This window comes from Aeromonas bestiarum, from assembly GCF_000819745.1.
GTDB classification, from domain to species: domain Bacteria; phylum Pseudomonadota; class Gammaproteobacteria; order Enterobacterales; family Aeromonadaceae; genus Aeromonas; species Aeromonas bestiarum.
The window spans coordinates 1-115,343 of the sequence record NZ_CDDA01000023.1 but is presented as its reverse complement, the minus strand read 5'-3'; the positions used below and the strand labels follow the sequence as shown (position 1 = coordinate 115,343).

The window sequence follows — 115,343 nt, the reverse complement described above, 5'->3', positions numbered from 1 at the left end:
TATCTTGTCGGCCAGCAGTTGCTGCTCGCGCAGCGCGGCCTGTTGCTGTGCCAGTTCAACCTGTGACAATTCGGGCCCCAACTGGCCGATAAGCTGCTCCTGCTGTTGCACCTCCAGGGTGAGGCGCGCCAGCTCGTCGTGATCGGCGCGGGCCACCTGGGCCTGCTCGGCGCGGGCAAACTCCTCCCGCTCGGGCGCTGCCTGGGCGTGAGCCGCTTCGGCAGCGGCCAGTGCCGCCTGCCCCTCCTGACAGGCCAGCAACTGGGCGGCGATGCGATCGTTGAGATCGCGCAAGTCCTGCAACAACTGGCGCTGCTGCTGCTCGTGCTTGAGGCCGGTAGAGAGGCTCAACTGTTGGGTGACCCACTGCTCGCGGGTCGCCTCGTCCATCAGCGCCACGTCGCCGAGCCGTTGCCCTATGGCGGCCAATTTTTGCTGCTCCTCCCGCGCCCGCTCATGGGTCTGGATGGAGATGGCGGAATAGAGCTCTGTGCCCGTCATGCGCTCGAGCAGGGCGGATCGCTCGTCGGCACTCGATTTCAGGAAGGCGGCAAACTCCCCCTGGGGCAGGATCACGGCGCGGCGGAACTGCTCCCAGGAGAGCCCCACCAGCTCGTCGATGCGATCCTGCAGCTCCCGCTTGCTGCCGGAGAAGACCTGGCCGCTCGCCACGTCGGTCAGGCTGCGCTCCTGAGTCTGAAAGCGCCCCTCGGAGCGGTTGCGGGCCCGGCGCACCGCCCAGCGCGCCAGCCAGATGCGACCGTCACAGCCGCGAAACTGCACCTCGGCACAGCCGCTGGCGTGGCCGCGGCTGAGGATGTTTCTCACATCATTGGCGGTTAACTTTTCTTTTTCGTCTTCATCCGCTCGACCAATTTTCTCAACATTCTTGCGGTTGGCGATAAAGCGTGGCATCTCGTCGTACAGCGCCAGACAGATGGCATCGAGCAAGGTGCTCTTGCCCGCGCCCGTGTTGCCCGTGATGGCAAACAGACCGGCGGCGCCGAGCGCCCCCCTGGTAAAGTCGATGGTGAAGGCCCCGGTCAGACTGGCCAGGTTCTCACCGCTGAGGGACAGGATCTTCATGCGCCGGACTCCTTCACCTGTTGCAATATCTCTTCAAACGAGGCCACCAGTTCGGCCCCGGGTTCACCGTCAAACTGGCGCTGATAGCAGAGCCGAAACACCTCCGTGGGGGAGAGCTCATCCAGCCTGCGCTGGTTCTGGCCATCGGCCAGCCCCTGCCCGGATCCCAGATAACGGGTGCTGATGCGGGCCAGGCGCACCGGCTTGCCGGCCATGGCCGCCAGAATGCGCTCGCGGATGCGGGCCTCAGGTCTGGGCAACAATAGTCGCACTTCGAGGAAGGGCTGTGCTTCTTGTTGGCAAGCGGGTAGCGCCAGCGCCTCGATGGCCTTGAGCGCCCCTTCCAGTTCGCTCTCTGGCAGCCGGATCATCTCCACCGCGCGGGGCACAGGGAGCCGCTCCAGCCCCACCAATTGGCCCCCCTCAAACGTCACTTCCAGCACCTGATGGTTGTAGTTGGCCTCGGCGAGCGAGAGCGGCAACGGCGAGCCGCTGTAGTGCACGCCGGGGGCCGGGCTCTGGGCCAGATGCAGGTGCCCGAGCGCCGTGTAGTCGGCGGCGACGAAGATGTCGGCGGGCAGGGCGTGCTGGTTGCCACCCAGCACCCGCCGCTCGGAGAGTTCGGAGAGCTGGCCCGCCGCCAGATAGGCGTGGCCCATGGCGATCAGCGCCTGATCGGGTTCACAGCGTGCACGACCGGCACTCAGCACCTCTTCATAGACCTGACGAACCCCCTCGATCAGCCGATCCTGCCCCTCTTCAAGCTGCTCGACCCTCAGGTCGCTGCTGCGCAGGAAGGGGACGGCGGCGCACCAGGCGGCTATCTTGCCCTCCCTGTCTTGCAGCGGCACCAGCAGGCGATCTGTCTCAAGCCTGCCATCACAGTCCCGGCTGATGCTGCCCACCAGATGCAGGTCGAAGGCCCGCAGCAGCTCGTGGGGCGCATCCAGCTTGGAGGGAGAGTCGTGATTGCCGCCGATCAGCACCATGTTGAGGCGGGGCATCTCGGCCCGCAGCCTCGCCAGGAAGCGATAGAGCTGCTGCCAGGCGCTGGCGGGAGGGTTGGCGGTGTCGAACAGATCGCCCGCCACCAGCAGGGCGTCGATCTGCCGCTGCTTGATGGTGTCGGTCAACCAGTCGAGAAAGGCGTCGTGTTCGAAACGGCGTTCATGGCCATGGAGTTGGTGGCCAAGGTGCCAGTCGGCTGTGTGCAGGATCTTCATGAGAAAACGGCTCGAAATGGAGGAGCGGTGCCCACGGCACCCAATGCAGACAAGATGAGGATACGCCACCCTTTTTTCAAGCAAAACAGGCCGGTGGCGTCAGATTCAGGCGGGCTCGCAACACATCTTGTACTGGGGATGGCCGGTGAGGGGATCGAACTCCTCCCCCTCGATCACGAAGCCGTGGCGGCGGTAGAAGCGCACCGCCTGATCGTTTTCCACGAACACCCGCGCATGCAGCCTGGCCCCCTGCGACTTGGCCTCCTGCAGCAGGGCATGGCCCACGCCGCGTCCCTGCCGGTCGGGGCGCACGAACAGGGCGGCGAGGTAGTCATCCACCAGCGCCATGAAGCCGAGCAGCTCGCCGCGCTCCTCGAATACCCAGATGCGGGCGTGGTCGAGATAGCGGGTGCGCAGATCTTCCTGGGCCTGCCACCAGCAGGAGGCATCGACGAAATCGTGGGCCTGCAGGGAGGCCAGCAACCAGATTTCGACGATCTCTTCCATGTCCTCTGACCGACTCGGCCTCAACATATCTGCATCCTTGTTAACAACTTGAACACCCGCAGTCTAGGGGAGTTTGATGACAGGGTTGGGGGCGAACATGGCTCCCTGTGAACTCGATCGCCCTTTATTTAGCGAGAATGATTGGCTGATCACAAAGCGCCTCTCTAGTACAATGCCCGCCGGACAATCTATGAGACCGAGGACGCCATGTGGTTTAAAAACCTGCAGATTTATCGCTTTACCCGCCCCTTTGACCTGACAGTGGATCAGCTGGAAACCCAGCTCGAGGCCTGCGCCTTCACCCCTTGTGGCAGTCAGGACATCTCCCGGTTCGGTTGGGTCAAGCCCCTTGGCAAATTCGGCTCGACCCTGACCCACTCGGCCGCTGGCCACATCCTGCTCTGTGCCCGCAAGGAAGAGAAGATGCTGCCGGGCTCCGTCGTCAAGGAGATGCTGGCGGAGAAGGTAGAAGCGATCGAATTCGAGCAGGGCCGCGCCCTCAAGAAGAAAGAGAAGGAAGCGCTGAAGGAGGAGATACTCCACACCCTGCTGCCCCGTGCCTTCAGTCGTACCAGCCAGACCTTCGCCTGGATCAATCCGGCCGACAATCTGATGGTGGTGGACGCGGGCTCCGCCAAGAAGGCGGACGATCTGCTGGCCCTGCTGCGCAAGAGCATAGGCACCCTGCCCGTGGTACCCGTGGCCCTCAAGAACCCGCCCGAGATCACCATGACCGAGTGGCTGAGCGAGGGCAATCTGCCCGCCTCCTTCGCGCTGGAAGACGAAGCCGAGCTGCGCAGTGCCATGGAGCACGGCGGCATCATCCGCTGCAAGCAGCAGGATCTGATGACCGACGAGATCAAGAACCACCTGGCCAACGACAAGCTGGTGACCAAGCTGGCCCTAAACTGGGGCGAGACCCTGAGCTTCGTGCTGGGAGACGACATCTCCATCAAGCGCCTCAAGTTCAGCGAAGAGCTGCGCGAGCAGAACGACGACGTGACCAGCGAAGATCCCGCCGCCCGTCTGGACGCCGACTTCGCCCTGGTGACCGCCGAGCTGGCCCAGTTCATCCCGGCGCTGTTTGCCGCCCTGGGTGGCGAAGAGCAGTCCATCTAGCCCGGCCTGCCTCACCAAATTGCAAAAACCGCCCCAGGGCGGTTTTTTTATGGCCGGCGCTGACGGATGGGGCCTATTGATAAATGAGTAAGGCATTGATCCTGTTCAACAACTTGAGTAACTAGTGCCAATCGTGACATAGTCGCCCCTCATGGTCATAAAACAGACAAGGAGAGTGTCATGTTGCTCAAACCCCTGGGGCTGACCCTTGCCCTCGCCCTGCTGGCCGGTTGCGCCAGTGACAAGGGCTTTCACTATGCCCCGCCGCCCCAGACCCTGCTCGCCCCCGAGGCGGCCAGCGGCTGGACCGACAAACAGGGCTGGCAGGGCCATGACTTCATGGTGGCGGCCGCCAACCCGCTGGCGGTGGATGCGGGCTACCAGATCATCCGGGCGGGTGGCAGCGCCGTGGATGCCGCCATCGCTGTGCAACTGGTGCTGACCCTGGTGGAGCCGCAATCCTCCGGCATCGGCGGTGGCTCCCTGCTGCTGGTGTGGGATGGAAGCAAGGTTGCGGCTGTGGATGGTCGCGAGACGGCCCCTGCCGCCGCCACGGATCAGCTGTTCATGAAGGATGGCAAGCCCATGGCCTTCTATGACGGCGTGGTGGGTGGCCGCTCGGTGGGCGCGCCGGGCACGGTACGGGCACTGGCGCTGGCCCATCAGCGCTATGGCAAGCTGCCCTGGGCCACGCTGTTCGAGCCCGCCATCACGCTCGCGGAGCAGGGTTTTGTGATAAGCCCGCGGCTGGCCACCCTGCTGGCAAAAGATCCCTACCTCGCCAGGGACCCGGATGCCCGCGCCTACTTCTATCTGCCGGATGGCACACCCAGGCCCGCCGGCAGCACGCTCACCAACCCGGCGCTGGCCAAGGTGCTGCGCACCCTGGCCACACAGGGGGCGGATGCCTTCTATCAGGGACCGCTGGCCCAGGCCATGGTGGCCAAGGTGCGCCAGCATCCCACCAATCCCGGCGTGCTGGCGGCGGTGGATCTGGCCAGCTACCAGACCAAGCTGCGGGACGGTCTCTGCTTTGACTATCGCCAGAGCCAGATCTGCGGCTTTCCCACCCCCTCCTCCGGCACCATAGCCCTGGGCCAGATCTTCGGCATGCTGGAGAGCCGCAACATGGCGGCCCTCAAGCCGATCGCCACGACGGAAGGGGGACTGGCCGCATCAAGCGAGGCCATCCATCTCTACAGCGAGGCGGCGCGGCTCGCCTTCGCCGATCGCAACCAGTATGTGGCGGATGGCGATCTTGTCAGCGTGCCGGTGAAGGGTCTGCTGGACAAGGGCTATCTGGCCGAGCGGGGCAAGCTTATCGGCAAGCGTTCCATGGGCCTGGCCCAACCGGGCACGCCGCCGCTGGCACTGGCTCGCGGCAAGGATGCTACCCCCGAGCTGCCCTCCACCAGCCACGTCTCCATCGTCGACAAGGCGGGCATGGCGGTCTCCATGACCAGTTCCATCGAGGATGGCTTCGGTTCACGGCTGATGGTCAACGGCTACCTGCTCAACAACCAGCTCACCGATTTTTCCTTCACCTCGCTGGATGCCGCCGGTCTGCCGGTGGCGAACCGGGTAGCGCCCGGCAAACGGCCGCGATCCTCCATGTCCCCCCTGCTGGTGTTTGACAAGCACAGTGGCGAGCTCGAAATGAGCCTGGGCTCTCCGGGGGGCTCCGCCATCATCAACTACGTGGGCAAGACGCTGCTCGGCACCCAGGATTGGGGGCTGAACCTGCAGCAGGCCATCAACCTGCCCAACTTCGGCAGCCGCAACGGCCCCACCGAGCTGGAGGCGGGACGCACCCCCGAGGCAGTGGTCGAGGGGCTCAAGGCGAGGGGACACGAGGTGGTGCTGAGCGAGCAGACCTCGGGCCTGCAGGGGGTCGAGCGCAATGCCGGCGGCTGGTTCGGCGCCGCCGATCCGAGACGCGAGGGGATTGCCAAGGGCGAATAAGTGCCCGCGTCTCTGCAACAAGGCGACCTCAGGGTCGCCTTGTTGCTTGTTGCGCCCTGGCGCCGCCCCGGGGCGCACACTTGCAGACCAAAATCATCGCAGATTAATTACTCCTGCCAACAAAATGGAGAAAGGCGCCCCTTCCCCCCCTGCATTTCGATACTTATGCACTTTTAATCGCAAATAAGCGTTAAAATGTGGATAAATATTGCCTTTAGGCAAAGAATGTATTATTTTTCAACAGAAACGACAACTGTTGTCCCCAATATCCAGTGTTTGTCGCGGCCAACATCTGTCTCTTTCGCCCCCTGCTCATTGACAGCTGCCCTCTTCATCCCGCGCGGTGATCTGGTAGCCCCCTGACTGCCATTAGCGAGGTGACGACATGGACCACTCCCTTCCCCTGATTACCACCCTGGTTGGCGGCTTCGTGCTCGCCTACGTGCTCGGCATGCTTGCCCATCGCCTCAAGATCTCGCCCATGGTGGGTTATCTGGCGGCCGGGGTCATCTCGGGCCCCTTCACGCCTGGCTATGTGGCCGACATGGCGCTGGTGCCCGAGCTGGCGGAGCTGGGCGTTATCCTGTTGATGTTCGGGGTGGGCCTGCACTTCTCCTTCAGCGACCTGATGTCGGTGAAGAAGATCGCCATTCCGGGCGCCATCGTCCAGATAGCGGTCGCCACCTTGCTCGGCATGGGGCTCTCCTCCCTTATGGGGTGGGATCTCACCGCCGGCCTGATGTTCGGCCTCGCCCTCTCCACCGCCAGTACAGTGGTGCTGCTGCGGGCGCTGGAGAGCCGCCAGAATCTGGAGACCCTGCAGGGGCGCATCGCCATCGGCTGGCTCATCGTCGAGGATCTGGTGATGGTGCTGGCGCTGGTGATGCTGCCCATACTCGCCAATATCCAGCACGGCGATCAGAGCATGAGCTGGCAGAGCATAACGCTGGATCTGGGCTGGACCCTCGGCAAGGTCGCCCTGTTCGTGGCGCTGATGATGGTGGTGGGCAGCCGCTTCATCCCCTGGTTGCTGGCTCACACCGCCAGCACGGGCTCCCGCGAGCTGTTCACCCTGGCGGTATTGACCGGCTCCCTCGGCATCGCCTTCGGCGCGGTCAAGCTGTTCGGCGTCTCCTTCGCCCTCGGCGCCTTCTTCGCCGGCATCGTCATGAACAGCTCCGAGCTGAGCCATCGCGCCGCCAACAACACCTTGCCGCTGCAGGATGCCTTCGCCGTGCTCTTCTTCGTCTCTGTGGGCATGCTGTTCAACCCCGCTGTGCTGCTGACGGATCCGCTGGCGGTGCTGGCTACCCTGTTCATCATCATGTTCGGCAAGTCGGTGGCGGCCTACGCCATAGTGCGGCTGTTTCGCTACAGCCAGCGCACCGCGCTCACCATCTCCGCCAGCCTGGCCCAGATTGGCGAGTTCTCCTTCATCCTGATAGGTCTCGCCATCGTGCTCAAGCTGGTGCCGGAAGCGGCCCGGGATCTGATCCTGGTGGGTGCCAGCCTCTCCATCATGCTCAATCCACTGGTGTTCAACGCCGTCGAGCGCTACCTGGAGAAGCACCCGGATGCCGACAACACCCAGGCGCTGGCCGAGTGCAAGTGCCCGGCCGTCGAGATGAAGGAGCACACTGTGCTGGTGGGCTTTGGCCGGGTCGGCCGCCTGCTGGTGGAAGGGCTGCAAGCCGCCGAGCGGCCGCTGGTGGTGATAGAGCAGGATCCGCACCGGCTGGAGAGCCTGCACCAGGCCGGGATCCCTCATATCAATGGCAACGTGGCGAACGATGAGGTGCTGTGTCGCGCCGCCATCGCCGATGCCAGCTGGCTGCTGGTGGCCATCCCCAACAGCTTCGAGGCCGGCGAGGCCATCGCCCAGGCCAGGCTGATCAATCCGGCCATCCGGGTCATAGCCCGCGCCCACAGCGATGACGAGGTCAACTTCCTCACCCGGCAGGGGGCAGACAAGGTGATCATGGGGGAGCGGGAAATAGCGCTCGGCATGCTGGCCGAAACCACGGGCTGACCGCCATTGGCACGGAGCAAACCGACAGAGAGGGGCCCCAGGCCCCTTTCGTTTGGGCCGCGCGCAGCGGCCAGCCCCAGCCCCCAGCCCCCAGCCCCCAGCGATAGTGGCGCAATATCGCCGACATGGCACACTTTGGGTCCCTGCGTCAGCCCCCCAGCCGGGGCACAATGGCCAGGGCACGGCAACCAGACTGCCACTCCCCTTCTCATCAGCACAAAGCGCTGACCAGCCCGGCCCAACCCCCCGGGTAAACAGCAGATCCTGCAGTGACCCCCACCGGATGGGGCAGCCAGCCCGCCAGATGGGCAGATCCGGCGTGCACTCCCCTGACTAGACTGGGCAGGTCGTCTTATGACACCCACTTATGTCATTCATCTGTCACGCTACCCGGAAGGATCCGATATGAAACCCTTGCTGACCGCCCTCTTGCTGCCCCTGCTGCCCCTCGCCGTGCAGGCCGCCGACCCCGTCTGGATCACGGTCGGAGCCGACAGCGGCGTCGAACTCAAGCAGGTCAAGGCCAAGCTGGCCCCCCTGTTCAGTGCCAGCGGCGCCCCCGTCCAGCTGGCTCAGGTCGAGGCGAGCGAGCTCGGCACCCTCTCCCACCTGATGCACGAAGGCCATCAGCGCTGCGGCGGCTATGTGGTGCACAGCACCCTGGCCGACGCCCTGCAGAGCATGGCCCAGCCCCTTAGCCAGAACCTGTTCAGCGCACCGCCGCTGACCCAGGGCGGCAGCGTCAACCGACTGCTGCCCTATCTGGATCAGGGCAACATAGTCGGCACCATCAGCAAGCTCGCCAGCTGGCGCAACCGCTACTACACCACCACCACAGGGGTGCAATCCGCCGACTGGGTGGCCAGCCAGTGGCAGGGCCTGAGTGCAACCCTGCCCTGGGCCAGCGTCAGTCGGGTCAAGCACAGTGGCTACCCGCAGCAATCCGTGGTGCTGACCCTCAAGGGCAGCCGCTATCCGGATGAGGTGGTGGTGATCGGCGGTCATCTCGACTCCACCGCAGGCTCGGCCCCCAACAGCCGCACCCTGGCCCCCGGCGCCGACGATGACGCCTCCGGCATCGCCACCCTGACCGAGGTGCTGAGGGTCATCGCCGAGCAGGGTCGCCAACCGGAGCGCACCCTGCAATTTATCGGCTATGCGGCGGAAGAGGTGGGCCTGCGCGGCTCCAAGGACATCGCCAGTCGCTACAAGGCGGCCAACACCAAGGTACTGGCGGCGTTGCAGCTGGACATGACCAACTACCAGGGCTCTGCCGAGGACATCGTCTTCATGACCGACTACACGGACCAGGGACTGACCGGCTATCTCGCCCAGTTGATCGATGCCTACCTGCCGCAGATAAGCTATGGCTATGACAGCTGCGGCTACGGCTGCTCGGATCACGCCTCCTGGCACAATCAGGGCTATCCCGCCGCCATGCCGTTCGAGTCGCGCTTCAACGACTACAACCCCAACATCCACACGGCGCAGGATACCCTGTCAAATTCGGACGCCTCCGCCGGTCACGCCCTCAAGTTTGCCCAGCTGGCCACCAGCTTCGCCATCGAGATGGGCAAGATCAACTGAGCCAGACACCGTTGAAAACAGGATAAAAAGAGAGGGAGGCTTGGCCTCCCTCTCTTTTAACGTCTCCCGTTCAGTGCGGCCCGTGTTGCCAGCCGTGCAGGCTGTCCTGGCGCAGCTGCCGCCAGGCATCACGGGAGAGGCCGGGTTCGCTGGCCGCCAGCATCTGCTGCAATTCGACAAGCTCAAGGGCGCTGGCAGCCCGCGGGGCAGGATCGTCTGGCCAGCAGGCGGCAGGCAGTGCCTGTATAACCAGCAGGGCGAGGGAGAGTATCAACAGATAGGGCGTCATCATGGGGCTCTCATGTTCCGTCACCGGGTCTATTCTTGTCGGGACTGATGACGGCTTGATGACAGGGTGGGATCGTCATTTTACAACATCTGACGAGGCAGACCGGCGCTTGGATGCATATGGCAACATTTGTGCCAAATCTGCGCGGACCAGTTAATTTATGCCCTAAAAAGTAGCCGGGAGGAAAACGTTATCCCTGAAAAGAAAACGTTATCTGGTCAAAACGTTGTTTCTGGATCATAAAAAGTATCCAAAAACTGGTGTATATTGCACGGCGGAAACTCCTTAACCATGAAGACTGACATGAAAAAGACCAAAATCGTCTGCACCATCGGTCCCAAGACCGAATCCAAAGAAATGCTGGCTAAAATGCTGGATGCCGGCATGAACGTCATGCGCCTGAACTTCTCCCACGGCGACTACGCCGAGCACGGCGGTCGTATCAACAACCTGCGCGCTGTCATGGCCGAAACCGGCAAGCACGCAGCTATCCTGCTTGACACCAAGGGTCCGGAAATCCGTACCATCAAGCTGGAAGGCGGCAACGACGTTGCTCTGGTCGCTGGCCAGACCTTCACCTTCACCACAGACCAGACTGTGGTTGGCAATAAAGACAAAGTGGCCGTGACCTATGCTGGTTTCGCCAACGACCTGCGTGTCGGCAACCGCATCCTGGTGGATGACGGCCTGATCGGTCTGGACGTGATCGAAATCACCGAGCGTGAAGTTGTCTGTAAAGTGCTGAACAACGGTGATCTGGGCGAGAACAAGGGCATCAACCTGCCGGGCGTCTCCATCAAGCTGCCGGCCCTGGCCGAGAAAGACAAGCGCGACCTCATCTTCGGTTGCGAGCAAGGCGTTGATTTCGTTGCTGCTTCCTTCATTCGCAAGAAAGAAGACGTGCTGGAAATCCGTGAGCACCTGAAGGCCCACGGTGGCGAGAACATCCAGATCATCTCCAAGATCGAAAACCAGGAAGGCCTGGACAACTTCGACGAGATCCTGGCTGTCTCCGACGGCATCATGGTTGCACGTGGCGACATGGGCGTGGAAATTCCGGTTGAAGAAGTGATCTTCGCCCAGAAGATGATCATCACCAAGTGCAACAAGGCACGTAAAGTGGTTATCACCGCCACCCAGATGCTGGATTCCATGATCAAGAACCCGCGTCCGACCCGCGCCGAAGCTGGCGACGTGGCCAACGCCATCCTGGACGGTACCGACGCAGTCATGCTGTCCGGTGAATCCGCCAAGGGCAAGTACCCGCTGGAAGCCGTGACCATCATGGCCACCATCTGCGAGCGTACCGATGCCGTGATGCCGTCCAACCTGTCTGCTGCCAACGACAGCAACAAGCTGCGCATCACCGAAGCCGTATGTAAAGGCGCGGTCGAGACCTCCGAGAAGCTGGATGCCCCGCTGATCGTGGTTGCCACCGAAGGCGGCAAGTCTGCCAAGGCCATTCGCAAGTACTTCCCGCAAGCCTGGATCCTGGCCATCACCACCAACAAGAAGACAGCTGCCCAGCTGGTTCTGACCAAGGGTGTGATTGCTCACGTGGTTGACAGCATCGCCTCCACCGACGATTTCTATCGCATCGGCAAAGAAGCGGCGCTGGCCAGCGGCATGGGTCTGAAGGGTGACGTGGTCGTCATGGTTTCCGGTGCCCTGGTACCGAGCGGTACCACCAACACCGCCTCCGTTCACGTACTCTAATCCGTACCGAACCGATGAAACGGCGCCTGAAGGCGCCGTTTTTTTTATCTGCCCCCCTGCTTCCCGTTCAAGCCCGGTGTTAGAATCCACGCGGATTCAATCCAAGTGGGAAATTTCCCAACTATCGCGTAATAACCCGGAAGTTTTATGCTCTCAACACGCTTCAAAAGAGCCTCGGCCACCCTGTTGCCGCTGCTCTGCTTATTCATCAGCCTCTGCGTACCGCAAGCCATGGCGCAGGACGTGCCCCAAAGAGCCAGCGTACAGCGCGCGCTCGATGCCCTCGGCAAGTCAGACACCCTCACCGTCAGCCAGCAGGCCGACCAGAAGCTCCTGACCGAGACCCTCAGCCTGCTCGACAGCATCGAGAAGGAGCACGCCAAGGCCAAGAGCCAAACCCAACGCCTTCGCTCCCTGCCGGGTGAGCTCAGGGACATCAGCGCCAAACTCGATGCCCTGACCCAGAACAAGAGCGCCGAGCAGATCAAGAGCGAGTACGCCAGCATGAGCCTGGCGGAACTGGACAGCCGTCAACCGGAAGTGCTGGCCAACATGCAGGATGCCCAGGAAACCCTCGGCACCATAGGCAGCCAGCTCACCAGTCTGCAAACCCTGCCGGAGCGAGCCCAGACCAACATGAGCCGCGCCTATCAGCGCAGCCAGGAGATCCGCACCCGCCTCAACGTCGGTGACAGCGTCAGCAGTGCCGAGAAGATGAAGCTGGGCGCAGAACTGGCCTTGCTGGAGCTGCAACTGGCCAACCTGCAACAACAGCTGGATAACCGCACCAGCATGCAGGATCTGGCGGTCAAGCAACGGGACTACCAGAATGCCCGCCTCGCCAACGAGGAGCAGAAGCTGCAACTGCTGCAGGAGCAGAGCAGTGCCAAACGTCTGGGCGATACCGAAAAAACTGCCGAGCAGACAGGTGAACTGGTCGCCATCGACGATAACCCGCTGGTACAAAAAGAGCAGGAACTCAACCATCAGCTCAGCCAGCAACTGGTCAGCGCCACCACCAATCTCAACAATCTGGTGCAGAAGAACCTGCAAGCCAAGAGCTGGCTGGAACGCGGCACCCAGACAGAGCGCAACCTGAACGAACAGGTACAGATGCTCAAGGGCAACCTGCTGCTGTCGCGCATCCTCTATCAGCTCTACCAGCAGCTGGAGTCTTCCCCTTCCACTCTGGTCAAGAACCTGGAAGAGCAGATCGCCGACCTGCATCTGGCCCAGTTCGAACTGAGCCAGCAACGTGATCAACTGTTCCAGAAAACCCAGTATCTGGACAACCTGATCGCCAACAGCAGCGAGCAGGTCAGTGCAGAGGACAGAGCCAACCTCGCCACCCTGCTCGACACCCGCATCAGCCTGCTCGACCAGCTCAATCGTCAGCTCGACAGCCAGCTGACCAACGCCATCAGCCTGCAGCTGACCCAGCAGCAGCTGGCGCGGATCTACGCGTCCATCGAATTTACCCTGCAGCAACACATCTTCTGGGTCAGCAGCAACAAACCCATCGATATGAAGTGGTTCATCAACTGGCCAGCCCAGGCCTACAAGCAAGCCTCGGACTGGGTACTGAAGCCGGACTGGGACGGCTGGGGCGAGATGCTGCTGCCGGTGTCCCTGCTCGCCTTCCCGCTGCTGCTGGTGGGTGGCCTGCTGATCTGGAAGCGACCCTCCCTGCTCAATCGGCAGAAACGGATCAACAAGGATCTGGGACGTTTTCGCCAGGACAGCCAGTGGCACACACCACGTGCCCTGCTCTATACAGTGCTGCAACGCCTGCCGGGCAGCCTGTTCATACTGGCGGCCGGTCTTTGGCTCACTTACTGCGGCCTGCTCAGTCCCAAACTGATTTTCCAGATAACCCTCAACCTCGCCCTCGGTTATCTGGTGTTCAGCGTCTATCTGGCTGTGATGCGCCCGGGCGGCATTGCTGAATCGCACTTCCGCATGCCGAAGGCCGAGTTGCAGGCCAAGCGCACCAGCATGCGCTATCTGTGGCTGCCGCTGCTGCCGCTCATCATGCTCTCGACCAAGGCGGTGGTAGAGCCCTCGTCACTGGGCAACGATGTGGTCGGTCAGGCGCTGACCCTGCTGCTGCTGGGCCTCACCACCTATCTGGTGTTCCCCATCTCTCGCGCCATCATCAAGGGCGAGGGCAGCATGCAGCAGTCGATCACCGCGGGCGCCCTGGCGCTGGCGCCGGTGGCACTGATGGTGCTGGTCGGCCTGGGCTACTACTACACGGCGCTGAAACTGACCGGCCGTCTGGTGGAGTCCTTCTACCTGCTGATCATCTGGAGTCTGGTCTACCGCACCTCACTGCGTGGTCTGGAGCTGGCGGCTCGTCGCCTGGCCTACCGCCGCGCCGTCGCCAAACGTGAACACAGATCGGTGGAAGACGCGGAAGGTGGCGAGTCCATCGAAGAGCAGCCCATGGATCTGGAGGATGTCAGCCAGCAATCCCTGCGCTTGACCCGTACCGTGCTGCTGCTGGTATTCGGCGTCGCCTTCTACTGGCTCTGGTCTGATCTGGTGGCGGTCTTCTCCTACCTCGACAGCATGGTGCTGTGGCACCGCAGCGAAGGAACCGGCGCCAACGCCGTGCTCTTCCCAATCAGCCTGAGCGACGTGCTGATCGGCTTCCTCCTGCTCGGGGGCGCCTGGTCACTGGCCCGCAACCTGCCCGGTCTGCTGGAAGTGCTGGTGCTCTCCAAGTTGAACCTGGCCCAGGGTACCGCCTACGCCATCACCACCATGCTCAACTATGTACTGATCGGCTTTGGCTCCCTGACCGCCCTCTCCATGATGGGTGTACAGTGGGACAAGCTGCAGTGGGTAGCGGGTGGTCTGTCGGTCGGTATCGGTTTTGGCATGAAGGAGATCCTCTCCAACTTCGTCTCGGGCATCATCATACTGTTCGAGCGTCCGGTGCGGATCGGCGACACCGTCACCATTGGTCCCTTCTCCGGTACCGTCTCCAGGATCCGCATTCGCGCCACCACCCTGACCGACTTCGACCGCAAAGAGGTGATCATTCCCAACCAGCAGCTGATGACGGAGCGGCTGATCAACTGGTCCCTGAGCGATACCGTCACCCGGGTGATCGTGCGTGTGGGCGTGGCTTATGGCTCGGATCTGGAGCTGACTCGCACCCTGCTCAAACAGGCGGCGGACGAGAACAGCCGCGTGTTGAAAGACCCGGCCCCCATCGTCTATTTCCTCACCTTCGGCCCCAGCACCCTGGATCATGAGCTGCGCTTCTTCGTGAGCGAGCTCGGCGATCGCAACCCGGCCGTGGACGAGCTGAACCGCAAGATCGACGCCCTGTTCAAGGCGAACGGCATCGAGATCGCCTTCAACCAGATGGATGTCTACATCAAGAACATGAAGGGCGAAGAGCAGAAGGTGGAGCCCAGCTCCGCCGCTCTGCCGCCGCCGGGCCAGCAGCCCGCCTGATGCAGGACGACAACCAGTACCCAAGGCCCCGTGACGGGGCCTTTTTTATGGTCCCGGGCCCGACCGGCGGAACCGGGTTGGCGGTTTTGTGATGGCGAGGCGAGAACAAGCCGTCACTTATCAGTAACTTGGATAGCGGGTAAAGGGCGACGGCACGACCGCCAGCTCGGCCAAGCCGGGATACACTCAGGTGCCACATCCCCATATTTGCAATCGAGGTGCGCCATGAATTCTCCATCCAGTCTGCTCGCTTTTCTCGGCTCCCCCCTGCTCGGGGTCGCCGCCACCTATGCCGATCCTGCCAGCAAGGAGACCGGCGTCTATATCTGCGGGGTCGAGATCCATGACGACGACGAGCTGCTGCTCAGCTTTCCCAAGGGACACCAGCTGACGGCGGGCGACAAGATCACCCTGCACCTGGACAACCGCACCGGGGTCGATGAGTACGATGCCTCCCTGAGTGTCTATCGCGCCTCCTACAAGGGGCGGGTCGAGCGGGTGGCGCCCGGCAGGATCCATGTCACGCCGCTGCAGTTCGAGCTCTGGTATGGCAATCGGGTGGTCCATGCCTTTGCCCAGCCGGACTACCAGCATCCGGCCGATGAGCGCCCCGCCCGCGAGCTGCCCGTCACCCCACTCACCGGCTTGCCCGTGCCGGACCTGCGCGAAGTGGAGAACAAGATAGGGGTACTGGTCACCCGGGCCCAGTCACAGCCGCACACCACAGTGCTGGCATTTCTCTCCTCGGATGAGGACGACATCTTCTTCATCACCTTCCCCGAGACCTTCAAATCCCGGCTGCTCAAGCGCGACGGCCGCTGCCATTTCGCCATCGACTCGCGGGCTGTGTTTACCTACACCCGGGCCATCGAGTGGAATTACACCATCATCGCCGCTGATGCCTACCAGATCCCGCAAGATCATCCACTGTTCGAGCCCATTCGCGCCGCGTTCGTGCAGAAAAATCCGTGGGAAGTGGGCTTCTTCGGCCACCCGCAGGTGGAGCTCTATCACCTGAAGGCCCATCAGGTGGTGTGCCCGGGCCGGGCAAAAGAGTAAGCAAAACCCCGGAGGATGGAGATAAGATTGGCCTGCCGTTACCCATGACAAGGAGTAGAGATCAGATGCAGCAGGTTGTTTATGTGGCGAGCCCCGCCAGCCAGCAGATCCATGTGTTTGCCCTGGCCGAGAGCGGGGAGCTCGCGCTATTGCAGGTGGTCGATACCCCGGGCCAGGTCCAGCCGCTGGTGACAAGCCCGGATGGGCGCTGGCTTCATGCCGCCGTGCGGCCCGATTTTGCGGTCATCAGCTACCGGATTGGCACGGATGGCCGGCTCAGCGAACAGGGCTTGGCGCCGCTGGCGGGCAGTGCCTCCCACACCGCCATCACGGCCGACGGCCGCTTTCTGCTGGCGGCTTCCTACGCCTTCAACCATGTCACCGTCTCCCCCATCGATGCCGCTGGCCTGGTGCAGGCCCCGCACCAGCACATGGATCCGCTGATGACGGCTCACTCGGTCACCCTGCTGGCGGACGAACAGGGCAGGCAGGAGGCGCTGGTCGCCTGTCTCACGGAAGATGCCATCCGCCGCTTCACCCTGAACGACGAGGGACGGCTGGCGCCCCATCCGCTAGGGGATCTGCAGACCGCCAACGGCGCCGGGCCAAGGCACCTGGCGCTGCACCCCGTCAATGGCGATATCTACTGCCTGAACGAGCTCGATTGCACCATCAACCGCTACCACAGGCAGGCCGATGGCCATATCCATCTGCAACAGAGCCTGGACATGCTGCCCGCGGGGTATCAGGGAGAGCGCTGGGGGGCGGATCTGCATGTCACGCCGGATGGCCGGTTTCTCTACAGCTGCGAGCGGGCCAGCAGCCTGCTGACCCTGTTTGGCATAGCGGCGCGGGATGGCAGCCTGACCCCGCTGGCCCACTTCCCGACCGAGACCATGCCTCGCGGCTTTGCCATCGATCACAGCGGTCGCTATCTGCTGGCAGCCGGGCAAGCCTCCCACCAGCTCGCCGTGCACCGCATAGACCCGGGCAGCGGCGAGCTGACGCTGCTCGCGCGCCATCCGGTGGGCGACGGGGCCATGTGGGTGCGAGTGCTGGCCTTGCCCGAGTGACGCCGGGAAACCGGTCGAAATGAGTGAGGCCACCCTGGGGTGGCCTCACTACGTGACTGACAGCAACCTTTTGCTTAGTCCTTGGCGCTCTCCATGGCCCCCTCTTCGGAGCTGGCAGGCAGGATCAGGTTGAGCAGTATGGCGGCAACCGATGCCAGGCCGACACCGGCCAGGGCGAAGTCACCTATCTTCATCTCCAGCGCGCCGACACCGACCGTCAGGGTCACGGCCACGATGGCGATGTTGCGGGCCAGCCCCAGATCCACCTTGGACTCCACCAGCGTCTTGAGACCGATGGCGGCGATGGACCCAAACAGCAGCAGCATGATGCCGCCCATCACCGGCATGGGGATGGAGGTGAGCAGGGCGTTGAACTTGCCGAAGAAGGCCAGAATGATGGCGAACACGGCGGCCCAGGTCATGGTGACAGGGTTGAAGTTGCGGGTGATCATCACGGCGCCGGTCACTTCGGCGTAGGTGGTCACGGGTGGGCCACCGATGAAACCGGCGAAGCAGACGCCGATACCGTCACCGGCCAGGGTACGGTGCAGGCCCGGGTTCTTGGTGTAATCCTGCCCGGTCACGCCACCGATGGCGAGCACGCCGCCAATGTGTTCGATACAGGGGGCTATGGCCACCGGCAGCATGAACAGGGCGGCAGCCCAGTTGATCTCCGGCGTTTCGAAGTGAGGCAGCGCCAGCCAGGGGGTGTTGATCAGGCCGTCGAAGTTCACCTGACCCATCAGCACGGCAGAGACATAACCGGCGATGACACCGCACAGTATGGGGATCAACTTGATCCACCCCTTGCAGAACACGGCCGCAATCAGAGTCACCGCCAGCGAGATACCCGCCAGCGTCAGCGCAGTCCCCGCGGGCACCACCTGCTCACCACCGGCACGACCCATCGCCATGTTGCAGGCAACCTGAGCGACCGACAGGCCGATCACCATGATCACGGGGCCAATCACCACGGGCGGCAGCAACTTGTGCACAAAGCCCATGCCCCGCACGCGAATGAGTGCGGCCAGGATGAAGTACATGAAACCGGCGGCAAACAGGCCAAACATGGTGGACGGCAGTCCCCATGTCTGGGTGGCGTAGATGATGGGGGCGATGAAGGCAAAGCTGGAACCGAGGAAAATCGGGACCTGGCGGCGAGTGCAGAGCTGGAACAACAGTGTGCCCACACCGGCGCCAAGCAGGGCCATGGAGGGGTTCAGTCCGGTGAGCAGGGGCACCAGAACCATGGCACCGAAGGCGACAAACAGGATTTGCAGCCCGGCGACACTTTGCTTGACTAAGGAAAACATGGATGTCCTTAATTTTTTGATAACTGACAGGGATATTTGACACTTTTCAGTTATCACAAGACGCTTTCAAGGCGTGAAATGGGCCAATTGGCGTCATTCGTTACCTTTTACTGCTTGGGGAGGGCATGAAACTGGCTTTTTAGGCGGGATTCGTTGCTACAAGCATCGAGTATGCGATTTTACGCACTTTTATGGCGGACGCCAATCGTTTTTCCACGCGACTTTGTTTGTCAAAAGCTCACCCCTGCTCCGCCATAGGGTCACTCTATACTTGATTGCGTGAATCCCTGCCGGACAAGGAGTCCCCCATGCCACTGCCCTCTTTCAAGCCCAGCCAGCGCAGATTGCTGGTGGGATCGGCCATCGCATTGGCCCTGTTTGCTACCCCATTCAGTTATGATTTCACCCACAACGCGTGGCAAATGAATCAGGCCCATGCCAAGTCCTGCTTCATTGCCGGTACCCGGATCGTCATGGCCGACGGCAGCGAGCGCCCCATAGAGACGCTGCAAACCGGTGAACGAGTGCTGGATCAACATGGTCATGTCAACCGGATCCGGGCTATCGAGCGGGTGCTGCTGGGGGAGCGCAGGCTCTACGGGATCAACCAGCTGGCGCCCTTCTTCACGGCGGAGCACCCCTTCCTGACCTCTCGCGGCTGGGCGGCCATCTCGCCGGCCATGACCCGTACCGAAAATCCGGCCCTGGCCGTGTTGCCGCTGTTTACCGGCATGCGCCTGCTGGGCTGGCTGGCAACCGCAGCCAGCGCGGGCAATCTGGCGCTGGCCCCGCAACCGAGCGAGCTGCTGGTGGAGTCGCTCTGCTGGATTGACGCCCCGCCCACCACGGCACTGTTCAACCTGATCCTCGATGGCAGCCACAGCTATATCGCCAACTCGCTGATCGTTCACAACAAGGATGGCGACAGCGGTGGTGGCAGCGACAGCGGTGGTGGCAGCGACAGCGGTGGTGGCAGCGACAGCGGTGGTGGTAGCGACAGCGGCGGTGGCAGCGACAGCGGTGGCGGTAGCGACAGCGGCGGTGGTAGCGACAGTGGTGGCGGCAGCGGCAGCGACAGCAGCGGTGGTAGCGACAGCGGCGGCGGCAGCGACAGCAGCGGTGGCAGCGACAGCAGCGGTGGTAGCGACAGCAGTGGCGGCAGCGACAGCGGCGGTGGTAGCGACAACGGCAGCGACAGCAGTGGCGGCAGTGACAGCGATGGGGGTGGCCAGGGTAGTGATGACAATGGCGGTGGTGAACACGCCGGTGGTGAGCAACATGCAGGGGGCGAGCAGCATGGCGGAGGAGACCGCCACGCCGGAGGGGACCGCCATGCCGGAGGGGATCGTCATGCCGGCGGACGCGGCCTCGGTAACGGCCTGGATGACAATGGCGTGGACGCCATTGATGCCAACGGCAACGAAATCCGGGGCGACGGCACTGTCGACGACAATGGCGTGGATGCCGTCGATGCCAACGGCAACGAAATCCGGGGCGATGGCACTGTCGACGACAATGGCGTGGATGCCGTCGATGCCAACGGCAACGAGATCCGGGGCGATGGCACTGTCGACGACAAGGGGGTGGACACCGTCGATGCCAACGGCAACGAGATCCGGGGCGATGGCACTGTCGACGACAAGGGCGTGGACGCCGTCGATGCCAATGGCAACGAAATCCGGGGCGACGGCACTGTCGACGACAAGGGCGTGGACGCCGTCGATGCCAACGGCAACGAGATCCGGGGCGATGGCACTGTCGATGATCGCGGCCAGACGCTGACCGATGCACAGGAACAAGCCCTGATACAGCAGGGTTTTCGCACAAAGGAACAACCATGAGCCGTTATCTGCTGATCTGCTTCTCTCTGTGGCTGCTCGGCTGCGCCACCCTTGAGCCCGCCCCTCTCTACCACCAGATGGACAAGGCCGATGTGGCACTGGCCAACCAGGCGCTGGCCGATGCACTGCAAACCCGCCCCAAAGGCCAGAGCCTCACCTAGTTCAATGCCGCCAACCGTCACAGTGGCAGCGTCACGCCGCTGCGCACTTTTCGCCACGCCAACGGCCATTGGTGCCGCGACTATCGCGAGCAGCTCTACATAGGCCAGGCAAGCCAGCAGTGGCAGGATACCGCCTGCCGCAGCAAGGAGGGCCGCTGGCTGCCGCTGCGCAGCTGACGAAAAAGGGGGTGGCCGACGGCCACCCCCTTTTCATCTCACGCTTTCGGCCGTCATACCCGGCGATAAGGCAGGTAGAGCGGCTCCCACATGTGGCTCAGGATATGCTGCTGCAGATCCTGCCCGATCAGCGGATGGGAGGGATCCTTGCGCACTATGTCTTTGAGCACGGCAGTCGCCACGTGCACCGAGATGTTGCGCAGCTCGCGAATGCGCGGATAAACGGAGCCTTGTGCCAAATCCACCTCGTTCACGCACTCGGCCAGTGCAAAGGCGGCCGTGGTGAAGATATCCGGGCTGATCTCGCTCAGCTGGCTGACGATGGCCGCCAGCCCCACCCCTGGGAAGATGAAGACGTTGTTGCCCTGGCCTATGCGGTAATCCTTGCCCTCATAGTGCACGTCCTTGAACGGGCTGCCGGTGGCAACTATGGCCTTGCCCTGACTCCAGCGGTAGATGTCTTCCGGCAGCGCTTCGCAGTTGGCAGTCGGGTTGGAGAGCGGGAACACCATGGGACGGGCACAGTGCTTTTGCATCAGCTGCACGTGCTCCTCCTTGAAGGCGCCGCCGGAGCCGCTGGTGCCGAGCAGCACAGTGATGGGCACATGCCGCAGCACGTCGGTCAGGTTGGCCCTGCCGGGCACCTCGGTATCCCAGCCCGCCAGCAGCAGACCCGGTTTGGCGTAACGGCGCTTGTACTCGTCGAGCCCCTCGCGGTTGTCACACACCAGCCCCTGGGTATCCAGGATATAGATGCGATCCCGGGCCGCCTGCGGATCCAGTCCCTCGCGGATCATGCCGGCACAGATCTGATCCGCAACCCCTACCCCGCCGGCGCCGGCGCCATAGACCAGATAGTTCTGCTGACCCAGGGTCTCCCCCTTGACCTTGACCGCCCCTATGATGCCGGCCAGTACCACGGCCCCCGTGCCCTGAATGTCATCGTTGAACGACGGCAGTGACTGCTGGTAGCGGGAGAGATTGTTGAAGGCGTTGGACTTGCTGAAGTCTTCCCACTGCAGCACGGCGTTCGGGAAGTGGCGCTTGACCCCGGCCACGAACTTGTCGATGAAGTCGTCATACTCCTTGCCACGGATGCGCTTGTGAGGCTGACCCAGATACATGGGGTCGTCCAGCAGGGTCTGATTGTCGGTGCCCACATCCAGCGCTATGGGCAGGCAGCAGGCAGGGTGGATACCGGCCGCCAGAGTATAGAGGGAGAGCTTGCCGATGGGGATCCCCATGCCGCCCACCCCCTGATCACCTATCCCCAGGATGCCCTGGCTGTCGGTCACCACGATAATGCGCACCGATTTTGCGTCCAGCTGACGGGCCAGGGAGCCCATGTCGTCGACGTTTTTCGGGGTGATGTAGAGGCCGCGCGCCTTCTGGTAGCGGTGGCTGAACTCCTGACACGCCTTGCCGACGGTCGGGGTATAGATGATGGGGGTCATCTCCTCCACGTGGCGTGACAGCAGGGCATAAAACAGGGTCTCGTTGCGATCCTGCAAGGCGCGCAGGTTCTGGTACTTTTCGATGTCGCTGCAGGCGCTCAAAAAGCCCTGATAGACCCGCTCCAGCTGGGCCTCAAAAGTCTGAACCCGTGGAGGCAACAGGCCGTCGAGCTCGAAGTCGGTGCGCTCCTGTTCGGTGAAGGCGGTGCCCTTGTTGAGATTGCGATCGTTGAGCAGATCGGTGCCAGTCAGTGCAACGGGGCGAAAATCCTGTCCCTGTGCATCTTTCCACAGCAGATATTGTCCGGTAGCCATAGTCGTTCTCTTTGATTTACGTGAAATTGCCGTTCGGCAGGAGAGCAAGACTCATAATGAAATCAATCATATGACGTTTGGTTGTTTAGTTTTGTGAGCTTGGGCATACCCTGCGGCCAAAAACGTGATCAGACCGAGGCCGAGCCGGCGGGCAGCCTGAAACAAACACGGCAGCCGCAGCCACCGTGGGTTCACTCTCCTGCCTGCATCAGACTCAGCCGCTGATGCCCACCTCCAGCTTGAAGGCATTCTTGGCCTTGCTGGTTTCAGCTGCGCCCATTTGATAGACCCGAATGGTGTAGGTCCCCTTGGCTGGCAGGCTTGCCTGGAAACTGTTGCCCTCGTTGGAACCGATAAATATCGCCTCTCCCGTGCTGCCCGGTGGCAGGATATTGAAATAGGTGCTCGATTTGCCCGTCAGGATCACCGCCATGATCTGGCCCTTGTTGGCGGTCAGTTTGTAGTCCAGCGTCTCACGCCCCTGAATCGCACTCTTGATGGTGGCACCGGACTCCCCTTTCTTGAACTGCACCTGCTGGGTCTTGATGCCATCGGCCGCCTGCACGACCCCGGCTGTCATCGCCCCCAGCAGGCCGAATGCACAGACGGCTGCCAGCAATGCTCTCTTCATCTCGGCTCTCCTTCTCAGTCAATGAAGCCGCCCTTACTGTTGCTCACCCCAGGGTAAAAATCCATCCGATTTGACGATAGCAAGGGGTTGTTAACGCAATGAATATGGCGGGCAACTATGCTTTACAGCAAGCCCACTGCAGGGAGTCTCTCCCCCCTATTCCGGGAAGCCGTACTATGAGTGATATCCTGATCGTCGATGACATGGCGTCCAACCGCTACATATTGCGCTGCCTGCTGGAAGAGGCGGGTTATCAGGTGCGCGAGGCGACCGACGGCCAGCAGGCGCTGGATGCCGCCACCCGGTTTCCTCCCGCACTGGTGTTGATGGACATCAACATGCCGGTGATGAATGGTTATGAAGCGTGCCGCCGCATCAAGCAGTTACCGGGCCAGTGGTGCCTGCCCGTCCTCTTCATCAGTGCCAACAACGAGATCAGTGCCCTCGAGCAGGCCTTTCAGGCCGGCGGCTGCGACTATGTCTCCAAGCCGTTTCACCAGCTAGAGGTGCTGGCCCGGGTGCAAAACCAGCTGCGCCTCAAGGATCTGAGCCGTCAGCAAGCCAAGGTGCAGCTCTACCAGAGCCTGTTCCAGCTCACGGCAGGGATTGCCCACGAGATCAACACCCCGGTCGGCATCGGCATCACGGCCTCCAGCCTGATCCACGGCGCGGGCGATCTGCTGGCGAACGCGGTGCAAAACGGCATGCTGGGCCAGCGCCTGCTCCACCAGCAGCTCACCGACATCAAGGAGGGCACAGAACTGGTGGAATCCAGTCTGCGCCGGGTCGCCCTGCTGGTCACCCGTTTCAAGGAGCTGACCCGGGATCAACACGAGCTGCCGGCCCTCCCCTTCCCGGTGCAAAAAAGCCTGCACAAGCTGCTGCAGGCCTTCTCGCCCGAGTTTCTCATCGCCAGGGTCAACCCGGATGTCGGGGGCGAGGAGGTGACTCTGACCGCCCCCGAGTCGCTGTTTCTCGATCTGGTGCAGGAGCTCATCAAGAACAGCATGGAGCACGCCTTCAAGGGGCCGGGGCAGCACAGCTTCGGCCTGAACATAGCGCAAAGCGGCAACGAGCTGCTGCTGACCTACAGAGACTCGGGCCCCGGCATGACGGCCGAGCAGCTGCCCCGTCTGTTCGAGCCCTTCTTCACCACCCAGCGCGGCAACACCAACCACTGCGGCCTGAGCGCCTGCCGCATCCACAACCTGGTGGAGAACAACCTGCACGGCCAGCTGACCGTCACCAGCCCGCCCGGCCAGGGGCTGACATACCAGATCCGGCTCCCCCTGCAGCCGCCCCTGTAAAGAGGCGAGCGCTGACGAATGCTATGACAAGCAGACAATAAAAAGGGGCGCCTCAGCGCCCCTTCTCATTACGTTACTCTGTTGGCTATCAGCCGGATTTGCCCGTCTTGGGGTCATCGAGCTGGTGCTTCACCTCTTCATACCAGAGGTCATGGTGCTCCTTGGCCCAGGTCTCATCCACCTCGCCGTTGATCATCCCCTCCAGCGCCCCTTCCAGCTGGAACAGGCCCATGTAGATATGGAAGATAAAGCCGCAAATGAGGATGAGCGCCCCGACGATATGGATGAAGCTGGCCCACTCCATCTGGCGGCGCAGCTGGCCGAAGATGGGGAAGTCCAGAAACAGCCCGGTCGCCACCACTATGCCTCCAAACCAGATCAGCAGCCAGAAAATGGCCTTCTCGCCGCCGTTGGAAAAGCCCGCCGAGGGGTGGCTGCCCTTGTGGGGGCCCAGCATGCCGCCCGCCTTCATGAACCAGCGCACATCCACCATGTTGACTATGTTGTGGCGAAACCACTTGATGAGCACGCCGAGCAGACAGAGGAAGAAGAGCGGCCCCACGTAGTTGTGGAACTCCTTGGCGAACCAGATCCAGTTCTCCCACACCCCCATGCTCACCACCGGCTTGATGAAGTGCTTGCCGTAGATGATGGCCAGCCCTGAACCAGAGAGGGTCAGGAACATGCCCGCCGTGGTCCAGTGCAGCGCCCGATCCAGCCGGCTCCAGCGCTTGAGCTTGCGCCCGGTGCGTGGCTTGGAGAGCCGGGTCGGCCCCACAGCCCAGTACATCAGACCGCACATGGCCAGGGAGCCGAAGATGGCGATGGCACCGAGCGGCGACACCCACTTGGTCTTCACCTCGAACCAGAGCTGGCCCGGCACCGAGATGAGCACCCCGTGCTCCGGCGAGCGGGAGGTGGTGTAACCCTCCTGCCCGTCCTTCACCGCCCGCCAGTAGTCGGCGCCGGCAAAGCCGACCGCCTCCTTCTCGGCATCGGCGAAGCTGGCGGTGCTCACCAGCAGCAGGGCGGCAAACAGGGCCATTAGCCAGGTTTTCATGCCGCCCCTCCCTTGCCCGCCTTGCTGGCGTCATGGAACAGCTCTTCACCGCTGCCCCAGCCCGCGTCCTTGGCGCCGCGATAGGCGACCCGCTCGCGGAAGATGTCGGAGATGACCTGCGCATCCCCCGCCAGCAGCGCCTTGGTGGAGCAGAGCTCGGCACACATGGGCAGCTTGCCCTCGGCGATGCGGTTGGCACCGTACTTCTGGCGCTCCGCCTCGCTGTGATCCTCCTCCGGGCCGCCGGCGCAGAAGGTGCACTTGTCCATCTTGCCCCGATCGCCGAAGGCGGCGGTCTTCGGGAACTGGGGCGCCCCGAACGGGCAGGCAAACAGGCAGTAGCCGCAACCGATGCAGAGATCCTTGTTGTGCAGCACTATGCCGTCGTCCGTGTGATAGAAACAGTCGGCCGGGCAGACCGCCATGCAGGGAGCGTCGGTGCAGTGCATGCAGGCGACCGAGATGGAGGTCTCCCCCGGCAGGCCGTCGTTGAGGGTCACCACCCGGCGCCGCTGTATGCCCCACTCCAGGGCGTCGTCGTTCTCGTTCTTGCACGCCGTCACGCAGCCGTTGCACTCGATGCAGCGCTTGGTGTCACACATGAATTTCATTCTGGCCATGAGATCAGGCTCCTACTTTGCGAAAGCGGCACAGGGTGACCTTGGTCTCCTGCATCTGGGTGACAGGGTCATAACCATAGGTGGTGACTATGTTGACCGACTCCCCCAGCACATAAGGGTCAGACCCTTCCGGGTATTTGGATCGCAGATCCTGGCCCTCGAAGTGGCCGCCGAAGTGGAACGGCATAAAGGCCAGCCCCGCCTTGACCCTTGGGGTCACCAGCGCCTTGACCAGCACCCGGCCCCCTTCCGGCCCCTCGACCCACACATCCTGACCGTCGCGCACGCCGACGTCGTTGGCATCCGCCGGATTCATCTCGACGAACATCTCCTGCTGCAACTCGGCCAGCCAGGGGTTGGAGCGGGTCTCATCACCGCCCCCCTCGTACTCCACCAGACGGCCGGAGGTGAGGATGATCGGGAACTCCTTGCTGACGTCCTTCTCCTGCACCGAGGCGTACTGGGTCGGCAGGCGCCACAGGCTCTTCGAATCAGGCCAGGTGGCGTAGTCGGCCAGCAAGTCGCGGCGCGGGGTGTAGAGCGGTTCACGGTGCTTGGGCACCTGATCCGGGAAGGTCCACACCACGCAGCGCGCCTTGGCGTTGCCATAGGGCACGAAGCCGTGCTTGATGGCGACCCGCTGGATGCCGCCAGAAAGGTCGGTCTTCCAGTTCTTGCCCTCGGCCTCCTTCTTCTCGGCCTCGGTCAGCTCATCCCACCAGCCAAGCTGCTTCATCAGATCGGCGGTGATCTCGGGATAGCCGTCTTCCACCTCGCTCCCCTTCGGCCAGGAGTCTTCGGCAAGCAGCGATACGCCCTGATACTCGATGCCGAAACGGGCGCGGAACCCGCCGCCCCCTTCCGAGACCGGAATGCTGGTGTCGTAGAGGATGTGGCTGCCGGGGTGCTTCATCTCCGGGGTGCCCCAGCAGGGCCAGGGCAGACCATACACTTCGCCACTGACCGGGCCCCCTTCGGCCTTGAGGTTGGTCTTGTGGAAGGTGTGCCAGTTCTGCTGGTGCGCCTTGAGCCGCTCCGGGCTCTGGCCTGTGTAGCCCACGCTCCACATGCCGCGGTTGTACTCGCGGGTGATGTCTTCCAGCAGTGGCTGGTTGTTCTCCACCTTGATGTGCTTGAACAGCTGGTCGGCAAAGCCGAGCTTCTTGCTCAGCAGATACATGATCTCGTGATCGACCTTGGATTCGAACAGCGGCTCGATCACCTTGTCGCGCCACTGCATGGAGCGGTTGGTGGCGGTGACGGAACCATAGGTCTCGAACTGGGTAGTGGCCGGCAGCAGGTAGACGCCATCGGTGCGATCGTTCATGACGGCGGCGACTGTGGGGTACGGGTCGACAATCACCATGATGTCGAGCTTTTGCATCGCCTTCTTCATCTCCGGGCCGCGGGTCTGGGAGTTGACCGCATGGCCCCAGTAGAACATGGCGCGGATATTGGAGCCCTGCTCGATAAGGTCGGCGTTCTCCAGCACCCCGTCCACCCAGCGGGAGACCGGAATGCCGTTGTTGTTCATCGGCAGCTTGCCGTTGTAGGCCTTGTTGTCAAAGCGCGCCTTGATCCATTCGTAATCGACATCCCACACCCGGGCCCAGTGCTTCCAGGAGCCCTCTTCCAGCCCGTAGTAACCGGGTAGGGAGTCGGAGGTAACGCCAAAATCGGTGGCTCCCTGCACGTTGTCGTGACCGCGGAAGATGTTGGTGCCCGCCCCGCTCTTGCCCACATTGCCGAGGGCCAGTTCGAGGATGCAGTAGGCGCGGGTGTTGTTGTTGCCCGTGGTGTGCTGGGTGCCACCCATGCACCAGACCACGCAGCCGGGGCGGTTGTCGGCCAGCAGCTTGGCGGCGCCATGGACCTGCTGTTCGTTGAGGCCGGTCACCCGCTCCACTTCGGCCGGGGTCCAGCGCGCCACCTCTTTTTGCACCTCGTCCATGCCGTAGACCCGGGTGCGGATGAACTCCTTGTCTTCCCAGCCGTTTTTGAAGATGTGCCAGAGCATGCCCCAGATAAAGGCGACGTCTGTGCCAGGGCGCAGGGAGAGGTACATGTCCGCCTTGGCGGCAGTGCGGGTGCGGCGCGGGTCGACCACCAGGATCTTGCAGCCGTTGCGCTCTTTCGCCAGCAGTATGTGCTGCATGGCGACCGGGTGGGCCTCCGCCGGGTTGGAGCCGATAAACATGATCGACTTGCTGTTGTGCATGTCGTTCAGGCTGTTGGTCATGGCGCCATAGCCCCAGGTGTTGGCTACCCCGGCGACCGTGGTGGAGTGGCAGATCCGCGCCTGGTGATCCACGTTGTTGGTGCCCCACAGGGACGCCATCTTGCGAAACAGGTAGGCCTGCTCGTTGGAGTGCTTGGCAGAGCCGAGCCAGTAGACGCTGTCGGGGCCGGACTCCTTGCGAAGGCGCAGCACCTCGTTGCCCACCTCTTCGATGGCCTGCTCCCAGCTCAGACGCTGCCACTTGCCGCCCACCAGTTTCATCGGGTACTTGAGGCGACGCTCACCGTGGCCGTGCTCACGCAGGGCCGCCCCCTTGGCGCAGTGACCGCCGAGGTTGAAGGGGTGATCAAACGCCGGCTCCTGACCGGTCCAGACGCCGTTTTGCACCTCGGCATAGACACCGCAGCCCACAGAGCAGTGGGAGCAGATGGTGCGCTTCACCTCGACCGGCACCTCGGCCGCCACGGTTTTGGCCTCGGCCCGTTGCATCATGGCGGGGGCCAGCCAACCGGCGGCCACGGCGCCGCCGGCCACCAGACCTGAGTTGACCATAAAGGCGCGGCGGGTCAGCCCCTGGCCGCGAGCGGCCGCATTACTTTGCAAGCAGCCTTGCTCGCTCGCATTGACCGGCTCGGCTCGTTTTGTCAGTTTCATAAGGTCTCCTTCACTGAGCCGGCTCAGTCGGTGCCGCGCAGGGTGCGATAAAAGTCGTGAACATGGGGGGTCTCCCGATAGCCCTTGTCGGGCTGGGTATCGTGGGTCAGCGCCTCCTTGCTCACCACCCGACCGGTGGCACCGGCCAGCACGCCTATGGTGGCGACCACGCCCACCCCCTTGATCAGATTGCGTCGGGACGGGTCTTTCAGCTTTTCATCGCTCATCTTTCTGTGACCTCTGTTTTTGTTATGGCCAGCCGCACTGTGCCGGCTTCGCTATGAGTGAGTGGGTGCCGCGTCATGGCAGCGTCACCACAGGGGTACCAAAGGGCAGGCGCAGATCCTGCTCCAGTTTGAAAAAGTCTTCGGCAAGCGCCCCGACCGCCCGGTAGAAGCTGCCCCCCTTCGCCTGTTGCTGATCGCGGCAGCAGGCGAGCACCCAGGGGGCCAGATGGCGTTCATAGAAGCGGTTGCGCTCGGGGTGCTGCTCGGCAATCAATACCGCCATCACCTCGCACAGGGCGGCCAGGTGGTCCTCGGGTTCGCACACCCCGCTCTGGCGCTCGAAACCCAGGGATTGCAGGTCGGCGCGCAGCACCGCCAGCGGCAGCTCCATCAGAGAGCCGGTGAGATACCAGGAGGCAAACGGCACTACCTCGCAGCGCCCCAGGCCGATAAAGAGATCCTGATACTCCTCGGCGAGTTCGTTTTCGCGGTGGCTGCTGGCGGCCAGTTGCACCAGCCCCAGCCCTCTGGCAAAGGGGCCCGGCATGGCCTGCAAGCCTTGCAGCCAGGCGAGCTGCTCGCCACCAGGGGCGGCGCGCCACAGGCTCGCCAGCAGGGCATACATGTCGGCACTGCTCTGTTCCAGATCTGTCATGGTCAGTTCGCCTGCATTCAGTGCGGTATGGCTATTCGGTTGTTCACTCATCACAGGCCCCTCATATCTTGAGCTGGGCGGCAGGATCCGCCGCCAGCGCCGTAAACACATCCTTGACCCGGCAATCCTCACACATCAGCAACCGCGCGGCGGCCTCGTTCTGGAAGTGGGAGTGACCGGCCAGCTTTTGCTGGATGCGACGAATGAGGGAAGCCGGCGCAAACGGCTTGGAGCAGCGAATGCAGCAGGCGGCCTCCTCGGCTTTGAGGCTCTGCACGGCGCGGCGCGCCTCGGGCACAGGCTGCAGGCGGGGTGCAAGGACGATGGCCTGCTCGGGGCAGGCTTTTTCGCACATGCCGCACTGGATGCAGTCCTGCTCGATAAAGTTGAGGCCGGGCGTGTGGCCCACCGCATGCAGGGCGCGGGTCGGGCAGACCGCCACGCAGCCCATGCAGAGGGTGCAATCCGATTCCTTGAGCCCCACTGCGCCAAAGGGGGCGCCATGGGGCACTGCCAGCGGCTCGTGGCTGCCCCCGTTGGCCTGCCAGAGGGCATCGAAGGCGGCAAACAGGGTCTCCCGCTTGTCCCCTTTGAGCGGTTTGTCGAACAACGCAGTGCCAGGGTGTTCACTGGCACGCTCCATGGCGCTCAGGGAGTGGATCGCCACCCGGTCCGCCGGTAAACCGGCCCCCGCCAGCAGTACGGCGGCATTGGCCAGCTCCCGCTCCAGCAGGGCCCGCACGCTGGCGGGGGCGTCCTCGCCAAGCACTATGCGCACCGCGCTGGCACCATAGGCGAGCGCCGCCAGCCAGCTCTCAACCCCCAGGCTGGCGCTCTCTTCCACCCAGACCGGCAACCAGTGGGTTGGCAGGGCGGGCAGGCTGGCCTCAAGTCGTGCCCGCTCGCCCTCCCCGGCGATCAGCAGCACAGGGTGGGCGCCGCCCGCCTCCCGATAGCGTTTGAGCAGGCGCAGCAGGTAGTCGCCGCTGGTGCTGGCATCGGGCTGGTGATAGGCAATCGCCCCGGTCGGACAGGCGGAGGCGCAGCTGCCAAAGCCCTGGCAGAGGTGCGGATCTATCTGGATGCGACCGTTGACGGGCTTGAGCGCATCGGTCGGGCAGACATCGAGGCAGCGGCTGCAACCGGGCACGCCACGGGCGGTGAAGGCACAGGCCTCGGGGTCGAGGCGAAAATAGCGCGGCTTGTCGAAGATGCCGGTCAGGGCGCACAGCTCGGCGAGCTGTTCGGCCAGCCCCTGGTCATCAACCAGATGCAGATAGCCGATCGGTGGGCGCTCCAGCGCAAACAGCGGCGTGCGGCCCAGATCGGCCACCAGATCGAAACGCGGCTCCCCAGGCAGTTCACTGACAGCTGCCGCAGCCTGCTGCGGGAAACCCTGTTGTGGAAAACAAAGCCCCGCCAGATCAACCCGCTCCCCCTGCCCGCTCAGGCCGGTTAGCTGGTACTGACCCAGATAGCCCTTGAGGCTCGGCTCGCGCAGGGTCAGGGCATTGAGGGATGCGGTGGCGTCGAAGATGGCTTCGAGATCTGCCGCCTCGGCATTGTGAACGGATTCTGTGACCAGCAGGGTCGGCATCACGCCTTGTGGCAGCAGGCTGGCGGCGCGGCGAATGCGATCTTCCGGGCCGACCAGCAACAAGCGGCCCTGGCTCTGGTAGGAGACGGTAGCCGGGATCAGGTTGTCGGTCTTGACCGTGTGGCGCAAGGCGTCGGCGCGGGCTCGCTCATTGCGCCCCGCCACTCCCCCATCGGGGGTCAGGTTTGAGTAATGTTGTTCGATGCTCACATGCACTCCTGTGCGGTCCACCTCATGGGATGGATCGCTTGTTGGTCTTGTGGAGGAGCAAGAGCCGAGCCAACTCCCCCGGAAAAATAGTGACTGGCAGGGAGTCAGGATCCCAGACGCTCCATTCCCCCATCCTTGGCTGGGACATTTTGTCCACCCTCATCAACCAAAATGTCCCGATCCTTGGTGTGGGCTTGTGGATCCGGGGCCAGCAAGATGGCGGGCGGTTCACTCCGCTGGGAGGCGGGAGAAGAAAAAGAGGGGGCAGCGGCTGGCTGGTCGGCAAGGGCCTGCTCGGGTGATGCCTGATCTGATGGCGACAGTGCGCTGCCGGACTCGGCCTCGGGCGCCGTCACCGCCTCCACCAGCCAGTTGCGCAGCCCCGCCGTCAGGGCTGCCGGCAGCAGCTCGGGCTGGCTGAAATCCTGGGTGTAGTCATCCAGCCCGTCCGGCTTGTGAGTGCGAAACATGGCTCTCAGTGTCTCTTTGTCAGGCAACGCAGATTTGGCCGGCTGCGAAGCGGCGTCACCGATAGCCGGTTTTCCCTCCGACACCTCATACAGGAGACCCTCGGCAGCCTCGGGTTCACCACTCCCCTTGTCAGTGCTGACTACGCGGCTATCCAGCTCTGTATCTGGCATTTCATCTTTGCCATTGCCTTCGGTGGGGATAGCAACAACCTCGGGGTCGGCCTGCTCCCGTGGCTGCAATGCCTGATGCTTTCGAGCCGACCAGCGCTTGAGGAACTCACTCATGGGAGCCTGCTCCCGAACGCTCGCGGCCATCGGGGCCAGTGGCTTTGACGGCGCCGCAATTGGCTTGATCACTGGCGTCTCTTGATGTCTCAACTCTCGTATCGACCCCCAGCTGATCCTGCGCCCGCCCCTTGCCCTTCTTGCCCTTGCGGCGGGCCTCCAGCAGCTCGCCGTGGCGACCGATAAAGGCCTCCACCCAGGCTTGCAGCGCCTCGGGCAGCGGGCAGGAGAGCACCTGCCGCTCGCCATCCATATAGGCGGCCGCCACTGTCTGGCTCAGGGTCAGGCCATCGGCCACAAAGCTATTGTCCACGCGGCTTCCGGTGACAGTTCCGGTAACAAAGAGGCGGGGCGAGCCGGAGCTCAAATTGAAGCGATAATCCCCCCGCTCATCGCGAAACAGGGTAAGGGGCAAGGCACCTACAGCCTCCGGTTCGGCGGGGTGGAGCGCCGCTATCTCGAAACGGCGGCTCTGCCAGCGGCCAACCTGGCTGTCGATGGCCTTTAACTCCAGCTGCAGCCAGCGCTGCGGGGGCAAGGTATTGGTTGTGTCTTGCACTGTCACGGCTCCCATCAGAAGGTCTCTGCCGGGCCGCCCTCCCCCGTGATCCACCCCGTTCGGGGCGGATCACAGCAGGACATTCACGGCGGCCACAGCCATCAATGGGATAAGACATAGCAAGAGTGGGGCCAAGGCCGGTTTGGTGGCCGCTTGGGGACGTTTCGATATACAGGTTGAGGCGTTGTACGGGATGTAGGTTGGCGCTGAGCGCAGCGAAGCCCAACATGCGGCGTAACATCAATCCGCCAGAGACTGATAGAGGGAATGGCAATAATCGAATAACACCGGATTATCCGATTATTGCTTTTGAAATATCCTACGGTAAACGTTGGGCTTCACTTCGTTCAGCACCAACCTACAAATTATCCCAACATACGATATTCAAAATTCGAACATACAGACCGACAAAGTTTATAACTTCAACTCAAAAATATCGTTTAAACATTATTTATAGTAGATAATGTCAAAATACTTTCTATTTTCTTTTCTGCTCTATAAAAACTGGTACTTTTATAGTTTTCTAGTAGCATTTGCTCAATATCATCACCATAACCGAAATCAGATATTCCCTCGGTCACTTTACAAGATATTGTTTCTAAAACCTGCCATGAAATAGGATTTGTTAGTTCAAAACATTTAGCCATATCAATACAATATTCATTTCCATCCGTCTTTTCTGCTGACGACTTAGGTGGAATTACAACGTTCATTCCAATTTTAGACTGACGAAGTTGCTTTGTTTTTGTCGACAAATAAATTATTCCATCAACACTAGGCGCATCTGTAATGATCCATTGCAATAGCATATTTGGAATTACATATTCTATATTAAATTTAGCTTTTTCATTAGCTTTAACATAGCTACATGCCATTAGTAATGGCCATAATGTCAAATGTGCAATCTGCTTGTCTAAAGACAAATCATTGTCATCACTGCCGAAAAACAACAGTTCAATATCATTTTTCTTCATTATCTCTAAAGAAAAAGCAAAATTGAGAACATACTTAGGAAATTCATAGTTTTTTGCATTCAATTGATAACTTGATATATATAATGAATCTAGATTTGGTTTTCCCATTTCTTGCCAGCAAACATAAATCGAAGAACCTAAATATAAACAAGGTAAACCTGCAATTGAATATCTTTGCGATCCGACCAAATGCCTCATATTAAAAGGTATATGAAACATTTCTTTTCGAGATGTCAACTGTGAGTCACTGACCCTCACTCGATATAGATAGTTAGGCTTAACACATATGTCTTTCAACTCCACACGTAAATTAACAATAGCATTGCTAATTATTTTATAACTCATCATCTTTTCAAAGATATCATACGCCTTACCAGAATTACCATTAAGATACTCATCAATGGAACTAATTATTAATTTATTGTTTTTACTATAGAAGGCAATATCCGCCTGAGAGACTTTGTTAGTTTGTTGTTTTTATCTATGTAATCACTAATTCGCCTTTCAAAATCGAATATCCTTTCCTGTAAATCATTTTTATATGAAGATACCGTTGATTCATAACTGAATGGATGCTTCTGCTTTTTACCCCTCAACAAAGAGGATAATAAATTCTGGAAATCTGACATCTATCCCTCATACTAAAACTAGTGTTAAAAATAAGCACATACTCATTTATTTCATGTCGTTTGTCCAGACAACACCCCTAACTTATAGGGATTAAAACCTCATAAAAACCAATTCATAATACCTACCTTTATCACATAAAAATAATACTTAGGCTTTAACAATTTGGAACAAAACTTGCTGTATCCCTCCCCTTAGATCCCGGCAACCGGTCGCGAGGGGCCCATGACACCGACCTTTATCAAAAGCAATGCTGCCGCCCAGCTCACCATGGCCGTCGAGGTGATGGATGAACAGGGCACGATGAACACCCGCCAAATCGCCTGTGAGCGGCCACTGACGGTCTACCTCAACTGGAAGGAGATAGTAACCCTGATGACGCTGGGGGCCCGCCCCGAGGCGCTGGTGCTGGGTTATCTGAAAAATCAGGGCTTTATCGAGGACATTGCAGCCATCGAGTCGGTGATCGTCGACTGGGAGAGCGAGGCCGCCGCCGTGGTGAGCAGCCAGCAGGCCGCCGATCTCGACAAGTCCTTGGAGAAGAAGACGGTCACCTCCGGCTGCGGTCAGGGCACCATGTATGGCAGCGTGATGAAGAAGCTCGAAGGGGTGATGCTGACGGCACCCACGCTGAAACAGAGCACCCTCTATGCCCTGCTCAAAGCCCTGTCGGCCCATAACGAGACCTACAAGATGGCCGGCGCCGTGCACGGCTGCGCCATCTGTCGCGGCAGCGAGATCCTCTCCTTTGTCGAGGATGTGGGGCGCCACAATGCGGTGGATACCCTGGCGGGCGAGCTCTGGATGCGCGGCGAGGGTGGCAACGACAAGATCTTCTACACCACGGGCCGGCTCACCTCGGAGATGGTGATCAAGGTGGCGCAGATGGGCATTCCCGTGCTGCTGTCGCGCTCCGGCGTCACCCAGATGGGGCTGGATCTCGCCCGCCAGCTCGGCATCACCATGATTGCCCGCGCCAAGGGCCGCCACTTCGAGGTATTCAGCGGCCACGACCATCTCGTGCTGGACGAGAAGCCGCCGGTGCTGGCGCCCGGTTCGGCCGGTCGCGGGATGCGAGATTAAGCCATGAACGAATTTATGAACGTGAAGCAGGTGGCCGAATACCTCGATCTCAACGAGAAAAAGGTCTACCAGCTCGCCAACGAGGCGCGCATCCCCGCCACCAAGGCGACCGGCAAGTGGCTGTTTCCGCGCTCCCTGCTCGATCGCTGGCTGCTCGGCAGCTGCCACGAGGGGGTGATGAACGACCGGCTGCTGCTGGCGGGCTCAGACGACGTGCTGCTGCACTATGGTTGCAGCACGCTTGCGCGGCAGCTCGGCACCCAGGCGCTGGTGGGCTACACCCCCTGCGGCACTCGCCAGGGGCTGGCGATGCTGGCACGCGGCCATGTGGATCTCTGCGCCATTCACTGGGGTCAGGCCGAAGAGGCCCACCTGCGCCACCCGGCGCTGGTGCAGCAGTATCAGGGCCACCGCCAATGGGTGATAGTGCATGGCTTTCGGCGGGTACAGGGGCTGGTGCTGCGCCAGGGCTTGCAGCCGCAGGAGGCAAAACAGGCGCTCGACTGGCGCTGGGCCATGCGCCAGGAGGGGGCCGGCAGCCAGCGCGCCCTGCAGGAGTGGCTGCAAACCCAGGGGGAGTCGCTGACCCGGCTGGAGAGCACTGTACAGGTCAACAGCGAGCGGGAGCTGGCTGCCGCCATCAGCCGGGGCGATGCCGACGTGGGGCCCGGCGCCCAGAGCACGGCCACCGAGTTTGGCCTCGGCTTTATGCCTCTGTCGCAGGAGTGCTTCGATCTGGTGATGCCGCAGGGGGTCTTCTTTCGCACCCTGTTGCAGCAGCTGATCGGCTGGCTGCAATCCCCCGAGGGGCGCGAGCTGGCAGCCCGCCTCGGCGGCTATGACCTGACCCAGAGCGGCAAGCTGGTGTGGAGCCCGCAGTAGCGAAAGCGGCCAGCCCCTCTCTTTGTGCCGACAGCCCTGACCAGCACGGGCCTGCCACCCAGGCAGGCCCGTTTGTTTTATTGCCATCCGCTCTGATAAATGGGCAGGCGCTTACCCTTTCCGTGACTCACCCACTGCCGAATCAGGCTCATGCCCCGCCGAGCCAGAGCCGCGCCCCTCGGCCCCGAGCGCAATGCGCCACCCCTCCAGCTGGGCTGGCTCGCCACCGCTGGGCAGCAGGGCATGGCTGCGCAGCCTGATGGTAAAGCAGCTCCCCTGTCCGGGAGTGGAGTCCACCACCAGCTCCCCGCCCCAGCGGCTGATGATGCGATGGCTCAGGGCCAGCCCCAGACCTGTGCCTGTGGCACGGGTGGTGAAGAAGGGGTCGAAGATCTTGTCCATGATGGCGGCATCTATGCCGCTGCCGTTGTCGATGACCCGCACCTCGGCCCCCTGCAGCCCTCCCGCCTCGTCGAACCAGTCGCGGCTCTCGACCCGGATCTCCCCCTGCTCACCCAGCGCGTGGCTGGCGTTGACCAAGAGGTTTATCAGCACCTGCAACAGCTGCTGGCGATCCGCCTCTATGGGCTGCTGGGCCTGCAAGTCGGCCACCAGGTTCACCTGCTGCTGGCGCAGGGCAGAGCGCACCAGAGTCAGGCTCTCTTCGATGATGGGGGTGAGGTGCTGCCACACCGGCGCCGTCTCGTAATCGCCGGGGCGGGAGTATTGCAACAGGCTGCGGGTGATGGCGCGAATGCGTTCTATCTGGGCCAGCACCAGCGCCAGCTCCTCGCTGACCGGGGCGGCGGCCTCTCCCAACTCCAGCTTCATCAGCTCCACATTGCCGAGGATCACCGCCAGCGGGTTGTTGATCTCGTGGGCCACCCCGGCGCACAGCTCGCCGAGGGCCGCCAGCTTCTCGCTGATGAGCAACTGCTGGCGCGCCTGGGTCAGCATATGGATGTGGTGCTCCAGCTCGGCAGTCTTCTGCTCCAGACTGCCCGTGCGCTCGGCCACCTTCTGCTCCAGCTCGTCGGCACTGCGGGCCAGCTGCTGCTGGTGCGCGGCCTGACGGTCCAGCATGGCGTCAAACTGGCGCCCCAGCTGGGCCAGCTCGTGGTCGGGGTCGAGCGGCAGCGCCCCCACCCTGGCCGACTGGTCATGCTGCACCTGACGCACCACGCCGTGCATCCGCTCTATGGGGGTGAAGAGATCCCGGGCGCCGCGATAGACCAGCAGGCCAGAGAGCAGCAGGAGCAGCACCACGCCAGAGCCCAGCTCCAGCAGGTTGGTGAGGTAGGTGCGAATGAAGGGCCACTCCAGAAAGCCGACGTAGAGCATGCCGATGCGCTCGCCGTGCGCCCCGAGCAGGGGCTCGTAGCCGGAGACATACCAGGCGTCGTGCACGAAGGCGCGGTCGACCCACAGCTCCCCCCGGCCCAGCACCTGCTCGCGCACCGGCGCCGAGACCCGGGTGCCCACCGCCCGCCCCAGCTGGCGACTGCTGCTGGCGGGCACATTGGTGCTCACCCTCAGATCGCCGAGAAACAGGGTGACAGTGCCTATGCTTCCATCCGGCAGGGTATTTTTGGCAAACACCTGTCCCTTGAGCTCGTCCACCAGCCGGGTGCTGCCGTTGATGAGCTCGCCCCCCTCCAGCACGGCCCAGAGCGAGCCGTCTCTGGCCATGACGGGCGTCAGGGATAGGCTGACGAGCCCCCGGGTCTCCTGGCCAGGGGCGGCTGTGTGCTCCCTGTCCAGCACGGCGCGGCTGGCAAGGGTGGGCGAGAGGGCCAGCAACTGCTCCCGCGACCAGACCACGAAGTGGCTGACGCTGCGCCCGGCGGCGAGGGCCGTGCGCTCCCTGGCCGTCAGCAGATCCAGTTCGGCGCCACTGCGCAGGCGCAGAAAGTCGAGATCGTAGTTGGCCGCCAGCGGCATCACCCAGGCTGGCAGCACTTCGGGCGTCTGGCGCAGCCGCAGCTGGAAGGCCCAGGCATCGCGCAGGTGCTCCAGATGTTCGGCCTGACGTTGCTGCTGCACATTGACCGCATGGTGGGCCACCCCCAGGTCGCCGCGCACATTGGTGAGCAGGTTCTGCCAGCTGTAGGTGAGAGTCCAGTAAAGCGTCAGCCCTATCATGCCCACCAGGGTCAGCATGATGGGCACCGAGGTGAGCAGCAGCAGGCGCCAGCGTACCTTGGTCTTGAGCCAGCGCGGCAGCAGGGTCATAGCGGCGCCGTCCGGTTGCGGGTTGTCATTCGATGGCCCACTCCTTGAACTTGCGCTCCAGGGTCTTGCGCGCCACCCCCAGCACCCGGGAAGCGGCGGATTTGTTGCCATCATGGCTCGCCACCACCTGCAGGATATGGGCCTTCTCCACCTCGGCCAGCGGCCACGCCAGCGGATAGCCCTCCTCGCTCGCCCCCTGTTCTGCCGCCTTGCTGCTCTGCCAGTAGTCGGCGGGGGGCTTGCCCAGCAGCAGGCAGCGCTCGATCAGGTTGCGCAGCTCGCGCACGTTGCCGGGCCAGGGATAGGCCTGCATGGCCACCACGTCCTCGTGGGTCCAGCTTAACGAGCCCATCCCCATCTCGGCGGTGAGCTGGCGGGTGAAGTGATGCACCAGGGCCGGGATGTCGTCGACGCGATCGCGCAGGGGCGCCACCGGCAGCGCTACCACGTTGAGCCGGTAAAAGAGATCTTCCCGAAAGCGGCCCGCCTCCACCTCGGCTTTGAGGTTGCGGTTGGTGGCGGCGACGATGCGCACATCCACCGACAATTCACGTTCAGCGCCGACCGGCCGAATGGCTTTTTGCTCCAGCACCCGCAGCAGGGACGATTGCATGGCGAGCGGCATCTCGCCTATCTCGTCCAGAAAGAGGGTGCCCTGGTGGGCGACCCGGAACAGGCCGTCGCGCCCCTTGCGGGCACCGGTGAAGGCCCCCTGCACGTGGCCGAACAGTTCGCTTTCCAGCAGTTCGGGGGCGATGGAGGCGCAGTTGAGCGGCACAAAGGCCCCCATCCGGCCGGAAAGCTGGTGCAGGGCGCGGGCCACCAGCTCCTTGCCGGTACCGGACTCCCCCTCCACCAGCACGGCGGCGTTGGAGGGGGCCACTCTGGCGATGAGCGTCTTGAGCTCGCGGGTCTTGGCGCTGTCACCTATCAGGGTGGGCGGGAACAGCTTGCTCACCTCCCGGCGCAGCAGCAGGTTCTCCCGCTCCATCTGGCGGCGCTCTATCACCCTGTCCACCGCCTGCACCATCTGATCCAGGTTGAAAGGTTTGAGGATGAAGTCGCTGGCGCCGAGCCGCAACGCCTTGAGGGCTGTCTCCATGTCGCCGAAGCCGGTCATGAAGATGATGTCGCTGCGCCGGGTGGCGGGGTCTATGGCCTCGTGCCACTCGATGCCTGAGCGCCCCGGTAGCCGGATGTCGGCGATGATGAGATCGAAATGCAGGCGGCAGCGCAGGGCCTCCGCCTCCTCCACGCTGGCGGCCGTCTCTATCTGGGCGAAGCGCCTGGCCAGCGCCTTGGCCAGAAAGCTGCGCATGCCGGGCTCGTCATCGACGATGAGCAGAGAGAGGGCGGACCAACGGCTGGCGGGTGCAGTCATGAAAAAAGTACCTCAGATTCGACAAGGTTCCGGGATTGTCCCACCGACCTTATAAACTGTGGGACATTTTGTCGCTAACCGGCCCCGAGTGCCAACCCCCTTTATTAAAAGCGACGGGGCCATCACGCAATTAACGCCGTTAACCGACTGTTTTAGCATTGAAAACCGTGCTGCTGGCAGCATGCGGCCAGCTTGGCACCCTGCTTGCTTGGTCCTGCCCTCTCCCCATCACCCGGATACGATGAACATCATGATCACAGGAACCGTGCGCAAACGTCTCGCCCTTGCCCTCTCCACCGCCCTGCTGCTGAGCCTGCCCTTGCTGAGCACAGCCAGCCACGCCGAGAGCGCCAAGGCGCCCATTCGCCTCGCCACCACCACCAGCACGGAGCAGTCCGGTCTGCTGGGCTGGCTGCTGCCCCAGTTCACCAAGGAGACGGGTTATCCGGTGCAGGTGATGGCGGCCGGTACAGGCCAGAGCCTGAAGATGGGTGAGAACGGCGACGCGGATCTGGTGATGACCCACGCCCCTTCTGCCGAGAAGGCCTTCGTCGACGCGGGCTTTGGCATAGAGCCGGTACACCTGATGTACAACGACTTCGTCATCGTAGGCCCGGCGAAAGACCCTGCGGGTCTGGGCAAGCTGCACGACGCCGCCAAAGGGCTGCAAGCCATCAAGGATAAGAAGCAGACCTTCATCTCCCGCGGGGACGAGTCCGGCACCCACATCAAGGAGAAGACCCTGTGGCAGGCGGCCGACGTCAAACCCGAGTTTGCCGGCTACAAGTCCATCGGCCAGGGCATGGGCCCGACCCTGACCATGGCTTCCGAGCTTGGCGCCTATACCCTGACCGACCGCGGCACCTGGCTCGCCTATCAGAGCAAGCTGGATCTCGCCGTGCTGCTGGAGGGCGACAAGCGCTTGTTCAACCCCTATCAGGTGATCCTGGTCAACCCCAAGCGCTACCCGGATCTCAATACCGAAGGGGCCCGCACCCTGAAGAACTGGCTGGTCTCCGAGCACGGCCAGACGCTTATCGGTGACTTCAAGGTGGCAGGCCAGGCGCTGTTTGTGGCCGATGCCAACGGGAAATAATGCAGCCCTTGTTCCATACGATCACATGGATGGCTCTCGCCCCGCACGATAGGGGAAGCGTCTGATGCCGACTCTGCTGGATACAACGCTGGCCGCCCTCGCCCTACCCCATGAGGAGAGACGCCTGATGCCGGCCCTGCTGGATATGACCACATTGACGGCCCTCGCCCTGCCCCATGAGGCAAGCGTCTGATGCCGACTCTGCTGGATACAACGCTGGCGGCGCTTGCCTTGCTGTTCGGGGGCGACACAGATCTGTGGCAGGTGGTGGGGGTCTCCTTCTCCGTCTCCTGCCTGGCACTGGCGCTGGTGCTGGTGCCGGCGCTGCTGCTCGGCTTTGCGCTCGCCTATCTGCCGATCCCGGCGCGCTGGCTCTGGCTCTCCTGCATCAATACCCTGCAGTCGGTGCCGACCGTGGTAATCGGCCTCTTGCTCTACATGTTGTTGTCGCGGGCCGGCCCCTTCGGCGACTGGAAGATGCTGTTCACCCAGCAGGCCATGGTGGTGGGGCAGATGCTGATCGCCTTCCCCGTCATCGCCACCATGGCCCACGCCGCCTTTATCCAGAGCGACAGGCGCGCCTGGGAGACGGCGCTCACCCTGGGGCTCTCCTGGCCGAGGGCGCTGCTCGGACTGATGCGCGAATGCCGCTTCGGCCTGTTGGCGGCCGTGATCGGCGCCTTCAGCCGCATCGTCACCGAAGTGGGCTGCTCCATGATGGTGGGGGGGAATATCCTGCACTTCACCCGCAACATCCCCACCGCCATCGCGCTGGAAACCCAGAAGGGCGCCTTTGCCCAGGGGGTGGCGCTCGGCATAGTGCTGCTGAGCCTGGCGCTGTTGCTCAACCTGCTGCTGACCGCGTGTCGCGGCCACAGTTATTTGAAAAACTGACCATGGCGCCGCGCACTGTTATCCCTGACCGAATGCTGCTGACCCCATCTCTGTCGCGGCCACAGCTATCTGAAGAACTGACCATGCCCCCACTGTTTATCAACTGGAGTACCCCATGGCCCTGACCGCCCACCAGCTGATGATGCGCTTTGGCGAGCGCAACCTGTTCCAGATAGAGCGGCTCTCCATCGCGGCGGGCGACGCCATCTGGCTGCGCGGGGCGAACGGGGTGGGCAAGACGACCCTGCTCAAGATACTGGCCGGGCTACTGACGCCGACCCAGGGCCATACCAATCTCGCCTGCGGCTGGCGCGCCAGACTCGAGCAGTGGATCAAACGGGATCCCGGCCCGGGCCGGGTCACCTATCTGCACCAGACCCCCTATCTGTTCGATCGCAGCGTGCACGACAACGTGGCCTGGGCCCTCGGCCATCAGGCCGCCGACGAGGTGCGGGTGTTCGAGGCGCTGCGCCGGGTCGAGCTGGAGGGGCTGGCGCGGGAACACATCAGCATTTTGTCCGGTGGCGAGCGCCAGCGTCTGGCCATGGCCCGCGCCTGGGCGCTGCAACCCGCCTTTCTGCTGATGGATGAACCCACCGCCAATCTGGATGCACATTCGGTTGCCCTGATGGCCGCCTTGGCGCAAGATCTGCGGGAACAGGGCAGCGGCCTGGTCATCATCAGCCACCAGAGCAACGATCTGACCGACCTGTGCGAGCGGCAATGGACCCTAGCCCGGGGCCGGCTGCACGAACCCACCCCTTTGAAAATCATCGAGCGACATGACCTCAAACAGCGAACCCAGAACTGATGCCTTCCCCGTCTCTGCCGTGATCCTGGCCGGTGGCCGCGCCACCCGCATGGGGGGCGAAGACAAGGGCTGGGTCCAGCTTGCGGGCCGCCCGCTCATCGACCACGTGCTTGACCGGCTAAGGCCCCAGGTAGACGAAATCCTGATCAACGCCAACCGCAGTCAGGCCCGCTATCAGGCGCTGGCTCCTGTCATCAGCGACGACAACCCGGACTATCTGGGCCCGCTGGCGGGCATGCAGGCCGGACTTGCCGCCGCCCGTCACGACTGGGTGCTGTTCGTCCCCTGTGACGGCCCCGCCCTGCCCCGCGATCTGATGAGCCGCTTTCGCGCCGCCCTCACCCCGGATACCGAGCTGGTGGTGGCCCACGACGGCGACTGGCTGCAACCCGTGGTCGCCCTGCTGCACAAGTCCCTGCTGCCGTCGCTCACCCGAGCCCTGGCCGAAGGGGAGCGCAAGATAGATATCTGGTTTGCCCGCCACCGGATGGCGGTGGTGAGCTTTGCCGACCAGCCGGATGCCTTCATCAATCTCAACAGTCCGGCCGAGCTGGCCGCCTACGAGGCGCGCCTGCTGAACTCGTCTACCGACCCCCAACAAGGAGCCACCCCATGACCCCGGCCCCCACCCTTCCCCTGCTCGGCTTTGCTGCCTGGAGCGGTACCGGCAAGACCACGCTGCTGGAGCAGCTCATCCCCATACTGGTGAGTCGTGGCCTGCGCCTTGGGGTGCTCAAGCACGCCCACCACGACTTCGACATCGACCAGCCGGGCAAGGACAGCCATCGCCTGCGCAAGGCCGGCGCCAGCCAGATGATGGTCGCCTCGCGCCGCCGCCATGCACGAATGATTGAAACCGAGCTGGCCGAGGCCGATTTTCGCGAGCTGCTGGCCAGCTTCGATCAAACCAGCCTCGACCTGCTGCTGGTGGAGGGGTTCAAGCACGAACACTTCCCGAAAATCGAGCTGCACCGCGCCGCCATCGGCAAGCCGCTGCTGTTCCCGATTGATCGCGACATCATAGCCCTGGCAAGCGATCAGCCGCAGGAAACCGCCCTGCCCCGGCTCGATATCAATGATCTGGACGCCATCGCCGACTTCGTCTGCGCCTACCTGGCGCAGAGCCGGCAACAGGAGCAGACGCCGGGGGCCGGTTTTCTATCGGTGGAAGGGGCCCGCAGCGCCATTCTGGACGCCCTCACACCCACCACCCGCAGCACGGACACGCCGCTGGCCCGCTGCCACGGCGCCGTGCTGGCAAGCGATCTGGTGAGCCCCATCAATGTGCCCCCCCACGCCAACTCGGCGATGGACGGAATTGGCCTGCGCGGCGACGACCTCGCCGCCGGCCGCTGGCAACTGGTGGGTCAGGTGTTGGCGGGCCAGCAGCGCCACGAGCCGGTACTGGCGGGTCAGGCGGTGCAGATCATGACGGGGGCGCCGCTGCCCCCCGGCGTCGATACCGTGGTGATGCGCGAAGAGACTCAAGTTGACGGCGACTGGGTCACCCTCAGCGCCCCCATCAAGGCGGGGCAGAACGTGCGGCTGGCCGGGGAAGATCTCGCCAAGGGCGCGGTCGCCATCCCGGCCGGGACTCGCCTCGGCGCCCCCCAGCTGGGACTGGCGGCATCGCTCGGTCAAGCCACTCTCAGCGTGCGTACCCCGCTCAAGGTGGCGCTGTTCAGCACGGGTGACGAGGTGCAGGCGCCGGGCGAGACGCTGGCTCCGGGCCATATCTTCGACAGCAACCGCTTCACCCTGATGGCGCTCATCGCCGCCGCCGGCTGCGAGGTGATGGACTTGGGCATCATCCCGGATGATCCCGCCATACTGCGCCGGCAGCTGGCACAGGCCGCGGCCGACGCCGATCTGGTGCTGAGCTCGGGCGGCGTCTCGGTGGGCAATGCCGACTTCATCAAGCAGGTGCTGGCCGAGCTTGGCCAGATAGCCTTCTGGCGCATCCAGATGCGGCCGGGCCGCCCGCTGGCGTTTGGCAAGCTGGGGCAGACCCCCTTCTTCGGCCTGCCGGGCAATCCGGTGGCGGCCATGGTCTGCTTCCTGCAATTTGTCGAGCCCGCCATCGCCCGCCTGCAGGGCCGGGTCTGGCAGCCGCTGCGCCTGTCGGCACAGGCCGAACAGAAGATGCAGAGCCGCCCTGGCCGCACCGAGTTTCTGCGCGGCGTCTTCCATCAGGATGCCAGCGGCGTGCTGCGGGTGCGCACCACAGGGCCGCAGGGCTCCGGCATTCTCAGCTCCATGGCCGATGCCAACTGCCTGATTGAAATTGTCCCCGCCCAGCCGGCCATCGCGGTCGGCGAGCGGGTCTGGATCCACCCACTCCAGGGACGAGTGGCCTGATACATAGCGATCACCCCGCCGGGCGTGGCGGGGTGTTTGCGCCCATGACCCGAGGCTTGTCCCTTGCGCCTGAATACCCCGCTCTCCCGGCTCGATCTGCTGATCTATGGCCGCTATCGCATCGTCCACGGCCTGCGCATCGCGCTCGCCTTCATGCTCACCTTTCTGCTGACCCGGGAACTCAAGCTGCCGGAAAGCACCTGGCCGCTGATCACGCTGGTGGTGGTGATGGGGCCCATCTCGTTCTGGGGCAATGTGCTGTCACGGGCCCTGCAACGGGTGGTCGGCACCATCTTCGGCGCCGGTTGCGGTGTGGTGGCCCTCTATCTGGAGCTCTACTCCCTGCCGCTGACCCTGGTGTGGTGCGGCTGCATCATGTTCCTGTGCGGTTATCTGGCGCTCGGCAAGCGCCCCTACGTGGGGCTGCTCATCGGCATCACCCTGGGCGTCACCATGGGGGCCATGCCGGGGGACATAGAGACGGCGCTGTGGCGCAGTGCCGACGTGATCCTGGGCTCCCTGCTGGCGCTGCTGTTTTGCAGCATCTACCCCCAGCGCGCCTACAGCCACTGGCGGTTGCAGATGCACGACACCCTGCTGCAGGCGCACCGGCTCTACCATACCCACCTCTCCCCCAATATTCTGGAGCGACCCAGGCTGGCCCAGAGCCACTCTCGTCTGCTCTCCAAGATGGTGAGCCTGCGCCCCCTGCTGGCCCCGGCGGTCAAGGAGACCCGCCTTGGCAGCGCCCTGTTCGAGGCCATCCAGACCACGATGCGCAACACCCTCTGCACCCTGGAGATGCTGGCCAACACCTACTGGAGCGATCGCCAGAGCCACTTTCTGATGCAGAGCACCCCCGAGCTGCGCGCCTGCCAGCAGGCGACCGAAGCCGTGATGATCCAGCTGGCGCTCATGCTCAAGAGCGGCGAGTTGAAAGGGGCTGAGCAGGCCATCAGCGAGTTGCAGGAGGCCGCGACCCGGGTGCGGCTCGATGCAGGGGGCGAGGCCGCCATCAGCGGCTATCTCTGGCTGAGCCTGCAGCTCACCGAGCAGCTCACCCACTTGCGCCGCCTGCTGGGGCTGGTGATGTACCCGCCCCGCAGCCAGAGCCACCCATAGCAAAATGCCCCGCAATGCGGGGCGTTCTTGTATCCTGGGCTGGCCACTCAGGCCATGTACGCAACCAGCGTTAACTGGCATCCGCCAGCGGCTGCTCGGCCATGAGATAGATGGAGAAATCCTTGATCCCCGCCTCCAGCGCGGCAAAACAGTCGGGGTCTATGGCAGATCCCAGTTGCTCGGCCATCATCTCCAGCGCCTGGGGCACGGGAATGGCACCACGATAGGGACGCTTGGCGGTAATGGCATCAAAGATGTCGGCCGTGGTGATGATGCGGGTCTCAAGGGCAATCTCCTCTGCCTTGAGTCCCTTGGGATAGCCTTTGCCGTCGAGCCGCTCATGATGGGCCCCCGCTACCTGGGCCAGCTCCTTGAACGCCCCAATGCGACTCAGGATCTCCTCTGTGTAGGCGGCATGCATCTGCACCGCCACCCACTCATCGGCATTCAGCTTGTCCGGTTTGTCGAGGATGGCGTTGCTCACCCCAAGCTTGCCCACGTCGTGCAGCAGAGCGCCGCGTTTGAGCCAGCGCCGCCGTGGCTCCGGGATCCCCATCTGGGTGGCGAGGATGTCGGTATAGAGCGCCACCCGGCCGCTGTGACCGGCAGTGTAGGGGCTCTTGGAGTCCACCACCTGACCGAAGGCGGCGGCAATCTCGTCCAGATAGTCCTCGTCGAGCGCCACCTCCCCCTGTCCGGAGGCATGGCTAAACACCCACTCCGCCAGCTGGGGATCCGCCAGCCCTCGCCAGAAATGCTCATCGGCCATGGCTTCGAACTGCCTGACCAGATCGGGGTCAAACCAGCTGCCGCTGCGCCCGCGCAACTCCTTCATCACGGCCTGCGGGCCTGCGGCGGCATGAAACACATCCACCACCTGACAGAGCAGGGCAATACGGGAGAAGAGCGGGATCGCCTCACCAGCCAGCTGCAACGGCCGCCCCTTGCCATTCCAGTGCTCGTCGAGAGAGAGGATGCCGCCGGCGACCTCATCGCTGAAGCGCAGCTGGCGAGCGATATCGGCGCCGCGATGGCAGCGGGTCTGGATCAGCTCGTTGGCAATCTGATCGCCGTTGCGAAAGATGTGAAACAGGCTGCGAAAGCGCCCCAGCAGATCGGCCTGCAGGCCGGTGTGGCCCAGCACGAAATTGACCACCTCGGAGAGGGAGCCATCCACCAGCTTGAAATCGCGTTTGAAGTGCAGATCGTCGGTGAGATAGAGCTCGCAGATGCGGGCCGCATTGCTGCTGCAACCGAGATCTTTGAGCAGCAGGGTGTAATAGAGGTCGTGGCGCTGCCCGGCATCCAGGCCAAGCCGCTCCCCCAGCCGGGAACCAATCCAGCAACAACGGATGCAGTGCCCTCTGGGTTGCCCCTCAGTCATGTCGAGGGCATGACTGAGGGAACCGATCAGTTCCGATAATCGCAGACCGCTGAAGGTCATGAGCTACTCCCTGGCCACAATGGCAATGTTGCATGCAGGGAATACTATACCCAATTCAGGCCAGAACGGATCTCGGGCCTGCGAGATCAGGCCTGCACACGGCCAGCGACCGCAGCATAATCCAGCTGGGCCTGAGTCAGGGTCGAGACCAGCCGGCCATCGAAGTAGATATCCAGCAGCTCGCCGCGCTTTTCACCGCGCATCAGGCTGCTGCGACCATCCAGGTAGTGCACCTCCATCTGGGCGGTACGCTCGTCCGGATAGCTCATCTCGACCTCGCGCACCCCTTGCGGCAACATGGCCAAGGGCACCTTGTTGAGAGCTGGGTCCAGATGCTGGTTGACCTTGATCAGGGCATCCAGCTTCTGATCCACCAGCGCAGGTGACTTGCCGGTGATGGGGTTCTTGCCCGACCAGAATTCGATGCTATTGAACACGAACAAGTCCGCCGTCGCCGCCAGACCATAGACGGGGGAGAGCAGCAGGAAGACCCCGGCCCGACCGTAACGGTTGTCCACCACGCTGAGATTGCCCTTGGTCACCATGGAGGAGAGCCCCATCTGCCCCATGCAACCACTCAACCCCATGCTCGCAAGCATGCCCGCCAACAGGGCCAAGGCCCTGCTTTTTGCTCTTGTTGCCATTACGTTTTCTTGCTCCAGAATCGTGAGGCGGCAAGCCTAAACAGGCCGCCCCCGGCGGGCAATTGACAAGCAGGGGGTGATACAGCAGGGGTTCAGATTGGTGAGCTGACCGCTCGGATTGTGCACAGCCGCCAGGACGGCAGCCGTGCTCGGGGAGGAAAAATGACTCAGGCGCCGATGGCCAGACCCGAAACAGTCTGGGTTACGTTGGTCGCCCCCTGCTCTATCTGTACCATCACGCTGCTCACCTCGACGATCTGCTCCTTGCCACGCAGGGCACTCAAGGCAACTTCGTTGATGTTGTTGGTGATCTGCGCCGTCAGTTCACGGTTTTTCTGTACTACGCTGTCAATCTCGCTGGTAGAGAGGGAGGTTCGGGCGGCCAGTTGCCGCACCTCATCCGCCACCACGGCAAAGCCACGGCCCTGATCCCCGGCCCGCGCCGCCTCTATGGCCGCATTGAGCGCCAACAGGTTGGTCTGCTCGGCGATGCTGCTGATGGTGGAGACGATGGCCTCGATACTCTTGGATTGCTCGTTGAGCAGCCCGATCAGATCGGACATCCTGCCCACCTGCTCCGAGATGGCCGTGGAGATGCTGACCGAGGAGTTGAGCAGGGTCGCCCCGGTTGCCGCCGCCCTGGTCGTCTCCTGCGATATGCTGTGGGCGATGCGGGCCGCCTCGCTCACCGCCTGCGCGCGCTGGATCCGCTCGGTCACATCGCTGGCAAACTTGATCACCTTGATCACCTTGCCGGCCTCGTTCTTGATGGGGTTGTAGCTCGCCTCCAGCCAGATCTCGTTGCCATGGCTGGTGCGACGCAGGAACAACCCGGACTTGACCTGCCCCTTGGCCAGATCCTCCCAGAAGTGCGGCTGCTCCCGATAGAAGCTCTCATCGCAGAAGATCCTGTGATGCTGGCCCTTGAGCTGCGACAAGGAGTAACCCATGCAGGAGAGAAAATTCTGGTTGGCGCTGACAATCTCCCCCTTGGGGGTGAACTCTATGATGGCCTGGGAACGATCGAGGGCGGTCGAGGTGGCCTCCTGGCTCAGCAACTGCTCATGGCTGTGGGTGATGTCGGAGGCAATCTTGATCACCCGCACCACACGCCCCCCCTGCTTGACCGGGAAGTAGGTGGCATCCAGCCACAGGGTGTGGCCCTGCTTGTTCAGCCGCCGGAACACGCCACTGTGACTGCGCCCCTGACGCAGCTGCTCCCAGAACTGCTGGTAAGCGCTCGACTGGGCATACAGGCCGTCACAAAATATCCGGTGCGGCTGGCCCACGACCTCCTGTTCGCTGTAGCCAACCACTCCCAGAAACAGCGGATTGGCATCCAGGATCTGCCCTTCCGGGCTGAAGGTGATCACCGCCACCCCGCCCTTGACCGCATCGATAAAGGTCTGTGCCTGCGTCAATTGCTCCTGACAAGCCAGCAGTTCGGCTTTGAGTTTAAAATTGAACATCTTGTCTATACCTCGTCATCAGGGAAAGCTCCCCCGCCTGAATTGATCTTAGTCAAGGTTTCTAGCTTCTCGGCGCTCAGATAGCAACGGGGAAGGGGTGGCCGACCACTCCAAATAGGCCGGATTGGCCACAAAACCGACCCGTTCATACAGGGGACGTCCCTCATCGCTGGCATGCAGCCACACCTTGCCCAGTCGTTCGGCGCTGGCATGGGCCACCATGGCATCGAGCAGGGCGCTGGCCATGCCCTGCTTGCGGTAGGCCGGCAGCGTATACATGTTGAGCAGATAGGCCTCCCGCCCCGACAGGTTGCCGGGATAGGGCGGCCGCACAAACAGGGCCAGCGTGCCGCTCGCCACCACCTCACCCCCGACCTCGGCCACCCAGGAGCGCGCGCTGCCATCGGCCTGCGCCAGGCTGAAATAGGCGCGAGTCGCCTGCCAGAGATCCAGATCGGCCAGCGGATCGCTCAGCTCGCCCACCTCGCAAAACAGCCCCATGCGCAAACTCACCAATGCGGGAATATCAGCCTGCGTTGCCTGACGAATGATCATCTGCACCTCCTGGTGTCATCACGGCTCCAAACATGACAAGGCGCCCCCGAAGGCGCGCCTTGTGGAGGGAGCAGTGTGTGCAGATATGTCCCCCTTGGCAAGGCAACCGGGCTCCCGGACCCGGGTATGCCAGCTCCCACGTGCCAGCCACATCCAGCCCGCGGCGGGCGATCAAAAAAGCCCCGCCAGAGGACGGGACCAAGCAGCCTGGCAACCAGGCAGGGCAAACCGGGCGAGACATGACCTGGTCACCCACCAGGCCTGTTGCTGCAATCTCTTGATAACAATAAAAAAGACAGCCGAAGCTGTCTTTTTTGTCTGAAGCCGAACTTAGTAGAAGATCCGCTCGCCACGCTCGCTCATCTTGAGCCACACCGGCTTGGTGCTGGTCTTGCTCCAGATGCGGTGCAGATAGCTGTAGAAACGGGCGCGATCACTGCGAAACAGCATTACGGGGAAGGCCAGAATACCCACCAGCAGCACATAGATGCGACGAAGAATTATCTGAGTCAGGGAATAGGGATGAAACATGATAGCACTCCTTACTGGTAAGACCACTGAGCAAAGATTACTCCACAATTTGTAGGATTACTACACCAACAACCTCGTTTTTTCGCAAAAAAGTTCGTCAAAAGCCATAAAATGAAATTAGGTTACATTCATTAACTTACAAACAACAAAATCTGGCAAAGCGGCGCCGTTTGACCAGATTTAATGAGTTGGCAGTCAACATGGAGTCTGTGCGATGAAACCCGCAGAAGTGGCGATCATAGGAGTGCTGGGTCTGTTGCTCTGGTCGGAGTGGCAGGATTGGCGGCTCAATCAAAACGACAGCATAGAACTGGCCTACAAGGGGGCTCCGACCATCAGCCTGTGGCAATGCGGCCAGTTGAAACAGAAGATGATGGATCTGACCGAGCATTCGGCCGAGGTGCAGTTTCAATTCCGGGGACAGGATCTGGTGGAGGTCAATCGCTATCTGGAACGGGAGTGGCAACAACAGGGCTGCGAACCCTTGCTGACGCAGCAGGGATATTGAGAAAACCGGAATAGCGGGAAACAAAAACACACACATGAATGTGTGGGAGCTTGGTGCAAGTACGAGGCTGAACAGAAAGATGATGGAGGCACGTTCCGGAGTCGAACCGGACTAAACGGATTTGCAATCCGCTGCATAACCGCTTTGCTAACGCGCCATGCTGACAAGGCTGATTGCCTTGAAAGTGATACCCATAGTTGGTGCTATGAGAAATTGGAGCGGGAAACGAGACTCGAACTCGCGACCCCGACCTTGGCAAGGTCGTGCTCTACCAACTGAGCTATTCCCGCCTGACTGCCGTGTGCCAGTTACCTGACAACGAGGCGCATTATACGTACCCCAAGCGCGGGCACAACCCTTTTTTCGCACTTTTAGCCCTTGCCCGTGCTGTTTGCTCAGGGTTTAGACGGCTTGGCCAAAAAAACCACATCAGGCTGTGACCCCACAGGCGAATTTAAGATAAAGTCATTGAAATGATTAGTCTTTAGTCAGAGACTTGTGGCGCTTAGTAACTGGATTCTCAATTGAAAATCACACGATGAAATGGATCTTCAAGCCTCGTGGGCTCAGGCCGCAGCTAATGCTGGCTTTTTTCATGCTGGCCATGGTGCCCTTCCTGGTCGTCACCCTGTTCTTCCTCTACAGCCACGGCAAAGATCTCACCACCCAGACCTCCAACCATCTGGTGTCGGTGCGCAACATCAAGAAGAGCCAGCTGGAGGATTACTTCGGCAACCTCAAAGAACAGATCATCAACTTCTCCCAGCAGGATTTTGCCGGCAACAGTATCGGCCGCTTCTATGGCTTCACCGGTGCCTTCGAAAAACTCGGCGTCACGCCACAGGAGGCCCGCGCTCGCGCCCAGGCCCGCTATGTGCCCGGCTCCTGGGATCAGTTGCAAAAGCCCGACGACAAGGCCGACATAGAGCCCTCCATCAGCGCGCTGATCCTGGCGGACGAGATGTATGGCCGGGTGCACCAGCGTTTTCATCGCGGCTATGCCGACATGGTGCGCAAATCCAACTACAGCGACATCTTCCTCATCGATCTCAACGGCGACGTTGTCTACTCGGTCACCAAGCGTCCCAACTTCGCCACCAACCTGCTCTCGGGCCCCTATCAGGCGAGCGGCCTTGGCAGCACCTTCGCCAAGATAAAACGGCGCCTCGACGGCGGCCAGAAGCCGCAGCAGATCTTCGAATTCACCGACTTTGGCCGCAACGAGCTGACCGGCCAGGTGGTCGCCTACATGGCCGCCCCCGTGATGCAGTACGACTATGTGCGCGGCGTGGTGATCTTCGAGCTGCTGCCGGACAAGCTCAACCAGATCATGGCGGAGCGGGAAGGCCTCGGCGAGACCGGCGAGACTATCCTCATAGGCCCGGACAAGCGGATGCGCGCCAATGCCTGGCTGGCGCCGGAATTCAGCGTGGAGAACAGTTTCAGCCCCAATTTCAGGCCGCTGCAGACGCCGCTGGTGGTCAAGACCCTCTCAGGCGAGCAGGGTGTCGGGCTGTTTCGCTCCTATCACGATGACGAGGTGCTGGCCGCCTACACCCAGGTGAAGGTGTTCGACACCGAGTGGGCCTTCATCGCCGAGATCTCCACCAGCGAGGCCTACCGCCCCATCCGTCAGCTGGAGACCCTGGTGATCCTGCTGGGGGCCGGCTCCCTGCTGCTGCTGATCCTGTTCTCGCGCTGGCTCTCCCACTCCATCACGGCCCCGCTGCGCTCCCTCACCGCCGCCGCCGAGCAGGTGGCGGACGGTGCTTTGGATCACCCCATCACCATCCCCCGCACCGACGATGATATAGACAGGCTGGCCCAGGCGTTTCGCCACATGCAGCGCTCGGTGAAGGACAAGATAGAACTCATCGAACGCCAGACCCAGGAGCTGCAACAGCAGGTCAAGCTGACCCACAAGCAGAACCTCAGCCTGCAGCAGGCGGACAAGCTCAAGGATGAGCTGCTGGCCAACACCTCCCACGAGCTGCGCACCCCCATCCACGGCATCAAGGGGATGGCCGAATCCATGCTCGCCAGCCAGCAGGATCTCACCGAGGGACAGCAGAAGCAGCTCGGCCTCATCATCAAGAGTGCCGACGGCCTGGCCCGGCTGGTGGACGATCTGCTCGACTACCACCAGATGCGCTACGGCCAGCTGGAGATACATCCCCAGCCCGTCGCCTCCAAGGGAGTCATACGGCTGGTGCTGGATCTCTGCCTGCACCTGGTGCAGGCCAAGCCCCTCACCCTAGTGGACATAAGCCCGGCGGAGCTGCCGCCGGTGCTGGCCGACGAACAGCGGCTCGAACAGGTGCTCTACAACCTGGTGGGCAACGCCATCAAGTACACGCCGCAGGGCAAGGTCGTGCTGAGCGCCCTGGTGGAGGGCAACTTCCTGCGCATCAGGGTGACCGACACCGGCATCGGCATCGCCAGAGATCATCTGGAGCACATCTTCGAGCCACTGGTACAGATGAGCCCGGAAGTGAGCAAGCAAGGGGCAGGCCTCGGCCTCTCCATCACCCGCCAGCTGGTGCACCTGATGGGGGGTGAGCTGTTCGTGGAGAGCGAGCCGAGCGTCGGCTCCACCTTCGCCTTCACACTGCCGCTCGCCAGCGGCAAGGCGGGCAGCCTGACGCTGGACAGCCGCCAGATCGAGCACCAGCTGGTGCGCCAGCAGCCGCTCATCCTGCCGGACTGGGAGAGCGATGACCTCCCCCCTCCCCCCGAGGGTGCGCCCCTCATACTGGTGGTGGATGACGAACCCATCAACCTGCACATACTGCGCCACCTGTTGCAGCCCTGCGGCTACCGCATACTGCCCAGCAGCGACGGCCACGATGCGCTGGCCAAGCTGGCCCAGGAGCCGGTGGACCTCATATTGCTGGATGTGATGATGCCGACCCTGTCGGGATTTGACGTCTGCCGCCGGCTGCGCCAGCAGCATCCCAAGGACCAGCTGCCGGTACTGCTGCTCACAGCCCTCAACCAGCCCAAGGATATAGAAGAGGGTTTCAACGCCGGCGCCAACGACTATCTGGTGAAACCCTTCTGCAAGGAGGAGCTGTTTGCCCGGGTCAGGGCACTGCTGGAAGCCCGGGCCGGCCGCGCCTCCCTGGTGGAGAACCGGTTGCTGAAACAGGAGATAGAGCACCGCCTCACCCTGCAGGAGCGGCTGCATCAGGATCAGGAGCGGCTGCTGGCCCTGCTCGGCGAAGGGGCCGATCCCATGGTCTTCATCGACGAGCAGGGTACAGTGCTGTTTGCCTCCCGGGTGCTGGCCCGCTTGCTGGGCCAGGAGCCGGAAGCCATGGAGGGTCAGCCGCTGGACGAGTGGCTGGCCAGCCCGCTGGCCTCCCAGTGGCCCGATCTGAAGGCCCGCCAGGAGCAGCGTCTGGAATTCCTGGTGGCCGGGCTTAAGGATGAACTCAATGCCCGTGCCCTGCCCATCAGCCTGGGGGGACAGGCCGCCTTCGCCCTCACCCTCAGCACAGAACCGCGCCAGGACGAGAACCGGGTGATGGCGCTGGAGAACGCCCTCAAGAGCCTGTCGCGCCAGGCCATCATAGAGGACGGTCAGCTGCTGGGTGAGCTGAGCCGGTTGGGGGGAGAGTTCCGATCGCTCGCCGACGATCTCATTCGCCAGCAGGATGACGAGCCGCTGCGCCGGGCCCTAGTGGATACCATGCGCCTCACCCTGGATGCCTGGCAGCAGAGCACGGGCAAGGGCAAGATAGTGCTGGCGGAGAAGAGCAAGCTGTGGCGAGTCTACATGGACAGATCCAGCCCCCAGACCCGCACCCTCGACAAATACCTGAGCCTGGACACCCTGCCCAAGGCGCCGCGCTGGAAGACGGTGGTGGCCACCGCCGAGTACGTGCTCACCCACGGCCCGCTGAGCGATCCCCAGCGCCAGCAGTTGCACCACAGCGCCCAAACCCTGCGTCAACTCGCCAACCGCAAACCCTGACATGACCCGCCCCGATCTGCGCCCTGGCTCACACTTGCCGGGGCGGTTTTTTTTTGTGCAGAATTAAGCAGGCAAAAGGCGTCAAAACGAGAGCCGATCCAATTCACACAATTGTCATGACCAGCGTATGTATGGGGACTTATTACGCCAAAGCAAATAACATAACTTAATGATTTAAAATGAGTTAAAAGTCATTTTGACGGAATTGACGTAAGAGCCGTGATTTTTACGATATCGACGAACGGAACAGTTGTTGTTTTCCTGTTAACTCTGCTTTGCTAGGGACGTTGGATGACACAACTACAAGGGTGAAAAACCTGACCAACATTGAGGGCCGACCTCCACAGCATGCGATGTCGGTGCTCAAATCCGAACAAGGAATATAAATAAGAAAGGACATAATATGCTTGCCAAAGTATCCAAAATCTCTACTGCTGTACTGCTGGGAACCATGATGCTGGCCGGGGCTGCCGGCACTGCCATGGCTGCCGACAACAAGACTGTGCTGACCCTGGTCGCCCAACAGGAGACCGCCTGGGTCAAGAACTTCAACCCCTTCCTGCAAGCGGGCCTGCTGCACACCACACGTCACTTCATCTATGAACCTCTGGTGATCTTCAACGATATGCAAGGGGGCAAACCCGTCTATCGTCTGGCCACCAACTACGCCTTCAGCGATGACCTGAAATCCGTCACCTTCGATCTGCGTGACGGGGTCAAGTGGTCTGACGGTCAGCCCTTCACCGCCGATGACATCCTCTTCTCCTTCAATCTGGTCAAGGCCAACAAGGCGCTGGACGAGCGCTCTATCTGGACCCAGATCAAGAGCGTCGAGAAGCTGGCCCCCAACAAGGTCAAGTTCGAGCTGACCGACGTCAACACCAACGTGGTGAATGACCTGGTACTGGTGCCCATAGTCCCCGAGCACCAGTGGAAATCCGTGAAGGATCCGGTTGCCTTCACCAACGACAAGCCGGTCGGTACCGGTCCCTTCACCGAGGTGGACAACTTCTCCGCCCAGCTCTACACCCAGTGCCGCAACCCGCACTACTGGGATAACGCCAACCTCTCCATCGACTGCCTGCGCATGCCGCAGATGGCCACCAACGATCAGGTGCTGGCCGCCGTGATGAAGGGTGATGTGGACTGGTTCGGCTCCTTCGTGCCGGACATAGAGCGCCTCTACGTCGGCAACGATCCTAAGAACAACAAGTACTGGTTCCCGGCCTCAGGTACAGTGGCATTCAACGTCAACTTCCAGACCAAGAATCCCGGCAACCACGAAGCCTTCAACGACATCAACTTCCGCCGCGCCTTCTCCATGGCAATGGACCGTCAGTCCATGGTGGACATCGCCGGCTACGGCTACCCGACCGTCAACGAATACCCGTCAGGTCTGGGCAAGGCGTTCGCCTCCTGGGACAACCCGGAAGTCGAGAAGAAATACGGCAAGTTCAACAAGTTCGATCTGGAAGGGGCCAAGGCCCTGCTGAAACAGGCCGGCTACAAGGACTGTGACGGCGACAAGTTCCTCGACACCCCGACCTGCCAGAAGATCACCTTCAAGGTGCTGGTACCGAACGGCTGGACCGACTGGGTCAACACAGCCCAGATCGGGGTCGAAGGCTTGCAGGCCCTGGGCCTGAACGCAAAGACCGCCACCCCGGAAGCCACCGTCTGGACCGAGAACCTGATCACAGGTGACTTCGACGTCGCCCTGCAGGGGTACTTTGCCGGTGCCAACCCGCACAAGTACTTCGAGACCGCCTTCCACTCCCGCAACATGGGTGAGCGTGGCAACCGCTTTGCGGCGCCCCGCTACAAGGATCCGGCGCTGGACAAGCTGATCGATGACTTCACCCAGACCGCCGATGCCGCCAAGCAGAAGGCCATCATGTTCGAGATCCAGGACAGGGTCGGTGCCAACCAGACCATCATCCCTGTGTTCAACAACCCGACCTGGTACGAATACAGCACCAAGCGCTTCAATGGCTGGTTCAGTGCCGACAACCCGGTCGCCAAGCCGCAGGTTCACCCGGACACTCCGGAGCGTCTGCTGCACGTGTTGTCACTCAAGCCAAACAGCTAACCACCCCGGCCCCCTGCGGGGGGCCATTTTCCCCGCCATGTCTTCCATCCCCCTGATTGTTCGGGGTTGGGGGAGCTTTGCCCGGCGCGGGGCAGGCTTGCAGTAAAAGGGTTTACCATGGGATTTATACTGAGACGTTTCTCCTTCTATCTGGTCGCCTTCCTGGTGGCCGCCACCATCAACTTCCTGCTACCCAGAGCCATGCCGGGGGATCCTGTCTCCGTCATGTTTGCCCGGGCTGGCGCCATGATGGAACCCGCCGCACTGGAGGCCCTCAAGGCGACCTTCGGCTTTGTGGACGGCCCCATCAGCACCCAATTTCTCACCTATGTGAAGAGTGTCTTCACCTGGGATCTCGGCACCTCGGTGCGCTACTACCCCCAACCGGTCGCTGACGTGCTCGGTCGCGCCATCGGCTGGACCCTGTTTCTGGTGGGCACCTCCACCATCCTCAGCTTCTCCATCGGCTCCATCGTCGGCATCTTCGCCGCCTGGCACCGGGGGGGACGCATGGACAGCATACTCTCCCCGCTCACTCTGGTGATGCAGGCCATTCCGCCCGTGGTCATCTCCCTGCTCGCCCTCTTCCTGTTCGGGGTCAGTCTGGAGTGGCTGCCCATCGGCTATGCCTACAGCCCGGAGATCACCGCCGATTTCGGCTGGGAACACATCAAGAGCATCATGTTGCACGCCGTCATGCCGGTGCTGACGCTGGCCATGGTGCAGGTGGGGGGCTTCCTCATCACCATGCGCAACAACATGATCAACCTGCTGGGGGAGGACTACATCACCATGGCCAAGGCCAAGGGGCTCTCCAGCAACAGGGTCATTTTCAACTACGGTGCCCGCAACGCCATACTGCCGAGCGTCACCGCGCTCTCCATGGCGCTCGGTTTCGTCATCGGCGGCTCCCTCATCACAGAGGTGATCTTCAACTACCCGGGGCTGGGTCTGACTCTCTATCAGGGCATTCTGGCCCGCGACTACCCGCTCATTCAGGGGCAGCTGCTCATCATGACCATCACCATGCTCAGCTTCAACTTCCTGGCCGACGTGCTCTACGTCTTCCTGGATCCCCGTCTGCGTACAGGAGGCAAATAAGATGCGCATGCCGACTATTTTGAAAATCCTGCTGGGCAACAAGAAAGCCGCCTTCGGCCTCTTCATCGTGGTCAGCTTCGTGCTGATGGCACTGTTCGCCCCCCTGCTGGCCAGCAACGAACCGACCAAGCGAGTCTCCCGTCCGCACCAGCCCCCCAGCGCCGAGTACGTGATGGGCACCACCCGCATGGGCCACGACATCTGGTCCCAGTTTGCCAACGGCGCCCGCATCTCCCTGATGGTGGGCTTCGGGGCCGGCATACTGGTGTGCGCCCTCGCCATCACCATCGGCATCACAGCCGGCTACTTTGGCGGCGTGATCGACGAGTGCCTCACCTTCCTGATGAACGTGGTGCTGGTGATCCCCAACCTCCCTTTATTACTGGTGCTCGCAAGCTTTATCGGGGAGGCGTCACCAACGGTGATCGCGCTCATCATAGGCTTTACCTCCTGGGCCTATGGCGCGCGCGTCATCCGGGCCCAGACCCTGGCGCTGCGCGAGAAAGAGTTCGTCATCGCCGCCGAGGTGCTGGGGGAGCCGGCCTGGCGCATCATTCTGGTGGAGATACTGCCCAACCTCATCTCCATCATAGGGGTGAGCTTCATCGGCTCCATCATCTACGCCATCGTCACCGAGGCGACCCTGGAGTTCCTGGGGCTCGGCGATCCGACCGTGGTCAGCTGGGGCATCATGCTCTACAACGCCCAGACCTCCAGCGCCATCCTGGTGGGTGCCTGGTGGGAGATCCTGGCCCCCTGCTTCGCCATCGCCACCCTGGGCGCGGGTCTGGCCCTGCTCAACTTCGCCATCGACGAGATAGCCAACCCTCAATTGCGCTCCCACAAGGGATTGCATCGCTGGAAAAAACTCGCCGCGCCCGTCTCAGCACCACAGGAGAGGACAGCATGAAGACCCCACCCCTGCTGTCGGTACGCAACCTCTGCGTCGACTACATCACCGAGAGCGGCGACGTGCGCGCCGTCAACTCGGTCAGCTTTGACATAGCCCCCGGCGAGGTATTCGGCCTGGCCGGCGAGTCCGGCTGCGGCAAGTCCACCATCGCCTTCTCGGTGGCCCGGCTGCACAAGCCGCCCGCCTACATCAGCGGCGGCGAAATCCTGTTCAAGGGAGAGAACATTCTCCACTACGGCGAAGAACGGCTGCGATCCTATCGCTGGCAACAGGTCTCTGTGGTGTTCCAGTCCGCCATGAACGCGCTCAACCCCGTGCTGCGCATGGAGGAGCAGTTCTGTGACGTGCTGCTGGCCCACAACCCCGGCATGACCCGTTATGAGGCGATCAAGCGCGCCCAGGTGCTGCTGGAGATAGTCGACATACACCCGAGCCGGCTGCGGGATTATCCGCACCAGTTCTCCGGCGGCATGCGCCAGCGGCTGGTGATCGCCATCGCCATGGCGCTCAACCCGGAGCTCTTGATCATGGATGAGCCAACCACGGCGCTGGACGTGGTGGTGCAGCGGGAGATATTGCAGAAGGTCTACGCCCTGAAAGAGCAGTTCAACTTCTCCATCCTGTTCATCACCCACGACCTCTCGCTCATGGTCGAGTTCTGCGATCGCATCGGCATCATGTACGCCGGTGAGCTGATCGAGGTGGCCCCGTCCAAGGCGATCCTGACCTCGCCCCTGCACCCCTATACCCGCGGGCTCGGCAACTCCTTCCCGCCCCTGCACGGCCCGAAAACCGTGCTGGAAGGGATCCCCGGCACCCCGCTCAACCTGCTGGAGGTGCCGGTCGGCTGCCGCTTTCAGGCCCGCTGCGGCAAGGTGCACGCGCGCTGCCGGCAGGAGTACACCCGCCTGGTCGAGATCCGGCCGGGACAACAGACCGCCTGCCACCTCCATGAGGCGCAGGATGAGCAACAAGATCCCCTGATCTATCTGGACAAGGCCGCTGGCTGTTAAGGATGTCTGTCATGCAAATCGCCCAAACCGACGCGCCCATCATCGAAGTCCAGCACCTCTACAAGGACTTCCCCGTCAACTCCAATGCCATCAAGAGCGGCAAGATGCGGGCTCTCTCCGACATCACCTTCAACCTGCACCGGGGCCGCGCCCTGGCGGTGGTGGGGGAGTCGGGCTCCGGCAAGAGCACCATCGCCAAGATCATCGCCAAGATGTACAAGCTCTCCAGCGGCCGCATCTTCTATCGCGGTCGGGATCTGGAGGAGTTCAACAAGGGCACGGCTCTGCTCGACTATCGCCAGAGCGTGCAGATGGTGTGGCAAGATCCGTTCGGTTCGCTCAACCCGACCCACACCATCTACCACCACATAGCCCGCCCCCTGCTGCTGCACAGCAAGGTGATCGACAAGAAAGACCTGCCGGACATGGTCCATGCCCTGCTCGAAAAAGTGGGGCTCACCCCGGCCAAGGCAACGGCGGCCAAGTACCCGCACCAGCTCTCCGGCGGCCAGCGCCAGCGGGTCAACATAGCCCGCAACCTGGCGGTGGAGGCGGAGGTAGTGCTGGCGGATGAGCCCACCTCCATGCTCGACGTCTCCATTCGCATCGGCATCCTCAACCTGATGGAGCAGATGAAAAACGAGCTGGGCGTCTCCATGCTCTACATCACCCACGACATCGCCACCGCCCGCTACGTGGCGGAAGATCTCGCGGTCATGTACGTGGGCCACATGGTGGAGTGGGGCGAGGTGGACGAGATACTGCACCACCCCCAGCACCCCTACACCCAGCTGCTCATCTCGGCGGTGCCCGACCCCGAGAAGAGCATCCACGCCGAGCTGGAGGGGGGCCGCAAGGGGGAGATACCGCTCTGGACGCCGGAATCCTGCGGCTGCCCGTTTGCCGGGCGCTGCAATCAGGCCATGGCCCGCTGCAAGGATGAGCTGCCCCCCGTCAGCAAGCTCGCCGACAACCACTTCGTGCGCTGCTACCTCTACGAATGAGGGTGAGCCTTATAGTGGCCGGACAGCTCTGTCCGGCCATGCCTCGCTACGGGGCAGCCACAGCCCCGTGATGTGCCTCACCGCCCGTCGGTGAACCACAGGAGTAATACCTTGATGGAACTCTTGATCAATCAGGTGGGCTACGAGTGCGACGGGCAGAAGATTGCCCTGCTGCAGACCACCACCCAGCTGGCTATCAGCGGCCATATCAGGCTGCTGCGCCAGTGTGATGACCAGATCCTGTTTGAAGCACCGCTGCAAGCGGCCGGCAGCGTCCCCGGCTGGCAGGGCCGAGCCTACTGGTGCGCCGATTTCTCCTCTTTCAAGGAGCCCGGTCACTATCGGCTGGAGGCGATTACGGCCCCCACAGCCGCGATGGATGAGCGCATCGTCAGCTCCGTCCCCTTCGCCATCGGCCACCACCTTTTGGTGAGCCACTGCCTCTCCGACGTCATTCACTACTTCAAGGGCCAGCGCGCCAGCGGCGCCTTCGATCGGGCCGATCACACTGCCCGGCTGTTTGGCACCGATCAGCGCAAAGACGTGCACGGCGGCTGGTTCGATGCCAGCGGCGACATGAGCAAGTACTTGAGTCACCTCTCCTACGCCAACTACCTCAACCCCCAGCAGACCCCCATGGTGGTATGGGCCCTGCTCAGGTGCCGTGAACTGCTGGCATCGCGCCGCGACATAGACGGGGTCAACCTCTGCAAGCGGCTCAATGACGAGGCGCTGCACGGGGCGGATTTTCTCTGCCGGATGCAGGCTGAGTCGGGCTTCTTCTACATGACGCTGTTCGACAAGTGGAGCAAGGATCCCGAGCAGCGCGATCTGTGCGCCTACGCCACCCAGCAGGGGATCAAGTCCGCCGACTGGCAGGCGGGCTTTCGGCAAGGGGGCGGCATGGCCATCGCCGCGCTGGCCCGCGCCGCCCGCGAGAGCGTCCGCGGCGACCTTGATGCGAGTCACTATGCCGAGGCGGCCCGCCGCGGCTACCTGCACCTGCGCGAGCACAACCTCGCCTATCTGGACGACGGGGTCGAAAACATCATCGACGACTACTGCGCCCTGCTGGCCGCCGTCGAGCTGACCCGGACCCTGGGCCATGAGTGGCTAAGCGAGGCGAGGGAGTGGGCCGACAAGCTGTGCGCCCGCCAGCGCCCGCACCCTGAGCTTGGCCACCATTGGTCCGCCAACGAGGATGGCTCGCGCCCCTACTACCACGCCGCCGAGGCGGGCCTGCCGGTGCTGGCGCTGCTGGAATACCTAGGCGTAGAGCCGGATCAGGGGCGCAGGGCCCAGGTGCAAGCCGTGGTGCAGCAGGCGCTGGCCGCCGAGCTGGCACTGTGCGCCCGGGCAGGTAACCCCTTCGCCCTCGCCCGCCAGTATGTGAAAGGAGTGGATGAGGCGCCTCGCGTCAGCTTCTTCATCCCCCACCACAACGAATCCGGCTACTGGTGGCAGGGGGAAAACGCCAGGCTGGCGTCTCTGGCCGCCATGGCCTTTGCCGCCGCCGAGCAGCTCCCGCCACAATCAGGGCCGCTGCTCGGCTTCGGCCAACGCCAGCTCGACTGGATCCTGGGGCAAAACCCGTTCAACGCCTGCATGCTGGCGGGCCACGGCATCAACAACCCGAGCTACACAGCCGGTTATCCCAATGCCCTGGGCGGCATCTGCAACGGCATCACGGCCGGCTTCTATGACGAGGCGGATATCGCATTTATTCCAGAGGAGTACAAGGATCGGCTGGATCAGAACTGGCGCTGGGGCGAACAGTGGATCCCCCACGCCGCCTGGTTTGCCCTGGCCATCAGCTGGCAAAGTGCGCTGGGAGGCCGGCATGATTGAGGCGTACAAGGCCCGGCTGGATCAGAACTGGTGCTGGGGTCTTCCATGCATTCTGGTTCGCCCTGGCCATCAGCTGGCAGAGTGCGCTAGGAGGTCGGCATGATTGAGTACTGGGTCGGCGTGGATGGGGGCGGCACCCACACCCGCGCCCGCATTCGGGACCGGGCGGGCAAGCTGCTGGGCGAGGGGCGCGCCGCCGGCTCCAACCTGGAGCTGGGCATAGAGGTCGCCCACGCCAACGTGCTGGCCGCCATCGAGCAGGCCCGCACCGAGGCCGGTCTGCCGGCGGCAAGCGCGCAGCAGATGGGGGTCGGGCTGGCGCTCGCCTCTGCCGAGCTGGCGGAGTGCTATCACGCCATGCTCGAGATGCCCTTCCCCTTTGCGAGCGTGCGGCTCACCTCCGATGCCTTCGGTGCCTGCCTGGGTGCCTTCGGTGGCAAGGAGGGTGCCATTCTCATCGCCGGCACCGGCTCGGCCGGGCTCCTCTATCGGCATGGCCAGCTCCACACCTGCTCCGGCCGCGGTTTTCCCATCTCGGATCTGGGCAGCGGCGCCTGGCTTGGGCTGCGTGCCATCCAGCAAGCCCTGCTCTGCCATGACGGCATCCTGCCCCCCAGCACGCTCGCCATCCGCTTGCTCGACCACTTCAAGCGGGATCAGGCCGACGTCGTGCGCTGGGCATCCCGCGCCATTCCGGCCGATTATGGCCGCTTCGCCCCCTGGGTGTTCGATGCTGCCAGCGACGGCGACGAGCTCGCCTGCCAGCTGCTGGACGAGACCTGCGAACAGTTGCGGATCCTGCTGGAGGGGATGCAACAGCTGGGGGCCAGCCAGATTGCCCTGCTCGGTGGCATCGGCATGCGCCTCGCCCCCCGGCTGGCGCACCTCAACCTGGTCAACCCCAAGGCCGATGCACTGGAGGGGGCCATACTGTTTGCCCAGTCGGAGGCGTTCCCATGTCTGCACTGCTGAGCCTTGTCCAATGCGATCTGCCCGCCGGCGGGGACAGAGTCCCCCTCTGCCCGCTCCGGGGTGTGCCCATCTCAGCACTCGGGCTCCCTTCCCGGGTTGACCAGTACCACAAGGAGATGATCGCCTTGTTTGTTCCCTTAACTCCATCAGAGGAATTTTCATGTCTGCACCCCTGATCCACACCCAGGTCGACCGACGCGATGGCGAGGACGTCTGGTTCCGCTTCAACCTGAGCCAGCTGCCGGCCGTCCCCTGGAAGCTCCACTTCTGCCTGGCGCGCCACATAGACCCGGCCTCGGTCGAGGGCGGGGAGCTGGAGCGCCAGAGCGGCAGCTACAAGGTGCTGATCCCGGCCGAGGGGCAAAGCGAGCTGCGTTTTTGCTGTCGCAACACCCCCATCAAGCGGCTCTCCGACATGCCGCGCGGCTTCTTCCTGAGCCTGCCCGAGGCCAGCACTGGCCCTCAGCTGATGCCTGTGGTGCTGGCCGATGAGGCGCTGGGCCTGCCGCCAAGCGCGCCCGGCGCCCCGGATCTGCCCGAGGTCGAGTCCCTGGCCGGCATAGTGCCCCAGCCGGATCAGCTGGTGCTGCTGGAGGGCAACTTCCGCTTGGCAGAGCGGGCCCATGTCAGCGGGCCCGGGTCGCTGACCGGCCTGCTGGCCCATTTCAACGAGCTGACCGGGCTGGCGCTGGAGCAGGATCACGATGCCGAGATCCGGCTGCTCGAGGAGCCTTTGGCTGCGGAGGCCTATCGCCTCATCATCACGCCTGAGGGGGTGACCATAGCCGCCGCCGGCGAGGCCGGCTGGCGCCACGGCCTGACAAGCCTGGCCCAGTGGGCCCTGCAGCACGGGGAGAGCCTGCCCTGCATCGAGCTCAGCGATACACCGCGCTTCGGTTTTCGCGGCATCTTCCTCGACTGTGCCCGCCACTTTCACAGCCTGGCCACCCTCAAGCGCCTGCTCAAGCTGATGAGCCTCTACAAGTTCAACCGCTTCCACTGGCACCTGACCGATGACGAGGGGTGGCGGCTCGAGATCAAGGCCTTCCCCCAGCTGACGGAACGGGCCGCCTGGCGCGGCCACGATCTGCCGGTCGGGCCCCAGCTCAGTGGCGGCGCCGAGCCCTATGGCGGCTACTACAGCCAGAGCGAGGTGCGCGAGCTGGTGGCCTATGCCGCCGGACTCGGCATCACAGTCATTCCCGAGATCGACATACCGGGCCACTGTCATGCGGCCATCAAGGCGCTGCCCGAGCTGCTGGTGGAAGAAGCCGACCGCTCCCGCTACCTGTCGGTGCAATATTTCGACGACAACGTGCTCAACCCGGCCCTGCCCGGCACCTATCAGTTCCTGGAGGCGGTGATCGACGAGGTGTGCGAGCTGTTCCCAGGCCCGCTGGTACACATGGGGGGAGACGAGGTACCGACCGGAGTCTGGACCGACAGCCCGGCCTGCCGGCAGTTGATGGAGCAGCAGGGGTATCAGGATTGCCGCGAGCTGCAGGGCCACCTGCTGCGCCACTGCCAGCAATATCTGGCCGGCAAGGGCAAGCGGATGCTGGGTTGGGAGGAGATATTGCACGGTGACAAGGTGAGCCGGGATGCCACCATCTTCGCCTGGACCAGCTTCCAGGCAGGGCTGGATGCAGCTGCGGCTGGCTATCCGGTGGTGATGGCACCGGCCCAGCACCTCTATCTGGATCTGGCCTGGAGCCAGGACATCCATGAACCCGGCCTCTACTGGGCGGGCACCCTCAATCTGGAGCAGGTCTATCGATGCGATCCTGCCCCGGCCGATTTCCATGCCAACGATAACATCCTGGGGGTGCTGAGCCCCTTATGGTCGGAGCTGGTGACCTCTCGTGACCGCCTCGACTATATGTTGTTCCCGCGCATGCTGGCCACCGCCGAGGTGGCCTGGAGCGATCCCGCCCGCAAGGCGTGGGATCACTTCGCCGCCCGCCTGCCGGGCCAGCTGCAGATCCTCGACCAGCTACAGGTGCGTTACCGGGCGCCACAGAGGTAGTGTTATCTTTCTGTTTGGCGACCTTTCGGTCGCCTTTTTTTACCATCCACCAACAAAAAACCAACTTTCCCCTACCATTCATCCGCCATTGTTGGCAAAATTCAGCCCCCTATGAAGCCGACTTGGCGCACCCTGACAGGCACCTGCAACCACGCCCGGATCTGCCACAATAACAACGATAAAACTATCAACAAGAACATCGGAGCCTATCCCTATGACTCGCAGAGACGTCCATACCCTGGACAGCGAAGTGGAGTTTCCTGCCGACGAACAACTGGTTTCCACCACGGACCTGCGCGGGGTGATCACCTACGCCAACCCCGCCTTCTGTCGCATCGCCGGCTACCCCGTTGAAGAACTGGTCGGCCACAACCACAACCTGGTGCGCCACCCCGACATGCCCAAGGCCGCCTTCGCCGATCTCTGGGCCCGCCTCAAGGAGGGCAAACCCTGGCGCGGCATGGTGAAGAACCGCTGCAAGGATGGCCGCTACTACTGGGTCGATGCCTATGTGACCCCCATCTACGAGGGGGGCAGAGTCAGCGGTTACCAGTCAGTGCGCTGCAAACCGGAACCCCAGCTCAAGCGAGTCGCCAGCCAGACCTATCAGGCCCTGCTCAAGGCGGAGCGCGGCTCGGCCAGCAGCCTCCCCTCCCTAGCCCGCGTGCGCCTGCCTGTGCTGGGCCTGCTGTTGCTCGGCCTGTTGGGCTGGGCCTTCAGCAGTCAGGGCCCCATGACAGCCCTGCTGATGCTGCTGCCCCTGCTGCTCATAGGTGGCGCTTGCTGGCGCGAGCTCTTTGCACTGCCGCTCTATCTGCAGCAGCTCGGCCGCGAATACGACAGCCTGACCCGGCTGGTCTACTCGGGCGACGGCCCCGGCGCCATCGCCGACTTTCACATCAAGATGCTGCAGGCCCGCATCCGTACCGTGCTGGGCCGGGTCAACGATGCGACCCAGCCGCTGCAGACCCTGGCCACCAAGCTGAAACAGGCGTCCCATCAGGCCTGCCTCGACATCAACGAGCAGGATGCCCAAACCCAGCAGATGGCTGCCGCCATGACCCAGATGGCCAGCACGGCCCACGAGATAGCCCACAACATCCAGGACTCCAACGGTCAGGTCAACGAGGCCCGCAGCCGCTGCGAACACACCAACCAACAGCTGAGCCAGACCGAGCAGCGCATCGAGCAGCTCGCCAGACAGGCGGAGCTGGCGTTCAACTCGGCGGTGGCGCTGGCCAGCGAGTCGGAGCGTATCGGCAGCGTGATGGGCGAGATCCAGGGCATAGCCGATCAGACCAACCTGCTGGCCCTCAACGCCGCCATCGAGGCGGCGCGGGCCGGTGAGCAGGGCCGCGGCTTTGCGGTGGTGGCCGACGAGGTGCGCACCCTGTCGACCCGCACCCACAAGGCGACCGAGCAGATCCAGGGCAGCATACAGCAGATCCAGCACACCCTGGGCCGCTGGAAGGGGATGATGCAGGAGAACCTGCAACAGACCCGCGAATGCGCCGAGATGACCCGCCAGGGCGCCAGCAGCCTGCACTCTGTGCTGGAAGAGATAGAGCTGGTCACGGAACACTCCACCCAGATCGCCGCCGCCGCCGAGCAACAGCAGGCGGTGGTGGAGGAGATCAGCCGCAGCATCAACCAGATCTCCCAGTACTCCCACGCCAACAGCCAGAAGATGCAGGAGGTCGACGACTCGAGTCAGGAGCTGCTGGAGCGCACCAAACAGCTCAAGGGGCTCAGTCAGACCTTTGGTTGAAGCGGTTGCCACCCCCATCACAGAAGCGCCACAATGGCGCTTCTGTCGTTTCTGGAGAGTCATGACCCATGAAAATGGAGCCAGCCCCTGTCACCCTGAACAAGGTCGCCCGCATCGAGGCGATCCTCGCCCTGATCCCGGCCGGCAAGGTGGTCAGCTATGGTCAGGTGGCGGATCTGGCTGGACTGCCCGGTCGGGCCCGGCTGGTGGGCAAGGTGCTGCGGGAAACGGACAAGGTGCTGCCCTGGCATCGCGTGCTGGGCGCAGGCGGCACCATTTCACTGCCAAAAGGGTCGACAGGCTTCACGGAACAAACGGGGCGATTGCAGCAGGAGGGTGTGCCTGTGGTAGGCGGGCGGGTAAAGATGCGGGAGTGGCAATGGCAGCCCGACCTGGCCGAGCTGCTATTCCTCATTCCCTTTTAAACCAGGGTGTCACGGCTTCTCATGACGTTCTGTTGAGCCAAAGAGCGGCCATGGCCTCTTGCCCCCTGGTACATCACAGCGTGAGAGGAGCCAGGATCTCGTCGCTGCGCACCTGCACAGGTATGGTTTCATACTCCCGTTGCAGCAACACCAGCAGACTCTGCCTGTCCACCTCCAGCACATAGGCAGTCCCTTCCCGGGTCAGACAGGTCATTCCCGGCCGGATCTCGTTAATCTCCATCACAACCTCCGTGTACAGCGCTGCCATCCTTGCAGCGGTTTCAGTATACCGCCATCTCCCAACAAAAAGGCCCCAGCAAGGGGCCTCTTTCATCATAGTGTGAACTGCGCGCCATCAGGCCTTCTTCGACTTGGCCAGGCTCTCCTGCCATTTGCCGTTGTCGTAGTGCGCCGTCCAGCCCGTTGCCTTGCCGTTGACCTCCGTCATCACGTACTGCTCCTTGGTCTTGCGACTGAAGCGAACGATGGAGGCGTTACCGTCAGGATCTGACGCCGGGGCGTCGGCCAGGTACTGGTGCTTGGGCGAGAGGCGATCCTTGAAGCGCTTGAGCTCTTCCACCAGGGGCGCACGGGTCTCGCGGGATTTCGGGAAGTTGCTGGCGGCCAGGAACAGGCCGGCCGCCCCGTCACGCAGCACGAAATGCGCATCGGACTGGGTGCACTTGAGCTCGGGCAGCGGTACAGGATCTTCCTTCGGCGGCGCTATGTCGCCGTTTTTCAGGATCTTGCGGGTGTTCTTGCAAGTCTCGCTGGTACAACCCATGTACTTGCCGAAACGGCCGTTCTTGAGCTGCATTTCGGATCCGCAGCGATCGCACTCTATGCTCGGCCCTTCGTAGCCCTTGAGCTTGAACTGGCCCTTCTCTATCTCGTAACCGTCGCAATCCGGGTTGCGACCACAGACGTGCAGCTTGCGGCTGTCGTCAATGATGTAGGCGTCCATGGCGGTGCCGCAGACGCCGCAGCGGTGCTTGGCGCGCAGCGCCTCGGTTTCGGCCTCGTCACCGTCGGTGGCGGAGACGAATTCGTCGGCGGAGACCAGGTTGATGGTCTTCTTGCAGCGCTCTTTCGGCGGCAGGGCGTAACCTGAACAGCCGAGGAAGACGCCTGTGGTGGCGGTACGAATGCCCATCTTGCGGCCGCAATCCGGGCAGTCGATGTCGGTCAGCACCATCTGGTTGGCACGCATGCCCCCCTCTTCCGCGTCCCGATCCGCTTTTGCCAGCTCCTGGGTAAATTCTTCGTAGAAGGCATCCAGCACCTTCTTCCACTCCAGGCTGCCTTCGGCTATGCCATCGAGCTTGTCTTCCATCTTGGCGGTGAACTCGTAGTTCATCAGCTCGACGAAGTTCTCGACCAGACGGTCGGTGACGATTTCACCCATCTTCTCGGCGAAGAAACGGCGGCTCTCGACCCGCACATAACCGCGATCCACGATAGTGGAGATGATGGAGGCGTAGGTGGAAGGACGGCCAATGCCGCGTTTTTCCAGCTCGCGCACCAGGGCCGCTTCGGTGAAACGCGCAGGCGGCTTGGTGAAGTGCTGACGGGGATCCAGCTTGACCAGTTTGAGGATCTCGCCCACCGTCACCGCCGGCAGCTGGCTGTCGTCGCCCTTGCGACCCATGGGTGGCAGCGCCTTGGTCCAACCGGCGAAGCGCAGGGTGCGACCACGGGCCTTCAACTCGAACTCACCGGCCTTGACGGTCAGGGTGGAGGAGTCGTACTGGGCCGGGGTCATCTGGCAGGCGACGAATTGACGCCAGATCAGGTCATAGAGCCGCATGGCGTCCGGCTCCATGCCTTCCAGCATCTCGGCCGTGACCAGTACGCTGGAGGGACGGATCGCCTCATGAGCCTCCTGGGCGCCGGCCTTGGAGCCGTAGAGATTCGGTTCACTCGGCAGATAGGCGGCGCCATACTGCTCGCCGATATATTCCCGCAGCGCCTCGACCGCCTCTTTGCTGAGGTTGGTGGAGTCGGTACGCATGTAGGTGATGTAGCCCGCTTCATACAGACGCTGGGCCATCATCATGGTCTTCTTCACCCCGAAGCTCAGACGGGTCGATGCCGCCTGTTGCAGGGTGGAGGTAATGAAGGGGGCGGACGGCTTGGAGCCGGTCGGCTTGTCTTCCCGGTTCACCACCTTGTAGTCGACCCCTTCCAGGGCGGCCACGGCGGCAAAGGTCTCGGCCTGGGTGACCGGCTTGAAGTCGGCGCCGTTGCGGCTGACCACTTCCATACGCAGGTCGGCCTTGTCACCGGTCAGCAGGTCGGCGTTGAGATCCCAGAACTCCACCGGCACGAACGCCTTGATCTCACGCTCTTTATCGACGATGAGACGCACAGCGACGGACTGCACCCGGCCGGCGGAGAGACCGCGAGCCAGCTTCTTCCACAGCAGGGGGGAGACCATGTAGCCCACTACCCGGTCGAGGAAACGACGAGCCTGCTGGGCATTGACGCGGTGGATGTTCAGCTCGGATGGCTGGGCAAACGCCTCCTGAATCGCGGTCTTGGTGATCTCGTTGAACACCACCCGCTTGTAGCGGCTGTCGTCACCACCGATGATCTCGCGCAAGTGCCAGGCGATCGCCTCTCCCTCTCTATCCAAGTCGGTTGCGAGATAGATGGTGTCAGCCTTGGCGGCCAGACTTTGCAACTCACTGACCACTTTCTCTTTGCCGGGCAAAATCTGGTAGTTGGCCTGCCAGCCTGCGGTCGGATTGATCCCCATCCGTGAGAACAGGGCATTGCGATCCTTGGCAGCCTTCTCTGATTCGCTCAGCTTGATGCCGCGAATGACAGGTTTTTTGGGCTCGTTGCTGGCGCTGCCACTGGTGGGCAGATCGCGAACATGACCGACGCTGGATTTCACCACGTAGTCCTTGCCCAAATATTTGTTGATGGTCTTGGCCTTGGCCGGAGACTCCACTATGACCAGTGATTTGCCCATGCTGTAACTATTATCCTCATTGCACCCGACGGGGTTGGTGTGCGGTTTTGTGGGGCTGTATAAGAGATTTGACGCGAAAAAGCAATCTTGTGAGCAAATTAGCTCACCCGCCCGAACCAGCTGACCTCTTTATTTATTAATGCGAAGCCGAGCCGCGGGAAGCAACCGCTTTTTTATTTTTATGCTATATCCACCCCCTTTTTATATTTGAAACGACATAACCAACCGCTCTTGTAACATAACAAACCACTTTAGTTATCAGCTTGTTACAAAAGACAAAATCTCCTTATAATGGCTGCATCCCGCAGCTTTGTGCGCGGAAGGAACCGCTACCCATATAAAAATCGAAAGGATGTACGCAATGAAGCACTTCGAGGTCAACTTCGACGGCCTGGTCGGCCCGACCCACAACTATGCCGGCTTGTCCTATGGCAACGTCGCCTCCCAGAGCAACGCCAAGGAGGCGTCCAATCCGAAGGAGGCGGCCAAGCAGGGGCTGCGCAAGATGAAGGCGCTGACCGAGCTTGGCATGACCCAGGGGGTGCTGGCACCGCAGGAGCGGCCGGATCTCGCCACCCTGCGCCGCCTCGGCTTCACCGGCAATGATGCAAGCGTGCTGGCCCAGGCCGCGAAACAGGCGCCCGCCGTGCTGGCCGCCTGTTATTCGGCCTCCAGCATGTGGACCGCCAACGCCGCCACCGTATCCCCGAGTGCCGATACCCAGGATGGCCGCATTCACTTCACCCCCGCCAACCTGACCAACAAGTTCCACCGCTCCCTCGAACCCGAGGTGACCGGCCGCATACTGCGCGCCGTGTTCAACAACGATCGCCACTTCTATCACCACCAGCACCTGCCGGAGAACGACCACTTCGGTGACGAGGGCGCCGCCAACCACACCCGGCTGTGCCGTGCCTATGGCGAGTCCGGGGTCGAGCTGTTCGTCTATGGCCGCAGCGCCTTTGATGTCTCCCAGCCCGCCCCCAAACGCTACCCGGCCCGCCAGACCCTGGAGGCGAGCCAGGCCATCGCCCGTCTGCACGGTTTGAGCGAAGAGAGCGCCGTCTTCATCCAGCAGAATCCGGAGGTGATCGATCAGGGGGTGTTCCACAACGACGTGATAGCGGTAGGCAACCAGAACGTGCTCTTCTTCCACCAGCAGGCCTTCCTCAACACGGCGTCGGCACTGGCCGAGGTGCGCACCAAGTTCGGTGACGGGGAGCTGCACTTCATCGAGGTGCCGACTGCCGAGGTGTCGGTACAGGATGCGGTGAAATCCTATCTGTTCAATACCCAGATCCTGACCCTGCCCTCCGGCGAGATGGCGATCATCGCCCCCACAGAGTGTCGCGACAACCCTGCCGTATCGGCCTATCTGGCCAAGCTGGTGACCCTGGGCACCCCGATCAAGGGAGTGCACTACATGGACGTGAAGCAGAGCATGCGCAACGGCGGCGGCCCCGCCTGCCTGCGGCTGCGGGTCGCCATGAACGATCAGGAGCTGGCGGCGGTCAACCCGGCCTGCCTCATCAACGACAGCCAGTTTGCCCGCCTCGACAACTGGGTGGAGCGCCACTACCGCGACAGCCTGGCGCTGGACGATCTGCGCGACCCGGCGCTGGTGCAGGAGTCCCGCAGTGCGCTGGACGAACTGACCCAGATCCTGAAACTTGGCTCCGTCTACCCGTTCCAGCGCTGAGTCGCTGAATAGCAAAAGCCGGGCAAGTGCCCGGCTTTTTATTGCCCTTTGAACGGCTTCCTAGAACCTGTTTTCGAACTGTCGCGAGAGGTCGCCAGCAAGGTGAAGAGTAGCGCAGGAACCGGAGCGTATAAACATACGTGAGCACTCTTGGCTACAAACAAGCGAGCAGCACATGAGCCTTGATCACGACCTCGCAGTAAGATCGGAACAGGTTCTCAGCGCCAGGGGCTCTGCTGCCACAGCCGGCCCAGGCTCGACTCCAGCGCCAGGGCGGCCTGCTGGCCCAGTTTCTGGGTCAGGCTCTTTGGCTTGCGATAGCTGATGCCGACCACCTTGTGATGGCTGGCCTGGGCCAGCAGGTAGTCGTCGCTGGTGCAGAGGGTATCCACCAGCCCCAGCCCCTTGGCCTGACTCGCCAGCCAGTGCTCTCCCGTGGTGACGCTGTCTATGTCGAGGTGGGGCCTGTGCTCGGCCACGAACGCCTTGAACCGCTCATGGATGGCGCCCAGCTCCTCGCGAAACTTCTCCCGCCCCAGATCGTCGTTCTCACCAAACATGGTGATGGTGCGCTTGTACTGGCCTGCTGTGTGCATCTCGAACTCGATGTCGTGCTTTTTCAACAGCTTGTTGAAGTTCGGCAACTGGGCTATCACGCCGATGGAGCCGACGATGGCAAAGGGTGCAGCCAGGATCTGATCTGCCACGCAGGCCATCATGTAACCGCCGCTCGCCGCCACCTTGTCGATGGCCACGGTGAGCTTGATGCCCTTGTCGCGCAGCCGCTGCAGCTGGGATGCGGCCAGGCCATAGCCATGGACCACGCCGCCGCCGGATTCTAGCCGCAGCAACACCTCGTCACCGGACTGGGCGACGCCTATCACGGCGCTCACCTCTTCCCGCAGGGAAGCCACCTCTTTGGCATCGATGCTGCCGTTGAAATCGAGCACAAACAGCCGGCTGCGCTCGTCTTCGGTCTTGGCGCGGGCCTTGTGTTCGGCCTTGCGCGCCTTCTCCAGCTGCTTGCGCTCGGTCTTGCCGGCCAGCGCCGCCTGCAACTGGTGACGCCCCTGCTCCAGTTCGCTGGAGAGATCGGTCACCACCAGCTCACCCTTGCGGGATTTCGGCTGACGGCTGCTGATCACCATCAGGATGACGGCGGCTATGGCCAGCAGTAAGGTGAGGGTCTTGGCCAGGAACAGGCCATATTCGGTCAAAAATGCCACTTGATGCTCCGCTCAGTGTTCGAGTTTTTCACATTCTAGGGAGTTTGCCGGGCTCGCGCAAAAACTCTGCGACTGTGGCTCAAAAAACACACTCTGCAATCACAACCCCTCTATTTTCTTCACATTTTTGCCGTCTCATACTGGTCAAATGCCGTGCGGGGTCAGTACACTTGCCCCTCTATTGCCGCGCGCATCTGCCACGAACTTGTTAACAGGAGTTGTCATGCTCGATTATCAGGCCCCCCGGGATCTGCTCAAGCACAAGGTCATTCTGGTCACAGGTGCCGGTGACGGCATAGGCCGCGAAGCCGCTATCACCTATGCCGCCCACGGCGCCACCGTGATACTGCTCGGCCGCACCAGCGCCAAACTCGAGGCGGTTTATGACCAGATCGAGGCCGCCGGTTATCCCCTGCCCGCCATAGTACCGGTGGACCTGAAAGGGGCGACAGCCGCCCACTACCGCGGCATGGCCGAGACCTTCGCCCAGCAGTTTGGCCGCCTCGATGGCGTGCTGTTCAACGCCGGCCTGCTCGGCACCCTCTCCCCCTTCGAACACATTCAGGAGCAGGAGTGGGACGAGGTGATGCAGGTCAACGTCAAATCTGAATTCCTGCTGACCCAGGCGCTGCTGCCGCTGATCCGCCAGACCGCCAAGGAGCACGGTGAGGCCTCCATCGTCTACACCTCCTCCAGCGTGGGCCGCAAGGGCCGCGCCTACTGGGGCACCTACGCCATCTCCAAGTTCGCCATCGAGGGCATGATGGAGGTGCTGGCCGACGAGCTGGAAAACACGGCGGTACGGGTCAACACTCTCAACCCGGGCGGTACCCGCACCAAGATGCGCGCCAGCGCCTTCCCGGCGGAAGATCCCCAGCAGCTCAAGACGCCGGCCGATCTCATGCCGCTCTATCTCTATCTGATGGGGGCCGACAGCCGTGGCAAAACCGGCCAGACCTTTGTGGCCCAGCCCAAATAAATCAACAAAATAACCGGAACCCTGCGCCGCATGGGGTTAAATTCAATAGGGTGCCGCCGGCACCCCGTTGCAGCCCCTTACCACATACGATCCCTGATCAGGTTGAGATATGTTTCGTCCCAAGAGCACGTTTGAGCAATGGCGGATCTTTCAGGCCGTGGTGGACTGTGGCGGTTATGCCCAGGCCGCCGAGGCGCTGAACAAGAGCCAATCCTCTCTCAATCATGCGGTGGCCAAGCTGCAGCAGAGTCTGGGGGTGCCTCTGCTGGAAGTGAGGGGGCGCAAGGCGGTATTGACACCGGCCGGGGAGATCTTCCTCAAGCGGGCGCGTCAGCTCAGCCAGCAGGTGGAAGAGCTGGAAAACCTGGCCAACAACCTGGAGCGGCAGTGGGAGCCGCAGATCAACCTCTATGTTTCCGTGCTGCAGCCACGGGAGCGACTCTATCGGGCGCTGGCCCACTTCTATCCCCGCAGCCGGGGCTGCCGCGTCAATCTGCACGAACGCATTCACTGCCACTTCAACGCCTTGCAAGTGGGGGATCTGATGCTCTCCGAGCACCTGCCCCAGGATCGCACCGGCCTGCCGCTGGACGAGGTGTGCCTGCTGCCGCTCTGCTCGGCCGACCATCCCCTCGCCGCCCTGGCCGGCGCCGTCTCCACCGACGAGCTTGCCAGCCACAACCAGATAAGCCTGCATCCCCCCATTCACCGCTCGGTTGACTGGAACGACGCGGACGACACCGGCTGGAAGGCGACCCACTACCACGAAGTGATCGCCATGCTCAAACTCGGCCTCGGCTATGCCTGGCTGCCCCGCCACCTGGTGCAGGAGGAGCTGGCCAACGGCGTCCTGGTGCCGCTGGATCTGGCAAGCGGCAACGAACGCCATCTCTACACCTATCTGCTGACCCCGTCAGCGGATTCGCTGGGGCCGGCCACCGAGCTGCTGCTGCGCTGCCTGCGCAACGAATATCAGAACGACAACGACAAGTAAGCCCCAGCCGTCAGGCAGCCTGCGTCACCCATAGCCAACCGGCCACAGACCCGCCTCACACATTGGGCACCCGCCAGCAGGCGCCCAGTGCCGCCAGCGCCAGCGCAGTCGCCACCATGAAGACCCCGTGAAAACTCCAGATCTCGGCCACAGTCCCCGCGATGGCCCCCGCCATGATGGAGCCGGTGCGTATGCTGTTGGCAAACAGGGTAGTCGCCACCCCGGCGCGCCCCGGCATCAGATCCTGGAAGTAGGACATGCCGATCCCGGCGACTATGCCGATGAAGATGGCGTTGAGCAGTTGCAGCGCGATGAGCGCAGACTGGCTCGACAGAGTGACCAGCCCCACGTAGAAACCCACCCCGGCCAGCACGGCCACCAGCATCATGGGACGCTTGCCGAAGCGCTGGGTGTAGTAGCCCGCCAGCAGCATGAAGGGGATCTCGAGGGCTGCCGCCGTGCCCATCAGCACACCGGCCAGCTTCTCCTCCAGCCCCAGCTCGCGGGTGATGTAGAGCGGCATGTTGATGAGGTACATGCTGTTGCAGGTCCACATCAGGGTGGAGGCGATGAACAGCGCCCGCACCGAGGGGTCCTTCCAGCTGCTGACCCGTTCCACCTCGCTGTTTGGCGTGGGCAGCGGCAGGGAGGGCAGCCAGCGCCACACCACGAAGGCACAGATGAGGTAGGCCAGGGCGGAGGCGAGATACATCACCTCGAAGCCATAGCCGATGGCCAGCGCGAAGGCGATGGGGGGGCCTATGACCCAGGCCAGGGAAAACTGGGCCCGCAGCACGGAGCTGAACATGTCCGCCCGCTTGTTGCGGCTGTCGGCATATTCCCGCGCCAGAGCAAACAACTGGGGACTGGCTGTGGCGGCCAGGCTGGCCAGCAGCACCCCCAGGCTCACCAGCAGCCAGTAGTTGCGATTCCAGGCGAACAGCAGGGAGAGCACCACCCCCGCGAAGCAGCAGCGCAGGATCAGCCGCTTGCGATCCCCCTTGCTGTCGGAGCGGTGGCCGAGCCACTGGCTGATGAGGATGCCGATCACGGCGTTGACCGTGTAAAACAGTCCGACCAGCAAGGGGCGCACCTGCACCTCTTCGGCCAGAAACAGGCTCAAGGTAGGCACCTGGAGCGCCACCGCCACCCCGGTCATAAAGGTCACGGCCAAAAAAGAGAGGGAGACGGGATCCGACCTCTTCAGAGCGGCGGTCAACAAGCTCATAGGATTACCACTGATTGGGGGGAAGAAAACTGGCCAAAATTCGGCAAGTGCATGAAATAGCGTCGCTTATTTTATGTCATTATCAAGAGTCACCTCAAGGCTTGCGACCCCGCGCCCGACCCCGTACATTGAAAGCCCACTGCCCAGCATAAGGATTTCACATGTTTGATTTTGACCGGGAAATAGATCGTCGCGATACCATGAGTCTGAAATGGGACAAGTACAAGGAACAGGACGTGCTGCCCATGTGGGTAGCCGACACCGACTTTGTCTCGCCGCCCGCCGTCATCGAGGCCCTCACCCAGCGGGTCGCCCACGGCATCTTCGGTTACTCGCGCCCCTCTGCCCGGCTGATCGAACTGATCATGGCGCGCCTGGCCAGCCGCTACGGCTGGACCATCCAGCCCGAGTGGCTCGTCTTCCTGCCCGGCGTGGTACCCGGCTTAAACCTGGCCTGCAAGGCCTGGAGCCAGCACGGCCGCGGCATCATCACCCCCAAACCGGTCTACTACCCCTTCCTGCAGGCACCCGGATTCAACGATCGCCCCCTGCTCACAGTGCCCATGGTGGAAGAGGCCGGTCGCTGGGTGCTGGATCTGGAGGAGCTTGAGCGTCAGGCCCCGGCGGCGGATCTGCTGCTGCTGTGCAACCCGCACAACCCGGGCGGTACAGTGTTCACCCGCGAGGAGCTGGAAGCCATAGACGCCATCGCCGAGCGCCACAATCTGGTTGTCTGCTCGGACGAGATCCATTGCGACCTGCTGCTGGACAAAGATGCCCGCCACATACCCTATGGCGCCATCAGCCCGGACGCGGCCGAGCGCTGCGCCGTCATGATGGCTCCGAGCAAGACCTTCAATATCGCGGGTCTGTGCTGCGCCTTCGCCGTGGTGCCCAACGCCCGCCTGCGCCTCAAGCTGCAACAGGCGATGCGCGGCATCAGCGCCGACGTCAACCTGCTGGGCTTCGTGGCGGCCGAGGCGGCCTATGAGGGAGGCGACCCCTGGCTCAGCGAACAGCTCGACTACCTGGCCGCCAACCTGACGCTGATCGAGCAGGCGGTCGCCCGCTGGCCCGGTATCAAGCTGGCGCGCCATCAGGCCACCTACCTCGCCTGGATCGACGTCAGTGCGCTCGGTCTCGAGGATCCCATCGCCTTCTTCGAGCAGGCGGGGGTGGGACTCTCCCCCGGCGCCCAGTTCGGCGATGGCCAGTTCGTGCGGCTCAACTTCGGTTGCACCCGGGCACGGCTGACCGAGGCGCTGGCCCGGATGGGGAAAGCGATCCAGACTCGCATCTGATGGCAATAGGGTATATTTTTGCGGCTGAATGTCAGCTGCACCAGCCACCGCCATAAGCGATGAGATCGGGTTTGAATGGCACATGCCATGCAAACCCGGCTCTGCGCCAAACAGCGGCAGGCCGTGATGTCAGACGGGATGGGCTTGGCCCATCCTTTTTATCAGCCATTGATCCGGTTCATTATGTTGCCAAGCGCCCTGCACCACCTGTCGACCCTGTCTCGTACCGCCCTGCCCTGGCTGGCTGCAGCCCTGGTGCTGCCCCTGCACGCCGCCACGCCGGCCTATCTCACCATAGGCACGGGGGCGCTCAACGGCGTCTACTATCCGGCGGGAGGGGCCATCTGCCGCCTGCTGAACGAAGATAACGCCAACCACCGGCTGCACTGCGCCGTGCAGAGCACCTCGGGCTCCCTCGCCAACCTGAAGGAGCTGGGCCAGGGGAAAATCCAGCTGGCGCTGGTGCAGTCGGATGTGGTGCACCACGCCGCCCACGGCACAGGCCCCTTCGTGGGCCAGCCGCCCAACGACCGGCTGCGCAGCCTGTTTCGACTCCATCAGGAGTCGCTGACCCTGCTCGCCGGTGCAAACAGCAACATCAACACCCTGGCCGACATCGAAGGCAAGCGGGTCGATCTGGGCAATCCGGGGTCGGGAGAGCGCGTCACCAGCCAGGCCCTGCTCGATGCCATGGGCTGGCAGGAGAGCAGCTTCGCCCCCGTCATTCCCTCCTCCATCAACAACCGGCTGGAGGGGCTCTGCGACGGCACCCTGGACGCCGCCTTCATGGTGGCGGGCCACCCCAATCAGGGCATAGGGGATCTGACCGGTCGCTGCAAGGCGCGCATCATTCCCATCGAGGGGGAGCAGATCGATCGCTTGCTCAAGAACCACCCTTATTACCAGCGCGGCCGCATCGGCGCCAACCTCTACCCGGGCCAGCCCAGCGGCGTCAACACCTTTGCCGTCACCGCCGAACTGGTTGCGCTGGACAGCCTGCCAGACACCCAGGTGCGCACAGTGCGCGACGTGCTGACCGCACGGCTCAAGCAGTTCACCCGTCTGCATCCGGCGCTGACCCCCCTCACTCTGGACTCCATGCTGGCGGAGGCCGAGGTGCCACGCCACCCGGGCATGGAGGATGCCGTCCTGCCGCCGCCATCACTGCTCCCCGAATCCCTGACACCCCAGGAGTCAGAGGGCTCGGCGGCGACGGCAGCCCAGTCGGCGGCGCAGGCCACCGGGGATGGCGCAGCAGCACAGGCAGCAACCTCGGGTGCAATGGCAACCCAGCCGGTGGCACCCGTCTCGGCCGCCCAGACCACGCAAGCTGTGACTGTGGACGCCCCCTCGGCCGCATTGACCACGCAAGCCGTGACGGCGGAGCCACCTTCGGCCGCGGCAGCCACACAAGCCGCCTCGGCCGCACTCGGCTCGGCGCCCGCCGATACGCAAGGGGCTGCGCCCAGTGCCGCCAGTGGCAGCCTGAACCAGCCCCTGCCGGTCACCCCTTCGGCAAGCGTGCCCGCCCAGTAATCCCACGTACCGCCAACGAAAGAGGCCACCTGTCAGGGTGGCCTCTTCTTTTGCATTGCAGCTGTTGCCTTGCACCTTTTACCTTGTTCTGTAGCAACTCATGCGCACACGGGCCGCAACACTGTGGCCGATCGCTATCTTCCCTCCCGGCCCAGCCAAACCCGGTCAGACGCCCGCCGTGAAACCGGCCGCACAAGGCGCATCCCGTCGGCTTGTCCCGCCGGACCTGATCAGCCTTCTGCCCTGGGCGCCGCTTGATGGCGGGCGTCGGGCTGCAATATCTCCTCCTCCACCCAGTGCAGCAGCTGCTTGATGGCCCGCGACAACACCTGATTCTGGCGCACCACATACCCCAGGCTGGTGCCGGGAAAGTCGGTCAGACGGGCCACGGGGGCGGTGAGCTTGAGGCGCGGGTGGAGCGAGAAGTCCGGCACTATGGCGACCCCGAAGCCCGCCTCGGCCCAGTCGAGCTGGGCATCCACGCTGCCCACCTCCATGATGCGGCACGTCGGCAGCCCGAGCAGGGGCAGCGAGGGGTCTATCAGGGCGCGGGTGCGGGTGTCGTGGCCGAGCAGGATCAGGGTCGGCTCGTCGAGGGGATCGCTCTCACCCGCCTTGGCCCGCGCCTGCCAGCGGGCCAAGCCGTGTCCCAGTGCACACCAGGTCACCTGCTGCAACTCTGTGTAGAACAGCGGTTCGCTGCGCTTTTGCGCCATCACGAAGCCGAGATCCGCCTTGCCGGCCTTGACCAGCTCGGCCGCCTGATCCGAGGTGGTGTTGAATAGTGTGAGATCGATGCCGGGAAAGGCCTGCTTGAAGCGCTGGAATGGCTGGATCAGCAGCAGGCGGGAGATGATGTCGCTGGCGGCGATGGCCAGCGTGCCCTGGCTCAGCTGGTTGAGGGCATTGAGATCGGACTGGCACAACAGCAGCTCGTTGATGGCGCGCTCGGCGCTTTGCAGCAGTCGCTCACCGGCCTGGGTCAGCCGAAACGGACTGCGCTCAATCAGCTTGACCCGGGTGGCCTGCTCCAGGTTCTTGAGATGCAGGCTGACATTGGGCTGGGTCATGTGCAATTCGGTGGCGGTCTGGCCGAAGTGCTGCAGGCGGGCCAGGGTAACGAAGGTGTGCAGCCAGTGAATGTCCAGCATGAGGGTCCTCTTGTTTTTCCACATCTGCGCCCATGACGCGGGCCAGCGCGGCAACACTGGGGGTCTTGCCGGTAAATTCACCACGAGTATATGGTTTTCTTATCGGAATTATAAAGATAATTAATTTTTCTAATCCGCCCCAGCCTCCTAGGATGGACGCCTAACGTCTTAGGAGAAAGAGTCATGTCGTCTATCGTAGTCGTAGGTGCTAACTGGGGTGATGAAGGCAAAGGCCGCATCGTCGATTATCTGGCAGGTCAATCCGCCGCCAGCATCCGTTTTCAGGGCGGCAACAACGCCGGCCACACCGTCGTCAACGACCTGGGCACCTTCAAGCTGCACCAGTTGCCGAGCGGCGTATTCAACCCGGAGTGCCTGGTTGTCCTCGGCCCTGGCATGGTTATCAGCCCGGAGCCGCTGACCCGCGAGCTGGCTGAAGTGAAAGCCGCCGGCGTGACCCCGAAACTGGCCATCTCCGATCGCGCCACCTTCTGCCTGCCGATCCATGCGCTGGAAGATACCCTGGAAGAAGTCCGTCTGGGTGATGGCGCCTATGGCTCCACCCGTCAGGGCATAGCCCCGGCTTACGGTGATCGGGTCATGAAAAAAGCGATCCTGGTCGGCTGGCTGAAACAGCCGGACGTGCTGGTCGAGCGCATCCAGTTCTTCCTCGACTGGAAACTGCCGCAGCTCAAAGCCCTCTACCCGAGCTTCGAGTTCAGCCAGACCGCCCAGGAAATGGCCGACTGGCTGCTGGAAGTGTCCGCCCCCTGGATCGACGCCGTCTGCAACGTCAGCGAACCGCTCAAGGCCATTCAGGCCCAGAACGGCACCCTGCTGTTCGAAGCCCAGCTGGGCGCCGGCCGTGACCTCATCTATGGCGAATATCCCTGGGTGACCTCTTCCCACGTTTCCGGCGCTTACGCCGGTATCGGTGGCGGCCTGCCGGCTCTGCGCCCCGAGCGCGTGATTGCCGTGGCCAAGGCGTTCAGTACCTCTGTTGGTACCGGCACCCTGATCACCGCCATGGAGAACCAGGAAGAGTTCCGCAAGTTCGCCAACGAGTTCGGTGCCACCACAGGCCGTCCCCGTGACATCGGCTACTTCGACGCCGTTGCCACCAAGCAGGGTCTTGAGATCCAGGCCGCCAACGAAATCGCCCTGACCAAGCTGGACTGCCTCTCCGGCATGCCGGATCTGAAGATCTGCGTCGCCTACGAAGGTGCCAACACCGAGAACCCGATCTGGCCGCAGACCGCCGGTCTGAAGCCGGTGTACGAGTCCATGGAAGCCTGGAGCGAAGACATCTCCCACATCCGCAAGTTTGAAGACTTGCCCAAGGCTGCCCAGCACTACGTGCTGCGCATCGAAGCCCTACTGGGTGTGCCGGTTCCCATGGTCTCCGTCGGCCCGGGCCGCGAGCAGATGATACTGCGCTAAGCCGCCTCGCTGCTGCCAGCAAGATGTCAAAACCGGCCTCATGGAGGCCGGTTTTTTTTATGGCCGCCGCACCACGAGCGGGCCCCCTCCTTTGCCGTCTCACCTCGCCGCCCCACTCTTTTCCCGCCCAGATACAGTTCGGCTCACAATCCGCCACCGACAACCCGATATTGAGCCTTTTGGTTGCACCCGAATCGCCCCGCTTCGCTAGACTGATCCCGTCATCAGGATCCTCTCGGCGGGATCCCGTCATCCATAGAGGAGCACCACAATGAAATTACCCCTGCGTTCCACCCTGCTCTCCCTGCTGTGCCTGGCGGCCCTGCCCGCCTCTGCCATGACCTTGAAGAGCACTGACATTCAGGAAGGCCAGCTGATGGACAAGGCGTTCAGCTTCAACGGCTTCGGCTGCAAGGGGGAGAACCGCTCGCCCCAGCTGAGCTGGCAGGATCTGCCGGCCGGCACCAAGAGCGTTGCCATCACCGCCTATGATCCCGACGCCCCCACCGGCAGCGGCTGGTGGCACTGGCTGGTGGTGAACCTGCCGGCCAACCAGAGTTCACTTGCCAGCAACGTCTCCGGCAAACTCAAACAGGGCCTTGAGCTCGGAACCGACTTTGGCAGCCAGGGCTACGGCGGCCCCTGCCCGCCCGCCGGTCACGGCATGCACCGCTACCAGTTCACCGCCTGGGCCCTGCCCCAGCCCCTGGAGGTCAAGGCAGATACCCCGCCCGCCATGGTAGGCTACATGCTCAATGCCATGGCGCTGGGCAAGGCCACCCTGACCGCCACCTTCGTCACCCCCTAGGAGCCCGCCGGATGAGCGCCCCCTTGCTGCAACTGCATCACTATCTCGGGATCCGTCAGCAGCCGCTGCACAGGGTGCTCATCTATGCGCCGACCATCATCTGGGTACAACAGGGCCACAAGCAGCTGTGGTGGCAGGATAGACGTCTGTCGTTTGACAAGGGGAGCTGGCTGCTGATCCCGGCAGGCCACCAGCTCACCTTCGTCAACCAGCCCGAACAGGGCAAGTTCAGCTCCCATGCCCTGACCCTGCTGGCCCCGCCCCCTACCGAGTGGCTGACTGACGCCCCGGGCACCCGGCTCAGGGAACCGCGCCTTGAGATAAGTCCGGCGCTGGCGTTCTGCTTCGAGCTGGTCTGCTCCATGGCCAGCCGCACGCTGAGCCAGGCCACCCAGACCCAGCTGTTGCACGGCTTCTATGCCGAGCTGCAGGCCGCCGGCGGTCTCGACCTGCTGTTTCCCGCCAGCACAATGACGCTCGGGGAGCGGCTGGCCCGCTACCTCGGGGTGGAGCCCGGCGCCGACCACAGGCTGGAGACCATAGCCCCCCACTTCGCCATGAGCCGCGCCTCCCTGGTGCGCAAGCTGGCCGCCGAGGGGCGCAGCTTTCGTCAGCTGCTGGCCCAGGTGCGCATGGGCCACGCCCTCACCCTGCTGCAACAGGCCCTCACTCCGCTGGAGGTGGCCCTCGCCTGCGGTTATGACGCTCCCAGCCGCTTCGCCGCCCGTTTCAAGCAGGAGTTCGGTCTGACTCCCCACCAATATCTGCGTACCTGTCCCTCAATGGACACTCAACGTCAAGTAAATAGTTACTAAAACACCCTGCAATGTAACCTCGTGTAACCCGGTGATCCGGCTCACACCCCCTCGCTCCACAGTGTGACGAAGCGCCAATATGGCCCGCAGCATTCCCCTACAATGTCTCTTGCAAACGATTTCACTAAAATAAACGCTAAAAAAGCACCTTATTTAACCTACAAAATCGTAATTGGAGCGAGACATGTTTCGTAAAAGTTTACTTTCCATCACCCTGAGCGTCGCCCTGTTTGGCCTCACCGCCTGCAACGGCAATGACTCCAGCGCCCCGACTCCGCCCAGTGCGACCCTGGCGAGCCAGTACCAGAACGTGATCGATCGCAGCGGCACCCCGCTCCAGTTCCGAGACTTCGACAGCTACTCCAACCTCAAATACAACCCGCTGCTCGATCTGGGGGCCTGGCACGGCTTCCTGCTGCCCGCCAGCGACAGCGAGTGGGGTGGCTTCACCGGCCCCATGGTCATCTCGGAGGAGTACAGCCTCTTCTTCGCCAGCGAGCTGGACCGGCTCAGCCTGAGCGACGAGAGCGGCCGCTCCTATCCACTCACCGCCGCCAGCAAGCACGAGATCTACGCCATCCCGGGGGCGCTCATCCAGCGATTCGAGTTCGCACCCTTCACCCTGGAGCTGGAACTGCGCTACGGCGATGCCCGCACGGCCCTGGTTCGCACTCGCCTCATCAACAATCAGGACGCGCCGCTGACCCTCAACCTGACCTGGCAGGGTGAGCTGCTCCAGCAGTGGGATGCCAACAAGACGGTGGCCGAGCAGTACCCGGATTGGACCCGCACCATCAGCCGGAGCGAGCAAGGCATAGAGTTCCAGTTCGGCGAGCTGCGCAGCACCTGGAACATGATGCAGAGCGGCAGCGCCCGCTATCGCATCGACCGCACCCTGCCCAGCCGCACCATCCTGGACGAGAAGGCACTCGGCTACCGGAGCGAGGCCAGCCTCACCCTGGCCGCCAAGGGGAGCGAGGATATCTACACCCTGCAGAGCTACGTTCACAGCAGCGATGACGCCAGCCGCTTCCAGCCGAGCCGCAACGCCCTGCTGGCCAAGCCTGCCAGCTATTTCGACGACTCCATCCGCCGCTGGGAAGGCTATCTCGAGCGCGGCCTCTCCAACCAGGGGATCCCGGAATCCGAGCGGCGCATCGCGGTCAAGGCGATGGAGACCCTCAACGGCAACTGGCGCTCACCGGCCGGCGCCATCCTCCACGACGGGGTCACCCCCTCCAACACCGCCCGCTGGTTCGACGGCGTCTGGGCCTGGGACAGCTGGAAGCACGCCTACGCCATGGCCCACTTCAATCCTGAGGTGGCCAAGAACAACGTGCGCGCCATGTATGACTACCAGATCCAGGCCGATGACCCGGTGCGCCCGCAGGATGCCGGCATGGTGATCGACGCCGTCTTCTACAACAAGCTCGCCGATCGCGGCGGCGATGGTGGCAACTGGAACGAGCGGGACACCAAGCCACCGCTCTCCGCCTGGGCCATCTGGGAGATCTACGGCGCGACCAAGGACAAGGCCTTCATCGCCGAGATGTATCCGAAGATCCAGGCCTATCACGACTGGTGGTACAGGGCGCGGGACAACAACCGCAACGGCATCATCGAATACGGCGCCACCAAGCACGTCGAGCACAACGACGAATTCGGCAATATCACCTTCAAGGTGCAGTACGCCAGTGGCGTGCCCGCCGGGCTGGATCTGTCGAGCTGCACCGCCGAGGGGGATGGTTGGTACGGCTGCGCCGGCATGGCGCTCTATCAGCAGGTGCTGAGCATCGGCGGCTACGCCGAGATGGATATAGGCGCCCAGCACGGCGCCGGCTGGGAGTCCGGCATGGACAACGCCGCCCGCTTCGGCTTCATCGAGCAGGATCAGCTGCAGCGCTACGCCGACAAGACTTATGGCGGGGATCTAGCCAAGGCGCGCCAGGACTGGAACGTCGCCTTCTTCGAGAACCACGAAGATGACGGCAGCCTCATCGGCTTCTCCATCGATCAGGAGTCGGTGGAGCTGAACGCCTTCCTCGCCAAGGAGAAGCGAATCCTGGCGGACATGGCAGATCTCCTCGGCAAACCGGACGAAGGGATCCGCTACCGCGAGGGCGCTACCCAGCTCGCCGGTTACATCAATACCTGTCTGTTCGATGAGGCCTCAGGCTTCTATTACGACCGCCAGATCCATCAAGGGGATGTGGCGGACGCCAACGGCTGCGTCGGCAAGCTGCTGACCGCCCGTGGCCGTGGCCCGGAAGGCTGGAGCCCGCTCTGGGCCGAGGTAGCGGACAAGGAGAAAGCGGCGCGGGTGCGCGAGGTGATGCTGAGCAGCCAGGAGTTCAACACCAGGGTGCCGCTCGGCACGGCGGCCCTGACCAACCCGGCCTATGACCCCGACATCTACTGGCGCGGCCGGGTCTGGCTGGATCAGTTCTACTTCGGGGTGAAGGGGCTGGAGAACTACGGCTATCGCAGCGATGCCCAGGCGCTGGTCAACAAGCTGTTCGCCAACGCCGAGGGGCTGGCGGGCAGCGGCCCCATCCGCGAGAACTACAACCCGGAGACAGGCGCCATGCAGGGGGCCAGCAATTTCAGCTGGAGCTCGGCCCACCTCTATATGCTCTATCGCAACTTTCTTAAAACAGAGGACTAATCCCTTCTTCCAGCGGGAATTAGCCAACAAAAAGGCCTCCATATGGAGGCCTTTTTTAGCAGGAAGGTTTGGCTTACTTGACCGTCACCCGGGCAAACTTGCGCTTGCCGACCTGATAGACGGCGGTACCGGCACCTATGAGTGCCTTGCCATCGTCCAGCTTGTCGCCGTCAACCTTGACCGCGCCCTGCTTGATCATGCGCAGCGCCTCTGAGGTGGTGGCCACCAGATCGGCATCCTTGAGCAGGTTGGCGATCGGCAGACCTTCGCCTTCCAGTGCCAGCTCGACTTCCGGCATCTCGTCCGGGATGGCGTTCTTGGAGAAACGCTGGGTGAAATCTTCGTGAGCCGCTTCGGCTGCCGCTTCATCGTGGTAGCGGGTGATGATCTCTTTGGCCAGCCAGATCTTAACATCGCGCGGGTTCAGGGTATTCGCGGCAATGCCCGCCTTGAAGCCTTCGATGTCGGAAAGCGGGCGAGAGGAGAGCAGCTCGTAGTAGTTCCACATCAGGTCATCTGTGATGGACATGATCTTGCCGAACATCTCGCCCGGGGCGTCGTGCACGCCTATGTAGTTGGCGGCGGACTTGGACATCTTCTTGACGCCGTCCAGACCGACCAGCAGCGGCATCATCAGCACGCACTGGGCGGCCATGCCGGCATCTTTTTGCAGCTCGCGGCCCATCAGCAGGTTGAACTTCTGATCGGTACCACCCAGCTCGACGTCCGCCTTCAGCGCGACCGAGTCATAGCCTTGCAGCAGCGGATAGAGGAATTCGTGAATCGCGATGGATTGGCCGCCGGTGTAGCGCTTCTTGAAGTCGTCGCGCTCCATCATGCGGGCCACTGTCTGCTTGGCCGCCAGCTTGATCATGCCGGTCGCGCCCAGCTCGCCCAGCCAGCTGGAGTTGTACTCGATGCGGGTCTTGGCGGGATCGAGGATCTTGAACGCCTGCTCGGCATAGGTGAGGGCGTTGTGCTTGATGGCCTCTTCGGAGAGCGGCGGACGGGTGCTGTTCTTGCCGGAGGGATCACCCACCATGGCGGTGAAGTCGCCGATCAGCAGGATGATCTCGTGGCCCAGATCCTGGAAGGTCTTCAGCTTGTTGAGGATCACGGTATGACCCAGGTGAATGTCGGGAGCCGTCGGATCCATCCCCAACTTGATGCGCAGCGGGCGCCCTTCCTTCAACTTGGCGACAAGTTCTTCTTCCACCAGAATTTCTTCCGCTCCGCGCTTGATCTCGGCTAGCGCCACCTCGAGCTGGGACATTTTTTGACTCTCCAATCACGATTCCACAGGGCCAAACATATTACTGGAATGGCGGGCCAATTGGAAAGGCTGTAAAATCCGCCCATTCTGCCCGACTTAGTCAGCTTCATATGACCATTTGCAACATTCTCCCATTGTGGCTGGCATGGCAGGTCAATTAGAAAGGCTGTAAACTCCGACTCTCTTTTCTGCCCAACTTCGTCAGCTTCGCATGGTTATTTGGAACGCCTTCAACTCTCTCCCCACCTGGCACCGCAAGATGGTGCTGATCCTGAGCATCATGGTGATGATGCTGGCGGCCTGGCCAAGCGAACAGGCGGTCGCCACTCGGGTCGATGACAACGGCAACGAGCTTGCCACCGAGCCGCAAGCCGACGAGGACGAGCTGCTGGCCCAGGCCGAGCTGCCCGTCACCCCGCCCAAGCCCAGCTACATCACCAAACAGGTGAAGGTACGCAGCGGCGACAACATGGGGGTCATCTTCCAGCGCCTTGGCCTCAGCACCACGGATCTGCACCTGATCGATCAGCTCGAGGGCACGGATACCCTGCGCCTGCTCAAACCCGGCCAGGAGCTCACCTTCAAGCTCACCAAAAATGGCGATCTGCACAGCCTCTATTATCCCCACAGCCTGGAACAGGCGCTGAAAGTGAGCCGCAAGGCCGACAGCTTCGTGGCCAAACCGGTCAAGCTGGAGCTCGATACCCGCGAGCAGGTGGCCAAGGGCGAGATCCGCTCCAGCTTCTGGGGCGCCGCCGCCGAGGCGGGCATGACAGAGGATCAGATCATGGATCTCGCCGCCATCTTCGGCTGGGACATCGACTTCGCCCAGGACCTGCAACCGGGGGACAGCTTTCGGGTGGTCTATCAGGAGAAGTATCAGGATGACGAGCGGGTGGCCTCCGGCGACATCCTGGCCGCCGAGTTCGTCAACCAGGGCGCCACCTATCGCGCCGTGCTGAACGAAGATGGCAACTACTACACGCCGGAGGGCAAGGCGATGCGCAAGAGCTTCCTGCGCGCGCCGGTCAACTTCAAGTACATCAGTTCCAACTTCAATCCGCGCCGCCTGCACCCGGTCACCGGCAAGATCCGCCCCCACAACGGCATCGACTATGTGGCGCCTGTGGGCACCCCCATCATGGCGGCGGGTTCCGGCAGCGTGGTGGCCGCCGGTTACAACCAGTTCAACGGCAACTATGTCTTCATCAAGCACGCCGGCAACTATGTGACCAAGTACCTGCACCTCTCCCAGCGCACCGTCAACAAGGGGCAGCGGGTGAAGCAGGGCCAGACCATAGGCAAGCTGGGCGGTACCGGGCGCGTCACGGGCCCGCACCTGCACTACGAATTCGTGGTGGGCGGCGTGCACAAGAACCCGCGCACCCTCAATCTGCCCCAGGCCGAGACGCTCAGCGGGCGGGAGCTGGCCAACTTCAAACTGCTGGCGATGCCGCAACTGGCCAAACTCGACCAGCTTGACAAACCTGAGCTGCAGCTGGCCCAGAACAAGCGGACCAACGGCGGTAACTGAGCCGCCGTTGCGGGCCAGAGACCTCGACCCACAAGGAGCAGTCATGAGCGAACGCTATATAGGCTTGATGTCCGGCACCAGCATGGATGGTATCGATGCCGTGCTGGTGCTGATCGAGGGGGATGAACTGCGGGTCGAGGCGGCCCTCAGTCACCCCTGGCCCACCGCTCACGAGCTGCACCGGCTCTGCACCCCGGGCGACAACGAGATCGACCGCATGGGGGTTGCCGACAACCTGGTCGCCCGCGAGTTTGCCGCAGCCACCCACGCCCTGCTGGCCAAGGCCGGCCTCACGCCTGCCGATATTCGCGCCATCGGCAGCCACGGCCAGACCATACGTCACCGACCCCAGCTCGGCTTTACCCTGCAGATCGGCAACGCGGCCTTGCTGGCGGCTCTGACCGGCATCGATGTGATCGCCGACTTTCGCACCATGGACATGGCCCTCGGCGGTCAGGGTGCGCCCTTGGTGCCCGCCTTTCATCAGGCGCTGTTTGCCAAACCCGGCGCCCTGCGGGTAGTGCTGAACCTAGGCGGCATCGCCAATATCTCTGTGCTGCCGGGCCAGGCCGACGGCGTCTATGGCTTCGATACCGGCCCGGCCAACACCCTGCTCGACGGCTGGTATCGCCGGCATCAGCCGCACAGCGGCAGCTACGACGCTGGTGGCCAATGGGCCGCCAGCGGCCAGATTATTCCCGAGCTGCTTGAGAAACTGCTGGCTCACCCCTACTTCGCAGCCCCCGCCCCCAAGAGCACGGGGCGGGAGATGTTCACCCTCGACTGGCTCGATGGCGAGCTGGCCGGCCACGCCCATGCCCCGGCGGATGTGCAGCGCACCCTGCAGGCGCTCACCTGCCACAGCATAGCCCGCCAGCTGCCCGCACTGGATGATGCGCAAAGCCGGCCCGAGCTGTATGTCTGCGGCGGCGGCGCCCATAACGCCCCGCTGCTGGCGGAGCTGGCCAGCCTGCTGCCCGGCTGGCGCATCGCCAACACGGCCGAGCTGGGGATCGCCCCCGACTGGATGGAGGGTGCGGCATTTGCCTGGCTGGCGCAGCGCTTTATCCACCGCAAACCCGGCAACCTGCCCGCCGTTACCGGTGCCAGCCGTCTTGCAGTCCTAGGCGCCCTCTATCCCGCCTGATAGACAAGGAGGGCAAGCTGCCCTCCCATACACGGTCGCCAGTCGCACAACCCTCTACTCCACCGGATAAGTGATACTGGCTGCCCGACCTGCATCACCCAGGCGGGCCAGCCACCCGCTGGCCCCACCATCACGACCCGCCAACAGGGCGACTACATCCTTAAGGCATATTTATCTCTCTATTTTACACGGAAAATATCGCCAGGATCAGCGTACAAGCGGCTATTCAAATGCAATGAAAACATCGCCTATGCAATATATTGAATTATATTCCAGCCACATCTTTATTAGTCTTTGCATGACCTTGGGCTAGCATATTTTTAGCGGACAGGATAGATGTCCCAAACGCTTAAAAATACATATCTATGCACAATAAAATCGGTTAACCGCAAGATTGCGAATATTTTTAACGCCCCATTCACAGCACAGCCCCCTCCCCACTGGAAGGAAGAACCCAGTCCACACGGGCTCGCCCGCGATACCAGACCTGTTTGATCCACCCAGGAATGGTATTCACCCTGAATTGAATAGCAAAACAGCTATATTTCCAAGCGTTGAGCCATCTCATAGAAACGCAATCACCGGTTTGCATCCCCTGATGGCCACTCATAGAATCGCCTCGTCTGAAATAATCAACCCCGTCCCTTCCTCTCTTATCCCATTCAGCTATTGAGTGGATTAAACATAATAACCGGGGATGCACCCGCTGGCGCACTCGGACGGGAGGAACCTGTACCTGAGTTAACAACGAATACTAAAAAGAGGAATATCTATGAGTGGCACCATCATCAAGGCTGCAAGAAATACCGCCCATGCCCCCCAGGATCTGGGTCCCTACACCCAGACGGTGGCTTTCTCTCATTACAACAATATTTCTGCCCAGTTACCGGTCGATCCCAAGACCGGCAAGATGGTGAGTGGCGACGTCAAGGTACAGGCCAGACAGTGCCTGAATAACCTCAAGGCGATCATAGAGAGCATTGGCCACGTCATGGACGATATGGTCAAAGCCACCATCTTCCTGAAAGACATTTCGGATCTGGAAGCGGTCGACGCCGTCTATCGCGAATTCTTCCCGGGCTATCTGCCGACCCGCACCACACTCGCCGTGGCCGCCCTGCCGCTGGATGCCCAGGTGCAGATCGACGCAATCATCTCCAATGGCGAAGGCACCTTCCCGCAGGCGCCCTGCGCCCTGTTGAAGCTGGCCCGCAACAGTGACAAGGCACCGCACAACCCGCTCTCGACCCATACCGTCGCCTTCTCCCACTACAACAACATAGGCGCGCAACTGCCGGTCGATGCGGCCTCGGGCCAGCTGGTCGCCGGTGGCATCCGCGAACAGGCGGGTCAGTGTCTGCGCCACATCAAAACCGTGCTGGAAAGCATTGATGTGCCGTTTGACGACATCGTCAAGGTGAACATCTACCTGACCAGCCTCGCGGATCTGGACGCCGTCAACGAGGTCTACACCACCTTCTTCCCGGACTCCGCCATTGCCCGCGCCGTCGCCTATCTGCCGGCCCGCTCCGTGATCAGCGCCACTGCCCTGCCGCTGGGTGCCAGGGTGCAGATGGATGCTGTCATCTCCCACGGTGACGGCACTCCGCCGCAGCTGGTAGAAGACAGACACAATCTGGTGATCGCTGCCCGCAATACCGACAAGGCGCCACGCAGCCCGCTCCATTGCCAGACAGTCGCCTTCTCCCACTACAACCATCTGGCCGCTCAGCTGCCGCTGGATATCACCACTGGCAAGATCCTGACCGGTTGTGTCAAAGAGCAGACCGCCCAGTGCCTCAGCCATATCAAAGCCATCGTCGAGAGCATCGACCACGTGATGGACGATATCGTCAAGGTCAATATTCAGGTCAAAAACATCGCGGATCTGGATGCGGTCAACGCCATCTATACCAAATACTTCCCGAGCTATCTGCCGGCCCGTACCGTGATTGGCGTGAGCGAGCTGCCCACCGGTGCCCTGGTGCAGATGGATGCCGTGCTCTCCAATGCGGAAAGCACCCCGCCGCAGGCGTAATAGATATTGAAATACAGGACCTTACGAGAAACCTGTTACCAGGTCATTGCCAAGGTCCTGTTCCATTTCAGTACCACTGACTTGCCCCTATATGGATTTCCAGTCAGGAAAACGAATCCATCAGTCCATTTCGCAAGCTGATATGCGGTGTGAAATGGTACCGAGCCTAAATAATATGAAACAAGGCCTCAGTCTCACCTTAATACAGTGAGACTGAGGCCTTGATATAAAAACATCACTGCAATCCGTCATATCACATTTCACAATTACCGTTCAGCATGTGATGTCACTTATAGATACTTTATAAAAAATGTTTTTGTAAGCTTGCTGTTGCTTTTATTTACGCGAACAAACTCGATATCATAACCACATTTTTTGTAGAACAGAGGGGCTTGAAACTCATTGGTGACGAGATTTATATTGTTGTAGCCCTTGCCATCAAAGTAATGCTCAAGCGTTTGCAATAATTTTCTGCCATACCCTTTTTGACGAAGAGACTCATCAACCCACAAGTCCTCAACATATATCTCTGAATATGCTGTGTATGCACTAAGTACGCCAAAAACCTCCCCTTTTTCATCAGATAAAGTAAAAGAGAAGTTTTTAAAATTTATCTCTATGCCATTTTCACGCTCATAATTTTCATGACCTTCCGTCATTTTTGCATCAGCGGCTTCACTTAAATCTTCTGTATATTCAATATGTAATTCATTCACTGTATGACTGCCTATATAAAATGGGAAAGCCCACTGTTTCCATTTCCACCGACTATGATGCCATAAGTTCAGTGCTTGGTGCTAAACGAGAGTCTTGCTGGCAAGGGAGCGTATGACGCCATAAATGGAAAAAACCCGTTGCCCGAAGGCGATGAACGGTTATGGTCTGCTCTGAAATAGTCAGCGCTATGCACTGCACATCACCCAATAAAAACGCCCCCCATCTTGCGATGGAGGGCGTTTTATCGTTCCGGCTATTGGGCCAGGTTGGCCCAATGTTCAGGAATTACAGGGGCTGTTACAGGGACTCTGCGGTCGCAACCACGTTTTCCACGGTAAAGCCGAATTCCTTGAACAGCAGCTCGGCCGGCGCGGACTCACCGAAGGTGGTCATGCCGATGATCTTGCCGCCGAAGCCCACGTACTTGTACCAGTAGTCGGCGATACCCGCTTCGATGGCGACACGCTTGGTCACGCTCATCGGCAGGACGGACTCTTTGTATTCGGCAGATTGAGCGTCGAACACATCGGTACAAGGCAGGGAGACCACGCGCACGGCACGGCCCTTGGCAGTCAGCTGATCAAAGGCGGCCACGGCCAGCTCCACTTCGGAACCTGTGGCGATCAGGATGAGTTCCGGGGTACCGGCGCAATCCTTCAGCACATAACCACCCTTGGCGGTATCGGCCAGTTGCTGGCTGGTACGGTCCATCTGGGCCAGGTTCTGGCGGGAGAAGATCAGGGAAGTCGGACCGTCGGTACGCTCGATGGCATGCTTCCAGGCGATCGCGGATTCAACCTGGTCACACGGGCGCCAGGTGCTCATGTTCGGGGTCAGACGCAGGGAGGCGATCTGCTCAACCGGCTGGTGAGTCGGGCCATCTTCACCCAGACCGATGGAGTCGTGGGTGTAAACGAAGATGACGCGCTGCTTCATCAGGGCGGCCATGCGCAGGGCGTTGCGGGCGTACTCCATGAACATCATGAAGGTGGCGCCGTAGGGGATGAAACCACCGTGCAGGGCGATGCCGTTCATGATGGCGGACATGCCGAACTCGCGCACGCCGTAGTGGATGTAGTTGCCTGCCGCGCTCTCGGGGGTGAGAGACTTGGAACCGGACCACATGGTCAGGTTGGACGGAGCCAGGTCAGCGGAACCGCCCATGAACTCGGGCAGCAGCTTGCCGAAGGCTTCCAGAGAGTTCTGGGACGCTTTGCGGGTCGCGATCTTGGCCGGGTTGGCTTGCAGGGTTTCGATGATCTTGGCGGAATCGCTTGCCCAGTTGGCCGGCAGCTCGCCTGCGGTACGACGCTTGAACTCGGCAGCCAGCGCCGGGTGAGCGGCTTCATAGGCGGCAAACTTGGCAGCCCAGTCGGCTTCCAGCTTGGTGCCCTTCTCCTGGCCATTCCACTCGGCGGCGATGTCGGACGGAATAACGAACGGCGCATGGTCCCACTTCAGGAAGGCACGGGCGGCGGCGATCTCGTCGTTGCCCAGCGGTGAGCCGTGGCAATCGTGAGAACCGGACTTGTTCGGTGAACCGTAGCCGATGATGGTGCGGCAGCAGATCAGGGTTGGCTTGCCGGTCTCGGCCTTGGCGGCTTCGATGGCGGCATTGATGGCTTCCGGGCTGTGACCGTCAACGGCGGCAATCACGTGCCAGCCGTAAGCTTCGAAGCGCTTGACGGTGTCGTCGGTGAACCAGCCTTCAACGTGACCGTCGATGGAGATGCCGTTGTCATCCCAGAACGCGATCAGTTTGCCCAGTTGCAGGGTACCTGCCAGGGAGCAAGCTTCGTGGGAGATGCCTTCCATCAGGCAGCCGTCGCCCATGAAGGCGTAGGTGTAGTGGTCAACGATGTCGTGACCCGGCTGGTTGAACTGTTCGGCCATGGCCTTCTCGGCGATCGCCATGCCCACGGCATTGGTGATGCCCTGACCCAGCGGACCCGTGGTGGTTTCAACGCCCGGCGCATAACCGTACTCGGGGTGACCGGGGGTGCGAGAGTGCAGTTGGCGGAAGTTTTTCAGGTCGTCGATGGAGAGGTCATAACCGGAGAGGTGCAGCAGGGAGTACAGCAGCATGGAGCCGTGGCCGTTAGACAGAATGAAACGGTCGCGGTCGGCCCACTTGGGGTTGTTCGGGTTATGCTTGAGGTGGCTGCGCCACAACACTTCGGCGATATCTGCCATTCCCATGGGGGCGCCCGGGTGACCGGAGTTGGCTTTTTGAACGGCATCCATACTCAATGCGCGAATGGCATTGGCAAGCTCTTTACGAGAAGGCATCTGTATCTCCTGCGATTGCTTCATTTGATGGCCAAGATTAAGGCGCGTTATTGTCCCAGCAGGGCGCGTGCGGTGCAAATATTATCTGGGCGAATAAAGTGGCTTTGGGAGCTCAATCGCTTTTCTGGCCGGGGCAAACGATTGAGTTGTAAACGGCTTGCACCCCAAATGGGGTAAAGCACGTATCTTGTTCGGCCAGCGCGCGGCAAAACCAAAATAGTGCTGGCAATCGAGGGGGGCGCTAACTAAAATGGACGTCCAGATGTAGATACCTCTACAATCATCCTATCATCACCCGGTTATTGCTGTGGCGATAACCCCAGACAAGCTGAGAATCCCATCATGGCAAAGCTGTTTACTTCCGAGTCGGTCTCCGAAGGCCATCCCGACAAGATTGCGGACCAGATCTCCGATGCGGTACTGGACGCCATCCTCAAGCAAGATACCAAGGCCCGCGTTGCCTGTGAGACCCTGGTCAAGACCGGCATGGTCATGGTGGCCGGTGAAGTAACCACCTCTGCCTGGGTTGATATCGAAGAGATAGTGCGCAACACAGTGCGTGACATCGGCTACACCCACTCCGACATGGGCTTCGATGCCGACTCCTGCGCCGTGCTGAACGCCATCGGCAAGCAGTCCCCCGACATCAACCAGGGTGTTGACCGCAGCGATCCGCTGGAGCAGGGCGCCGGTGACCAGGGCCTGATGTTCGGTTACGCCACCAACGAAACCGACGTGCTGATGCCCGCCCCCATCACCTATTCTCACCTGCTGGTGAAGCGTCAGGCCGAAGTGCGCAAAAACGGCACCCTGCCGTGGCTGCGTCCGGATGCCAAGAGCCAGCTGACCTTCGCCTACGACGACGCGGGCAAGATCCTGGGTGTGGATGCAGTGGTGCTCTCTACCCAGCACAGCGAGTCCATCAGCCACAAGGATCTGGTGGAAGCGGTGCGCGAAGAGATCATCAAGCCGGTGCTGCCGGCCGAGTGGATCAACAAGGACACCAAATACTTCATCAACCCGACCGGCCGTTTCGTCATCGGCGGCCCCATGGGTGACTGCGGTCTGACCGGTCGCAAGATCATCGTCGACACCTACGGCGGCATGGCCCGTCACGGTGGTGGCGCCTTCTCCGGCAAAGACCCGTCCAAGGTTGACCGCTCCGCCGCCTACGCCGCCCGCTACGTGGCCAAGAACATAGTCGCCGCCGGTCTGGCGGATCGCTGCGAGATCCAGATCTCCTACGCCATCGGCGTGGCCGAGCCGACCTCCATCAGCGTCGAAACCTTCGGTACCGCCAAGGTGGCCGAGGATCTGCTGGTCAAGCTGGTACGCGAGCACTTCGAGCTGCGCCCGTACGGCCTGATCCAGATGCTGGATCTGAAGCGCCCCATCTACCAGGCTACCGCTGCCTACGGTCACTTCGGTCGCGAAGAGTTCCCTTGGGAGCAGACCGACAAGGCCGAGCTGCTGCGCTCCGCCGCTGGCCTCTAAGCCACTCAGTTGTGATAAAAGGGGAGCCTGGCTCCCCTTTTGCTTGTCTGCCGACCGACGGAAATCCCATGTCTGCCACCCCAGCTCATCTCGAACAACTGCTGCATCAGCGGGTCGAGGCCTGTTTCGTGCAGGCCGAGGCGCGCCTCGGCCGCACCTTTGCCCGCCCGCGCATCCACTGCAACATGCGGGGCCGGGCGGCGGGCTCGGCGCGGCTGCAGACCTGGGAGCTGCGCTTCAACCCGGCCCTCTATCAGGCCAACCAGCAGGCGTTTCTGGCCGAGGTGGTGCCCCACGAGGTGGCCCATCTGCTGGTCTATGCGCTCTGGGGCGAAGGGCGCGGCAAGGCACGGGTGCTGCCCCACGGCCAGCAGTGGCAGTCGATGATGCGCGAGCTGTTCGGGCTTGAGCCCAGAACCACCCACAGCTTCGATCTGACTGTGCTGGCCCAGCGCACTGTGCCCTATCGCTGTCACTGCCAGCAGCATCAGCTGTCGGTGCGCCGCCACAACAAGGTGGTGCGCGGCGAGGCCCGCTACCACTGTCGCCGCTGCAAGCAGCCGCTGGAACGGGAACGGCAGGTGCCTGTGCCTGCGCAGTAAGCCAGCCCGTGTCGCAACCCTGTGCTAGGGTGCCCCTCTCTTCATCCAACCACTTCATTGCCAAGGATCTTCATGTTTCGTCCCCTGTTTTCGTTCACTCTGGCCCTGCTGGTCAGCCTGCCTCTGCATGCCCAGACCTTTCGCGCTGCCAAGCAGGATCTGAACCGCCTCTATCAGGATCACCCCGTCACCTTCTACTGCGGCTGCAAGATTGAGTATCAGGGCAAGAAAATGAGCCCGGATCTGGCCAGCTGCGGCTATGAACCGCGCAAGCAGGCCAAGCGCGCCAACCGCATAGAGTGGGAACACGTGGTGCCGGCCTGGGAATTCGGCCACCAGCTGCAGTGCTGGCAGCAGGGTGGTCGCAAGAACTGCGGCAAGAGCGACGAGTTCAACCAGATGGAGGGGGACATGCACAACCTCTTCCCCGCCATCGGCGAGGTGAACGGGGATCGCGCCAACTACCGCTTCTCCGACTGGAACGGCACCCCGGATCAGTACGGCCAGTGCCAGATGCTGGTGGATTTCAAGGCGCGTCAGGTACAGCCGCCCAAGGGGCTGGTACGGGGCCAGATCGCCCGCGCCTACCTCTACATGAGCCAGCAGTATGGGCTGCGCCTCGCGGCGCAACAGCGTAAACTGTTCGAAGCTTGGGACAGGCAGTACCCGGCCGATGGCTGGGAGTGCGAACGCAATCGCCGCATCGGCAAGTTGCAGGGCAATACCAATCCCTTCATTGAAAAGCAGTGCCAATAACCCCATTTGACAGGGAGGGATCACCCCCCTCCCATAACTAGACGCATCACTAGTCGAGTGAGCCGTGAACCCGGCCTCGCAGCAAGACATTGACGCGTTTCCAAGCAAGAGACTGACACTTAGCCATGCGCATTCCACGTATCTATGAAGCGGCCACCCTGCAGGTTGGCCAGACCCTAGCCCTGTCGGAAGACGGCGCCAACCACATAGGCCGGGTGCTGCGCATGCAGCCGGGCCAGCAGCTGGAGTTGTTCAATGGCGACGGCAATCAATATGCCGCCACCATAGCCCTGGTCGGCAAGAAATCGGTGGAGGTGACCATAGACGGCTGCGAGGCTCAATCTGTGGAGTCCCCCTTCGCCATCCATCTGGGCCAGGTGATCAGCCGGGGCGACAAGATGGACTTCACCATCCAGAAATCCGTCGAGCTAGGCGTCACCTGCATCACCCCGCTCTTCTCCGAGCGCTGCGGCGTCAAGCTGCCGGCGGACAGGCTGGAGAAGAAGCGCGAGCAGTGGCAGAAGGTGGTGATCAGCGCCTGCGAACAGTGCGGCCGCAACCTGGTGCCCGAAGTTCGGATGCCCATGGAGCTGGACGCCTGGCTGGCGGAAGAGACCAAAGAGCTCAAGCTCAACCTGCATCCGCGCGCCGAGTACAGCATCAGCACACTGCCGGTGCCGGAGCACGGGGTGCGCCTGCTGATAGGTCCGGAAGGGGGCTTGTCCGGCGACGAGATCGCCCGTACCGTGCAGGAAGGTTTCAAGGAGATGTTGCTGGGTCCGCGGGTGCTGCGCACCGAAACCGCCGCCCTGACCGCAATAACAGCGCTGCAGTGCCGCTTCGGCGATCTGGCCTGAAACGGGTTCTGACAATCTCAAACGCAATCGAGCTACCAGAAGGACATTCGGATGACCATTAAACTCGGCATAGTGATGGACCCCATCTCGGCCATCAATATCAAGAAGGATTCCAGCTTCGCCATGCTCGAAGAGGCGCAAAAGCGCGGCTATGAGCTCTTCTATCTGGAAATGTCGGATCTTTACATGGAGGCGGGCCGCGCCTTTGGCACAATGCGCCCGCTGACGGTCAAATATGACTACGCCGACTGGTTCAGCCTGGGCGAGGTGGTGGATCAGCCCCTCTCCACCCTGGACGTGATCCTGATGCGCAAGGATCCCCCCTTCGATACCGAGTTCATCTACGCCACCTACATGCTGGAGCGGGCCGAGGATGAGGGCTGCCTCATCGTCAACAAGCCGCAGAGCCTGCGCGACGCCAACGAGAAGCTCTACACCGCCTGGTTTGCCGAGCACACCCCGACCACCCTGGTGACCCGTCGCTCTGACAAGCTGCGCGCCTTCCACGCCCAGCACAAGGACGTGATCTTGAAGCCCTTGGACGGCATGGGCGGCGCCTCCATCTTCCGCATGAAGGAAGATGACGCCAACGTGGGGGTCATCATAGAGACGCTGACCGAACATGGGAGTCAGTACTGCATGGCCCAGACCTATCTGCCCGCCATCAAGGATGGCGACAAGCGGGTGCTGGTGGTGGACGGTGAACCGGTTCCCTACTGCCTGGCCCGCATTCCGGCGAAGGGGGAGACCCGTGGCAACCTGGCGGCCGGTGGCCGTGGTGAAGCGCGTCCCCTGAGCGAAGCCGACTGGGCCATCGCCCGCGCGGTAGGCCCAGCCCTGAAAGAGAAGGGCCTCATCTTCGTCGGCCTCGACATCATCGGCGATCGGCTGACCGAGATTAACGTCACCAGCCCGACCTGCATCCGTGAGATAGAGGCCGCCTTCCCGGTACATATCACCGGCATGCTGATGGATGCCATCGAGCGTCGGCTGGCGAAAGCCTGAGTGGCCCGAAGCTAAGCGGCAATAACAACAGAGGCGGCCCAGTGGCCGCCTCTGTTGTTTCTCCCGCCAGAACGCCGGGCACGCCCCTCAGCAACGGAACTGCCCCACCTTCACCTTGAGGTCGCTGGAGAGCTGCTCCAGCTCGTGGCAACTCTGATTCAGCTCGGAGGCCGCCGCCGTCGACTCGGTGGCAATGTGGGCGATATTGACCACGTTGCGGCTGATGTCCTCCGCCACCTTGCTCTGCTCCTCTGCCGCCGTGGCTATCTGGGTGTTCATCTCGTTGATCACGTTGACCGAGCTCACTATCTCGCCGAGTGCCTGACCGCAGGCCAGCACGGTACGATTGGACTCTTCCACCTGACTCAGTCCCAGCTCCATGCTGGACGCCGCCTGGGTGGCCCCCTGCTGCAGCTTGACTATGGTCTTGCCGATCTCTTCGGTCGAACGCTGGGTGCGCTGGGCCAGGGTACGCACCTCGTCGGCCACCACCGCAAAACCACGGCCCTGATCGCCGGCCCGCGCCGCCTCGATCGCCGCATTGAGCGCCAGCAGATTGGTCTGCTCGGCAATGCCGCGGATGGCATCCATCACGCTGCTGATATTGCGGCTGTCATCCGCCAGCTGGGTGATCATGGCGGCCGTGTTCTGGATCTGGGCGGAGAGACCGGACATGCGCAAGATGGCATCTTCGACTATGTGGTGACCGTGACGGGCGCTCTCGTCAGCATGGTGCGCCGCATCGGCGGCGGCGTTGGAGCTGTTCGCCACCTCGGCCACTGTGGCGCTCATCTGGTTCATGGCGGTCGCTGTCTGATCCGTCTCCGCCTGTTGCTGGGCGAAACGGCCCCGGCTCTGGGTGCCGATATGGGCCAGGTGAGCCGACTCTTTGGCGAGCTGCTCCGCCATGCCGTTGATCTGGGTGATGAGGTCACGAAAATGACAGATCACCTCGTTGAGGGAGTGGGCCAGCCCGCCCATCTCGTCCTTGCGCAGCACGGGCGCCAGCTTGCTCAGGTCGAGATCCGTCTGCATGCCGCGCAAGATCCCGCCCATGGCCGCCAACGGCTGGCTGACGCTGCGCCCCGCCCACACGCCAAAGAACAGGATGCAGGCGCCACCCACCACAAACAGCAGAATGAACAACCGGATCAACTGCACCCTGAGCTCATTGAGCTCGGCCATGTTCTTCTCGGCTTCCTGCAACTGGTACTCCACCAGGGCGCTGACCCCGTCACTGACCGGGTCGATCACCCGATAGAGCGGCATGATATGGGCGGCCAGCTGGCCCTGGTTGTCACCCTGCATGCTTGCCAGTATCTGCATCACGGACTCAATTTCCCGATCCGCCGCCGCGAACAGCGTCTGCATCTTGTCGGCCTCCCGCTGCTCGGCCTGGCTCATCTCCTGACCGCGATACTCTCGCCAGATCCGGTTGATCTCCTGCTGGGCGGCGCTCATGTCCGCGCGCGACTTGGCGGGGTCAAAGCCCCCCACATTGGCCTTGTTGGCGGCGTCTATCACCTTGACCGCGTAGAGATCGGCGATCTGCTTGAGCTCCTTGAGCTGGACGACCTCCCCCTGATACATGGCATTCATGCCCGCCATCAACTGGGACATGGCCTGGGTCGCCCCTATCACCAGCAGCAGGAGCGTCAGCAGGGGAACCACACACCCCAGGATCAACTTCTGTCTGATCGAAATACCTTCCATGGCGTTTTCTCCATCCTGACCATGTCGCTGGACAGGACCGCAAGCGATAAAAAGCGGTTTTGCCCGACACAGTGAGCTGCCATAATTGACCCAAATACCTTTGCAATATTTGGCCCATATGCAAACACTGCAAAATCATTTCCTGCTCGCCATGCCGAGCCTCTCCGATCCCTATTTCGAGCGTTCGCTGGTCTACCTGTGCGAACACAACGAGGAGGGTGCCATGGGGCTGGTGGTCAACATACCGGTGGACATGTCGCTGGACGCCATGCTGACCCAGCTCAAGCTCGCCCCCCCGGCCAGCCCGGACCTCAAGCAGCCCGTGCTGCAAGGGGGGCCGGTACACGCCGATCGCGGTTTCGTGCTGCACAGCTTCCGCCCTGGGTTCAACTCCACCCTGCAGGTGGGGGATGAACTCATGGTCACCACTTCCAAGGATATACTGGAAACCCTGGGCACAGAGCAGGCCCCGGATCACTGGCTGGTGGCGCTCGGCTACGCCGGCTGGAGTGCGGGTCAACTGGAACAGGAGCTGGTGGACGGCGCCTGGCTGGTGATACCGCCCAACCCGGATCTGGTCTTCAAGACCCCGATCCATCAGCGCTGGCAGCAAGCGGCCGCCAGCATAGGGGTCAATCCCATTCATCTATCCAGCGACATCGGCCACAGCTGATGCCGTTTGCCACGCATTTTGCGATGCGTTTTGAGGAAACAATTCAATGTCATCACGCAGTATCATGGGCTTTGACTACGGCACCAAGAGCATAGGGGTCGCCATCGGCCAGGAGCTCACCGGCACGGCCCAGCCCCTGCGCGCCATCAAGGCCAACGACGGCGTCCCCAACTGGGACGACATCGAGAAGCTGCTCAAGGAGTGGCAGCCAGACCTGCTGGTGGTCGGCCTGCCGCTCAACATGGATGGCACAGAGCAGGAGATCACGGTGCGGGCCCGCAAGTTCGGCAACCGTCTGCACGGCCGCTTCGGCAAGCAGGTGGAGTTCAAGGACGAGCGGCTCACCACCACGGATGCCCGCGCCCGCCTGTTTGAACGGGGTGGCTACAAGGCGCTCGACAAGGGCAGCGTGGACGGAGTCTCAGCCCAGCTTATCGTCGAAGCCTGGATGGAAGAGCAGTACGGTTGACTGGCAAGGGGGAGTCAGCGAACGCCCGCCTCCCCCCCACCACCTGCGTCAGGCCTTGGCCTGTTGCGGGAGCACATCCTCTTCATCCGCCGGGCCGGCATTCATCATGCGGTTGAGCCAGGGCACCATCAGCGCCATCACCACAGCCACCAGCAGCGTCGCCAGTCCTATCTTGCCAAACACATCCGTATAGATGGGCAGCGTCAGCAACGGATCCGTCACCCCTTGCGGCACTGCGGTAAAGGTCGCCACATAGCCTCCCAGCAAGGATGCCATCGCCTGGGTCAGGAACCACATCCCCAGGATGAAGCCCATCAACCGCTGCGGCACCAGCGCCGCCACCATGGCCAGCCCCAGGGCGCTGATCATCAGCTCGCCCAGGCTCTGGAACAGGTAGATGAGCACCATGAACCAGGGCGAAGTCAGCCCGCCGGCATCGGCAAACCAGATGCCCGCCGCCGCCGCGGTCAGGAAGCCGAGGGAGCAGAAGAACATGCCCAGGGTAAACTTGAGCGGCATGGTCAGATCCCGCCCCTGGCTGCCCATGCGGGTATAGATCATGGCCAGCACAGGGCTGCCCACCACCACCCAGAAGGGGTTCAAGGCCTGAAAGCTGATCGGATTGACGGTAAAGCCCAGCATCTCGTGGTGCATGTTGTTGATGGCAAAGAAATTAAGCGAGGTCGGCATCTGGGCATAGAGCACGTAGAACACCACGGCCTCCAGCATCAGCACGAAGGCCACGTACATCTTGTTGCGGTGGATGCGATCCAGCTTGAACGCCTCGCGAAAGAAGAAGATCACCACCACCAGGGTCACCGTCATCAGCACCATGTTGGCGATCACCACGTGGTGCATCAGCCAGGCGCAGAAGAAGACCAGCGCCACCGCCCCCAGCAAGACCAGCAGCAGCTTGCCGTAGTCGAGCGGCAGATGATCCGGCTCCGAGCCTATGTCCCTGACCATGTTGCGGCAGGCAAAGAAGGTCAGCAGCGCTATGATGAGGCCGACCCCGCACAGGTTGTAGGTCACCGTATAGCCGTAATGATCGGCAATGACCGGGGCCAGCGAGAGGGATATCAGGGAGCCAATGTTGATCGACATGTAGAACAGGGTGAAGGCCCCGTCCAGACGGGGATCCCTTGGTCCATAGCACTTGGCGAGCAGGCTGGCCGGGTTGGCCTTGAACAAACAGTTGCCCACGGCAATGGTGCCCAGGGCATAGAAGATGAGGTCGGGATTGTAGATCGACATGCCGGTCATGAAATAGCCGATGACCAGCACTATGGCTCCCAATACCATGGTGCGCTTGGTGCCCAGAATATGGTCACCCACATAGCCGCCGACCGAGATCAGCCCATATACCAGCGCCGAGAAGGCGCCGAAGGTAATAAACGACTGCTCCTGTGAAAAACCCAGTTGCTGGACAAAGAAAACTGCCAGAATGCCTTGTACGCCGTAATAGCCAAAGCGTTCCCAGAGTTCGACAAAGAAGATCATGAAAAACGGTTTGGGTTGCTGTAACAACCCGGTCGGGGCGGATGGATGCATACTAACCTACCTGTGTGTATGTTCTTTTATTCATGTCAAAGCGGCAGGGTCCACGCATTGATGCGCAGTCGCGCCTGATATGTCATATGGGGCGACAGCCAGAGTCGACGAGATGAATATTCATCTACCCGCAGTCACGCTTATTTGGCCTGCATCAGGGTGCCTATTTAAATATCGGAGGCGGACACTGAGTCCACTTGGCAAATGGCTAAATAGCGCGGCCTCGCGCAGACAGCATTGCCTGATCTCACCCGTGCCTCCTCTCCCCCGGATCAGGTTCCCTATTCTGATGTGATGGCGCCTGGTACCCCGCTCACCGGCTCGGCCAGCAGGCAAGGCCGCACTTCGCAACCAACCAGGCAAGGTTAAAACCACACGATCAAGGATTGGCATGCTATATCACTAGCATCTGACGAACTTAATGGTTGATCACACTAGAAGATAACCAATTAATGACATTTTCTAATGAAACCGGATTACTTTTTGTAGCGCAAACGGCGCCATATGGGGCGTGAATTTTCGACCCTGGCATGCCTGACCAGCGAGCAGGTGGTATGGCGAACAGGGTGGCGGCAACCACCATCACTGACATGCAGAGAGGGGCAACAGGCCCGTCATGACCCAGGTACTGGCAAACACTGATATGCCCCCGCGAGTATTAACCAATCTGGTCCGTTGACGTCCCCGGGCATATCAATTCCAATGGGCCGCCCGCATGATGTCGGGCGCTGTGGGAGTGAAACATGTATCAGTCATCGGATTTTGATATCGACGGAGATCGACTCAGGATCAAGCGGGAGCAATATCCGCTCGCCAAAATAGTGAATATCAAGGCCAGACAATCCAGCCTGACCAAACAGCTGCTGCGGGCGGCCGGCATAGGCCTGATATTTTCCTTCGCCGTCTGGCTGCTGCCCCTGTTCAATACAGCGCCCGAGGTAACGACCATATTGGCCCCCCTGCTGTTTATTGCGGGCATGCTGTTCGCACTGCTGCAATACGCCAGATATGAGTTGCTCATCGAGGTGCAGCATGGGGATGAGACCGGCATTCAATGGGTCACTGTGGCCAGAAGCCGCCGCCAGCAAGACTTCGCCCTGTTCCGGCAACAGGCGGATATCCTCACCCGTCGGCTGATGCAATAGTCCGGGCGCCTGACACGAATACGCCGGGGCAGCCCCGGCGTATTTCACGACATTTATCCATAGCCCCCTTGGCCGACAGACAGATGGATACGGCTGGTCACAACGCCAGCTGGCTCAGGATGGCGTGGGCCGCCTTGACCCTGGCCTCGTTGGGATAGTTGCGGTTGGCCAGCATGACGATGCCTATCCCCTTGGCGGGCACGAACGCCACATAGGCGCCAAAGCCGCCGGTCGAGCCCGTCTTGTTATAGAGCCGCTGCTCGCCCATCGCTTTGGGCACCGCAAAGCGCTTGACCGGATTGGCCTGGAAGCTCACCGCCGGTGAGTTGCCCGCCAGCAATGTCTGCTCGGTGACGGGATAGGCGTAACTCTCCCAGCCCAGCCCCTGGGTCATTTCCCCCACAGAATGGAAGCCGGTGTGGGTCAGCGCAATCGCACTTGTTACCGCGGCATCTCCCTGATACCCCATGTTCGCCTCGACAAACTTCAGCAGATCCGCAGAGCCGGTCTTGATGCCATAGGCCTCTGCCGCCAGCACGCCCGGATTGACCCTGACGGGCTTGTCTTCCTTCGAGTAACCGTAGGCATAATTCGCCATGGCCGACTCCGGCACCTGGATATAGGTGTGATGCAAGCCCAGCCTGGGCAGCAGAGTCTGGCTCATCAGTTGCTCAAATGGCTGGCCCAGGCTGCTCGCGGCCAGGTGGCCAAACAGGCCTATGCTGGGATTGGAGTACTGGCGATGGGTACCCGCCGGGTAGGCTGGCGTCCACTGGCGATAGTAGGCATGCATCTTGTCGCTCGAATCCACCTCGTCGGGGAATTGCAACGGCAGACCGCCCGCACTGTAGGTGGCGAGTTCAGCCATTGTGATGCCGTCGAAGGCAGAGCCTTTCAACCAGGGCGCATGCTGGCTCGCCTTGTCCTCCAGCTGAAAACCACCCTTGACCGCGGCATAGGCGCCAAGGGTCGCGGTCAGGGTCTTGCTGACCGAGCCAATCTCGAACAGGGTCTGCTCGCTGACGCGAGCACCGCTCTCCCGATCCGCCACCCCGTAGTTGAAGTAGTGCGCCTTGCCATCCTTGAGCACGGCGACCGCCATGCCCGGGATCCTGTGCTGCTTGAGCAGAGGCTGGATGGCACCGTCGACCACGGTCGTCAGGGGATCCGCCCCCTCGCCGTGGGACAGGGGGGAGAGCAGCAGGGCACTCAGTGCAAGCAGTGACACGGCAGTGTTTTGTTTCATTGGATGAGTCTCGCGATGGATAAAAGCGCCGGCATGGTGGCAGGCGCGGTCAAGGTGTGAGGCCAGCATAACCGGCCAGCATGTGTCCACTGTGCGCCTGGGTGAAGTCTGTGTGAAGTCGCCCCCAAACATGGTCCGTCTCAAGGGTTTATCCCTGTATTGACCGCCTTCTCCCGCCGCTGACGTATAAGCTGTAGGGGCGAAAGGAGACAAGGGAGGCGCGGGTGAAGGGACAAGAGCACATAGCACGACTGCTGGCGGCACTGGAGCAGGTGATCTTGGGCAAGCCGCTGCAACTCAAGATAGCCCTGGTGACCCTGCTGGCCCGTGGTCACCTGCTGATCGAGGATCTGCCCGGCATGGGCAAGACCACCCTGGCCCACGGGCTGGCGCAGGTGCTGGGGCTGGACTGTCGACGGGTACAGTTCACCGCCGATCTGCTGCCGGCCGACCTGCTGGGGTTGCAGATCTTTGACCCCCACCAGCAGCAATTTCGCTTTCACCCCGGCCCCGTCTTTACCCAGGTGCTGCTGGCGGACGAGATCAACCGCGCCAGCCCCAAGGTGCAGAGCGCCCTGCTGGAGGCCATGGCCGAGGGCAAGGTGAGCATAGAGGGCCACACCCACCCGCTCCCCTCCCCCTTCTTCGTCATCGCCACCCAGAATCCGGCGGATCAGGCGGGCACCTATCCACTGCCGGAATCCCAGCTCGACCGCTTCGCCGTGCGGCTGTCGCTTGGCTTTCCACCACGGGAAGCGGAGCGTCAGCTGCTGCGCGGCCACCGCCAGAGCCAACCCCTGACCCCGCAGCTGCATGCCACCGAGCTTGCTGCCCTGCAGGCCGAAGGGGATGCCATCCATGTCTCCGATGCCACCCTCGACTACCTGCTAGCGCTGGTGCAGCAGAGCCGTTTCGATGCCGAACTGCCCCAGCCCCTCTCCCCCAGAGCGGCCCAGACCCTGCTGGCGGTGAGCCGAGCCTGGGCGCTGGTGGCGGGGCGCCGTTTCGTCACTGTGGAAGATGTGCAAGCCGTCTTCCCCTATGTGGCCGAGCACAGGCTCAGGGGCAGTTTCGGCGTGCAGCGCGGCGAGGCCTGCCCCCTGAGTCAGCGCCTGCTGGCCAGGGTCGATCCGGACAATCCTTGATGAGACGCTCCCTGATGGGCTGGCGCCAGTTGAGGGATCGTTGGCAGCGACGCTGGCTGGCCCGCCGCATCCCCCCGGCCCGCCAGATGACCCTGGGGCCGCGCAGCCTGTTTATCCTGCCTACTCGCATGGGGCTGCTCTATCTGCTGGTGATGATCGCCATCTATCTGCTCGGCACCAACTACCAGAACAACCTGGTGCTGCTGGTATCTTATTGCCTCGGCAGCCTCTTCATGGCCGCCATGTGGCTCACCCATCGCAACCTGCTGGGGCTGGCATTGCTGGGAGGACCCGCTGTGCTGGGGGAGGCGGGCAGCCAGCTGCCCATGCGGATGACGGTGCAGAGCCCGCGCCCGGTGCAGGCGCTGCACTTCAGTCTCAACGAGGGGTCGCTCTGGCTGGCACAGGCCGGCTCGGCTCCCCAGTGCCTGACCCTGCCGGTGCAGGGCCTGCGACGGGGCCGTCTGCCATTGGGCCGCTTGCGGGTGGAGAGCCGCTACCCCCTCGGCCTGTTTCGCTGCTGGTCGCTGCTGGATCTGCAACTGGAGGCCTGGCTCTTCCCCAAGCCCCTGCATGGGCTGTTGCGAAGCGAGGAGCTGTCGGCTCAGCACGGTGCGCAGGGCCAGCCAGGCCCGGCTCCCCTCGGCGACTTTGACATGCTGCGGGCATATCAGAGTGGGGAGCCTTTCGGCCGGATCGCCTGGAAGCAGCTCGCCCAGGGGCGTGGCTTGCTGGTCAAGCAGTTCCACGAGCCGAGGCAGGATGACACCCACCTCAGCCTGACGCGGGTAACGGGCACGGATCTGGAGCAGCGGCTGGCGGTGCTGGCCTGGTGGTGTGGTGATTACGGCAGGCGGGGCATTCCCTTCACCCTGACTCTGGCGGGGCAGACGCTCGGCCCTGACTGTGGCCCCACCTTTCTCCAGCGCTGCCAGCTGGCGCTGGCCAGCGTCGACAACCCGCAGGCTCAGGCAGACGAGGCCGGCCCGTATGCTGCTCGATAACCGGCGCCTGCTGCCCCTCATCGCCCTGCAACAGCTGCTGCTGGTGCTGGCACTCTGGCCCCAGCTGCAGCTCTGGATCGTCGCCGTCGGCGCCCTCACCCTGAGCGTGCGAGCCATGATGCTGTGGCGGGGCTGGCGCGCCCCCCCCGCTCGTGCACTGGCGCTGCAGGCCATCACCGGGGCCCTGCTGCTGGCCTGGCAGTGGCGGGCACTGGGCACCTTGCCGGCCCTCATCAACCTGCTCTGGCTCGGCTACAGCCTGAAGATCATAGAGGTGCGGCGGGAGCGGGATATAGAGCAGGTATTGCTGCTCGCCTTCTTTCTCATCGCACTGACGCTGGTACAGCGCCAAAGCATGGGCTGGACCCTGGCGATGGCGGGGGCCCTCTGGCTGGCGGTGACGGCGCTGGTGACCGCCGTGGCCCCCGAACAGAAACAGCCGTGGCGCAACGCGGGTTTCTCGCTGCTGCTGGCCCTTCCCCTGCTGCTGACCCTGTTTCTGGTGCTGCCCAGGCTGCCGCCGCTCTGGCAGATGCCGACCACCAGCCGCGCCCTGTCGGGTCTTTCGGAAGAGGTGGCCCCCGGCGACATCAGCGAGCTGGTCAACTCTTCCGAGCTGGCCTTTCGTGTCACCTTTGCCGACGGCCCGCCCCCCGCCAATGAGCGCTATTTTCCGGTGATGCGCCAGGAGCTGTTCGATGGCCGGCGCTGGCGGCTGAGCGCCGAGATCCGGCAGTGGCAACAAGCCCAACCCATGCAGACTGCGCCCCTTCAGGCCAGTGCAGGGGCCCTGCCTGGCGCCAGCTACGAGGTGATCGCCGAACCCCAGCGCCACCGCTGGACCCTGGCCCTGCCCAGGCCCAGGGTGGTGAGCGGTCTGGTGCAAGTCAGCCCGCTCACCACCCTCTATCGCCGGGACCGGGGGGATCAAAGGATCAGCTACCGGGTCACCAGCGAGCCAACAGCGTCCAAGGCCGACCTCGCCACCCGGCGGCTCAACCTGCAACTGCCCCCGGCCGGCAACCCCAGGGCCCGCGCCCATGCCCTCACCTTGGCAGCCCGTTATCCAGACCGGGCAGCGCTGGCCTCGGCCCTGCTCGATGAGTTTCGGCGCGAACCCTTTTACTACACACTGCAACCGCCGCTGCTGGGACCGGATGGGGTGGATGACTTCCTGTTCAACAGTCGGCGCGGCTTCTGCGGCCACTATGCCATGGCCACCGCCTTCGTGCTGCGGGCGGCCGGCATTCCGGCGCGGCTGGTGACCGGCTATCTCGGCGGTGAGTGGAACCCCAGGGGCAACTACCTAGAAGTGCATCAGTTCGATGCCCACGCCTGGGTGGAATACCTGGATGAGCAGGACGACTGGCAGCGGCTGGACCCCACGGCGGCGGTGGCGCCGCAACGGATAGAGGGGGGCATGACGGCGGCCCTGAGCGACGAGTTCACCGCCGCCGATCCCCTCTCACTGCAGCGCTATCGCAACTGGGCCCTGCTCAACCAGTTGCGCTGGTGGGGCGCCAATCTCGACTACCAGTGGACCCGGCGGGTGCTCAACTACGATGCCGCCCTGTTGTGGCAACAGGTGGGAGCGCGCTGGCCTGTGCTGGCCAGCCACACCGCCTGGCTGATCCTGGCCTGCCTGCTGGGGGTGGCCACCCTGGTGGGCACGCTGCTGTTGTGGCCGGGGCGAGCGCCGCCGCAACAGCGGCTGTGGCGCCCCCTGCGCCGGCGTGCCGCCCGCCTGGGGTGGCAACCCGCCGAGGGGGAGAGTCTGGCCAGCTGGTGCGCGCGGCTCGGCTCCCTTGTCCCTCTGCTGGCGCGACCGCTGGCACGCTGCGCCTGGCTCTATCGACGCTGGCGCTACGCCCCCCTCTCCCCGAGACAACGGCAGCGGGTCTGGCAGCAACTGCAGCGACGGCTGCGCCAGACCTGCCGCGCATGGGATGGACAGAGATAGCGCCGAGCGCCCATCAGGATCCCGCGCAAGCAAAAGGGGAGCCAATGGCTCCCCTTGTTCATCAGGCAACAGTGTGCGTCAGGCTCAGGCCTGCTTGCTGCTCTGGGGCGGGTTGTCCCAGATCCCCTCTTCCAGCTGGCTGCGGATCTCGGGGTACTTGTTGGCATCGAAAGTGGGCACCTTGCCCAGCTTGAGCTGATCGTTGTAGTCCTTGGCCAGCTTGATGGCCACGCCGGAGAGCAGCAGTATGGCCACCAGGTTGACGATGGCCATCAGCCCCATGGAGACATCCGCCATGGCCCACACGGTCGGCAGCTCACCCACGGAACCGAACATCACCATGCCCAGCACGAACATCCGGAACAGCATCAGGCCGCCCTTGTGGTTGTGCTCCAGAAACACCAGGTTGGTCTCGGCGTAGGAGTAGTTCGCCACTATGGAGGTGAAGGCGAAGAAGAAGATGGCCGCCGCGATGAAGATGTTGCCACCACCACCTATCTGGGAGGAGAGCGCCCGCTGGGTCAGCTCGACCCCAGTGATGCCGGAGCCAGGTTCAAACTGGCCGGACATCAGTATGATGGCCGCAGTACAGGTACAGATGACGATAGTGTCGAGGAAGACCCCCAACATCTGCACATAGCCCTGGGAGGCCGGGTGCGGCGGATAGGGGGTCGCGGTCGCGGCGGCGTTGGGGGCTGAGCCCATGCCGGCTTCGTTGGAGAAGAGACCGCGCTTGATGCCGTTGATCATCGCCTGGGAGATGGCGTAACCCATGGCGCCGGAACCCGCCTGCTCGATGCCGAAGGCCGACTTGATGATCAGCACAAACACCCCTGGCAATTCGCTGATGTTCATCGCCACCACGAACAGCGCCATCAGTATGTAGGCCAGCGCCATGAAGGGCACCACCAGTTCGGCGAAGCGGGCTATGCCACGAATGCCGCCGAAGATGATGAGGCCGGAGAGCACCACCAGCGCCAGGCCGGTCGCCCAGTCAGGAATGCCGAACGCCACGTTCATCGCCAGGCTGATGGAGTTGGCCTGCACCGCATTGAACACCAAGCCGAATGCCAGCAACAGGCAGAGGGAGAACACCACCCCCATCCAGCGCATGCCGAGGCCGCGCTCCATGTAGTAGGCGGGGCCACCACGGTAGTTGCCATCCTCGTCCTTCACCTTGTAGAGCTGGGCCAGAGTGCTCTCCACGAAGGCCGTCGCCATGCCGATGAAGGCGATCAGCCACATCCAGAAGATGGCACCCGGGCCACCAAGGTAGATGGCCACGGCCACACCGGCCAGGTTGCCGGTACCCACGCGGGCGGCAAGGCTGGTACAGAGTGCCTGGAAGGAGGAGATGCCGGCCTTGTCCGATTTGCGGCTATTGCGCAACACGGAGAACATGTGGCCGAAATGGCGGATCTGGATAAAGCCCAGCCGGAAGGTAAAGAAGATGCCGACCCCGATGAGCAGGTAGATGAGCACGGCTCCCCACATCAGGTCGTTAATCATTGCGATCAAGGTGTCCATATGTCTCTCGTTGTTATCACGTCCATGGCCAGTCTGCGCTGGCCCCTTGCTGTCTGTTTCTGAATTAGCGGTTCACTAAAGGGGCGGAATCTAGCATAGCGAGGGAGTTCAGAATAGTGATCGCGATCACTGAGAAAACAAAAAACGAGCTGTCCGGCGCAATAAAGCTTCATTTAACACGCAAATTTTCAACAAAACTTGAAACTCAATCAATCAGCCGACAAATTAGACCCAAAAGAGCACAATTTGGCAATTATCTACATAGAGGTAGATGCGTTCACGGGGAAGCAAATCAGGGCGCAAGCGTTTACCTGAAATGGATTTCAAAATGGCCCCATTTTGCCAAACGTTTTACACGTAATAAAATTTCAAGTGGCTGACCACACAATTTATGTGATCGATGACACAAAACCGATAATCAACCAAAAAAGTTGTTTTTATCGGGGGATAAATCCATTTGCGGAAAATGGATAAAAGTCGTTTTTTATCAATCACTTTTATCCATTTATTCCCCGCGTCGCCGGCGACTGGCTGATAAGCATACAAGCCCCCCTATTGCAGGATGCGCCACATCCGTATTAATTAGGCAGGCAATGGCGATGGGCCTCCCCCATCGTGCTTTTCTGAGCCTGAGCCGCCGGGATTTTGTAATTTTATTTCAGAACTGTCGTCTCACGCCCGCAACCCCGGGATCCCTCCCTCATTAAGAGATGATATTTGCTATGGCCGATAAATTAACCCAGCTGAAAGCCCTGACCACAGTTGTCGCCGATACCGGTGATATCGAAGCCATCAAGCGCTACCAGCCCATCGATGCCACCACCAACCCCTCCCTGGTGTTGAAGGCATCCGAGATCCCCGAATACGCGGCGCTGATCGAAGACGCCATCAACTGGGCCAAAGCCCAGAGCCAGGACAAGGCACAGCAAATCATCGACGCGGGCGACAAGCTGGCGGTCAACATAGGTCTGGAAATCCTGAAAATCGTTCCGGGCCGCATCTCCACCGAGGTGGATGCCCGTCTCTCCTTCGATACCGCCGCCAGCATCGCCAAGGCCCGCAAACTGATCCGCCTCTACAACGAAGCCGGCATCAGCAACGATCGCATCCTGATCAAGCTGGCCTCCACCTGGGAAGGGATCCGTGCCGCCGAGGTGCTGGAGAAAGAGGGTATCCAGTGCAACCTGACCCTGCTGTTCTCCTTCGCCCAGGCCCGCGCCTGTGCCGAAGCCGGCGCCTTCCTGATCTCCCCGTTCGTGGGCCGCATCCTCGACTGGTACAAGGCCAAGCACAACCGTGACTACACCGCGAGCGAAGATCCGGGCGTGGTTTCCGTCACCGCCATCTACGACTACTACAAGCAGCACGACTACCCGACCGTGGTCATGGGTGCCAGCTTCCGCAACACAGGCGAGATCCTGGAACTGGCCGGCTGCGACCGCCTGACCATAGGCCCGGCCCTGCTGGAAGAGCTGAGCAAGACCGAAGGCACAGTGGTACGCAAGCTGAACTACACAGGCGAGCGCAAGGCCAAACCGGCTCCGATGAGCGAGGCCGAATTCCGCTGGGAACTGAACCAGGACGCCATGGCCCACGAGAAGCTGGGCGAAGGGATCCGCATGTTCGCCGTCGACCAGGGCAAGCTGGAAACCATGCTGGCCAGCCGCCTCTAATCAGGGCGCCAAGAGCAGACAAGAACCGGACTCCCGCGAGGGAGTCCGGTTTTTTTATGGCTATGTC

General features: G+C 62.2%; 90 protein-coding genes, 2 tRNA genes and 1 pseudogene (1 of these 93 running past the window's edge). 56 read left to right on the top strand and 37 right to left on the bottom strand.

The genetic code is table 11. From position 1 onward, the window contains the following. From BN1118_RS12595 to BN1118_RS12585, 3 genes are all read right to left on the bottom strand, one after another. Positions 1-1,086 carry the 5' portion of an AAA family ATPase gene (locus BN1118_RS12595; RefSeq protein WP_043556401.1) on the bottom strand. 2,673 nt of this gene lie to the left of the window's left edge, so only the first 1,086 of its 3,759 coding nucleotides appear in the window; it begins with the start codon at positions 1,084-1,086; its stop codon lies beyond the left edge, outside the window. Beyond that, a complete protein-coding gene (locus BN1118_RS12590) occupies positions 1,083-2,309 on the bottom strand; it encodes an exonuclease SbcCD subunit D C-terminal domain-containing protein (RefSeq protein WP_043556399.1) in 1,227 nt (408 codons plus the stop codon). Before BN1118_RS12590 ends, BN1118_RS12595 begins: the two co-directional genes overlap by 4 nt. A gap of 105 nt (positions 2,310-2,414) precedes the next feature. Continuing rightward, a complete protein-coding gene (locus BN1118_RS12585; RefSeq protein WP_043556397.1) occupies positions 2,415-2,843 on the bottom strand; it encodes a GNAT family N-acetyltransferase in 429 nt (142 codons plus the stop codon). A 180-nt stretch (positions 2,844-3,023) separates the two neighbouring features. Between BN1118_RS12585 and rdgC the strand changes: the two genes are divergently transcribed. From rdgC to BN1118_RS12565, 4 genes are all read left to right on the top strand, one after another. Further along, complete coding sequence (rdgC, locus tag BN1118_RS12580) at positions 3,024-3,935, top strand: recombination-associated protein RdgC (RefSeq protein ID WP_042870993.1); 912 nt, start codon at positions 3,024-3,026, stop codon at positions 3,933-3,935. 180 nt (positions 3,936-4,115) lie between these two features. Continuing rightward, entirely contained in the window at positions 4,116-5,897 is a 1,782-nt protein-coding gene (ggt, locus tag BN1118_RS12575; RefSeq protein ID WP_043556396.1) for a gamma-glutamyltransferase, read from the top strand. Positions 5,898-6,282: 385 nt separating this feature from the next. After that, entirely contained in the window at positions 6,283-7,926 is a 1,644-nt protein-coding gene (gene ybaL, locus BN1118_RS12570; protein ID WP_043556395.1) for a YbaL family putative K(+) efflux transporter, read from the top strand. Between the two features lie 405 nt (positions 7,927-8,331). Then, complete coding sequence (locus BN1118_RS12565; RefSeq protein ID WP_043556393.1) at positions 8,332-9,513, top strand: M28 family metallopeptidase; 1,182 nt, start codon at positions 8,332-8,334, stop codon at positions 9,511-9,513. Between the two features lie 70 nt (positions 9,514-9,583). Here BN1118_RS12565 and BN1118_RS12560 read toward each other — a convergent pair whose 3' ends face one another. Next, positions 9,584-9,805, bottom strand: coding sequence for a hypothetical protein (locus BN1118_RS12560; protein WP_378040303.1), 222 nt, complete (start codon positions 9,803-9,805; stop codon positions 9,584-9,586). 300 nt (positions 9,806-10,105) lie between these two features. Between BN1118_RS12560 and pykF the strand changes: the two genes are divergently transcribed. The 4 genes from pykF to pgl all read left to right on the top strand — a co-directional run bounded on the left by pykF (position 10,106) and on the right by pgl (position 17,118). After that, the gene (gene pykF / locus BN1118_RS12555) at positions 10,106-11,518 is read left to right on the top strand and encodes a pyruvate kinase PykF (protein ID WP_042870985.1); all 1,413 of its coding nucleotides are present in this window, start codon (positions 10,106-10,108) and stop codon (positions 11,516-11,518) included. 147 nt (positions 11,519-11,665) lie between these two features. Then, a complete protein-coding gene (mscK, locus tag BN1118_RS12550) occupies positions 11,666-14,986 on the top strand; it encodes a mechanosensitive channel MscK (RefSeq protein WP_043556392.1) in 3,321 nt (1,106 codons plus the stop codon). A 225-nt stretch (positions 14,987-15,211) separates the two neighbouring features. Continuing rightward, positions 15,212-16,045, top strand: coding sequence for a pyridoxamine 5'-phosphate oxidase family protein (locus BN1118_RS12545; protein ID WP_043556391.1), 834 nt, complete (start codon positions 15,212-15,214; stop codon positions 16,043-16,045). A gap of 65 nt (positions 16,046-16,110) precedes the next feature. Then, positions 16,111-17,118 carry a 6-phosphogluconolactonase gene (gene pgl / locus BN1118_RS12540; protein WP_043556390.1) on the top strand — a complete coding sequence of 336 codons (1,008 nt, stop codon included), beginning with the start codon at positions 16,111-16,113 and terminating at the stop codon, positions 17,116-17,118. Positions 17,119-17,192: 74 nt separating this feature from the next. Here the strand turns inward: pgl and BN1118_RS12535 are convergent, their stop codons facing one another. After that, the gene (locus tag BN1118_RS12535) at positions 17,193-18,431 is read right to left on the bottom strand and encodes a uracil-xanthine permease family protein (protein WP_043556388.1); all 1,239 of its coding nucleotides are present in this window, start codon (positions 18,429-18,431) and stop codon (positions 17,193-17,195) included. 308 nt (positions 18,432-18,739) lie between these two features. On the opposite strand from BN1118_RS12535, the gene BN1118_RS12530 reads away from it, so the two are divergent. Both BN1118_RS12530 and BN1118_RS22450 read left to right on the top strand, forming a co-directional pair. Continuing rightward, positions 18,740-20,272: a hint domain-containing protein gene (locus tag BN1118_RS12530; RefSeq protein ID WP_043556387.1), complete on the top strand. Its 1,533-nt coding sequence runs from the start codon at positions 18,740-18,742 to the stop codon at positions 20,270-20,272. Next, positions 20,269-20,610: pseudogene (locus BN1118_RS22450) on the top strand (RT0821/Lpp0805 family surface protein). The gene BN1118_RS12530 and the pseudogene BN1118_RS22450 overlap by 4 nt, the downstream one beginning before the upstream one ends. A 53-nt stretch (positions 20,611-20,663) precedes the next feature. Here BN1118_RS22450 and BN1118_RS12520 read toward each other — a convergent pair. Beyond that, complete coding sequence (locus tag BN1118_RS12520; protein WP_043556386.1) at positions 20,664-22,379, bottom strand: NAD-dependent malic enzyme; 1,716 nt, start codon at positions 22,377-22,379, stop codon at positions 20,664-20,666. A 214-nt stretch (positions 22,380-22,593) separates the two neighbouring features. Beyond that, positions 22,594-23,010 carry a hypothetical protein gene (locus BN1118_RS12515; protein WP_043137899.1) on the bottom strand — a complete coding sequence of 139 codons (417 nt, stop codon included), beginning with the start codon at positions 23,008-23,010 and terminating at the stop codon, positions 22,594-22,596. Between the two features lie 176 nt (positions 23,011-23,186). On the opposite strand from BN1118_RS12515, the gene BN1118_RS12510 reads away from it, so the two are divergent. Continuing rightward, positions 23,187-24,317: a hybrid sensor histidine kinase/response regulator gene (locus BN1118_RS12510; RefSeq protein ID WP_043556385.1), complete on the top strand. Its 1,131-nt coding sequence runs from the start codon at positions 23,187-23,189 to the stop codon at positions 24,315-24,317. A gap of 88 nt (positions 24,318-24,405) precedes the next feature. Here BN1118_RS12510 and BN1118_RS12505 read toward each other — a convergent pair whose 3' ends face one another. The 9 genes from BN1118_RS12505 to BN1118_RS21755 all read right to left on the bottom strand — a co-directional run bounded on the left by BN1118_RS12505 (position 24,406) and on the right by BN1118_RS21755 (position 34,212). Then, positions 24,406-25,377 carry a formate dehydrogenase subunit gamma gene (locus tag BN1118_RS12505; RefSeq protein WP_043556383.1) on the bottom strand — a complete coding sequence of 324 codons (972 nt, stop codon included), beginning with the start codon at positions 25,375-25,377 and terminating at the stop codon, positions 24,406-24,408. Then, positions 25,374-25,997: a formate dehydrogenase FDH3 subunit beta gene (gene fdh3B, locus BN1118_RS12500; protein WP_043556381.1), complete on the bottom strand. Its 624-nt coding sequence runs from the start codon at positions 25,995-25,997 to the stop codon at positions 25,374-25,376. The genes BN1118_RS12505 and fdh3B overlap by 4 nt, the downstream gene beginning before the upstream one ends. Before the next feature lie 4 nt (positions 25,998-26,001). Continuing rightward, positions 26,002-28,890 carry a formate dehydrogenase subunit alpha gene (locus BN1118_RS12495; protein ID WP_043556379.1) on the bottom strand — a complete coding sequence of 963 codons (2,889 nt, stop codon included), beginning with the start codon at positions 28,888-28,890 and terminating at the stop codon, positions 26,002-26,004. A 23-nt stretch (positions 28,891-28,913) separates the two neighbouring features. Further along, the gene (locus tag BN1118_RS12490) at positions 28,914-29,117 is read right to left on the bottom strand and encodes a transcriptional initiation protein Tat (protein WP_043137891.1); all 204 of its coding nucleotides are present in this window, start codon (positions 29,115-29,117) and stop codon (positions 28,914-28,916) included. Positions 29,118-29,190: 73 nt separating this feature from the next. Next, complete coding sequence (locus BN1118_RS12485) at positions 29,191-29,823, bottom strand: TorD/DmsD family molecular chaperone (RefSeq protein WP_043556377.1); 633 nt, start codon at positions 29,821-29,823, stop codon at positions 29,191-29,193. A gap of 10 nt (positions 29,824-29,833) precedes the next feature. Further along, a complete protein-coding gene (locus BN1118_RS12480; RefSeq protein WP_043556376.1) occupies positions 29,834-31,579 on the bottom strand; it encodes a 4Fe-4S binding protein in 1,746 nt (581 codons plus the stop codon). 104 nt (positions 31,580-31,683) lie between these two features. Then, on the bottom strand, positions 31,684-32,334 hold the full coding sequence (locus BN1118_RS12475; RefSeq protein ID WP_043556375.1) for a DUF3306 domain-containing protein: 651 nt from the start codon (positions 32,332-32,334) through the stop codon (positions 31,684-31,686). Then, positions 32,327-32,908 carry a DUF3305 domain-containing protein gene (locus tag BN1118_RS12470; RefSeq protein ID WP_043556374.1) on the bottom strand — a complete coding sequence of 194 codons (582 nt, stop codon included), beginning with the start codon at positions 32,906-32,908 and terminating at the stop codon, positions 32,327-32,329. The genes BN1118_RS12475 and BN1118_RS12470 overlap by 8 nt, the downstream gene beginning before the upstream one ends. 425 nt (positions 32,909-33,333) lie before the next feature. Then, complete coding sequence (locus tag BN1118_RS21755; RefSeq protein WP_156994941.1) at positions 33,334-34,212, bottom strand: hypothetical protein; 879 nt, start codon at positions 34,210-34,212, stop codon at positions 33,334-33,336. Positions 34,213-34,719: 507 nt separating this feature from the next. Between BN1118_RS21755 and BN1118_RS12465 the strand changes: the two genes are divergently transcribed. Together BN1118_RS12465 and BN1118_RS12460 are read left to right on the top strand one after the other, a co-directional pair. Then, positions 34,720-35,577, top strand: a complete 858-nt coding sequence (locus BN1118_RS12465; protein ID WP_043556373.1) for a formate dehydrogenase accessory sulfurtransferase FdhD — start codon at positions 34,720-34,722, stop codon at positions 35,575-35,577. A 15-nt stretch (positions 35,578-35,592) separates the two neighbouring features. Next, positions 35,593-36,459 carry a helix-turn-helix transcriptional regulator gene (locus BN1118_RS12460; protein ID WP_084214094.1) on the top strand — a complete coding sequence of 289 codons (867 nt, stop codon included), beginning with the start codon at positions 35,593-35,595 and terminating at the stop codon, positions 36,457-36,459. A gap of 111 nt (positions 36,460-36,570) precedes the next feature. Here BN1118_RS12460 and BN1118_RS12455 read toward each other — a convergent pair whose 3' ends face one another. Together BN1118_RS12455 and BN1118_RS12450 are read right to left on the bottom strand one after the other, a co-directional pair. Then, positions 36,571-38,691, bottom strand: coding sequence for a sensor histidine kinase (locus tag BN1118_RS12455; protein WP_043556370.1), 2,121 nt, complete (start codon positions 38,689-38,691; stop codon positions 36,571-36,573). Between the two features lie 25 nt (positions 38,692-38,716). Further along, on the bottom strand, positions 38,717-40,072 hold the full coding sequence (locus tag BN1118_RS12450; protein ID WP_043556368.1) for a sigma-54-dependent transcriptional regulator: 1,356 nt from the start codon (positions 40,070-40,072) through the stop codon (positions 38,717-38,719). Between the two features lie 250 nt (positions 40,073-40,322). Here BN1118_RS12450 and BN1118_RS12445 point away from each other — a divergent pair, with 250 nt between their 5' ends. From BN1118_RS12445 to BN1118_RS12420, 7 genes are all read left to right on the top strand, one after another. Then, a complete protein-coding gene (locus tag BN1118_RS12445) occupies positions 40,323-41,168 on the top strand; it encodes an ABC transporter substrate-binding protein (RefSeq protein WP_043556420.1) in 846 nt (281 codons plus the stop codon). 64 nt (positions 41,169-41,232) lie between these two features. Beyond that, entirely contained in the window at positions 41,233-41,361 is a 129-nt protein-coding gene (locus BN1118_RS22385) for a hypothetical protein (protein ID WP_280136098.1), read from the top strand. Beyond that, positions 41,361-42,062 (top strand): ABC transporter permease, encoded by a 702-nt coding sequence (locus BN1118_RS12440; protein ID WP_043137869.1) that lies wholly within the window; start codon positions 41,361-41,363, stop codon positions 42,060-42,062. The genes BN1118_RS22385 and BN1118_RS12440 overlap by 1 nt, the downstream gene beginning before the upstream one ends. A 115-nt stretch (positions 42,063-42,177) precedes the next feature. Beyond that, positions 42,178-42,873, top strand: coding sequence for an energy-coupling factor ABC transporter ATP-binding protein (locus BN1118_RS12435; protein WP_043556367.1), 696 nt, complete (start codon positions 42,178-42,180; stop codon positions 42,871-42,873). Further along, positions 42,845-43,489, top strand: coding sequence for a molybdenum cofactor guanylyltransferase MobA (gene mobA, locus BN1118_RS12430; RefSeq protein WP_043556365.1), 645 nt, complete (start codon positions 42,845-42,847; stop codon positions 43,487-43,489). The genes BN1118_RS12435 and mobA overlap by 29 nt, the downstream gene beginning before the upstream one ends. Next, entirely contained in the window at positions 43,486-45,231 is a 1,746-nt protein-coding gene (locus BN1118_RS12425; RefSeq protein WP_043556364.1) for a bifunctional molybdopterin-guanine dinucleotide biosynthesis adaptor protein MobB/molybdopterin molybdotransferase MoeA, read from the top strand. Before mobA ends, BN1118_RS12425 begins: the two co-directional genes overlap by 4 nt. Before the next feature lie 63 nt (positions 45,232-45,294). Continuing rightward, the gene (locus tag BN1118_RS12420; RefSeq protein ID WP_043556363.1) at positions 45,295-46,353 is read left to right on the top strand and encodes an FUSC family protein; all 1,059 of its coding nucleotides are present in this window, start codon (positions 45,295-45,297) and stop codon (positions 46,351-46,353) included. A 70-nt stretch (positions 46,354-46,423) separates the two neighbouring features. Here the strand turns inward: BN1118_RS12420 and BN1118_RS12415 are convergent, their stop codons facing one another. From BN1118_RS12415 to BN1118_RS12395, 5 genes are all read right to left on the bottom strand, one after another. Further along, on the bottom strand, positions 46,424-47,797 hold the full coding sequence (locus BN1118_RS12415; protein ID WP_043556361.1) for an HD-GYP domain-containing protein: 1,374 nt from the start codon (positions 47,795-47,797) through the stop codon (positions 46,424-46,426). A gap of 86 nt (positions 47,798-47,883) precedes the next feature. After that, the gene (locus BN1118_RS12410) at positions 47,884-48,441 is read right to left on the bottom strand and encodes a DUF3332 domain-containing protein (protein ID WP_043556360.1); all 558 of its coding nucleotides are present in this window, start codon (positions 48,439-48,441) and stop codon (positions 47,884-47,886) included. Positions 48,442-48,608: 167 nt separating this feature from the next. Further along, positions 48,609-49,910 carry a methyl-accepting chemotaxis protein gene (locus BN1118_RS22380; RefSeq protein ID WP_043556359.1) on the bottom strand — a complete coding sequence of 434 codons (1,302 nt, stop codon included), beginning with the start codon at positions 49,908-49,910 and terminating at the stop codon, positions 48,609-48,611. Between the two features lie 48 nt (positions 49,911-49,958). Further along, positions 49,959-50,465 carry a GNAT family N-acetyltransferase gene (locus BN1118_RS12400; RefSeq protein ID WP_052449196.1) on the bottom strand — a complete coding sequence of 169 codons (507 nt, stop codon included), beginning with the start codon at positions 50,463-50,465 and terminating at the stop codon, positions 49,959-49,961. 330 nt (positions 50,466-50,795) lie between these two features. After that, on the bottom strand, positions 50,796-50,996 hold the full coding sequence (locus BN1118_RS12395; RefSeq protein ID WP_043136007.1) for a YbfA family protein: 201 nt from the start codon (positions 50,994-50,996) through the stop codon (positions 50,796-50,798). Between the two features lie 214 nt (positions 50,997-51,210). Here BN1118_RS12395 and BN1118_RS12390 point away from each other — a divergent pair, with 214 nt between their 5' ends. Beyond that, positions 51,211-51,504 (top strand): hypothetical protein, encoded by a 294-nt coding sequence (locus tag BN1118_RS12390; protein ID WP_043136003.1) that lies wholly within the window; start codon positions 51,211-51,213, stop codon positions 51,502-51,504. 83 nt (positions 51,505-51,587) lie between these two features. Here BN1118_RS12390 and BN1118_RS12385 read toward each other — a convergent pair. Both BN1118_RS12385 and BN1118_RS12380 read right to left on the bottom strand, forming a co-directional pair. Then, positions 51,588-51,661: transfer RNA gene (locus BN1118_RS12385), tRNA-Cys, on the bottom strand. Between the two features lie 57 nt (positions 51,662-51,718). Further along, positions 51,719-51,794, bottom strand: a tRNA-Gly gene (locus tag BN1118_RS12380). A 248-nt stretch (positions 51,795-52,042) separates the two neighbouring features. On the opposite strand from BN1118_RS12380, the gene BN1118_RS12375 reads away from it, so the two are divergent. The 11 genes from BN1118_RS12375 (at position 52,043) to BN1118_RS12325 (ending at position 68,639) form a co-directional block, all read left to right on the top strand. Further along, a complete protein-coding gene (locus BN1118_RS12375; RefSeq protein ID WP_043556357.1) occupies positions 52,043-55,480 on the top strand; it encodes a response regulator in 3,438 nt (1,145 codons plus the stop codon). A 403-nt stretch (positions 55,481-55,883) separates the two neighbouring features. After that, a complete protein-coding gene (locus tag BN1118_RS12370; RefSeq protein ID WP_043556353.1) occupies positions 55,884-57,569 on the top strand; it encodes an ABC transporter substrate-binding protein in 1,686 nt (561 codons plus the stop codon). Positions 57,570-57,686: 117 nt separating this feature from the next. Continuing rightward, positions 57,687-58,670 (top strand): ABC transporter permease, encoded by a 984-nt coding sequence (locus BN1118_RS12365; protein WP_042867464.1) that lies wholly within the window; start codon positions 57,687-57,689, stop codon positions 58,668-58,670. 1 nt (position 58,671) lies between these two features. Beyond that, a complete protein-coding gene (locus BN1118_RS12360) occupies positions 58,672-59,580 on the top strand; it encodes an ABC transporter permease (protein ID WP_052449195.1) in 909 nt (302 codons plus the stop codon). Then, positions 59,577-60,596 (top strand): ABC transporter ATP-binding protein, encoded by a 1,020-nt coding sequence (locus BN1118_RS12355; RefSeq protein WP_043556351.1) that lies wholly within the window; start codon positions 59,577-59,579, stop codon positions 60,594-60,596. The genes BN1118_RS12360 and BN1118_RS12355 overlap by 4 nt, the downstream gene beginning before the upstream one ends. An 11-nt stretch (positions 60,597-60,607) precedes the next feature. Further along, positions 60,608-61,600, top strand: coding sequence for an ABC transporter ATP-binding protein (locus tag BN1118_RS12350; protein ID WP_043556350.1), 993 nt, complete (start codon positions 60,608-60,610; stop codon positions 61,598-61,600). 114 nt (positions 61,601-61,714) lie between these two features. Continuing rightward, a complete protein-coding gene (locus tag BN1118_RS12345) occupies positions 61,715-63,448 on the top strand; it encodes a glycoside hydrolase family 9 protein (protein ID WP_043556348.1) in 1,734 nt (577 codons plus the stop codon). A 99-nt stretch (positions 63,449-63,547) separates the two neighbouring features. Then, positions 63,548-64,420, top strand: a complete 873-nt coding sequence (locus tag BN1118_RS12340; RefSeq protein ID WP_043556347.1) for a glucosamine kinase nucleotide-binding domain-containing protein — start codon at positions 63,548-63,550, stop codon at positions 64,418-64,420. 160 nt (positions 64,421-64,580) lie between these two features. Continuing rightward, complete coding sequence (locus tag BN1118_RS12335; RefSeq protein WP_043556345.1) at positions 64,581-66,446, top strand: beta-N-acetylhexosaminidase; 1,866 nt, start codon at positions 64,581-64,583, stop codon at positions 66,444-66,446. A 214-nt stretch (positions 66,447-66,660) separates the two neighbouring features. Then, on the top strand, positions 66,661-68,214 hold the full coding sequence (locus BN1118_RS12330) for a methyl-accepting chemotaxis protein (protein ID WP_043556344.1): 1,554 nt from the start codon (positions 66,661-66,663) through the stop codon (positions 68,212-68,214). Between the two features lie 68 nt (positions 68,215-68,282). Continuing rightward, the gene (locus BN1118_RS12325) at positions 68,283-68,639 is read left to right on the top strand and encodes an MGMT family protein (protein ID WP_043556343.1); all 357 of its coding nucleotides are present in this window, start codon (positions 68,283-68,285) and stop codon (positions 68,637-68,639) included. Between the two features lie 73 nt (positions 68,640-68,712). Here the strand turns inward: BN1118_RS12325 and BN1118_RS22040 are convergent, their stop codons facing one another. Then, a complete protein-coding gene (locus tag BN1118_RS22040) occupies positions 68,713-68,880 on the bottom strand; it encodes a hypothetical protein (RefSeq protein ID WP_005312189.1) in 168 nt (55 codons plus the stop codon). A gap of 114 nt (positions 68,881-68,994) precedes the next feature. After that, positions 68,995-71,616, bottom strand: a complete 2,622-nt coding sequence (gene topA, locus BN1118_RS12320; protein WP_043556342.1) for a type I DNA topoisomerase — start codon at positions 71,614-71,616, stop codon at positions 68,995-68,997. 361 nt (positions 71,617-71,977) lie between these two features. Here topA and astB point away from each other — a divergent pair, with 361 nt between their 5' ends. Next, entirely contained in the window at positions 71,978-73,315 is a 1,338-nt protein-coding gene (astB, locus tag BN1118_RS12315; protein ID WP_043556341.1) for an N-succinylarginine dihydrolase, read from the top strand. 218 nt (positions 73,316-73,533) lie between these two features. On the opposite strand, the gene sohB is transcribed toward astB, so the two are convergent. Further along, positions 73,534-74,541: a protease SohB gene (gene sohB, locus BN1118_RS12310; RefSeq protein ID WP_043556339.1), complete on the bottom strand. Its 1,008-nt coding sequence runs from the start codon at positions 74,539-74,541 to the stop codon at positions 73,534-73,536. Between the two features lie 223 nt (positions 74,542-74,764). On the opposite strand from sohB, the gene BN1118_RS12305 reads away from it, so the two are divergent. Next, complete coding sequence (locus BN1118_RS12305) at positions 74,765-75,520, top strand: YciK family oxidoreductase (protein WP_043135552.1); 756 nt, start codon at positions 74,765-74,767, stop codon at positions 75,518-75,520. Positions 75,521-75,629: 109 nt separating this feature from the next. Beyond that, positions 75,630-76,514, top strand: a complete 885-nt coding sequence (locus tag BN1118_RS12300; protein ID WP_043556337.1) for a LysR family transcriptional regulator — start codon at positions 75,630-75,632, stop codon at positions 76,512-76,514. 55 nt (positions 76,515-76,569) lie between these two features. Here the strand turns inward: BN1118_RS12300 and BN1118_RS12295 are convergent, their stop codons facing one another. Next, positions 76,570-77,742 (bottom strand): MFS transporter, encoded by a 1,173-nt coding sequence (locus BN1118_RS12295; RefSeq protein ID WP_043135556.1) that lies wholly within the window; start codon positions 77,740-77,742, stop codon positions 76,570-76,572. A gap of 161 nt (positions 77,743-77,903) precedes the next feature. On the opposite strand from BN1118_RS12295, the gene BN1118_RS12290 reads away from it, so the two are divergent. Both BN1118_RS12290 and BN1118_RS12285 read left to right on the top strand, forming a co-directional pair. Further along, positions 77,904-79,043 carry a MalY/PatB family protein gene (locus tag BN1118_RS12290; RefSeq protein ID WP_043556334.1) on the top strand — a complete coding sequence of 380 codons (1,140 nt, stop codon included), beginning with the start codon at positions 77,904-77,906 and terminating at the stop codon, positions 79,041-79,043. Between the two features lie 183 nt (positions 79,044-79,226). Beyond that, positions 79,227-80,579 (top strand): TAXI family TRAP transporter solute-binding subunit, encoded by a 1,353-nt coding sequence (locus BN1118_RS12285; protein WP_244463606.1) that lies wholly within the window; start codon positions 79,227-79,229, stop codon positions 80,577-80,579. A 230-nt stretch (positions 80,580-80,809) separates the two neighbouring features. Here the strand turns inward: BN1118_RS12285 and BN1118_RS12280 are convergent, their stop codons facing one another. Beyond that, positions 80,810-81,730 (bottom strand): LysR family transcriptional regulator, encoded by a 921-nt coding sequence (locus BN1118_RS12280; RefSeq protein ID WP_043556333.1) that lies wholly within the window; start codon positions 81,728-81,730, stop codon positions 80,810-80,812. 183 nt (positions 81,731-81,913) lie between these two features. Here BN1118_RS12280 and BN1118_RS12275 point away from each other — a divergent pair, with 183 nt between their 5' ends. The 4 genes from BN1118_RS12275 to ygjK all read left to right on the top strand — a co-directional run bounded on the left by BN1118_RS12275 (position 81,914) and on the right by ygjK (position 87,458). Further along, positions 81,914-83,170 (top strand): adenylosuccinate synthetase, encoded by a 1,257-nt coding sequence (locus BN1118_RS12275; RefSeq protein ID WP_042867442.1) that lies wholly within the window; start codon positions 81,914-81,916, stop codon positions 83,168-83,170. Positions 83,171-83,441: 271 nt separating this feature from the next. Next, positions 83,442-83,978 (top strand): YbhB/YbcL family Raf kinase inhibitor-like protein, encoded by a 537-nt coding sequence (locus tag BN1118_RS12270; RefSeq protein WP_043556331.1) that lies wholly within the window; start codon positions 83,442-83,444, stop codon positions 83,976-83,978. 11 nt (positions 83,979-83,989) lie between these two features. After that, the gene (locus BN1118_RS12265) at positions 83,990-84,793 is read left to right on the top strand and encodes a helix-turn-helix transcriptional regulator (RefSeq protein ID WP_043556330.1); all 804 of its coding nucleotides are present in this window, start codon (positions 83,990-83,992) and stop codon (positions 84,791-84,793) included. Positions 84,794-84,977: 184 nt separating this feature from the next. Next, positions 84,978-87,458: an alpha-glucosidase gene (ygjK, locus tag BN1118_RS12260; protein WP_043556329.1), complete on the top strand. Its 2,481-nt coding sequence runs from the start codon at positions 84,978-84,980 to the stop codon at positions 87,456-87,458. A 73-nt stretch (positions 87,459-87,531) separates the two neighbouring features. Here the strand turns inward: ygjK and tyrS are convergent, their stop codons facing one another. Beyond that, the gene (gene tyrS, locus BN1118_RS12255) at positions 87,532-88,731 is read right to left on the bottom strand and encodes a tyrosine--tRNA ligase (protein ID WP_043135569.1); all 1,200 of its coding nucleotides are present in this window, start codon (positions 88,729-88,731) and stop codon (positions 87,532-87,534) included. 211 nt (positions 88,732-88,942) lie between these two features. On the opposite strand from tyrS, the gene BN1118_RS12250 reads away from it, so the two are divergent. The 3 genes from BN1118_RS12250 to BN1118_RS12240 all read left to right on the top strand — a co-directional run bounded on the left by BN1118_RS12250 (position 88,943) and on the right by BN1118_RS12240 (position 93,450). Next, a complete protein-coding gene (locus BN1118_RS12250) occupies positions 88,943-90,265 on the top strand; it encodes a peptidoglycan DD-metalloendopeptidase family protein (RefSeq protein WP_043556328.1) in 1,323 nt (440 codons plus the stop codon). A gap of 43 nt (positions 90,266-90,308) precedes the next feature. Further along, the gene (locus BN1118_RS12245) at positions 90,309-91,412 is read left to right on the top strand and encodes an anhydro-N-acetylmuramic acid kinase (RefSeq protein WP_043556327.1); all 1,104 of its coding nucleotides are present in this window, start codon (positions 90,309-90,311) and stop codon (positions 91,410-91,412) included. A gap of 772 nt (positions 91,413-92,184) precedes the next feature. Continuing rightward, positions 92,185-93,450 (top strand): RidA family protein, encoded by a 1,266-nt coding sequence (locus BN1118_RS12240; protein WP_043556326.1) that lies wholly within the window; start codon positions 92,185-92,187, stop codon positions 93,448-93,450. Between the two features lie 290 nt (positions 93,451-93,740). Here the strand turns inward: BN1118_RS12240 and BN1118_RS12235 are convergent, their stop codons facing one another. Then, entirely contained in the window at positions 93,741-94,166 is a 426-nt protein-coding gene (locus BN1118_RS12235; RefSeq protein WP_156994937.1) for a GNAT family N-acetyltransferase, read from the bottom strand. Between the two features lie 298 nt (positions 94,167-94,464). Next, entirely contained in the window at positions 94,465-96,456 is a 1,992-nt protein-coding gene (gene tkt / locus BN1118_RS12230) for a transketolase (protein WP_043556324.1), read from the bottom strand. 342 nt (positions 96,457-96,798) lie between these two features. Here tkt and metK point away from each other — a divergent pair, with 342 nt between their 5' ends. The 5 genes from metK to gshB all read left to right on the top strand — a co-directional run bounded on the left by metK (position 96,799) and on the right by gshB (position 101,170). Beyond that, positions 96,799-97,950: a methionine adenosyltransferase gene (gene metK, locus BN1118_RS12225; protein ID WP_043556321.1), complete on the top strand. Its 1,152-nt coding sequence runs from the start codon at positions 96,799-96,801 to the stop codon at positions 97,948-97,950. Between the two features lie 68 nt (positions 97,951-98,018). Further along, positions 98,019-98,552: a SprT family zinc-dependent metalloprotease gene (locus tag BN1118_RS12220; RefSeq protein WP_043556320.1), complete on the top strand. Its 534-nt coding sequence runs from the start codon at positions 98,019-98,021 to the stop codon at positions 98,550-98,552. 72 nt (positions 98,553-98,624) lie between these two features. After that, on the top strand, positions 98,625-99,308 hold the full coding sequence (locus BN1118_RS12215; protein ID WP_043135585.1) for an endonuclease: 684 nt from the start codon (positions 98,625-98,627) through the stop codon (positions 99,306-99,308). Positions 99,309-99,433: 125 nt separating this feature from the next. Next, complete coding sequence (gene rsmE / locus BN1118_RS12210; protein WP_043556319.1) at positions 99,434-100,165, top strand: 16S rRNA (uracil(1498)-N(3))-methyltransferase; 732 nt, start codon at positions 99,434-99,436, stop codon at positions 100,163-100,165. 51 nt (positions 100,166-100,216) lie between these two features. Beyond that, positions 100,217-101,170, top strand: coding sequence for a glutathione synthase (gene gshB / locus BN1118_RS12205; protein WP_043556318.1), 954 nt, complete (start codon positions 100,217-100,219; stop codon positions 101,168-101,170). A gap of 87 nt (positions 101,171-101,257) precedes the next feature. Here the strand turns inward: gshB and BN1118_RS12200 are convergent, their stop codons facing one another. After that, positions 101,258-102,883, bottom strand: a complete 1,626-nt coding sequence (locus tag BN1118_RS12200) for a methyl-accepting chemotaxis protein (RefSeq protein WP_043556317.1) — start codon at positions 102,881-102,883, stop codon at positions 101,258-101,260. A gap of 118 nt (positions 102,884-103,001) precedes the next feature. Here BN1118_RS12200 and BN1118_RS12195 point away from each other — a divergent pair, with 118 nt between their 5' ends. Both BN1118_RS12195 and ruvX read left to right on the top strand, forming a co-directional pair. Then, a complete protein-coding gene (locus tag BN1118_RS12195; protein WP_042037546.1) occupies positions 103,002-103,556 on the top strand; it encodes a YqgE/AlgH family protein in 555 nt (184 codons plus the stop codon). Between the two features lie 46 nt (positions 103,557-103,602). Further along, complete coding sequence (gene ruvX / locus BN1118_RS12190) at positions 103,603-104,025, top strand: Holliday junction resolvase RuvX (RefSeq protein WP_043556315.1); 423 nt, start codon at positions 103,603-103,605, stop codon at positions 104,023-104,025. Positions 104,026-104,073: 48 nt separating this feature from the next. Here the strand turns inward: ruvX and dtpB are convergent, their stop codons facing one another. Beyond that, positions 104,074-105,576, bottom strand: a complete 1,503-nt coding sequence (dtpB, locus tag BN1118_RS12185; RefSeq protein WP_043135594.1) for a dipeptide/tripeptide permease DtpB — start codon at positions 105,574-105,576, stop codon at positions 104,074-104,076. Positions 105,577-106,319: 743 nt separating this feature from the next. On the opposite strand from dtpB, the gene BN1118_RS12180 reads away from it, so the two are divergent. After that, positions 106,320-106,721, top strand: coding sequence for a DUF6232 family protein (locus tag BN1118_RS12180; RefSeq protein ID WP_043556314.1), 402 nt, complete (start codon positions 106,320-106,322; stop codon positions 106,719-106,721). A 97-nt stretch (positions 106,722-106,818) separates the two neighbouring features. On the opposite strand, the gene ampC is transcribed toward BN1118_RS12180, so the two are convergent. Continuing rightward, the gene (ampC, locus tag BN1118_RS12175) at positions 106,819-107,967 is read right to left on the bottom strand and encodes an FOX/MOX family class C beta-lactamase (protein WP_043556312.1); all 1,149 of its coding nucleotides are present in this window, start codon (positions 107,965-107,967) and stop codon (positions 106,819-106,821) included. Between the two features lie 224 nt (positions 107,968-108,191). On the opposite strand from ampC, the gene BN1118_RS12170 reads away from it, so the two are divergent. The 3 genes from BN1118_RS12170 to BN1118_RS12160 are packed head-to-tail and all read left to right on the top strand — an operon-like array spanning position 108,192 to position 112,076. Further along, positions 108,192-109,112 carry an AAA family ATPase gene (locus tag BN1118_RS12170; protein ID WP_043556310.1) on the top strand — a complete coding sequence of 307 codons (921 nt, stop codon included), beginning with the start codon at positions 108,192-108,194 and terminating at the stop codon, positions 109,110-109,112. A gap of 14 nt (positions 109,113-109,126) precedes the next feature. Further along, positions 109,127-110,116: a DUF58 domain-containing protein gene (locus BN1118_RS12165; RefSeq protein ID WP_156994943.1), complete on the top strand. Its 990-nt coding sequence runs from the start codon at positions 109,127-109,129 to the stop codon at positions 110,114-110,116. After that, entirely contained in the window at positions 110,103-112,076 is a 1,974-nt protein-coding gene (locus tag BN1118_RS12160; protein WP_043556307.1) for a transglutaminase TgpA family protein, read from the top strand. The genes BN1118_RS12165 and BN1118_RS12160 overlap by 14 nt, the downstream gene beginning before the upstream one ends. Positions 112,077-112,160: 84 nt before the next feature. Here BN1118_RS12160 and BN1118_RS12155 read toward each other — a convergent pair whose 3' ends face one another. Next, complete coding sequence (locus BN1118_RS12155) at positions 112,161-113,603, bottom strand: alanine/glycine:cation symporter family protein (protein ID WP_043135606.1); 1,443 nt, start codon at positions 113,601-113,603, stop codon at positions 112,161-112,163. A 722-nt stretch (positions 113,604-114,325) separates the two neighbouring features. On the opposite strand from BN1118_RS12155, the gene tal reads away from it, so the two are divergent. Beyond that, entirely contained in the window at positions 114,326-115,276 is a 951-nt protein-coding gene (gene tal / locus BN1118_RS12150; protein WP_043556306.1) for a transaldolase, read from the top strand. The last annotated feature ends 67 nt before the right edge of the window (positions 115,277-115,343 follow it).

Excerpts from the sequence above, each read along its gene's own strand:
- BN1118_RS12280 (WP_043556333.1), bottom strand. The coding sequence starts at position 81,730 with ATGCTGGACATTCACTGGCTGCACACCTTCGTTACCCTGGCCCGCCTG.
- BN1118_RS12365 (WP_042867464.1), top strand. The coding sequence starts at position 57,687 with ATGGGATTTATACTGAGACGTTTCTCCTTCTATCTGGTCGCCTTCCTG.
- BN1118_RS12290 (WP_043556334.1), top strand. The coding sequence starts at position 77,904 with ATGTTTGATTTTGACCGGGAAATAGATCGTCGCGATACCATGAGTCTG.
- astB (WP_043556341.1), top strand. The coding sequence starts at position 71,978 with ATGAAGCACTTCGAGGTCAACTTCGACGGCCTGGTCGGCCCGACCCAC.
- mobA (WP_043556365.1), top strand. The coding sequence starts at position 42,845 with ATGACCTCAAACAGCGAACCCAGAACTGATGCCTTCCCCGTCTCTGCC.
- BN1118_RS12415 (WP_043556361.1), bottom strand. The coding sequence starts at position 47,797 with ATGACCTTCAGCGGTCTGCGATTATCGGAACTGATCGGTTCCCTCAGT.
- BN1118_RS12520 (WP_043556386.1), bottom strand. The coding sequence starts at position 22,379 with ATGGCTACCGGACAATATCTGCTGTGGAAAGATGCACAGGGACAGGAT.
- tal (WP_043556306.1), top strand. The coding sequence starts at position 114,326 with ATGGCCGATAAATTAACCCAGCTGAAAGCCCTGACCACAGTTGTCGCC.
- BN1118_RS12165 (WP_156994943.1), top strand. The coding sequence starts at position 109,127 with ATGGGCTGGCGCCAGTTGAGGGATCGTTGGCAGCGACGCTGGCTGGCC.
- tyrS (WP_043135569.1), bottom strand. The coding sequence starts at position 88,731 with ATGTCCCAGCTCGAGGTGGCGCTAGCCGAGATCAAGCGCGGAGCGGAA.
- BN1118_RS22385 (WP_280136098.1), top strand. The coding sequence starts at position 41,233 with ATGCCGACTCTGCTGGATACAACGCTGGCCGCCCTCGCCCTACCCCAT.
- dtpB (WP_043135594.1), bottom strand. The coding sequence starts at position 105,576 with ATGCATCCATCCGCCCCGACCGGGTTGTTACAGCAACCCAAACCGTTT.
- BN1118_RS12345 (WP_043556348.1), top strand. The coding sequence starts at position 61,715 with ATGGAACTCTTGATCAATCAGGTGGGCTACGAGTGCGACGGGCAGAAG.
- BN1118_RS12195 (WP_042037546.1), top strand. The coding sequence starts at position 103,002 with ATGCAAACACTGCAAAATCATTTCCTGCTCGCCATGCCGAGCCTCTCC.
- BN1118_RS12505 (WP_043556383.1), bottom strand. The coding sequence starts at position 25,377 with ATGAAAACCTGGCTAATGGCCCTGTTTGCCGCCCTGCTGCTGGTGAGC.
- BN1118_RS12270 (WP_043556331.1), top strand. The coding sequence starts at position 83,442 with ATGAAATTACCCCTGCGTTCCACCCTGCTCTCCCTGCTGTGCCTGGCG.
- BN1118_RS12390 (WP_043136003.1), top strand. The coding sequence starts at position 51,211 with ATGAAACCCGCAGAAGTGGCGATCATAGGAGTGCTGGGTCTGTTGCTC.
- BN1118_RS12490 (WP_043137891.1), bottom strand. The coding sequence starts at position 29,117 with ATGAGCGATGAAAAGCTGAAAGACCCGTCCCGACGCAATCTGATCAAG.
- rdgC (WP_042870993.1), top strand. The coding sequence starts at position 3,024 with ATGTGGTTTAAAAACCTGCAGATTTATCGCTTTACCCGCCCCTTTGAC.
- BN1118_RS12370 (WP_043556353.1), top strand. The coding sequence starts at position 55,884 with ATGCTTGCCAAAGTATCCAAAATCTCTACTGCTGTACTGCTGGGAACC.
- BN1118_RS12395 (WP_043136007.1), bottom strand. The coding sequence starts at position 50,996 with ATGTTTCATCCCTATTCCCTGACTCAGATAATTCTTCGTCGCATCTAT.
- BN1118_RS12350 (WP_043556350.1), top strand. The coding sequence starts at position 60,608 with ATGCAAATCGCCCAAACCGACGCGCCCATCATCGAAGTCCAGCACCTC.
- BN1118_RS12495 (WP_043556379.1), bottom strand. The coding sequence starts at position 28,890 with ATGAAACTGACAAAACGAGCCGAGCCGGTCAATGCGAGCGAGCAAGGC.
- ybaL (WP_043556395.1), top strand. The coding sequence starts at position 6,283 with ATGGACCACTCCCTTCCCCTGATTACCACCCTGGTTGGCGGCTTCGTG.
- BN1118_RS12485 (WP_043556377.1), bottom strand. The coding sequence starts at position 29,823 with ATGAGTGAACAACCGAATAGCCATACCGCACTGAATGCAGGCGAACTG.
- BN1118_RS12375 (WP_043556357.1), top strand. The coding sequence starts at position 52,043 with ATGAAATGGATCTTCAAGCCTCGTGGGCTCAGGCCGCAGCTAATGCTG.
- BN1118_RS12565 (WP_043556393.1), top strand. The coding sequence starts at position 8,332 with ATGAAACCCTTGCTGACCGCCCTCTTGCTGCCCCTGCTGCCCCTCGCC.
- BN1118_RS21755 (WP_156994941.1), bottom strand. The coding sequence starts at position 34,212 with ATGAGTTATAAAATAATTAGCAATGCTATTGTTAATTTACGTGTGGAG.
- BN1118_RS22040 (WP_005312189.1), bottom strand. The coding sequence starts at position 68,880 with ATGGAGATTAACGAGATCCGGCCGGGAATGACCTGTCTGACCCGGGAA.
- BN1118_RS12560 (WP_378040303.1), bottom strand. The coding sequence starts at position 9,805 with ATGATGACGCCCTATCTGTTGATACTCTCCCTCGCCCTGCTGGTTATA.
- ruvX (WP_043556315.1), top strand. The coding sequence starts at position 103,603 with ATGTCATCACGCAGTATCATGGGCTTTGACTACGGCACCAAGAGCATA.
- BN1118_RS12335 (WP_043556345.1), top strand. The coding sequence starts at position 64,581 with ATGTCTGCACCCCTGATCCACACCCAGGTCGACCGACGCGATGGCGAG.
- BN1118_RS12470 (WP_043556374.1), bottom strand. The coding sequence starts at position 32,908 with ATGGGAGCCGTGACAGTGCAAGACACAACCAATACCTTGCCCCCGCAG.
- BN1118_RS12425 (WP_043556364.1), top strand. The coding sequence starts at position 43,486 with ATGACCCCGGCCCCCACCCTTCCCCTGCTCGGCTTTGCTGCCTGGAGC.
- pgl (WP_043556390.1), top strand. The coding sequence starts at position 16,111 with ATGCAGCAGGTTGTTTATGTGGCGAGCCCCGCCAGCCAGCAGATCCAT.
- topA (WP_043556342.1), bottom strand. The coding sequence starts at position 71,616 with ATGGGCAAATCACTGGTCATAGTGGAGTCTCCGGCCAAGGCCAAGACC.
- BN1118_RS12250 (WP_043556328.1), top strand. The coding sequence starts at position 88,943 with ATGGTTATTTGGAACGCCTTCAACTCTCTCCCCACCTGGCACCGCAAG.
- BN1118_RS12200 (WP_043556317.1), bottom strand. The coding sequence starts at position 102,883 with ATGGAAGGTATTTCGATCAGACAGAAGTTGATCCTGGGGTGTGTGGTT.
- BN1118_RS12435 (WP_043556367.1), top strand. The coding sequence starts at position 42,178 with ATGGCCCTGACCGCCCACCAGCTGATGATGCGCTTTGGCGAGCGCAAC.
- BN1118_RS12340 (WP_043556347.1), top strand. The coding sequence starts at position 63,548 with ATGATTGAGTACTGGGTCGGCGTGGATGGGGGCGGCACCCACACCCGC.
- BN1118_RS12445 (WP_043556420.1), top strand. The coding sequence starts at position 40,323 with ATGATCACAGGAACCGTGCGCAAACGTCTCGCCCTTGCCCTCTCCACC.
- BN1118_RS12410 (WP_043556360.1), bottom strand. The coding sequence starts at position 48,441 with ATGGCAACAAGAGCAAAAAGCAGGGCCTTGGCCCTGTTGGCGGGCATG.
- BN1118_RS12155 (WP_043135606.1), bottom strand. The coding sequence starts at position 113,603 with ATGGACACCTTGATCGCAATGATTAACGACCTGATGTGGGGAGCCGTG.
- BN1118_RS12530 (WP_043556387.1), top strand. The coding sequence starts at position 18,740 with ATGCCACTGCCCTCTTTCAAGCCCAGCCAGCGCAGATTGCTGGTGGGA.
- gshB (WP_043556318.1), top strand. The coding sequence starts at position 100,217 with ATGACCATTAAACTCGGCATAGTGATGGACCCCATCTCGGCCATCAAT.
- pykF (WP_042870985.1), top strand. The coding sequence starts at position 10,106 with ATGAAAAAGACCAAAATCGTCTGCACCATCGGTCCCAAGACCGAATCC.
- BN1118_RS12475 (WP_043556375.1), bottom strand. The coding sequence starts at position 32,334 with ATGAGTGAGTTCCTCAAGCGCTGGTCGGCTCGAAAGCATCAGGCATTG.
- ggt (WP_043556396.1), top strand. The coding sequence starts at position 4,116 with ATGTTGCTCAAACCCCTGGGGCTGACCCTTGCCCTCGCCCTGCTGGCC.
- BN1118_RS12460 (WP_084214094.1), top strand. The coding sequence starts at position 35,593 with ATGAACGTGAAGCAGGTGGCCGAATACCTCGATCTCAACGAGAAAAAG.
- BN1118_RS12215 (WP_043135585.1), top strand. The coding sequence starts at position 98,625 with ATGTTTCGTCCCCTGTTTTCGTTCACTCTGGCCCTGCTGGTCAGCCTG.
- BN1118_RS12585 (WP_043556397.1), bottom strand. The coding sequence starts at position 2,843 with ATGTTGAGGCCGAGTCGGTCAGAGGACATGGAAGAGATCGTCGAAATC.
- fdh3B (WP_043556381.1), bottom strand. The coding sequence starts at position 25,997 with ATGGCCAGAATGAAATTCATGTGTGACACCAAGCGCTGCATCGAGTGC.
- BN1118_RS12245 (WP_043556327.1), top strand. The coding sequence starts at position 90,309 with ATGAGCGAACGCTATATAGGCTTGATGTCCGGCACCAGCATGGATGGT.
- BN1118_RS12545 (WP_043556391.1), top strand. The coding sequence starts at position 15,212 with ATGAATTCTCCATCCAGTCTGCTCGCTTTTCTCGGCTCCCCCCTGCTC.
- BN1118_RS12275 (WP_042867442.1), top strand. The coding sequence starts at position 81,914 with ATGTCGTCTATCGTAGTCGTAGGTGCTAACTGGGGTGATGAAGGCAAA.
- BN1118_RS12450 (WP_043556368.1), bottom strand. The coding sequence starts at position 40,072 with ATGACTGCACCCGCCAGCCGTTGGTCCGCCCTCTCTCTGCTCATCGTC.
- BN1118_RS12330 (WP_043556344.1), top strand. The coding sequence starts at position 66,661 with ATGACTCGCAGAGACGTCCATACCCTGGACAGCGAAGTGGAGTTTCCT.
- BN1118_RS12400 (WP_052449196.1), bottom strand. The coding sequence starts at position 50,465 with ATGATCATTCGTCAGGCAACGCAGGCTGATATTCCCGCATTGGTGAGT.
- BN1118_RS12465 (WP_043556373.1), top strand. The coding sequence starts at position 34,720 with ATGACACCGACCTTTATCAAAAGCAATGCTGCCGCCCAGCTCACCATG.
- BN1118_RS12510 (WP_043556385.1), top strand. The coding sequence starts at position 23,187 with ATGAGTGATATCCTGATCGTCGATGACATGGCGTCCAACCGCTACATA.
- BN1118_RS12305 (WP_043135552.1), top strand. The coding sequence starts at position 74,765 with ATGCTCGATTATCAGGCCCCCCGGGATCTGCTCAAGCACAAGGTCATT.
- mscK (WP_043556392.1), top strand. The coding sequence starts at position 11,666 with ATGCTCTCAACACGCTTCAAAAGAGCCTCGGCCACCCTGTTGCCGCTG.
- BN1118_RS12455 (WP_043556370.1), bottom strand. The coding sequence starts at position 38,691 with ATGACCCTGCTGCCGCGCTGGCTCAAGACCAAGGTACGCTGGCGCCTG.
- BN1118_RS12590 (WP_043556399.1), bottom strand. The coding sequence starts at position 2,309 with ATGAAGATCCTGCACACAGCCGACTGGCACCTTGGCCACCAACTCCAT.
- BN1118_RS12240 (WP_043556326.1), top strand. The coding sequence starts at position 92,185 with ATGAGTGGCACCATCATCAAGGCTGCAAGAAATACCGCCCATGCCCCC.
- BN1118_RS12265 (WP_043556330.1), top strand. The coding sequence starts at position 83,990 with ATGAGCGCCCCCTTGCTGCAACTGCATCACTATCTCGGGATCCGTCAG.
- BN1118_RS12300 (WP_043556337.1), top strand. The coding sequence starts at position 75,630 with ATGTTTCGTCCCAAGAGCACGTTTGAGCAATGGCGGATCTTTCAGGCC.
- BN1118_RS12515 (WP_043137899.1), bottom strand. The coding sequence starts at position 23,010 with ATGAAGAGAGCATTGCTGGCAGCCGTCTGTGCATTCGGCCTGCTGGGG.
- BN1118_RS12535 (WP_043556388.1), bottom strand. The coding sequence starts at position 18,431 with ATGTTTTCCTTAGTCAAGCAAAGTGTCGCCGGGCTGCAAATCCTGTTT.
- ygjK (WP_043556329.1), top strand. The coding sequence starts at position 84,978 with ATGTTTCGTAAAAGTTTACTTTCCATCACCCTGAGCGTCGCCCTGTTT.
- BN1118_RS12355 (WP_043556351.1), top strand. The coding sequence starts at position 59,577 with ATGAAGACCCCACCCCTGCTGTCGGTACGCAACCTCTGCGTCGACTAC.
- BN1118_RS12285 (WP_244463606.1), top strand. The coding sequence starts at position 79,227 with ATGTTGCCAAGCGCCCTGCACCACCTGTCGACCCTGTCTCGTACCGCC.
- BN1118_RS12160 (WP_043556307.1), top strand. The coding sequence starts at position 110,103 with ATGCTGCTCGATAACCGGCGCCTGCTGCCCCTCATCGCCCTGCAACAG.
- tkt (WP_043556324.1), bottom strand. The coding sequence starts at position 96,456 with ATGCCTTCTCGTAAAGAGCTTGCCAATGCCATTCGCGCATTGAGTATG.
- BN1118_RS12325 (WP_043556343.1), top strand. The coding sequence starts at position 68,283 with ATGAAAATGGAGCCAGCCCCTGTCACCCTGAACAAGGTCGCCCGCATC.
- ampC (WP_043556312.1), bottom strand. The coding sequence starts at position 107,967 with ATGAAACAAAACACTGCCGTGTCACTGCTTGCACTGAGTGCCCTGCTG.
- BN1118_RS12220 (WP_043556320.1), top strand. The coding sequence starts at position 98,019 with ATGTCTGCCACCCCAGCTCATCTCGAACAACTGCTGCATCAGCGGGTC.
- BN1118_RS12180 (WP_043556314.1), top strand. The coding sequence starts at position 106,320 with ATGTATCAGTCATCGGATTTTGATATCGACGGAGATCGACTCAGGATC.
- metK (WP_043556321.1), top strand. The coding sequence starts at position 96,799 with ATGGCAAAGCTGTTTACTTCCGAGTCGGTCTCCGAAGGCCATCCCGAC.
- BN1118_RS12295 (WP_043135556.1), bottom strand. The coding sequence starts at position 77,742 with ATGAGCTTGTTGACCGCCGCTCTGAAGAGGTCGGATCCCGTCTCCCTC.
- BN1118_RS12440 (WP_043137869.1), top strand. The coding sequence starts at position 41,361 with ATGCCGACTCTGCTGGATACAACGCTGGCGGCGCTTGCCTTGCTGTTC.
- BN1118_RS22380 (WP_043556359.1), bottom strand. The coding sequence starts at position 49,910 with ATGTTCAATTTTAAACTCAAAGCCGAACTGCTGGCTTGTCAGGAGCAA.
- rsmE (WP_043556319.1), top strand. The coding sequence starts at position 99,434 with ATGCGCATTCCACGTATCTATGAAGCGGCCACCCTGCAGGTTGGCCAG.
- BN1118_RS12360 (WP_052449195.1), top strand. The coding sequence starts at position 58,672 with ATGCGCATGCCGACTATTTTGAAAATCCTGCTGGGCAACAAGAAAGCC.